The 115,343-nt window shown below is 63.8% G+C and carries 94 protein-coding genes and 2 pseudogenes (1 of these 96 only partly in view); 44 read left to right on the top strand and 52 right to left on the bottom strand.

Translation table 11 applies throughout. The annotated features are described in order from the left end of the window. Positions 1-55 precede the first annotated feature (55 nt). Positions 56-1,276, top strand: a complete 1,221-nt coding sequence (locus IVB36_RS30055; RefSeq protein ID WP_247295930.1) for an ABC transporter substrate-binding protein — start codon at positions 56-58, stop codon at positions 1,274-1,276. 50 nt (positions 1,277-1,326) lie between these two features. Here IVB36_RS30055 and IVB36_RS30060 read toward each other — a convergent pair whose 3' ends face one another. Continuing rightward, the gene (locus IVB36_RS30060) at positions 1,327-2,838 is read right to left on the bottom strand and encodes a glycosyltransferase family 2 protein (RefSeq protein WP_018455954.1); all 1,512 of its coding nucleotides are present in this window, start codon (positions 2,836-2,838) and stop codon (positions 1,327-1,329) included. Between the two features lie 47 nt (positions 2,839-2,885). Beyond that, complete coding sequence (locus tag IVB36_RS30065) at positions 2,886-3,656, bottom strand: helix-turn-helix transcriptional regulator (RefSeq protein WP_247295928.1); 771 nt, start codon at positions 3,654-3,656, stop codon at positions 2,886-2,888. Positions 3,657-3,839: 183 nt separating this feature from the next. On the opposite strand from IVB36_RS30065, the gene IVB36_RS30070 reads away from it, so the two are divergent. The 5 genes from IVB36_RS30070 (at position 3,840) to IVB36_RS30090 (ending at position 11,360) form a co-directional block, all read left to right on the top strand. After that, positions 3,840-6,101, top strand: coding sequence for a marine proteobacterial sortase target protein (locus IVB36_RS30070; protein WP_247338298.1), 2,262 nt, complete (start codon positions 3,840-3,842; stop codon positions 6,099-6,101). Between the two features lie 189 nt (positions 6,102-6,290). Continuing rightward, on the top strand, positions 6,291-6,860 hold the full coding sequence (locus IVB36_RS30075; protein ID WP_085361925.1) for a class GN sortase: 570 nt from the start codon (positions 6,291-6,293) through the stop codon (positions 6,858-6,860). A gap of 151 nt (positions 6,861-7,011) precedes the next feature. Beyond that, positions 7,012-7,992, top strand: a complete 981-nt coding sequence (locus IVB36_RS30080) for a glycosyltransferase family 2 protein (RefSeq protein WP_085361926.1) — start codon at positions 7,012-7,014, stop codon at positions 7,990-7,992. 159 nt (positions 7,993-8,151) lie between these two features. Further along, positions 8,152-10,371 (top strand): acetate--CoA ligase family protein, encoded by a 2,220-nt coding sequence (locus tag IVB36_RS30085; protein WP_026233059.1) that lies wholly within the window; start codon positions 8,152-8,154, stop codon positions 10,369-10,371. A 158-nt stretch (positions 10,372-10,529) separates the two neighbouring features. Continuing rightward, on the top strand, positions 10,530-11,360 hold the full coding sequence (locus tag IVB36_RS30090) for an MlaD family protein (protein WP_018455949.1): 831 nt from the start codon (positions 10,530-10,532) through the stop codon (positions 11,358-11,360). A 3-nt stretch (positions 11,361-11,363) separates the two neighbouring features. Here the strand turns inward: IVB36_RS30090 and IVB36_RS30095 are convergent, their stop codons facing one another. From IVB36_RS30095 to urtA, 9 genes are all read right to left on the bottom strand, one after another. Beyond that, on the bottom strand, positions 11,364-14,483 hold the full coding sequence (locus IVB36_RS30095) for an autotransporter domain-containing protein (protein ID WP_247394047.1): 3,120 nt from the start codon (positions 14,481-14,483) through the stop codon (positions 11,364-11,366). 303 nt (positions 14,484-14,786) lie between these two features. Beyond that, the gene (locus IVB36_RS30100) at positions 14,787-15,827 is read right to left on the bottom strand and encodes an aliphatic amidase (RefSeq protein WP_018455947.1); all 1,041 of its coding nucleotides are present in this window, start codon (positions 15,825-15,827) and stop codon (positions 14,787-14,789) included. A 40-nt stretch (positions 15,828-15,867) separates the two neighbouring features. Then, positions 15,868-16,242 carry a zinc ribbon domain-containing protein gene (locus IVB36_RS30105; RefSeq protein WP_018455946.1) on the bottom strand — a complete coding sequence of 125 codons (375 nt, stop codon included), beginning with the start codon at positions 16,240-16,242 and terminating at the stop codon, positions 15,868-15,870. Between the two features lie 90 nt (positions 16,243-16,332). Continuing rightward, positions 16,333-17,562 carry a formamidase gene (gene fmdA, locus IVB36_RS30110; protein ID WP_007598072.1) on the bottom strand — a complete coding sequence of 410 codons (1,230 nt, stop codon included), beginning with the start codon at positions 17,560-17,562 and terminating at the stop codon, positions 16,333-16,335. Positions 17,563-17,589: 27 nt separating this feature from the next. After that, on the bottom strand, positions 17,590-18,279 hold the full coding sequence (gene urtE / locus IVB36_RS30115) for an urea ABC transporter ATP-binding subunit UrtE (protein ID WP_018455945.1): 690 nt from the start codon (positions 18,277-18,279) through the stop codon (positions 17,590-17,592). An 11-nt stretch (positions 18,280-18,290) separates the two neighbouring features. After that, positions 18,291-19,046 (bottom strand): urea ABC transporter ATP-binding protein UrtD, encoded by a 756-nt coding sequence (gene urtD, locus IVB36_RS30120; RefSeq protein ID WP_018455944.1) that lies wholly within the window; start codon positions 19,044-19,046, stop codon positions 18,291-18,293. Between the two features lie 118 nt (positions 19,047-19,164). Continuing rightward, positions 19,165-20,304: an urea ABC transporter permease subunit UrtC gene (gene urtC, locus IVB36_RS30125; RefSeq protein WP_018455943.1), complete on the bottom strand. Its 1,140-nt coding sequence runs from the start codon at positions 20,302-20,304 to the stop codon at positions 19,165-19,167. Positions 20,305-20,321: 17 nt separating this feature from the next. After that, positions 20,322-21,248, bottom strand: a complete 927-nt coding sequence (urtB, locus tag IVB36_RS30130) for an urea ABC transporter permease subunit UrtB (RefSeq protein WP_018455942.1) — start codon at positions 21,246-21,248, stop codon at positions 20,322-20,324. 148 nt (positions 21,249-21,396) lie between these two features. After that, the gene (gene urtA, locus IVB36_RS30135; protein WP_018455941.1) at positions 21,397-22,656 is read right to left on the bottom strand and encodes an urea ABC transporter substrate-binding protein; all 1,260 of its coding nucleotides are present in this window, start codon (positions 22,654-22,656) and stop codon (positions 21,397-21,399) included. A 175-nt stretch (positions 22,657-22,831) separates the two neighbouring features. On the opposite strand from urtA, the gene IVB36_RS30140 reads away from it, so the two are divergent. Together IVB36_RS30140 and IVB36_RS30145 are read left to right on the top strand one after the other, a co-directional pair. After that, positions 22,832-26,203: an ATP-binding protein gene (locus IVB36_RS30140; protein WP_018455940.1), complete on the top strand. Its 3,372-nt coding sequence runs from the start codon at positions 22,832-22,834 to the stop codon at positions 26,201-26,203. Beyond that, positions 26,187-27,116 (top strand): response regulator, encoded by a 930-nt coding sequence (locus IVB36_RS30145; RefSeq protein WP_007598081.1) that lies wholly within the window; start codon positions 26,187-26,189, stop codon positions 27,114-27,116. The genes IVB36_RS30140 and IVB36_RS30145 overlap by 17 nt, the downstream gene beginning before the upstream one ends. Before the next feature lie 213 nt (positions 27,117-27,329). Here IVB36_RS30145 and IVB36_RS30150 read toward each other — a convergent pair whose 3' ends face one another. Together IVB36_RS30150 and IVB36_RS30155 are read right to left on the bottom strand one after the other, a co-directional pair. Next, the gene (locus IVB36_RS30150) at positions 27,330-28,832 is read right to left on the bottom strand and encodes an NAD(P)/FAD-dependent oxidoreductase (protein WP_204513110.1); all 1,503 of its coding nucleotides are present in this window, start codon (positions 28,830-28,832) and stop codon (positions 27,330-27,332) included. 125 nt (positions 28,833-28,957) lie between these two features. Next, complete coding sequence (locus IVB36_RS30155) at positions 28,958-29,716, bottom strand: trypsin-like serine protease (RefSeq protein ID WP_018455937.1); 759 nt, start codon at positions 29,714-29,716, stop codon at positions 28,958-28,960. 111 nt (positions 29,717-29,827) lie between these two features. Here IVB36_RS30155 and IVB36_RS30160 point away from each other — a divergent pair, with 111 nt between their 5' ends. Further along, positions 29,828-30,463: an HAD-IA family hydrolase gene (locus tag IVB36_RS30160; protein WP_018455936.1), complete on the top strand. Its 636-nt coding sequence runs from the start codon at positions 29,828-29,830 to the stop codon at positions 30,461-30,463. Positions 30,464-30,504: 41 nt separating this feature from the next. On the opposite strand, the gene mtnA is transcribed toward IVB36_RS30160, so the two are convergent. The 3 genes from mtnA to IVB36_RS30175 all read right to left on the bottom strand — a co-directional run bounded on the left by mtnA (position 30,505) and on the right by IVB36_RS30175 (position 32,905). Beyond that, entirely contained in the window at positions 30,505-31,614 is a 1,110-nt protein-coding gene (gene mtnA / locus IVB36_RS30165; protein WP_018455935.1) for an S-methyl-5-thioribose-1-phosphate isomerase, read from the bottom strand. Between the two features lie 18 nt (positions 31,615-31,632). Then, positions 31,633-32,508, bottom strand: a complete 876-nt coding sequence (locus IVB36_RS30170; protein WP_018455934.1) for an S-methyl-5'-thioadenosine phosphorylase — start codon at positions 32,506-32,508, stop codon at positions 31,633-31,635. A 124-nt stretch (positions 32,509-32,632) separates the two neighbouring features. Continuing rightward, positions 32,633-32,905 (bottom strand): phosphopantetheine-binding protein, encoded by a 273-nt coding sequence (locus tag IVB36_RS30175; RefSeq protein ID WP_018455933.1) that lies wholly within the window; start codon positions 32,903-32,905, stop codon positions 32,633-32,635. A gap of 356 nt (positions 32,906-33,261) precedes the next feature. Between IVB36_RS30175 and IVB36_RS30180 the strand changes: the two genes are divergently transcribed. The 8 genes from IVB36_RS30180 (at position 33,262) to IVB36_RS30215 (ending at position 42,854) form a co-directional block, all read left to right on the top strand. Then, the gene (locus IVB36_RS30180) at positions 33,262-34,479 is read left to right on the top strand and encodes an acyl-CoA dehydrogenase family protein (protein ID WP_026233057.1); all 1,218 of its coding nucleotides are present in this window, start codon (positions 33,262-33,264) and stop codon (positions 34,477-34,479) included. A 64-nt stretch (positions 34,480-34,543) separates the two neighbouring features. Then, positions 34,544-35,524, top strand: a complete 981-nt coding sequence (locus IVB36_RS30185) for an amino acid--[acyl-carrier-protein] ligase (protein WP_018455931.1) — start codon at positions 34,544-34,546, stop codon at positions 35,522-35,524. A gap of 37 nt (positions 35,525-35,561) precedes the next feature. After that, positions 35,562-36,437, top strand: coding sequence for a hypothetical protein (locus IVB36_RS30190; RefSeq protein WP_026233056.1), 876 nt, complete (start codon positions 35,562-35,564; stop codon positions 36,435-36,437). A 226-nt stretch (positions 36,438-36,663) separates the two neighbouring features. Next, entirely contained in the window at positions 36,664-37,044 is a 381-nt protein-coding gene (locus tag IVB36_RS30195) for a PAS-domain containing protein (protein ID WP_247394049.1), read from the top strand. Then, positions 37,045-39,531, top strand: a complete 2,487-nt coding sequence (locus IVB36_RS30200) for a PAS-domain containing protein (RefSeq protein WP_247394051.1) — start codon at positions 37,045-37,047, stop codon at positions 39,529-39,531. Between the two features lie 192 nt (positions 39,532-39,723). Then, positions 39,724-40,701: a tripartite tricarboxylate transporter substrate binding protein gene (locus IVB36_RS30205; protein WP_247394053.1), complete on the top strand. Its 978-nt coding sequence runs from the start codon at positions 39,724-39,726 to the stop codon at positions 40,699-40,701. Between the two features lie 154 nt (positions 40,702-40,855). Beyond that, the gene (locus IVB36_RS30210) at positions 40,856-41,341 is read left to right on the top strand and encodes a tripartite tricarboxylate transporter TctB family protein (protein WP_085349786.1); all 486 of its coding nucleotides are present in this window, start codon (positions 40,856-40,858) and stop codon (positions 41,339-41,341) included. 4 nt (positions 41,342-41,345) lie between these two features. Continuing rightward, a complete protein-coding gene (locus IVB36_RS30215) occupies positions 41,346-42,854 on the top strand; it encodes a tripartite tricarboxylate transporter permease (RefSeq protein ID WP_018455927.1) in 1,509 nt (502 codons plus the stop codon). A gap of 16 nt (positions 42,855-42,870) precedes the next feature. On the opposite strand, the gene IVB36_RS30220 is transcribed toward IVB36_RS30215, so the two are convergent. After that, a complete protein-coding gene (locus tag IVB36_RS30220) occupies positions 42,871-44,565 on the bottom strand; it encodes a bifunctional diguanylate cyclase/phosphodiesterase (RefSeq protein WP_026233055.1) in 1,695 nt (564 codons plus the stop codon). A gap of 220 nt (positions 44,566-44,785) precedes the next feature. On the opposite strand from IVB36_RS30220, the gene IVB36_RS30225 reads away from it, so the two are divergent. Further along, the gene (locus IVB36_RS30225; RefSeq protein ID WP_026233054.1) at positions 44,786-45,046 is read left to right on the top strand and encodes a hypothetical protein; all 261 of its coding nucleotides are present in this window, start codon (positions 44,786-44,788) and stop codon (positions 45,044-45,046) included. Position 45,047: 1 nt separating this feature from the next. Here IVB36_RS30225 and IVB36_RS30230 read toward each other — a convergent pair whose 3' ends face one another. The 3 genes from IVB36_RS30230 to mtgA form a co-directional block, all read right to left on the bottom strand. After that, on the bottom strand, positions 45,048-45,689 hold the full coding sequence (locus IVB36_RS30230; RefSeq protein ID WP_026233053.1) for a hypothetical protein: 642 nt from the start codon (positions 45,687-45,689) through the stop codon (positions 45,048-45,050). Positions 45,690-45,832: 143 nt separating this feature from the next. Next, the gene (rpmF, locus tag IVB36_RS30235; protein ID WP_007598106.1) at positions 45,833-46,015 is read right to left on the bottom strand and encodes a 50S ribosomal protein L32; all 183 of its coding nucleotides are present in this window, start codon (positions 46,013-46,015) and stop codon (positions 45,833-45,835) included. Positions 46,016-46,183: 168 nt separating this feature from the next. Next, a complete protein-coding gene (gene mtgA / locus IVB36_RS30240) occupies positions 46,184-46,858 on the bottom strand; it encodes a monofunctional biosynthetic peptidoglycan transglycosylase (RefSeq protein WP_018455922.1) in 675 nt (224 codons plus the stop codon). 160 nt (positions 46,859-47,018) lie between these two features. Between mtgA and IVB36_RS30245 the strand changes: the two genes are divergently transcribed. Both IVB36_RS30245 and IVB36_RS30250 read left to right on the top strand, forming a co-directional pair. Beyond that, positions 47,019-47,942, top strand: a complete 924-nt coding sequence (locus IVB36_RS30245; RefSeq protein ID WP_085361935.1) for a polyprenyl synthetase family protein — start codon at positions 47,019-47,021, stop codon at positions 47,940-47,942. 7 nt (positions 47,943-47,949) lie between these two features. Next, positions 47,950-48,642 carry a DUF1345 domain-containing protein gene (locus IVB36_RS30250; protein WP_018455920.1) on the top strand — a complete coding sequence of 231 codons (693 nt, stop codon included), beginning with the start codon at positions 47,950-47,952 and terminating at the stop codon, positions 48,640-48,642. Between the two features lie 16 nt (positions 48,643-48,658). Here IVB36_RS30250 and IVB36_RS30255 read toward each other — a convergent pair whose 3' ends face one another. Together IVB36_RS30255 and IVB36_RS30260 are read right to left on the bottom strand one after the other, a co-directional pair. Continuing rightward, entirely contained in the window at positions 48,659-50,485 is a 1,827-nt protein-coding gene (locus IVB36_RS30255) for a caspase family protein (protein ID WP_247295918.1), read from the bottom strand. Positions 50,486-50,663: 178 nt separating this feature from the next. Further along, positions 50,664-51,092, bottom strand: a complete 429-nt coding sequence (locus IVB36_RS30260) for a GFA family protein (RefSeq protein ID WP_247394056.1) — start codon at positions 51,090-51,092, stop codon at positions 50,664-50,666. A 91-nt stretch (positions 51,093-51,183) separates the two neighbouring features. Between IVB36_RS30260 and IVB36_RS30265 the strand changes: the two genes are divergently transcribed. From IVB36_RS30265 to IVB36_RS30275, 3 genes are all read left to right on the top strand, one after another. Continuing rightward, positions 51,184-51,558: a nuclear transport factor 2 family protein gene (locus IVB36_RS30265; RefSeq protein WP_007598116.1), complete on the top strand. Its 375-nt coding sequence runs from the start codon at positions 51,184-51,186 to the stop codon at positions 51,556-51,558. Positions 51,559-51,749: 191 nt separating this feature from the next. Beyond that, positions 51,750-52,619: a class A beta-lactamase gene (gene bla / locus IVB36_RS30270; RefSeq protein ID WP_026233052.1), complete on the top strand. Its 870-nt coding sequence runs from the start codon at positions 51,750-51,752 to the stop codon at positions 52,617-52,619. A gap of 49 nt (positions 52,620-52,668) precedes the next feature. After that, positions 52,669-54,276: a Na+/H+ antiporter gene (locus IVB36_RS30275; RefSeq protein WP_247394059.1), complete on the top strand. Its 1,608-nt coding sequence runs from the start codon at positions 52,669-52,671 to the stop codon at positions 54,274-54,276. A 26-nt stretch (positions 54,277-54,302) separates the two neighbouring features. On the opposite strand, the gene IVB36_RS30280 is transcribed toward IVB36_RS30275, so the two are convergent. From IVB36_RS30280 to IVB36_RS30305, 6 genes are all read right to left on the bottom strand, one after another. Continuing rightward, positions 54,303-55,124 (bottom strand): N-acetylmuramoyl-L-alanine amidase, encoded by an 822-nt coding sequence (locus tag IVB36_RS30280; RefSeq protein WP_018455915.1) that lies wholly within the window; start codon positions 55,122-55,124, stop codon positions 54,303-54,305. 3 nt (positions 55,125-55,127) lie between these two features. After that, positions 55,128-56,465, bottom strand: coding sequence for a Rieske 2Fe-2S domain-containing protein (locus tag IVB36_RS30285; RefSeq protein WP_247394063.1), 1,338 nt, complete (start codon positions 56,463-56,465; stop codon positions 55,128-55,130). Between the two features lie 86 nt (positions 56,466-56,551). After that, complete coding sequence (locus tag IVB36_RS30290) at positions 56,552-57,448, bottom strand: TauD/TfdA family dioxygenase (protein WP_204513101.1); 897 nt, start codon at positions 57,446-57,448, stop codon at positions 56,552-56,554. A gap of 147 nt (positions 57,449-57,595) precedes the next feature. Continuing rightward, a complete protein-coding gene (ispG, locus tag IVB36_RS30295; RefSeq protein WP_018455912.1) occupies positions 57,596-58,879 on the bottom strand; it encodes a flavodoxin-dependent (E)-4-hydroxy-3-methylbut-2-enyl-diphosphate synthase in 1,284 nt (427 codons plus the stop codon). Positions 58,880-58,891: 12 nt separating this feature from the next. Next, positions 58,892-59,845: a DMT family transporter gene (locus IVB36_RS30300; RefSeq protein ID WP_026233051.1), complete on the bottom strand. Its 954-nt coding sequence runs from the start codon at positions 59,843-59,845 to the stop codon at positions 58,892-58,894. A gap of 35 nt (positions 59,846-59,880) precedes the next feature. After that, on the bottom strand, positions 59,881-60,375 hold the full coding sequence (locus tag IVB36_RS30305) for a transcriptional repressor (RefSeq protein WP_018455910.1): 495 nt from the start codon (positions 60,373-60,375) through the stop codon (positions 59,881-59,883). Positions 60,376-60,532: 157 nt separating this feature from the next. Here IVB36_RS30305 and IVB36_RS30310 point away from each other — a divergent pair, with 157 nt between their 5' ends. Genes IVB36_RS30310 through IVB36_RS30320 form a run of 3 tightly spaced genes read left to right on the top strand, consistent with a single transcriptional unit; the run spans position 60,533 to position 63,744 of the window. After that, entirely contained in the window at positions 60,533-61,015 is a 483-nt protein-coding gene (locus IVB36_RS30310; RefSeq protein WP_026233050.1) for a MarR family transcriptional regulator, read from the top strand. Beyond that, positions 61,008-62,183: an HlyD family secretion protein gene (locus IVB36_RS30315; RefSeq protein WP_018455908.1), complete on the top strand. Its 1,176-nt coding sequence runs from the start codon at positions 61,008-61,010 to the stop codon at positions 62,181-62,183. The genes IVB36_RS30310 and IVB36_RS30315 overlap by 8 nt, the downstream gene beginning before the upstream one ends. A 4-nt stretch (positions 62,184-62,187) precedes the next feature. Then, the gene (locus IVB36_RS30320) at positions 62,188-63,744 is read left to right on the top strand and encodes an MDR family MFS transporter (protein WP_018455907.1); all 1,557 of its coding nucleotides are present in this window, start codon (positions 62,188-62,190) and stop codon (positions 63,742-63,744) included. A gap of 38 nt (positions 63,745-63,782) precedes the next feature. On the opposite strand, the gene IVB36_RS30325 is transcribed toward IVB36_RS30320, so the two are convergent. The 6 genes from IVB36_RS30325 to pcaF form a co-directional block, all read right to left on the bottom strand. Continuing rightward, entirely contained in the window at positions 63,783-64,877 is a 1,095-nt protein-coding gene (locus tag IVB36_RS30325) for a phosphotransferase (protein ID WP_018455906.1), read from the bottom strand. A 48-nt stretch (positions 64,878-64,925) separates the two neighbouring features. Further along, on the bottom strand, positions 64,926-66,617 hold the full coding sequence (locus IVB36_RS30330; protein ID WP_018455905.1) for a methyl-accepting chemotaxis protein: 1,692 nt from the start codon (positions 66,615-66,617) through the stop codon (positions 64,926-64,928). A 208-nt stretch (positions 66,618-66,825) separates the two neighbouring features. Further along, complete coding sequence (pcaG, locus tag IVB36_RS30335; RefSeq protein ID WP_018455904.1) at positions 66,826-67,416, bottom strand: protocatechuate 3,4-dioxygenase subunit alpha; 591 nt, start codon at positions 67,414-67,416, stop codon at positions 66,826-66,828. Next, the gene (pcaH, locus tag IVB36_RS30340; protein ID WP_018455903.1) at positions 67,417-68,118 is read right to left on the bottom strand and encodes a protocatechuate 3,4-dioxygenase subunit beta; all 702 of its coding nucleotides are present in this window, start codon (positions 68,116-68,118) and stop codon (positions 67,417-67,419) included. A 91-nt stretch (positions 68,119-68,209) separates the two neighbouring features. Then, complete coding sequence (locus tag IVB36_RS30345; protein ID WP_018455902.1) at positions 68,210-69,103, bottom strand: dioxygenase; 894 nt, start codon at positions 69,101-69,103, stop codon at positions 68,210-68,212. 192 nt (positions 69,104-69,295) lie between these two features. Further along, positions 69,296-70,504, bottom strand: coding sequence for a 3-oxoadipyl-CoA thiolase (gene pcaF, locus IVB36_RS30350; protein ID WP_018455901.1), 1,209 nt, complete (start codon positions 70,502-70,504; stop codon positions 69,296-69,298). Positions 70,505-70,720: 216 nt separating this feature from the next. Between pcaF and mutS the strand changes: the two genes are divergently transcribed. Continuing rightward, a complete protein-coding gene (gene mutS, locus IVB36_RS30355; RefSeq protein ID WP_026233049.1) occupies positions 70,721-73,459 on the top strand; it encodes a DNA mismatch repair protein MutS in 2,739 nt (912 codons plus the stop codon). A gap of 103 nt (positions 73,460-73,562) precedes the next feature. Here the strand turns inward: mutS and IVB36_RS30360 are convergent, their stop codons facing one another. From IVB36_RS30360 to IVB36_RS30385, 6 genes and pseudogenes are all read right to left on the bottom strand, one after another. Beyond that, positions 73,563-75,239, bottom strand: coding sequence for a PAS domain-containing methyl-accepting chemotaxis protein (locus IVB36_RS30360; RefSeq protein WP_204514044.1), 1,677 nt, complete (start codon positions 75,237-75,239; stop codon positions 73,563-73,565). 358 nt (positions 75,240-75,597) lie between these two features. Continuing rightward, positions 75,598-76,402 (bottom strand): annotated as a pseudogene (locus IVB36_RS30365) (hypothetical protein). A gap of 67 nt (positions 76,403-76,469) precedes the next feature. Then, positions 76,470-76,979 (bottom strand): OsmC family protein, encoded by a 510-nt coding sequence (locus IVB36_RS30370; RefSeq protein ID WP_018455897.1) that lies wholly within the window; start codon positions 76,977-76,979, stop codon positions 76,470-76,472. Positions 76,980-77,048: 69 nt separating this feature from the next. Further along, positions 77,049-77,834, bottom strand: a complete 786-nt coding sequence (locus IVB36_RS30375; protein ID WP_018455896.1) for an ABC transporter ATP-binding protein — start codon at positions 77,832-77,834, stop codon at positions 77,049-77,051. Between the two features lie 4 nt (positions 77,835-77,838). Further along, entirely contained in the window at positions 77,839-78,681 is an 843-nt protein-coding gene (locus IVB36_RS30380; RefSeq protein WP_247295993.1) for an ABC transporter permease, read from the bottom strand. A gap of 231 nt (positions 78,682-78,912) precedes the next feature. After that, the gene (locus tag IVB36_RS30385) at positions 78,913-79,884 is read right to left on the bottom strand and encodes an aliphatic sulfonate ABC transporter substrate-binding protein (RefSeq protein ID WP_247295914.1); all 972 of its coding nucleotides are present in this window, start codon (positions 79,882-79,884) and stop codon (positions 78,913-78,915) included. 187 nt (positions 79,885-80,071) lie between these two features. On the opposite strand from IVB36_RS30385, the gene IVB36_RS30390 reads away from it, so the two are divergent. Next, positions 80,072-82,861 (top strand): [protein-PII] uridylyltransferase, encoded by a 2,790-nt coding sequence (locus IVB36_RS30390; RefSeq protein WP_085361945.1) that lies wholly within the window; start codon positions 80,072-80,074, stop codon positions 82,859-82,861. Positions 82,862-82,885: 24 nt separating this feature from the next. On the opposite strand, the gene IVB36_RS30395 is transcribed toward IVB36_RS30390, so the two are convergent. Beyond that, positions 82,886-83,785 (bottom strand): LysR family transcriptional regulator, encoded by a 900-nt coding sequence (locus IVB36_RS30395; RefSeq protein ID WP_018455891.1) that lies wholly within the window; start codon positions 83,783-83,785, stop codon positions 82,886-82,888. 189 nt (positions 83,786-83,974) lie between these two features. On the opposite strand from IVB36_RS30395, the gene IVB36_RS30400 reads away from it, so the two are divergent. Next, complete coding sequence (locus IVB36_RS30400; RefSeq protein WP_247295911.1) at positions 83,975-84,343, top strand: nuclear transport factor 2 family protein; 369 nt, start codon at positions 83,975-83,977, stop codon at positions 84,341-84,343. 94 nt (positions 84,344-84,437) lie between these two features. Here the strand turns inward: IVB36_RS30400 and IVB36_RS30405 are convergent, their stop codons facing one another. Beyond that, positions 84,438-84,968, bottom strand: a complete 531-nt coding sequence (locus IVB36_RS30405) for a methylated-DNA--[protein]-cysteine S-methyltransferase (protein WP_018455889.1) — start codon at positions 84,966-84,968, stop codon at positions 84,438-84,440. A gap of 90 nt (positions 84,969-85,058) precedes the next feature. Between IVB36_RS30405 and IVB36_RS30410 the strand changes: the two genes are divergently transcribed. The 3 genes from IVB36_RS30410 (at position 85,059) to IVB36_RS30420 (ending at position 88,241) form a co-directional block, all read left to right on the top strand. Continuing rightward, on the top strand, positions 85,059-85,421 hold the full coding sequence (locus tag IVB36_RS30410; RefSeq protein WP_231189569.1) for a DUF1304 domain-containing protein: 363 nt from the start codon (positions 85,059-85,061) through the stop codon (positions 85,419-85,421). A gap of 135 nt (positions 85,422-85,556) precedes the next feature. Continuing rightward, a complete protein-coding gene (locus IVB36_RS30415; RefSeq protein WP_026233046.1) occupies positions 85,557-86,783 on the top strand; it encodes an ABC transporter substrate-binding protein in 1,227 nt (408 codons plus the stop codon). A gap of 231 nt (positions 86,784-87,014) precedes the next feature. After that, positions 87,015-88,241 (top strand): ABC transporter substrate-binding protein, encoded by a 1,227-nt coding sequence (locus IVB36_RS30420; protein WP_085385519.1) that lies wholly within the window; start codon positions 87,015-87,017, stop codon positions 88,239-88,241. Positions 88,242-88,325: 84 nt separating this feature from the next. On the opposite strand, the gene IVB36_RS30425 is transcribed toward IVB36_RS30420, so the two are convergent. After that, complete coding sequence (locus IVB36_RS30425) at positions 88,326-88,751, bottom strand: DUF1330 domain-containing protein (protein ID WP_018455884.1); 426 nt, start codon at positions 88,749-88,751, stop codon at positions 88,326-88,328. A gap of 167 nt (positions 88,752-88,918) precedes the next feature. Between IVB36_RS30425 and IVB36_RS30430 the strand changes: the two genes are divergently transcribed. Then, positions 88,919-91,132, top strand: a complete 2,214-nt coding sequence (locus IVB36_RS30430) for a penicillin-binding protein 1A (RefSeq protein WP_018455883.1) — start codon at positions 88,919-88,921, stop codon at positions 91,130-91,132. 355 nt (positions 91,133-91,487) lie between these two features. Next, positions 91,488-92,147, top strand: a complete 660-nt coding sequence (locus IVB36_RS30435) for a hypothetical protein (protein ID WP_247295909.1) — start codon at positions 91,488-91,490, stop codon at positions 92,145-92,147. Positions 92,148-92,322: 175 nt separating this feature from the next. Here IVB36_RS30435 and IVB36_RS30440 read toward each other — a convergent pair whose 3' ends face one another. From IVB36_RS30440 to IVB36_RS30455, 4 genes are all read right to left on the bottom strand, one after another. Then, positions 92,323-93,162 (bottom strand): SprT family zinc-dependent metalloprotease, encoded by an 840-nt coding sequence (locus IVB36_RS30440; protein WP_026233044.1) that lies wholly within the window; start codon positions 93,160-93,162, stop codon positions 92,323-92,325. Positions 93,163-93,379: 217 nt separating this feature from the next. Further along, positions 93,380-94,708 (bottom strand): polyhydroxyalkanoate depolymerase, encoded by a 1,329-nt coding sequence (gene phaZ / locus IVB36_RS30445; protein WP_018455880.1) that lies wholly within the window; start codon positions 94,706-94,708, stop codon positions 93,380-93,382. A gap of 121 nt (positions 94,709-94,829) precedes the next feature. Beyond that, positions 94,830-95,648: an ABC transporter permease gene (locus IVB36_RS30450; protein WP_018455879.1), complete on the bottom strand. Its 819-nt coding sequence runs from the start codon at positions 95,646-95,648 to the stop codon at positions 94,830-94,832. A gap of 109 nt (positions 95,649-95,757) precedes the next feature. Next, positions 95,758-96,561: an ABC transporter ATP-binding protein gene (locus IVB36_RS30455; RefSeq protein WP_085349757.1), complete on the bottom strand. Its 804-nt coding sequence runs from the start codon at positions 96,559-96,561 to the stop codon at positions 95,758-95,760. 105 nt (positions 96,562-96,666) lie between these two features. Here IVB36_RS30455 and IVB36_RS30460 point away from each other — a divergent pair, with 105 nt between their 5' ends. Then, on the top strand, positions 96,667-97,977 hold the full coding sequence (locus IVB36_RS30460) for an ActS/PrrB/RegB family redox-sensitive histidine kinase (protein WP_018455877.1): 1,311 nt from the start codon (positions 96,667-96,669) through the stop codon (positions 97,975-97,977). A gap of 103 nt (positions 97,978-98,080) precedes the next feature. After that, positions 98,081-98,635, top strand: a complete 555-nt coding sequence (locus IVB36_RS30465; protein ID WP_007598178.1) for an ActR/PrrA/RegA family redox response regulator transcription factor — start codon at positions 98,081-98,083, stop codon at positions 98,633-98,635. 120 nt (positions 98,636-98,755) lie between these two features. Here the strand turns inward: IVB36_RS30465 and IVB36_RS30470 are convergent, their stop codons facing one another. After that, positions 98,756-99,244, bottom strand: a complete 489-nt coding sequence (locus tag IVB36_RS30470; protein ID WP_018455876.1) for an MmcB family DNA repair protein — start codon at positions 99,242-99,244, stop codon at positions 98,756-98,758. Between the two features lie 259 nt (positions 99,245-99,503). On the opposite strand from IVB36_RS30470, the gene IVB36_RS30475 reads away from it, so the two are divergent. Further along, positions 99,504-101,201, top strand: coding sequence for an alpha-amylase family protein (locus tag IVB36_RS30475; RefSeq protein WP_018455875.1), 1,698 nt, complete (start codon positions 99,504-99,506; stop codon positions 101,199-101,201). A gap of 158 nt (positions 101,202-101,359) precedes the next feature. Here the strand turns inward: IVB36_RS30475 and IVB36_RS30480 are convergent, their stop codons facing one another. After that, positions 101,360-102,958 carry an alpha-amylase family glycosyl hydrolase gene (locus IVB36_RS30480; RefSeq protein WP_018455874.1) on the bottom strand — a complete coding sequence of 533 codons (1,599 nt, stop codon included), beginning with the start codon at positions 102,956-102,958 and terminating at the stop codon, positions 101,360-101,362. 171 nt (positions 102,959-103,129) lie between these two features. Between IVB36_RS30480 and IVB36_RS30485 the strand changes: the two genes are divergently transcribed. After that, positions 103,130-103,810 carry an MBL fold metallo-hydrolase gene (locus tag IVB36_RS30485; RefSeq protein ID WP_018455873.1) on the top strand — a complete coding sequence of 227 codons (681 nt, stop codon included), beginning with the start codon at positions 103,130-103,132 and terminating at the stop codon, positions 103,808-103,810. Positions 103,811-103,928: 118 nt separating this feature from the next. Here the strand turns inward: IVB36_RS30485 and IVB36_RS30490 are convergent, their stop codons facing one another. Both IVB36_RS30490 and IVB36_RS30495 read right to left on the bottom strand, forming a co-directional pair. Beyond that, a complete protein-coding gene (locus IVB36_RS30490; RefSeq protein WP_026233043.1) occupies positions 103,929-105,095 on the bottom strand; it encodes a PHB depolymerase family esterase in 1,167 nt (388 codons plus the stop codon). A gap of 147 nt (positions 105,096-105,242) precedes the next feature. After that, positions 105,243-106,648, bottom strand: a pseudogene (locus IVB36_RS30495) (MFS transporter). A 230-nt stretch (positions 106,649-106,878) separates the two neighbouring features. On the opposite strand from IVB36_RS30495, the gene IVB36_RS30500 reads away from it, so the two are divergent. Beyond that, positions 106,879-108,114, top strand: coding sequence for an LLM class flavin-dependent oxidoreductase (locus IVB36_RS30500; RefSeq protein ID WP_018455870.1), 1,236 nt, complete (start codon positions 106,879-106,881; stop codon positions 108,112-108,114). Between the two features lie 64 nt (positions 108,115-108,178). Further along, a complete protein-coding gene (locus IVB36_RS30505; protein ID WP_018455869.1) occupies positions 108,179-109,555 on the top strand; it encodes a cytochrome P450 in 1,377 nt (458 codons plus the stop codon). Positions 109,556-109,654: 99 nt separating this feature from the next. On the opposite strand, the gene IVB36_RS30510 is transcribed toward IVB36_RS30505, so the two are convergent. Further along, the gene (locus IVB36_RS30510) at positions 109,655-110,497 is read right to left on the bottom strand and encodes a glucose 1-dehydrogenase (protein ID WP_018455868.1); all 843 of its coding nucleotides are present in this window, start codon (positions 110,495-110,497) and stop codon (positions 109,655-109,657) included. A 195-nt stretch (positions 110,498-110,692) separates the two neighbouring features. Between IVB36_RS30510 and IVB36_RS30515 the strand changes: the two genes are divergently transcribed. The 4 genes from IVB36_RS30515 to IVB36_RS30530 all read left to right on the top strand — a co-directional run. Continuing rightward, entirely contained in the window at positions 110,693-111,658 is a 966-nt protein-coding gene (locus IVB36_RS30515; RefSeq protein ID WP_085349750.1) for a sensor histidine kinase, read from the top strand. Positions 111,659-111,866: 208 nt separating this feature from the next. Continuing rightward, positions 111,867-113,603, top strand: coding sequence for an EAL domain-containing protein (locus IVB36_RS30520; RefSeq protein WP_247394065.1), 1,737 nt, complete (start codon positions 111,867-111,869; stop codon positions 113,601-113,603). A gap of 219 nt (positions 113,604-113,822) precedes the next feature. Then, positions 113,823-115,007: a substrate-binding domain-containing protein gene (locus IVB36_RS30525; protein ID WP_018455865.1), complete on the top strand. Its 1,185-nt coding sequence runs from the start codon at positions 113,823-113,825 to the stop codon at positions 115,005-115,007. A gap of 167 nt (positions 115,008-115,174) precedes the next feature. After that, on the top strand, positions 115,175-115,343 hold the 5' end (the start) of the coding sequence (locus tag IVB36_RS30530) for an ABC transporter ATP-binding protein (protein WP_018455864.1). Its footprint extends 608 nt past the window's final position; 169 of the gene's 777 nt are visible here — the first part of the coding sequence; the start codon lies at positions 115,175-115,177; its stop codon lies beyond the right edge, outside the window.

A 115,343-nucleotide genomic window follows, 5' to 3' on the forward strand; every position in this document is an offset into this window, starting at 1 on the left:
GGGCACTTTTCTTTTTGACGTGCGTGTTCCAACCCAGAAAAGCCAAGGAATTTTCATGAACAAGAAACTCTCCCTGCTCGCCGCAGCAACGGCGCTGATGCTGCTGACAGCCCAAACCGCGTATGCGCAAAAGGCGTACGACACCGGCGTCACCGACACCGAGATCAAGATCGGCAATGTCGAGGCCTATTCCGGCCCGGCTTCCGCCTACGGCGTCATCGGCAAGACCGAGGAAGCCTATTTCAAGATGATCAACGATCAGGGCGGCATCAACGGCCGAAAGATCAATTGGATCTCCTACGACGACGGCTACTCGCCGCCTAAGACCGTTGAGCAGATCCGCAAGCTGATCGAGAGCGACGAGGTCTTCCTGGTGTTCAACGCGCTGGGCACGCCGACCCAGACCGCCGTGCAGAAGTATCACAATTCCAAGAAGGTGCCGCAGCTGTTCCTCGCCACAGGCGCCAGCAAGTGGAATGACCCGAAGAACTTTCCCTGGACGATGGGCTTCCAGCCCAGCTACCGCGTCGAGGCACAGATCTTCGCGAAGTATATTCTGAAGGAGAAGCCGGACGCGAAGGTCGCGATTTTTTATGCCAACGACGATTTCGGCAAGGACTACCTCGCCGGCATCAAGGACGTGTTCGGTGACAAGGCATCGAAACTGATCGTGGCCGAAGAGAGCTACGAGACGTCGGAACCCTCGATCGATGCTCATATCGTCAAGCTCAAGGGCACCGGCGCCGATGTCTTCGTGAACATCGCCACGCCGAAATTCGCGGCGCAGGCGATCAAGAAGATCGCGGAGCTGGAGTGGAAGCCGATGCATCTCATGACCGATGTCTCGGTGTCCATCGGCGCGGTGATGAAGCCTGCCGGCCTCGAGGCATCCGAAGGGGTGCTGTCGGCTGGTTATCTGAAGGATGCGTCGGATCCGCAGTGGAAGGATGATGAGGGCATGAAGAAGTTCATGGTCTTCGTCGACAAATACATACCCGGTGCAAATATTTCGGACGCCAATCTGGTTTACGCCTATGCCGCAGCCCAGACCATGGTGCAGGTGCTGAAGCAGGCGGGCGACAATCTGACCCGTGAGAATGTGATGAAGCAGGCAGCGAGCCTCAAGGACTTCGTGCCCGACACACTGATCCCGGGCATCAAGATCAACACCTCCGCCACGGACTTCGCGCCGATCGAGCAGCTCAAGATGTGGCGGTTCAAGAAGGGCCAGTGGGAACTGTTCGGCGATATCATCAGCGCCGAAACGGGCGGCTAGTTCGACTGAGAGCAACAGCCTGAATCGACCGAATAGCGGCCGAAGGGCCGCTATTCTTTTCCAGCAAGCGACGGCGCTGTTCCCGCGCTTTCAACCTCGATCATGTCGTCGCCGACGTCGATGCCCGCGATCGGCAGGCCGAGACGACGCGAATCGCCGACGCCCCTGAACATGGGGCATGCCCAGGCGAGGGTGGCGATGCCTGACGGCGGCAGATCGAGGCTCAGCCTGTAGCTGTCACAACCGGTCACGACCGCTTCGGGGCGGATGGCCGTGCCATCGACATAGAATCGCGTGTCTATCGTATCTAGCGGTGCGCGAAGTGCGGGGCTTCGAACGCGGACAATGGTGCGGCCCGGCTTCCCCTTGATGCGCACGGCTGCCTCTGGTTCGCTCCAGCGGAAAGTGTGACCGGCAGAGAACTCTTCGGCATGGAATCCGATCTGCGCGACAACGCGCTCACCAAGGAGCCCGTCAACAGGTCCCGCATCTCGTCCGAGACGGTGAATGCAATCGAGCCTCTGATGCCGGATCAGCGCGGCGATGTATCGCCGCATCCATCGCGCGATCGCATCGCTCGATCCGGCGGCCGTCACAGCGACCAGCACGGCCCGCGCGTGCCATGCCGCCAGCCGCGCGAAACCGCGCGCGCCGAGACCGCCGAGCAGCGCCGGCACGGCCCAACGCCATACCGCCAGCCATTTCTCGCCAGGCCCTCCCCCGCCGTCACCGAGGCTGGAGCGCAGGAGCGCGTTCAGTGCATTGCGGGCGAGCGACGCGCCGGCCTCGCTCCGCGAGCTCCACTCGACCGGAATGTCGAGCAGCTCGCTGCCGGCATCGTTGCGGGCCTCGCTCAGATAGCGAATCTCGCCTTGCACGAAGTCGAGCGTGAATTGCTTCAGCTCGCCGATCTCACCGACATAGTAGTGATGGAAGCGCGCCTCCTCGAGATAGCCGATGGAATGACCTCTCGCGTGATAGGCGGCGGCGAGCACCCATTCGGCGAAATGACCGAGCTCCTCGCGCAGGCCGCCGCATTCCCGGTAGACGTCGTGCCGCGTCACGAAACACTGATCCAGGACCTTGCGCCAGGGATGCTGCTTCATACCGAACTCGATGTCGGCCTGGTACATGGCGGCCTCTGCCACGGATAACCGGTTATGGCAGATCGGGATCGAACGGCAGGAAAAGCCGGCCCAATCGGGATGAGCATCGATCGCGCGAATGCAGAGTTCGATCACGTCGGGTTCGGGCCGGCAGTGCGATTCCGTGAAGAACAGATAGCTGCCGCGCGCCTTCGTCGCGCCGAATGCGCAGAGCCCGATGTCGTGTTCGGAATCGGTGAATTCGAGGCGAGCCCTGTTGCCGGCCAGCGCCTTCAACTGCTCGCGTGCCGTGAAATCCGGAGGCACGACCAGAATGATCTCGTAGAGCGATGTGTCGGCAGTTTGCGACGTCCAGCCGAGCCAGGACATCTCCCACTGCCCGCGGTGAGATTCGAGCGGGATAATGATTGAGAACAGCGGAGATTCGCCGTCGTAGAGTGCGGACGCGTCCTGCATGTCCCCTTATAGACGCATGCTCGTCATTCCGGATAATTTCTTGCGGGCTATACCGACAGAAACAGCGCGAACGATTCTTCCACCGTTCGGCGCAGAAGCTTTTGGTACAATTCGTGGTTAGCATCGCCGGGCGCGACCCGACCCAGCGAGGGCTTCGCGAAGTTTCGGAGCGGCACATAAGCGATCGGCGCTGCGATCGGCGTCAGCTGCGAGCCGGGACCGGCGCGGAGCGTCGAGATGATCCCGTACATCTCGCCGGCGACCGTCGGCCGCGACACAGTGATCACGCGATGCTGGCCGTGCTTGATGATGACGAGATAGATGAAGCCGGACTGATGCGGCACGGCGACCTCGCCGGTGTGTTCATAGGCGGCATCGGTCCGCTCGCCCTCGCGGAACACCAGTGAAGAGACCTTCGGCTCCCAGACGATCTCGGTGCGGTAGGCGAAGATCGCGTCCTTGTCGCCGAACGACGGTCGCAGCGTGATGTAGACGTCCTCGAGCCACGTCACCGCGCGATGGGCATAGGAGCCGAGGCTGTCGGGCGCGACATCGTTTGCGGCCGGAGGCGTCACTACGGCGGCGCTTCTGCGCAGGGAGACGCCCAGCGCCTGCTCCAGCCGCACCGTGGTCGCCAGCGTGAACGGCCGTCGGCCGCCGAGCACCTTCTCCAGCGTCGACAGGCTGAGCTTGGCCTGCTCGGCCAGCGCCTGCCGGGAGATCCGGCGCCTGGCGAGCTCCTCGCGAATGGTCTCCGCGATCTCGCGGCTCTGCTCGTCCGACAGCTGCTTGTCGGTGAATTTGTCCTGCGTCTGCATCGTGGCCCTGCTCCAGGACGACATCCTAGCAGGACGGACAAACCAGCACAAAACCGCACTTCGCCATCTCGGAGGCGGCCGGCCGGGCCGGCCGTGGCGGAACATTGCCGATCATTCTGCTCGCGAAATCGGGCCGTCCCGGCGGATGCTCGGGGCCAGCAAACATGCTCGGGAGCAGGCCAAATGGATACTTTTGACACGACGGACAGCAACGAACACCCTTGGCTGGGCAGACTGATCGTGGTCGGACTGTTCCTTCTGGCGCAGGGCATCGCGGTGATGCTGGTCGCCTTCGTGGCCCTGCTGGTGAGCTTCGAGCCGGGCTGGTCGGCGACGACGGAGCAGGCCAGCCTGCTCCAGCCCGGCGATGCCAAATCCGGTTCTCTCCTCCTCAAGGAGGATGGCGCCTACACGGAAGCGATCCGCCTCGGCATCGACGTCGACATCACGGTGTCGGGCCCGACACTGCGAGCACGAGTCACCCAAATCTTTCGCAACCCGACGAAGGACTGGGTCGAGGCGACCTATGTCTATCCGCTCCCCGCGGACGGCGCCGTCGATTCGCTGAAGATGGTGGTCGGCAACCGCGTCATCGTCGGGGACATCAAGGAGCGGCAACAGGCGCGCATGATCTACGAAGAGGCGCGCCGCGCCGGCCAGAAGGCCGCGCTCACCGAGCAGGAGCGGCCGAACATCTTCACCAACTCGGTCGCCAATATCGGCCCTGGCGAAACCGTGCTGGTGCAGATCGAATATCAGGAGCCGGTGCATCAATCCGGCAACGAATATTCGCTGCGCCTGCCGCTGGTGGTCGGGCCGCGCTACAATCCGGCGCCGATCGTCCAGAGCGTCGATTTCCGCAACGATGGCTCCGGCTGGGGCGCGACCAACTCGGACCCGGTGCCGGACCGCGACCGCATCTCGCCGCCCGTGCTGGATCCCGCCAGGAATGCACCGGTCAATCCGACCAGCATCACGGTGCGTCTGAACGCCGGCTTTGCGCTCGGCGAGGTCACGAGCCCCCATCATAACGTCAAGGTCGCGAGCCCGGACAATACGATGCGAATCGTCTCGCTTGCCGACGGTGCCGTGGCTGCCGACCGCGATTTCGAACTGACCTGGAAGCCAGCGGCCGTGAAGGCGCCGTCGGTCGGCTTATTTCGCGAGCGCGTCGGCGACGCCGATTATTTGCTTGCCTTTGTCACCCCGCCCGCCGCCGAGCAGGCGACGCAGAAGCCGCGGCCGCGCGAGGTGATATTCGTGATCGACAATTCCGGCTCGATGGGCGGCACGTCGATCGTTCAGGCCAAGGCGAGCCTCACCTACGCGCTCTCCCGTCTCCAGCCGACCGACCGTTTCAACGTCATCCGTTTCGACGATACCATGGACGTGCTGTTTCCGGTCTCCGTCGCGGCGGATGCCGAGCGTGTCGGTGAAGCCACCTCGTTCGTCAGCGCGCTGCAGGCGCGTGGCGGCACCGAGATGGTGCCGGCGATGCGGGCCGCGCTGACCGACAAGCTTGGCGACGCCGGCATGGTTCGCCAGGTCGTATTCCTGACCGACGGTGCGATCGGCAACGAGCAGCAATTGTTCGAAACGATCACGGCGATGCGCGGCCGCTCGCGCGTGTTCATGGTCGGCATCGGGTCGGCGCCCAACACCTATCTGATGACGCGCGCCGCCGAGCTCGGCCGCGGTGCCTTCACCCATATCGGCTCCGTCGAGCAGGTCGAGGAGCGCATGCGCGGCCTGTTTGCCAAGCTCGAGAACCCGGCCGTGACCGGGCTGAGCGTAAAGTTCTCCGAAGCGAAGGCCGACGTCACACCGACGATCATTCCCGACGTCTATCGCGACGAGCCGCTGGTGCTGGCGGCAAAGCTCGACACGCTTGCGGGCTCGGTCGAAATCAAGGGCCGCGTCGGTGACCGCCCATGGTCGGTGACGCTGCCGCTGCAAAATACGGCCGAAGGCAACGGCCTGTCGAAGCTTTGGGCCAAGCGCAAGATCGCCGATGCCGAAGTGGCGCGCACCCTGCGCGAAATGACGCCCGAAGACTCGGACAAGGCAATCCTGGCACTGGCGCTCGACCATCAGATCGTCACGCGGCTCACCAGCCTCGTCGCGGTCGACAAGACGCCGAGCCGTCCCGAAGGCGAGCCGCTCAAGCCCAGCGAATTGCCGATCAACCTGCCGGCCGGTTGGGATTTCGCGAAGGTCTTTGGCGAACGACAGCAGGTCCCAGCGCAGCTCCGCGAGCGTCACGCCGATGCACGCAACCAGCCGGCCACGAGGCGACCGACGCCCGCTGCACCGGATGCGATCCGCCTGCCCAAGACCGCGACCTCGGCCGAGCTGAAAATGACCGCAGGCCTGATCTTGGTCGTGCTCGCCCTGATCCTGTTCGTGTTCAAGCGGCGTCAGTCCTTGCTCACTGACGCCGCTTGAGAGAGGAGCCCCCCGAACTCCTCTGTTAGCGCGCGCGGCTGCCCGTCCCACACACCAACGGCCGCGCGCGCCTTTTTGAACTCGCCCTCTCACCTTCGTCATTGCAAGCGAAGCATCCAGAAACTCATCCACGGAGACAGTCTGGATTGCTTCGTCGCTTCGCTCCCCGCAATGACGGGAATTAGTACAATGCCGCGCATCATCTCTCCCCTCGCTCTCGCCCTGATCGGCATCATCCTGTTCGGCGACGGCGCCTACATCCATGCCAAAGCATGGCTCGCGCAGGTGCTGCTGGAGCGCGCATTCGACCAGAGCGTTGCGACCGGCGAGGTGGTCAGGCCATGGTCATGGGCCGATACTTGGCCGGTTGCGCGAATCGAGGTGAGGCGGATCGGCGCCCGCGCGATCGTACTGGAAGGCGCGAGCGGCCAGGCGCTCGCTTTCGGGCCCGGCCATATCCGCCAAACGGCTGACGCGGGCGAGCGGGGCGTTGCCGTATATGCAGCGCACCGCGACACTCATTTCCGTTTCCTGCGGAATGTCGCCATTGGTGACCTGATCGACGTCACACGCAGTGATGGCAAGCACTTTCGTTTTCGCGCGGATTCCTCCGCTGTGGTTCGCTTCGATGCCTCGGGGATCGATCCTGCGGCACGGGCAGCCGAACTCGTGCTCGCGACCTGCTGGCCGTTCAACGCCGTCGCGTCCGGCCCCGAGCGCTACATCCTGCATGCTACCCTGATCGGCACTGATGAATAGCGGTTCGCAATCGATCCGCACCCCCCTCTTGAATCCGCCCGACCTGTAGGGACAATGCCGCTCGATGGAACCCCTGAACCGGCGCCGTCGACCGCAGACCCATCAGAATGGCCTATTGAGCATTTCCGCTGTAATTTGCGAGAAGACGGTGATGGATGAGGAGTTCAGGCAGCGTCTCGAACAGCTGGAAAGCCGCGTCGCGCTCCTGGAGAGGAACCAGGATCTTATCGCCGCCGGGCAAAGACGCTCCTCGCTTCGGAGCCTCTGGCGCCGCCCGCCGATGTGGACCTTCGAGCAATATCCGCCGCGCCTGCTCAACCTGACGGCTTTCCCGCGAGCTCCTGCGATCCATCCGGGCGCGCCCAGAATCGCGATGGTCACTCCGAGCTACAACCATGCGCAATATCTCGGCGCCACGATCGACAGCATCGTCAGCCAGAACTATCCGGACCTGTATTATCACGTGCAGGACGGCGCCTCGATCGACGGCACGCTCGATCTCCTGAAGAGGCGCGGCGATAGCCTGAGCTGGAGCAGCGAACCGGACAAGGGGCAATCCAGCGCCATCAATCTCGGCTTCGTCGGCGCCGAGAGCGAGATCATGGCCTATCTCAACAGCGACGACGTGCTGCTGCCCGGGACACTTGCGTATGTCGCAAATTACTTCATCGCACATCCGCGTGTCGACGTCGTCTACGGCCATCGCGTCTTCATCGATCGCGAGGGACTCGAGGTCGGCCGCGCCGTGCTGCCGCCTCATGACGGCAAGGCGTTGCGATATGCCGACTACATTCCGCAAGAGACGATGTTCTGGCGCAAGCGCGTATGGGACAGGATCGGGCCGATCGACGAGAGCTTACACTACGCGATGGACTGGGACTTCATCCTGCGGGCGCAAGCCGCAGGATTCAAATTTGCACGCTTGCCGCGATTTCTCGCCTGCTTCCGAATCCATGACGCACAAAAGACGGCATCGACCTATGCGGTCGGCGTCAGGGAGATGGGCATCCTGCGGCGACGCATTCTCGGCTTCGAACCGACACAGATGCAGATCCGGCGCGCCATCGCTCCTTATCTGGCGAAGCAGCTGGCCTATCACTACGCCTACAAGCTCGGCATCCTGCGATACTGAACCACGGCGCGAGCAGTGATCCCAAAATGTCGATCACCAGGGCTTGGCGCGCGCTCATTCCACCGCACGGCATACCCGCCCACGTGGTTGCCAGTCCGAAGAACTCGCCATAGAACAGAGTGACGCACCGCCAACAAGAACAACAGGTGAGGTCACACCATGGAAGCTCGCGTATCTGCCGCCTCAGCTTCATCGCGCCCATGGTCTCCGCCGCCCGATGCCAGCGACATCGTCAAGGGCATCCACGCCATGCTGCATCCGCGCAACATCGTGCTGGTGGGCGCGACCGACAAGCCCGGCAACTATGCCGAGCGCATCTGGAACAATTTGGTCAAATACGGCTACGAGGGCGGGCTCTATCCCGTCAATTCCAAGCGCGACACCATCTGGGGTGTCCCCTGCTACAAGGACTTTGCAAGCCTCCCGGAGAAGCCCGACCACGTGCTGGTGCTGGTGCCGGCGCGCTTTGCCGTGCAGGTGATCCGCGATGCCGCCGCGGCCGGCGCGCGCTCGGCCACCATCGTCACCTCGGGCTTCAGCGAGTTGCAGGACGAGGAAAGCCAGAAGCTCGCCGCCGAACTGCAAGCGGCCGTGCGCGAGACGGGATTGGCGGTCACCGGCCCGAACTGCCTCGGCAATTTGAGCGCGGGCGAAAAGCTCTTCACCAATATCGACGACCGTATCGTCACCATGGAACAGGGCGCGGTGGCGATTGCCGGGCAATCCGGCGCCATCGTCATGGCGATCCGCCAGGCCCTGGAAGATCGCGGCGTCGGGGTCGGCTACATGGTGACGACCGGCAACGAGGCAGGGCTCGAGACGCCGGACCTGATGCGCTATTTCGCCGAGGATCCTAGCATCAAGGTGATCGTGGTCTACCTCGAAGGCGTGCGCAACACCAAGGCATTCCGGGACGCCTGCAAGGCGGCGCGCGCCGCGAGCAAACCGGTGATCGCGCTCAAGCTCGGAGCGTCCGAGGGCGGCCGCGCGGCGGCGATGGCACATACCGGCGCGCTCGCGGGCTCGATCGAGACCTTCGACGCCATTGCAACGCGCGAAGGGGTCATCAGGGTCGGCGGGCTCGACGAGCTGATCGAGACCACCGAATGTTTCGTCCACGCCGCAGTGCCCAGGGGCGACCGGCTCGCCGCAGTGACGCTATCCGGCGGCAAGCGCGGCATGCTGATCGACGCCTTCGATGCAGAAGGCCTGAATTTTGCACCACTCAGCTCGCATGTCGGCTCGGAGCTGGCAAAGATGCTCGGGCCGGGCTCGATCGTCGGCAACCCGCTCGACGCCGGCTTTGCCGCGGTGGTCGATCCCTCCGTCTACATGAAATCGATCGGGCTGATGATCGACGACCCCGATATCGACATCGTCATCATCGATGCCGAGCTGCCGAAAGCGCCGCACGAGCTGCGCGAGCGCAATCTGCGCATCGTCGACGAGATGGCGAGCCGGGCCGGCAAGCCGGTGATCTATATCAGCGCGATGTCGATCGGCTTCACGGAGTTCACCAAGACCTTGCGCAAGTCGCTGCCGCATCTCGCGGTCATGCAGGGCATGGATCGCGCGGTGACTGCGATCAAGTCGCTGCTCGACTACGCCAAGCTGCGCAAGGAAGTGCCTGATATCGTCTCCAGCTCGAAGCCTGCAGCGCGCGCCGTGCTTGAGAAGGCGCTGAAATCGGCAATTGGCGCCGCGCTCGACGAGGTCGCCTCCAAGAAGCTGCTGAAGGCCTATGGCATCCCGATCTCGAAGGAGGCAATCGCACAGACGGCAGCCGAGGCCGTGAAGATCGCCAAGCAGATCGGCTTCCCCGTCGTGGCCAAAGTCGTCAGCGCCGAGATCCTGCACAAATCAGATATCGGCGGCGTGGTGCTGAATCTCAACAACCCGGCCGCGGTGAAGAAGGCGTTCGCCGACATCACCGCGCGGCTGAGCAAGCTGAAGGGCAAGCCGAAGCTCGACGGCATCCTGATCGCGCAACAGGTGAAGGCAGATCTGGAACTGGTGGTCGGCGCCTCCCTCGATGCCGAGATGGGCCCGGTCGTGCTGTTCGGCACTGGCGGCATCGACATCGAGCTGATGAAGGACGTCGCGCTCGCCGGCGCGCCGCTGGACGAGGCTGAGGCTCGACTCCTGATCGGCCGCACCAAGGCCGGTATCAAGATGCGCGGCTATCGGGGCAAACCGGCCTTGCACGAGGCCTCCGCGGTGAAGGCGCTGGTCGGCCTGTCCAACCTGATCGCGGATGCTGGCGACCGGATCGCCTCGATCGACGTCAATCCGTTCCTGATCAATGCCAAAACAGGCGTCGCCGTCGATGCCCTGATCGTGCTGAACAATGCTGCGGCCAAGAACACCGCCGGGCATTGATGTCGCTGAGGGCGGTTTAGCGCAGCGTAATCCGCCAATCCTTGCGACAAAACGCGAGAGGAAGTGGCGGGTTACGCTTCCCTAACTCGCCCATCCTATTATTGCGGCCACGCCATCATCCTTCCAACTTCCCCGCTTTGGCCGTAAAATCATCCCGCATGGCACGCGCGAGCAATCTGGTGATCGGAACGGCGACGCTGGCGGTGATCGCCGTGGCGTTCGGCGGCGTGCTCGGCGTGCAGAAATGGCGCACCCTCCAGAGCCGCAGCCAGTTGCGCGTGGTATTCGAGGGGGGCTCCGCCAGCGGATTGCGCCGCGGCGGACCGGTCAATTTCGATGGCGTCCCCGCCGGCCAAATCCTGTCGATCAAGCTGGACAATCCGCGCAAGGTCGTGGCCCTGGTGATGCTCGACAATACCGCGCCGATACGCAAGGACACCGTCGCGGGCATCGAGTTCCAGGGCCTCACCGGCGTCGCCGCGGTCTCGCTGATCGGCGGCGCGCCCTCGGCGCCGCCAGTGCCGCTGGACTCGGACGGCGTCCCCGTGCTGACCGCCGATCTCAGCGATGCCGAATCGATCGTCGACACCCTGCATAGCGTCGACCGTACGATCGTCAGCAACGCCCCGGCGATCAAGGAAGGCCTGCGCACGTTCGAGAACTACACCGCCGATCTCCGGAGCAAGGGCGGCGAAATCGATTCCGTCATGGCCAGGGTCGACAGCGCCTTCGCGGGCTTCGACAAGGCGGTCACAAAGATCGAAGGCGTGGTGCCCGGCTTTGCCGACGGCAAGGCGGATGAGCTGTTCGAAAAGATCCAGGGATTGCACGAACTCGCCGACACCATGAAAAAGAAATCGGCGAACTTCCTCGATGACATCCGTCGCTCGCTGCTCGACGTCAGCGAAGCCGCCAACAAGATGAGCGGGACACCCACGCCGGCCGCCGCTCCGCGACCGCCCCGGAAGCCGGCGCAGCAGAAACGGTAGCGCCTACCACGCGTAGCGGACGACGCCCTTGCCGGCGTAAGAGCGGGTGACGTTCGAGAACTCGCCCTCGAAAGTCGCCGACGCAGACCAGCCGTTCATCCAGCTCATCTGCACCGCCGCTGTGGTCAGCGCGGAATCGTGTGCTTGGGCGGCGCCGTTCACCACGAACGCCGATCCCGGCAACGTTTGGAAGACCGCACCGATGGTGCGATCCGGATTGTAGTCATGCGCCCAGGCGACGCGGCCGCGCAAGGTTATCAGGCCGCCGGCTGCGGCAAAGGACTTGTCCGCGCGCAGGCCGAGTTCGGTGCGGGTGCTGGTCACGTCCTTGGCGGCATAATTCAGCGCGAAGACGTTGCTGCCGACCACAGCGAACTCCGAATAGCTCGGAAGGCTGAACACGGTGGCCTGGAGCGCCGCATAGGGGGTGAGGCCGATCCACTGCCAGGCATAGCGATAGCCGCCCTCGACACGGCCCGAGAGCGCGTTGGCGTTGAACTGCGCACGCAATTGATCCACGCCGGCGGCGGTGACGATGCGATTGGTCGTGACGTCCTGCCAGCCATAGGCCAGCGCGGCCGTGACATAGGCCGGTCCTGCGTTGTGACGCACGAAGGCGCCGGCCTGGAACAAATCCGAGCGGCCCCAGCCGAGCCCGGTGACATTGAAGCCGGTGCCGCCGCCGGCGAGCGCAAAACCTACGATCGTCGACGGCGAGAAGCGATAATCCAGACCAACCGCCGTGCCGTACACGCTGCTGGTGGCGTTGTTCGAGCCAAGCGCCGCATTGCCGTCAGTGGCCTGCGAGCCGCCATAGCCGGCGGCCCAGACGTCCCAGCGCTGCTCGAATGTCAGCGGCGGTGCCTTGCGGTAGATCGAAGCAAGGGCTTCGTTCGCGTTCTTGCGGGTCGCGGCATAGGCAGTCGCGTTCGTCTCGTCGGCATAGGGCGTCGCGCCCGGTGCGCCGCCGCGTCCCGCGCTGAAGACGTCGGTCAACAAGCCGATAAATTGGTTCATCGCATTGAACGTCGTCTGCTGCGATCCCGTCCCTGATTCGCCGGAGGCTTGCGTCAGTCCCGTCGGCGAGAGATTCGCCAGCACCACGGGAAGGCTGCCGGTGTTGTCGAAGTAGTGCGTCAGAATGTTGGCGACATTCTGCTGGTTGATATTGAGGCCGCCGCCATAGCCCAGCGCGAGATCCAGGAAGACGTTGTTGGGGTCGTAGCTCAGGGTCGCATGCAGGTTCGATGACAAACCCGCGACGACCGGATTGAAGCTGTCGGGCAGCGTGCCCGCGTTCAGGATCGTGTAGTGCTTCGCGATCGAGCCGGTCGGTACGACGACGACCGTGGCGCCGGCGAGCGTCGCCGTTCCCGTGACGACCGCGACGCCGTTGCTGGTGCCCGAGACCTGCACCATGTAGTGCGACGCCGACGTAAACGAGAGATCACCGGACACGTTGAGCGTCCCGGTGGGACTGCCCGGTGCTAGCGTACCGCCGTTGACGGAGATGGAGCTTCCGACCGTGCCGACGCCACCGAACGTGCCGCCGGCCGCGACACTCACATTGCCATTGATGGTGCCGGCCAGCGTGAGCGTGCCGCCCAGCACGTTCCAGTCCTGATTACCCGTGCCGGTCACCGTCCAGGTCGAATTGTCGACCTTGTTGAAGGTCGAGAAGCCGTCATACTGAAGAAGGGGACCGATCAGGTCGAGGTTGAACGTATCCTTGCCGATGCCTCCGAGCTGGAACGTGTCGACGCCAGTGCCGAGCACCAGGCCGTTGATGATGCTGCCGGGTCCTAGCGTCAGCGTGTTGGGGCCGCAGACACAAAACTCGATTGCAGCGATTCCGGCCGCAGCGTTGATGGTCCCGGAGTTGAAGACGTTGGCCCCGCCGCTCACGCTGATGCCGACGCCGCCAGCACCGACGGTGATGGTTCCGGTATTGACAACGTGGTTTGTCGTTGTGAACGAGCTCACGTCGATGCCGAAGCCGGAATCGCCGACCGTGATCGTACCTCTGTTGATGATGGTGTTGGAATCACCGAGAGCTACGATGCCCTCGGCGAAATCGGCCCCTGTGATCCGTCCATTGTTGCTGATCGTGGAGGACAGGCCCGTAAACGCGATGCCCGCACCGCCCAGACCCACGCTGATCGTCCCGTTTTGGTTGATCGCGACCCGATTGCCCTGCACCGCAATGCCGGCGGACGTGCCATCGCCCGACTTGATCGAGCCACTATTGGTGACCTTGGCGTCATCACCGAACAAGGCGATGCCGGCACCAAAGTCGCCGGCCGTGATTGCGCCGAAATTGCTGACGATTTGAAAACTACCCTGCATAAAGATGCCAGCGGCACCCTGCCCGACCGAAATCGTGCCGGTGGCGGTGTTGGTGACCGTGTTGTTATCCATGGTCGCAACGATGCCGCCGGAGAAGCCGGAGGAATCGCCGACCTTGATCGCGCCTGCATTGGTCACGGTCGTGCCACCGAACGAAGCGAAAATCCCGATTGAATCATCGAGTCCGGTGATCGTGCCCGTCGCGGCGTTGGTGATCGTGTTGCTCTGGACCGCGAAGATGCCCGCGCCCGACGCGCCGATGGACAGCGCACCGCTGTTGCTAACGCTATTGTTGTTTCCTACCGAGATCGCGCTGCCGTGGTCGCCGGTGGTGACGGTCCCGGCATTGATGATGATGTTGTGATCGAGCGCGGAGATACCGAGGCCGTTATCAAGCACCGTGATGGCGCCGTTGTTGGTCACGGTGTTCGAATTGCCGCCATTGATGCCGGTGAGGCCCGAGCCCGCCGCCACCGTGCCGTTGTTAGTGATGACGTTGGTGTCATTGACGTTGAGCGCCGCCGTGCCGTTATCGTTGACGCTGGCGCCAGTCAGCACATTTACGGTCAGATTGGTGACGCCGCCGCTTGCCGCAAAGCCGTCGGCATCGGTGCCGCTACAGGTGACGGTCTGCCCGCTTGCCGCCGGGTCGGGCGCGCAGTCCGCCTGCGCAGGTGTCGCCGATAGGCCGAGGCTGAGAACGACCGCCACGACAGACGAAGCGACCGCGGCAAGGCGCAGCCCAATCCGACCAGCCTTCGGCGGCCCAAATTCCACTTTGATGCCCTCAGTCCAGCGCTCCCCAGCGGCGCCGCCGGCAAACTAGGCCGCCGGGCCCCTCCGTGGAACTACGGAATCGGCGGAATCGCTGGGGGACAGCAAAACCGGACTGATTCAGCGGACCATGTTGCACCAGAGGCACGCTTTTCCGGCGCAGCCTGGTCGATCCACGACGTTTGCGTGTGCGGTTCGGTCGCAGTATTGACCGTCGTTCACATCAATGACTGATCATCTGGGGCGGCGCCGCGTCCCAACGGGAGCGAGCGGCACGCCTTCACACACACTGATTTGGGCAACGGCTTAGTAATTGGTGGGCGCCGCTTCATTCGGGATGCCGTCGATCGGGCATTCGGCGGTACCGGGCGTCGCGCGCGTCATCGCCTCGACCATGTCCCGGGTGCCTTCGGGATCGGCGATCCAGTTCTTGTAGAAATCATAGGGGCAGACGGCGAGGCCGCGCGGGCTTTCGCCGGAATTGATCATGCCGGTGTAGCCGCGGTGGACCAGCTTGTAGAGATGGTTCTGCGACTGGCCGTTGCGGCGCGCATCGCGGATCAGATGCTTCGACAGCTGGGCATATTGGATGCCGTAGTCCTCCTCGCCGCACTCGCCGAGGGTGCGGCCGTCGAAACCGATGATCGCGGAGTGACCGAAGTAAGAATAGACGCCGTCGAAGCCGGCAGCGTTGGCGACCGCGACATAGACATTGTTGGCCCATGCCATCGCTTTTGAAATCAGGATCTGCTGCTCCTTGGCCGGATACATGTAGCCCTGGCAGCGCACGATCAGCTCGGCCCCCTTCATGGCGCAGTCGCGCCAGATCTCCGGGAAGTTGCCGTCGTCGCAGATGATCAGGCTGACCTTCATCCCTTTCGGGCCGTCGGAGACATAGGTGCAATTGCCGGGATACCAGCCCTCGATCGGCACCCACGGCATGATCTTGCGGTACTTCTGCACGATGTCACCCTTGTCGTTCATCAGGATCAGGGTGTTGTAGGGCGCCTTGTGCGGATGCTCCTCGTGGCGCTCGCCGGTGAGCGAGAACACGCCCCACACCTTGGCCTTGCGGCAGGCCTCCGCAAAAATCGCGGTCTCTTCACCGGGCACCGCGCAAGCGGTCTCATACATCTCCTTGGAGTCGTACATGATGCCCTGGGTGGAGTATTCCGGGAAAATCACCAGGTCCATGCCGGGAAGGCCGGTCTTCATGCCCACCACCATGTCGGCGATCTTGCGGGCGCTGTCGAGCACCTCGGCCTTGGTGTGCAGGCGCGGCATCTTATAGTTGACCACCGCGACGCCGACGGTGTCGTTGCTGCTGGAGATGTCACCGTGAAGCATTTGAATTGCTCCTCTACTCTGTTTGAGATTGCCGCGTGAATCAGTGACTGATCATCCAGGGCCGCGCGGTGGGAAAACCCTTGGCACCGCTCCTGGTCTTGGTCACCAGCCGCGCCGGCTTGTTCTTATCCGGCGCGTTCTTTGACGAATTCTTGCCCGTGGAGCAGCAGCCGCAACCGGGGCCATGCGAGGCCTTGTATTGCGCCAGCGTCTGCGGCGCGTGCGTGCTGCGCTCGTTGGCGGCGTGAGCCTTGCGCGTCTCCGACGGCATGCAGAAGAAGTTCGGGGCGGTCAGAATCACGCGGGGCGCCATGATTTCACATTGCGGACAGGCTTGCGGATCGTCGCATTCGGCCATCGGGCGCATATCCTTGAACGGACCGCAATCGTCACAGAGATATTCATAGACCGGCATCGCATCATCCCTACGCTGTTGTCTGTGAGAGAACTGTCGCGGCGGATGCGGGGCGGCAGATACGCCGTCTCGCATCCGGTCGCGCAGGGATTACTTGTCCGGCGATATCGGCATCTGGATATCGCCCTTGATGTGCTTGATCGGACCTGCCGAGGACGGCATCACGTCGAAGTCGAAGATTTCCGTCGGCAGCCATAATGTGGCACAGGCATTGGGCACGTCGACGACGCCGGAGATGTGCCCCTGAACCGGTGCCGTACCAAGGATCGAATAGGCCTGGGCGCCGGAGTAGCCGAACTTCTTCAGATATTCGATCGCATTCAGGCAGGCCTGGCGGTAGGCGATGGTGACGTCGAGATAGTGCTGCTTGCCGGCCTCGTCGACCGAGATGCCTTCGAAGATCAGATAGTCCTTGTAGTTCGGTGTGATCGGCGACGGCTTGAAGATCGGATTCTTGACGCCGTACTTCGCCATGCCGTCCTTGATCACCTCGACCTTCAGATGCAGCCAGCCGGCCATCTCGATCGCACCGCAGAAGGTGATCTCGCCGTCGCCCTGACTGAAGTGGAGATCGCCCATCGAGAGACCGGCGCCGGGCACGTAGACCGGGAAGTAGATCTTCGAGCCGCGCGAAAGGTCCTTGATGTCGCAATTGCCGCCATGCTCCCGCGGCGGCACGGTGCGCGCGCCTTCGGCTCCGATCTTGTCCTTGACCTCGCCCTTGGCGCGGCCGCCATGAGCGGTCGGCGCGAACGGCGGATTGGCGAGGCCGGGCACACGGGTCGGATTGGTTGCGATCAGCTCGGCCTCGCGCTTGTTCCAGGTGTCCAGCATCTTCGGATCGGGGAGACAGCCGATCAGGCCGGGATGGATCAGGCCGGCGAAGTTGACGCCCGGAATATGCCGCGACGAGGTGTAGAGACCCTTGATGTCCCAGATCGACTTCTGCGCCAGCGGGAAATGATCCGTAAGAAATCCGCCGCCGTTCTGCTTGGAGAAGAAGCCGTTGAAGCCCCACATGCTCTCCTTCATCGGGCCAACGTCGAGCAGGTCGACGACGAGGAGGTCACCGGGCTCGGCGCCCTTGACGCCGATCGGGCCGGAGAGGAAGTGCACGATCGACAGATCGATGTCGCGCACGTCGTCGGCGGAATCGTTGTTCTTGATGAAACCGCCGGTCCAGTCATAAGTCTCGATGATGAAGTCGTCGCCGGGATTGACCCAGGCCACGATCGGAATGTCGGGGTGCCAGCGGTTATGCACCATGTCATTTTCATAGGCCGACTTGGTGAGATCGACCTTGATCAGTGTCTCTGGCATCGAGAGGCTCCCCTTTTACACGGTTGGTTAGACGGACAGATATTTCGAGACCTGTGCGGCATCGACGGCGCCGCGCGGATCATCACGGACGATCTCGCCGTTCTCGATCACCAGCACACGGTCGGCGATATCGAGCGCGAAGCTCAGGACCTGCTCGGACACGACGATTGAAAGCCCCTTCTCGTCGCGGATGTGCTTGAGCGTGCGCGCCATCTCCTTGATGATCGACGGCTGGATACCTTCGGTCGGCTCGTCGAGCAGCAGCACTTTTGGCTTGGTCGCCAGCGCACGAGCGATCGCGAGTTGTTGCTGCTGGCCGCCGGAGAGATTGCCGCCACGGCGGTCCTTCATCTCCAGCAGCACCGGAAACAGTTCGTAGATGTCACCGGGCACTTCGGTTCCGCCGGAGACCACGAGGCCGGTCTCGATGTTCTCCTTCACCGTCATGGTAGAAAAGATCATGCGGCCTTGCGGCACATAGGCGAGCCCCTTGGCCACCCGCTCGTAGCTCGGCAGGCTGCCGAGCTCGGCGCCGTCCATGGTCACCGAGCCACTCTTGGCCGGCAGGATCCCCATCAGCGATTTCATCAGCGTGGTCTTGCCCATGCCGTTGCGACCCATGATCGCCACGATCTCGTTGGGCGCGACTTTGACGTTGAGCCCGTGCAGCACCTCGCTCTGGCCGTAGGCGACGTGAAGATCAGAAATAGCCAGCATCGTCGCGCTCCTTAGTGACCGAGATAAACTTCGACGACCTTGGGATCGTTCTTCACCTTTTCCATGGTGCCTTCCGAGAGGATCTGGCCCTGGTGAAGCACGGTGACCTTGTGCGCGATGTCCTCGACGAACTTCATGTCGTGCTCGATCACGAGCACCGAGCGGTTTTTGATGATGCGGTTGAGCAGCTCGGCGGTCTTGGTGCGTTCGGACACGCTCATGCCGGCGACGGGCTCGTCCAGCATGAGCAGGTCAGGATCCTGAATCAGCAGCATGCCGATCTCGAGCCATTGCTTCTGGCCATGACTGAGCTCGGAGGCATAGGTGTTGAGCTTGTCCTTGAGGAAGATCATCTCGGCAACCTCTCCGACGCGTGACCTCACCAGCTGGTCACGCTGGAACGTGAGTGAGCCGAATACGGTGCGGCCGCGCGGAAACGAGATCTCGAGATTCTCGAACACGGTGAGGTCTTCGAACACCGACGGCGTCTGGAACTTGCGGCCGACGCCGGCCTTGACGATCTCGTTCTCCTTCAGCTTGGTCAGCTCGGTCCCGCGAAACTGGATCGAGCCTTCGGTCGCCTTGGTCTTGCCGCAGATCAGGTCAAGCACCGTGGTCTTGCCGGCCCCATTGGGGCCGATGATGACGCGGATCTCGTTCTCCTCGACGTAAAACGAGAGATCGTTGACGGCCTTGAAGCCGTCGAAGGAAACCGTCAGCCCGGAGACCGCGAGCAGGAATTCCTTGGGCTGATGACCGACGAGCATGATCTATCTCCTCACTGCCAGCGTGGCATCGGCATCGCGATGACCGACGAGCATGACCTATCTCCTCACTGCCAGCATGGCATCGGCATCGTGATGACCGACGAGCATGATGGTCTCCTCACTCTGCTGGTGCGCCGTCGGCAACCGAATTGTCGCTCCAGCCCGGCTTCTTGCGCGAGGCGAAAAGGCGGTCGACGCGCGGCTGCACATAGTCGGCCCAGAGCCCCGACAGGCCGTTCGGGAAAGCGAGCACGACCGCGATGAACAGCGCGCCGAGACCAAACAGCCAGAGTTGCGGAAAGGATTCCGACAGGCTGGTCTTGGCGAAGTTCACCAGAATGGCCCCCCATATCGCGCCAAAGATCGACATCCGTCCGCCGACCGCGGTGTAGATCACCATCTCGATCGACGGCACGATGCCGACAAAGGACGGCGACATGAAACCGACATTGAGCGCGAACATGGCCCCGCCGATCGCGGCGAAAACCGCGGCCATACAGAACGCAAAGATCTTGAAGTTGGCGACGCTGTAGCCGGAGAAGCGGACGCGGTCCTCCTGTTCGCGCATAGCCACCAGGATGCGGCCGAGCTTGGTCAGGCGGATGAACTGCGCGATGCCGATGCAGGCGAACAGCAGCACCACTTCGACGAAGTACAAGATGACCTTGGCGTGGTCGGGCCGGATGTCCCATCCCTTGAGGGTGCGCAGGTCGGTCATGCCGTTGATGCCGCCGGTGTAGCCCTGCTGGCCCACGATCAGGATGGTGAGGATGGCCGCCACCGCCTGGGTGATGATGGCAAAGTAGGTGCCGCCCACGCGCCGCTTGAACATCGCAGTGCCGATGATCAGCGCGAAGATGCCGGGGACCAAGATGATGGCGAGGATGGTGAAGGCGAGACTGTGAAACGGCTGCCAGAACAGTGGCAGTGACGTGATCTGATTCCAGTCCATGAAGTCCGGGATGCCTGGCGTCGACTGGATTTTGGTATTTTCGACGCTGGAGGCCTCCAGCTTGAGGAACATCGCCATGCAATAGCCGCCGAGGCCGAAGAACACGCCCTGCCCCAGACTGAGAATGCCGCCGTAGCCCCAGCACAGCACGAGACCGAGCGCGACGAAGGCGTAGGTCAGATACTTCGCGACGAGGTTGAGACGGAACACATCCAGCGAGAGCGGCAGGATCACGAACAGCACGGCGGCCAGCACGAGGAAGCCCATGAGCTCGGATCGATTGAAGAAGCGTGAGTTGATGACCATGACTTGCCTGCTTCTTGTTATTTGCGGACCTTGAGGGCGAAGAGACCCTGCGGCCGCAGCATCAGGATTCCGACAACGGCAAGCAGCGTCAGCACCTTAGCCATCGAGCCCGACAGGAAGAACTCGAGGGTGGATTGGGTCTGCGAGATTGAGAAGGCCGATGCGATGGTGCCGAGCAGGCTTGCCGCGCCGCCGAACACGACCACCAGGAACGTATCGACGATGTAGAGCTGTCCGGAGGTCGGCCCGGTCGAGCCGATCATGGTGAAGGCGCTCCCAGCGACACCGGCAATGCCGCAGCCGAGGCCGAAAGTGTAGCGATCCACCTTTTCGGTGTTGATGCCGACGGCACCGGCCATGATGCGGTTCTGCACGACGGCGCGCACCTGTCGACCCCAGCGCGATTTGTACATCACGTAGGCGACGCCGACAGTGATCAGGACGGTGAGGCACATCACGAAGACGCCGTTGATCGGCACTTCGATGCTGTCGGTCACGTGCAGCGAGCCGAGCATCCATTGCGGCAGCTCGACGCCGACCTCGCGCGCGCCGAACACGGAGCGATAGGCCTGTTGCAGGATCAGGCTGAGGCCCCAAGTCGCGAGCAGCGTGTCGAGCGGGCGCTTGTAGAGATGCCGTATCAGCACCCATTCCACCAGCATCCCCAACGCACCGGATGCGACAAAGGCCAGGATCATCGCGAGGAAGAAATAGCCGCTGAACAGGCTCGGCAAATAGGATTGGAAGAAGCTCGAGGTCATCCAGGTGACGTAGGCCCCAAGGATCATGAACTCGCCATGGGCCATGTTGATGACGCCCATCTGGCCGAAGATGATCGCAAGACCCAGCGCCATCAGGACGTAGACGGAGAACAGGATCAGTCCTGCAAAGCCCTGCATGACGAAGATGGAGCCAAGGTCACCAAGCGAGTAGTCGCCGAACATCGATGTCCTCCGTCGGGAAAGGGTCCCGCGTCGCGAGCAGGTTCGCGACGCGGGGGTCTTGGGCGTGGATTTGCGGTCCACGCCAGGGAGAGGTTTTGCCTGAGAGGGAAACGGCGACGAACGCCGTGACTAACTGATAGATCTCGTCTTACTGGTAGCCCTTGGGGAACGGATCCGGCTCGACCAGATCGGCGGTCTCGTAGATCAGTTCGAACTGGCCATCGAGCTTGGCGCGTCCCACCCGGGTCTTCGACCAGAGGTGATGATTTTCGTGGATGCGCACATAGCCTTCCGGAGCGCCCTTGAACTCGATGCCCGGCGACGCCGCGGCGATCTTGTCGATGTCGAAGGAGCCCGCCTTCTCCACCGTCAACTTCCACAACCACGGTCCGAGATAGGCAGCCTGGGTGACGTCTCCGATCACGGTCTTCTCGCCCCACATCTTCTTGAACGCAGGAACGAAGGTCTTGTTGTTCGGATTGTCGAGCGACTGGAAGTACTTCATGCAGGCATAGGCGCCCGCGATGTTCTCGCCGCCAATGCCGTCGATCTCGTCTTCGGTCACCGAGATCGTGAGCAGCGCCTGCTTGGAGAGGTCGATGCCGGCCGCCTTGAGCTGCTTGTAGAACGCGACGTTCGAGCCGCCGACGACGTCGGTGAAGATCACGTCGGGCTTGGTCAGCTTGATCTTGTTGATGACCGAATTGAACTGCGTATTGCCGAGCGGATAATACTCTTCGCCGACCACCTTGCCCTTCAGCACGTTCTCGACATGCTTGCGCGCAATCTTGTTCGAGGTGCGCGGCCAGATGTAGTCGGAGCCGATGAAGAAGAACGACTTGGCGCCCTTCTCCTTGGCGATCCAGTTCAGGCCGGCGAGGATCTGCTGAGTGGCTTCCTGACCTGTGTAGATCACGTTCTTGGACTGCTCGAGACCTTCGTAGAAGGTCGGGTAATAGAGCATGCCGTTGTACTGCTCCATGACGGGCAGCACGGCCTTGCGGGACGCCGAGGTCCAGCAGCCCATGATCGCCGCGACCTTGTCGTTGACCAGCAGCTTCTTGGCCTTCTCGGCAAAGGTCGGCCAGTCGCTGGCGCCGTCTTCCTGGATGAACTTGATCTTGCGACCGAGCACGCCGCCCATGGCATTGATCTGCTCGATGGCAAGCTTTTCGGCTTCGATCGAGCCGGTCTCGGAGATGGCCATGGTGCCGGTCGCCGAATGCAGGATGCCGACCGTCACCTCGGTGTCGGTGACCGCGAGACCCGTGGTGTTGACTGCCGAGGTCGCTGGGGCCTGCGCAAAAGATGCTCGCGGTAGCATGGTGATGGCCGGCACGGCCGCCATTCCCATCAATAATTTGCGCCGGAGCGGCGATAACAGGCCCTTGTTCGCTTCGTCTGACATGAGCACCCCACTGTTGTTCGAGGACACGCGATTGGTGCCGTGAGGATGGCTCGAATTTGTGCACTGCAAGCATACGCAAGATCGCGTATACTGCACCGCAAAATGACGACGTAGGCTTTTGGTACGGATTTTGCGAGGGGGTCCGGCGCGTTCGGGAGTAGGAGTGGGGGCTGAAGTGGCAGGGCGGCAGCGAATAGATCGCGTCAGGCGCCAGTACAACCAATGGGTCGCCAACCAGACGCTGGAAGACTACGCGCTGCGCTTCACCGCCAAGAGCGCGCGCCGGTGGTCCGCTGCCCGCGTCGCCAACACTGCCCTGGGCGCCATCTCCTTTCTCGCGCTTGAGGCGATCGGCGGCACCATCACCCTGAATTACGGGGTTACCAACGCCACCGCCGCGATCCTCGTCGTCTCCATCATCATCTTCTGCTGCGGCGTCCCGATTGCCTATTATGCCGCCAAATGCGGCATCGACATTGACCTGCTCACCCGCGGCGCCGGCTTCGGTTATATCGGCTCGACCGTCACGTCGCTGATCTACGCCTCCTTCACCTTCATCTTCTTCGCGATCGAAGCGGTGATCCTGGCCACGGCGCTCGAGATGTGCTTCGGCATTCCGCGCCCGATCGGCTATCTCATCAGCGCGGTCGCGATCATCCCGCTTGTCACCTACGGCATCACGCTGATCAGCCGCTTCCAGCTCTGGACGCAGCCGATCTGGATCATCCTGCACATCCTGCCCTTCGCGGCGATCGCCTGGGCCAACCCTTACTCGTTCACGGAATGGCGCAAATTCGCCGGCGAGCACGGCGACCCCAGCGGACATTTCGATCTACTGCTGTTCGGCGTAGCATCCTCCGTGGTGTTTTCGCTGGTGGCTCAGATCGGCGAGCAGGTCGACTTCCTCAGGTTTCTGCCGCGCGACCGCCGCACCTCGCGAACGTCGTGGTGGGCCGCCCTGCTGATCGCGGGGCCCGGCTGGATCATCTTCGGCGCGCTGAAATTGCTGCTGGGCTCGTTTCTCGCCTTCTTCGCGCTGAGCCACGGCCTCTCCAGCGAGCTGGCGGCCGAGCCTGCGCACATGTATCTCGAGGCGTTTCGCTACGTGTTGTCGCAGCCGGACATGGCTCTGGCACTCACCGGCGCGTTCGTGATCCTGTCGCAGCTCAAGATCAACGTCACCAACGCCTATGCAGGCTCGATCGCCTGGTCGAACTTCTTCTCGCGTCTCACTCATAGCCATCCGGGCCGGGTCGTCTGGCTGGTGTTCAACGTGATGGTGGCCTTGCTGCTGATGGAGATCGGCGTCTACAAGGCGCTGGAGCAGACGCTCGCGCTCTACTCCAATGTCGCGATCGCCTGGGTCGGTGCGCTGGTCTCTGATCTCGTGGTCAACAAGCCCCTCGGCCTGCGCCCGCCGCAGATGGAGTTCAAGCGCGCCCATCTCTACGACATCAACCCGGTCGGCGTCGGCGCGATGACGATCGCGACCATCGTCTCGATCGCGGCATTCTACGGCCTGTTCGGCTCGACCATGAAAGCGCTCGCGGCCTTCGTCGCGCTGACGGTCGCCTTCGTCACCGCGCCCGTCATCGCCTGGCTCACCGACGGAAAATATTACATCGCGCGCAAGCCGAAGAGGAGTTGGGCCAACATCGAATCGATCCAGTGCTGCATCTGCGAGCACCATTTCGAGCCGGAGGACATGACCTCCTGTCCTGCCTATGCCGGCCCGATCTGCTCGCTATGCTGCTCGCTCGATGCGCGCTGCCACGATTTGTGCAAACCGCATGCGCGCGCGCAGGTGCAGTTCGCCGACGCACTCGCCAGGATCTTGCCGCAGGCGATCTATCAGCGGATCAACTCGCAGTTCGGCCACTACATCGGTGTGTTCGTGGTCTCCGCGGGCCTCGTCGCGCTGGTGCTGGGGCTGATTTACCTCCAGAGCTCGGTCAGCGTGCCTGGCGAGAACATGCTCGTCTCCAACGTGCTCTGGAAGGTGTTCTTCTCGCTCAGCATCATCATCGGCGTGGTGGCCTGGCTGTTCGTGCTGGCGCAGCAGAGCCGACGGGCCGCCGAGGCCGAGACCCGACGCCAGACCACGCTGCTGATTCAGGAGATCGACGCCCACAAGCGCACCGATGCCGAGCTCCAGCGCGCCAAGGAAATCGCAGAATCCGCCAACCTCGCCAAGAGCCGCTACGTGGTGGGCCTGAGCCACGAGCTGCGCTCGCCGCTGAATGCGATCAGCGGCTATGCCCAACTCCTGGAGCAGGACACCACGCTCAACACCAAGCCGCGCGACCAGGTCCGCGTCGTCCGCCGCAGCGCCGATCACCTCTCCGGCCTGATCGACGGCATTCTGGACATCTCCAAGATCGAGGCGGGGCGGCTGTACCTGTCGCGCGACGAGGTGCGCCTGACCGAATTCCTCGACCAGCTCGTCGGCATGTTCCGCCTTCAGGCCGCGGCCAAGAGCATCGACTTCGTGTTCAGGCGGCCGGCGCATTTGCCGGTCGTGGTCTATGCCGACGAGAAGCGGCTGCGCCAGGTGCTGATCAATCTGCTGTCCAACGCGATCAAATTCACCCAGGTCGGCAGTGTGCAGTTCGTGGTGCACTATCGCAGCCCGGTCGCGGAGTTCGAGGTGATCGACACCGGCCCCGGCATCCAGGGCGACGATCTCGAACGCATCTTCGCACCTTTCGAACGTGGCGCGCTCGGTGTCTCGCAGCCGCAGACCGGCACGGGGCTGGGCCTCACCATCAGCCGGTTGCTCGCCGGCGTCATGGGCGGCGACATCAAGGTCTTGAGCACGGTCGGCAGCGGCAGCACGTTCAAGGTCAAGATGCTGCTATCCGAAGTCACCAATCCGCAGCGCATTGCGCCGGTGGAGGCCCCGATCTCGGGCTATCACGGCGCGCGCAAGACCATCCTCATCACCGACGACGATCCCGTGCATCGCGACCTCCTGCGCGAGGTGTTGACCCCACTCGGCTTCATCCTGCTCAGCGCGCCCGACGGGCCTGGCTGCCTGGCGCTAGCCCAGCACTGCCGGCCTGATCTGTTCCTGCTCGATATCTCCATGCCTGGCATGGACGGCTGGACGGTGGCGGAGACGCTGCGCGCCAGCGGCCACCATCAGGCGCGCATCCTGATGGTGTCTGCCAGCGCGCTCGAGGCGCACGGCACACCGCTGGCACAGCCTTTCCACGACGGCTACCTGATGAAGCCGATCGATATTCCCAGGCTTTTGGAAAGTATCCGCCAGCTTCTCAAGGTCGAATGGCAATACGGCTCGGAGGAGATCGCGGTGCCGCTGTGGCGGCCGGAGAGCGGCTCGCGGCCGCCTGTACGACACATCGAGGCTCTGATCGGGCTCGGTCAGATCGGCTACGTCAAGGCTATCCAGTTGAAGCTGGACGAGATCGGCAGTGAGCACCCTGAACATGCCGACTTCGTCGCGGAAATGCGGTCGCTGATCGACCGCTTCGATCTCGGCCAGTACATGGCCACATTGAAGACGTTGCATGCGTATGAGCACTGAGTCGAAAAAGCGCGACGTCGCGCTCGTTGTTGACGACTCCCCGGAGACGCTGCGGCTGCTCACCGACGCGCTCGACAGCGCCGGGATGACGGTGATGGTGGCGCTCGATGGCGCGGCCGCGATGCGTATCGTCGACCAAATCACGCCTGACATCGTGCTGCTCGACGCTGTGATGCCGGGCATGGACGGGTTCGAGACCTGCCGCCGCCTCAAGCGCGATGCGGGCCTTGCCAATGTCCCGGTGATATTCATGACGGGGCTCGCCGAGACCGAGCACATCGTGCGCGGGCTGGAGGCCGGCGGCGTCGACTACGTGACCAAGCCGATCGTGATCGAGGAGATGCTGGCGCGGATCCGCGTTCATCTCGGCAATGCGCGGCTGACGCAAAGCGCACGCGCCGCGCTCGATGTCTCCGGCCGATTCCTGTTCGCGGTCAACCGCCAGGGCAAATTGTTGTGGGCGACCCCGCAGGCGCAGAAGCTGCTGGCGGACCACCACGGCGCGCAGGCCGACGACGATTTCGTCCTGCCGGTATCATTGCTGCAATGGCTGGAGCAGGCGAAGGGCAAGGGCAGCTCGAAGTCTCAGGCGGCTTCCTTGCCCGACAATCCTCAGCTCCGGCTGTACTACATGGGCGAGACCGCACCGAACGAGTTCTTGCTGCGGCTCTCCAGGGAATCCGGCACCGCGCCGCCACCCGAGTTCACCAGCGAGCTCGGCCTCACTACCCGCGAAGGCGAGGTGCTGGCCTGGCTCAGCAAGGGCAAAACCAACCGCGACATCGCGCAGATTTTGGGCTTGAGCCCGCGCACGGTCGACAAGCATCTCGAGCAGATCTACTCCAAGCTTGGAGTCGAGAACCGGACCGCGGCTGCGGCGATTGCAACGAATGCGACAAGAAGGAATTCGTAGTCTTGCTCCGAGTGAGTTGGGATGTGACTCAGCACACCGTGTCGTCCCGGCGAAGGCCGGGACCCATAACCCCAGGGAGTGATTTGGCGAAGACTAGTCGTTCGGACTAGCACCGTCCGCAATCGATAGGCCTCGCTGTATGGGTCCCGGCCCCCGTGCGCAATTGCGCACTAGGCCGGGACGACGTTGCAATGCTTGGTTAGCGCCTAGTCCTCACCCGTACACAAACTCCCCGCCATCCAGATTCGTCTTCGGGATCTCGTCCTTTTCGGTCCAGTAATCCTGGCTGTGCTGCCATTCCGGCTTGTCGCCGCGCTTGGGCAGCAGGTCCATGTTGCGCATCATGTAGCCGGGATTGAAGTTTTCCGGATCGATCCAGGGCAGGATCGGCATGTTGTGGTCTTCGGCGCGTAACTTGACCTCGACCTTCTTCTTGCCTTTGGCCTTCATGTGACCGAGCAGGCGGCAGACGAAGTCAGCGACGAGATCGACGCGCAGCGTCCAGCTGGCGCGGAAATAGCCGAAGACCCAGACCATGTTCGGCACGCCCGTGAACATCATGCCGCGATAGGTGACGGTGTCGCCGAAAGCGAGCGGCTTGCCGTCGACCTCGAAGGCGATGTCGCCGAGCGCCGCGAGATTGAAGCCGGTTGCGGTGACGATGACGTCGGCCTCAAGCAGCTTGCCGGATTTGAGCTGGATGCCGTTCTCAACGAAGAACTCGATCTCGTCGGTGACGACGGACGCCTTGCCGCTGGCGATGCCCTTGAACAGATCGGCATCGGGCACGAAGGCGATGCGCTGCCGCCACGGCCGGTAGCTCGGCGTGAAATGCGTGTCGACATCGTACTCCGGACCGAGCACTGCGCTGATCTGCCCGATCAGCTCCTTTTTCACCTGCTCGGGTTTTGACAAGCAAAGCTTGGTGAACGCGTCCTGCTCGAACAGGATCTTGCGGCGAACGATCTCGTGGATCCAGGCCTCGTCGACCTGCAGCCGGCGCAGCTCCTCCGCGATCTCGATGGCGTTGCGGCCGAGACGGAAATAGGTCGGCGAACGCTGCAGCATCGTGACATGCGCGCATTTGTCGGCAATGTTCGGCACCAGCGTCGCCGCCGTCGCGCCGGAGCCGATCACGACGACTTTCTTGTTCGCGAGGTCGATATCATCAGGCCAGGTCTGCGGATGAACGATGCGGCCCTTGAAGCGATCGGTACCTTTCCATTCCGGCGTATAGCCTTCCGAATGGCGGTAATAGCCCTGGCACATCCAGAGGAAGTTCGCAGTGAATGTTTTCGCTTCGCCGGTGTCGGTCGTCACCGCCTCGATAGTCCAGAGGTTTTGCTCGCTCGACCAGCTCGCCGAATTGATCTTGTGCTTGTAGCGGATATGCCGCGCGATATCGTTTTCGTCGATCACCTCGTTCATGTAGGCGAGGATTTCCTCGGCGGTCGCGATCGGCGGCCCGACCCAGGGCTTGAAGCTATAACCGAAGGTGTGGAGATCGCTGTCGGAGCGGATGCCGGGATAGCGATGCGTGGTCCACGTGCCGCCGAACGTCGCCTGCGTTTCCAGGATGACGAAGCTCGCACCCGGAAGCTGCTTGGTCATGTGATAGGCGCTGCCGATGCCCGAGATGCCGGCGCCGACGATCAGCACGTCGAAATGTTCAGAAGCCTGTTTGGCCGTGGCGTGACTGCGAACAGCGACATTCATTGTTGCTTCTATGCCTTGCTTGTTTTTGTGGCCGCCCTTGGTTGGGCGGCGCGTTTCCTCCGCGACGGACATGGTCGCCCATCGCGCTTCCGCTTCAAGATGACATAGATCGGGTCGCGGTCAAATCACAGCGCCGCACCCCAGCTCCGCGCGGTCTGCAAGATCCAGTCGCGATAGAGCGTGAGCGGCGTAACACCGGTCAGCCCGCCGCAGCCGGCGGCTCCGTTCGGCCCCGTGGACCAGCTGATGACGCCGACGAGCACGGATCCGGTCGGCTTGTCCTCGAACACGGGACCGCCGGAATCGCCGGTGCAGGCGCCAATTCCGTCGCGAACACCGTTGGTTACGGGGTCGACCAGCCGGATCTGGAGCGTGCCGGGCTGACCCGTCGCGACGAGGCCGGCAACACGCGTCGCGCCGCCACTCTTGCCCTCGCCACGCACGGTGACGCCGATACCGGCGACGACGAAGCGGCTGCCGACTTGGATCGGAATATTCGGCGCGCCGACGGGCACCGTCGATTTTCCCTTGAGTGGAATTTCCAGCTGCAGCAGCGCCACGTCGGCGGTAGCGCGATGCGCTTGCATTGCCTGCATGTTGAAATTCGGATGGATCGCGACGGTGCGGACATTCAGCAGTTGCGGCTGCCCGTCGGTGCCGCGATCGACGATCTTGTAGTCCGCGCCGGGTTGCACGCAGTGGGCGACGGTAAGCACCAGCTTTGGCGCAACGAGGGTGCCGGTACAGAAATTGCCGCGCGAGCCGACGATCGTGACGACGGCGCGCGCGACGCCATCGGCCTGGGGCGTGCCGCCACCAACGATGGCATAAGCGGGCGTGGCGAGCGGCAGCGCGATCGCAATGAGGGTTACGAGCTTCTTCATGGGAACACGCTTTGGTGTTGGCGTCGGTGACAGCATTAGGATGGCTTCGGACTGGCCCTTGCCGATAGCGCATGCTAGCGCTCTTGGAAAGGAATTGACGAGGGCGGGATCTTGACGATCGAGGCTGTGATCTTTGATTTTGGTGGCGTGCTGACGAGTTCGCCGTTTGAAGCGTTCACGCGGTTCGAGACAGAGCGTGGCCTGCCCATCGACATCATCCGGCGCACCAATGCCGCCAATCATCTGGAAAATGCCTGGGCCAAGTTCGAGCGCGCCGAGGTCGATATCGACACGTTCGACAGACTGTTCGCGACGGAATCGCTGGCGCTCGGCGCGGAGGTGCGCGGCCGCGACGTGCTGCCGCTGCTTCAGGGCGATCTGCGCCCCGAGATGGTCGAAGCGTTGAAGCGCATCAAGGCGCAATTCAAGACCGGCTGCATTACCAACAATCTGCCGGCCAATGCGATCGGCAGCATGACCGGGCGCTCACTCTATGTCGCCGAGGTGATGGTGCTGTTCGACCATGTCATCGAGTCCGCCAAAATCGGCCTGCGCAAGCCCGACCCGCGCATCTATCAGCTGATGGTCGAAACGCTGAAGGTCGATCCGAAGAATTGCGTCTATCTCGACGATCTCGGCGTCAATCTGAAGCCGGCACGCGAGATGGGCATGACGACGATCAAGGTCACCAGCGGCGCCCAGGCGATCGCCGGGCTCGAGGCCGCGACGGGATTGAAGCTGAGCTAGAGCGTCATTCTCCGTCATTGCGAGCTATCGCCGAGCCAGAACTACTCCGCCGCAGCTGCGATCCGCTCCGGAAACGCCGCGGCAAGTGAGGCGCGATCGGGCTTCAGCACGCCGCGCTCGGTGATGAGGCCGGTGATGAGCCGTGCCGGGGTCACGTCGAAGGCATAGTTCGCGACCGGCGAGCCCTCCGGCACGATGCGCACGGTCTCAAGCCTTCCGTCCGCGGTGCGGCCGGTCATGTCGGTGACTTCCGTGCCGCTGCGCTGCTCGATCGGGATGTCGCGGATGCCGTCATCAACGGCGAAATCGATCGTCGGCGACGGCAGCGCGACATAGAACGGCACATTATTGTCGTGAGCGGCGAGCGCCTTCAAATATGTGCCGATCTTGTTGCAGACATCGCCATTGGCGGCAACGCGATCGGTGCCGACGATGGCGAGATCGACCATGCCGTGCTGCATCAGATGCCCGCCGGTGTTGTCCGGAATCACCGTATGCGCCACGCCGTGATGGCCAAGCTCCCAGGCCGTGAGCGAGGCGCCCTGGTTGCGCGGCCGCGTCTCGTCGACCCAGACGTGGATCTTGATGCCGCGCTCGTGCGCCAGATAGATCGGCGCCGTCGCCGTGCCCCAGTCGACGGTCGCAAGCCAGCCGGCATTGCAATGGGTCAGCACATTGACGGTCTCGCCCGGCTTCTTCCTTGCGACGATCGCCTCGATGAGTTTCAGGCCGTTGCCGGCGATGCCGCGGTTGATCTCGACGTCCTGCTCGACGATCTCGTCGGCGCGCGCATAGGCGGCCTCCGCGCGCTCCAGTGCATCGATCGGCGCGAGGCTCGCGCGCATCTCGTCCAGGGCCCATTTCAGATTGATCGCGGTCGGCCGCGCCACCACGAGCGTGTCGTAGGCGCGCTTCAGGCCGGCGTCGGAAGCGTCCTCGCGCATCGCCAGCGCCATGCCGTAAGCTGCGGTCGCGCCGATCAGTGGCGCACCGCGCACCAGCATGTCGCGGATGGCGAGGGCCGCGTCCTCGCATGAGGTCAGCTTCGCAACGATGAACTCATGCGGCAGCCGGCGCTGGTCGATCGCTCCGACCGACCAGCCGTCGCGCTCACGCCAGATGCTGCGGAAATGCTTGCCGTCGACCTTCATGGGATTCTGCCTTTCGTATCACGTTCGCAGGATGCGCCCGGCCACCGCGTCGAGCTTCTTCAAGAGCTCGGGATCGCGCGCCTCGGGCGCGGTGATCAGCGCGGTATCGAGCGCGCGGTCCGAGCCGATCGGGCACGGCTCATGCTCGCGCGGGAAGTCTTTCGCCAGCCGCGCCACCAGCGCTTTTGCCTTGTCGGCGTTCGAGCTCAGAACGCGGATGATGTCCTGCACGGTGACGGCGTCGTGATCAGGATGCCAGCAATCGAAATCCGTCACCATCGCGACGGTGGCGTAGCAAAGCTCCGCCTCACGCGCGAGTTTCGCCTCGGGCATGTTGGTCATGCCGATTACGGAATAGCCAAGCGTCTTGTAGGTCATGCTTTCCGCATAGGTCGAGAATTGCGGTCCCTCCATGCAGACATAGGTGCCGCCGCGCGCAAACGCGATGCCCTCGGCTTCGGCCGCCGTGGCAAGGTGGATGCGCAGCCGCGGCGAGACCGGGTGCGCCATCGACACATGCGCGACGCATCCCCTCCCGAAGAACGAGCTCTCGCGTTTGTGGGTACGATCGACGAACTGGTCGACGAGAACGAAGGTTCCCGGCGGCAGTTCCTCCCTGAACGAGCCGCAGGCCGACAGCGAGATCAGGTCTGTGACCCCTGCGCGCTTGAGGACGTCGATATTGGCGCGATAATTGATGTCGGAGGGCGACAGCCGGTGGCCCTTGTCGTGGCGCGGCAGGAACACGATCGGCAGGCCGGCAATCGAGCCGCGCCGCAGGGGTGCCGACGGTTCACCCCAGGGACTCCTGATCACCTCTTCGCGAGCGTCCTCCAGCCCCGGCAGATCGTAGATGCCGGAGCCGCCGATGATGCCCAATACCGCCTGCGTCATGCCTGCTCCACCCCGTTCGCGCCATCGCGATTCCGTGGAGAAGCTATGCCAGTTTTACGTCGGTTTTGGAACGGGTGATGGGGTCAAGAGGTGCCGTCAGGAGAACGCGCGCCAGCACTCCCGGCTATGCCGCGGCCGCCGACCGCAGCTGGGTCGCGACCATGCGCTCCAGCGTCTCGACGGACTGGAAGTTCTCCGGTGTGATCTCGACCTGGGGAATCGTGAAGTCGAATTCGGCTTCGACGCCGAGCATCAGATTGACCATGTCCATCGAGGTCAGGCCGACGTCGACGAGCTTGGCCTGCGGCGTGACCTCAGCGGAGAGCGAGTTCTGCGCGAGGATGCCCTTCACCAGCTTGATGATGCGATTGCGCAACTCGGTATCGAAAGCCTGCATCGGTAAATTCCCATCTGTCGACAAAGGTCGGACCGGTTGCCGGCTACGATGGGCACGGCGGGCCGATCCCGCAATGGACGCCACCATTACTTCGCGTTTCTTAGTAAACGATGACTCAGATTGTTGGATTTCCGGCTTCTTACAGATCCCTAACGCGATCGCGGAAATCCGGACGAGGCAAACAACCCGAACTTAACTGTTCGTTCGGAATTGGGCTTTGTTTACCCTCTATTTCATCGACGAATTTGAATTAAATCCGTAGCCTCATCTCATAAGCAAAGATGGTCGAAGGAATCGCTCAAGCGGCATCGCGAATGATGCCGGCGATCCTGAACGGCAAACCGGAGGCGGACGATATGAACGTGCGTGAAGCAGTCCTCACTGTCGACGAGACGCAGACGAGCTTTCTCGAGCATGGTCCCTCTCTCATTGAGCGCGCCGCCCGCACCGCCACCGTGGCGGCTGCCGACGCAGACGGGGTCGATCGCGATGCCCGCTTCCCCCACAAGGCTTTCGAGGTTGCGCGTGAGCAGAAGCTGCTCGGCGTCATGATCCCGGCCGAGTTCGGCGGCTTCGGTGCCTCGATCCACGACGCCACCGACGTCTGCTACACGCTCGGACGCGCCTGCGCCTCCACGGCGATGATCTACGCCATGCACACCACGAAGGTCGCCTGCGTCGTCAGGCACGGCCACGGCATCCCCTGGATGGAAACCATGATGCGCCGGGTCGCACGCGACCAGTGGCTGCTCGCCTCCTCCACCACCGAAGGTCAGAACGGCGGCAACATCCGCGCTAGCGCCGCCGCCGTCGACGTCGCCGGCGACACTGTCTCGCTGCTGCGCGACGCCACCGTGATCTCCTACGGTGCCGAGGCCGACGGCCTCGTGACCATCGCCCGCCGCGCCACAGACGCTTCTGCGTCCGACCAGGTGCTGTTGGCGCTCGCCAGGGACGATTATTCGCTGAAGCGGACGCTGGGCTGGGAAACGCTCGGCATGCGCGGCACCTGCTCGACCGGTTTCGAGCTGAAGGTCGACTGCCCCACCGACCGCGTCTTCCCGGAATCCTACGACAAGATCCACGCCCAGACCATGACGCCGTTCGCGCATCTGTGCTGGTCCTCGGCCTGGGCTGGTATCGCTGCAGCCGCCGTTACCCGTGCGCAGGCCTTCGTCCGCAAGGCGGCCCGCACCTCGGGCGGACAGATGCCTCCGGCAGCCGCACATTTCACCGCCGCCAAGATGTCGCTGGCCAAGCTGCGGGCGCTGATATCGGCCAATATCGACGCCTTTGCTCTCGCCGAGCACGATGAACGCGCGCTCGGCTCGCTCGACTTCCAGTCTTCGATCACGCTTCTGAAGGTGCAGGCCTCGGAGCTCGCGGTCGAGACCGTGATGCATGCGATGCGCACCGCAGGCCTTTCCGGCTACCGCAATGACGGCGAGTTCACGATGGGCCGCCACCTGCGCGACGTGCTGTCGTCGCCGATCATGATCAACAACGACCGCATTCTGGCCAATGCCGCAACATCGACCCTGATGAGCGGCGTGCCGACAAGCCTTCGGGACTGACGAGCTTTCGAGACCGACGTGCCTTCGTTCAATAAGAATAATTTCAGATAGCAGGAAGCCGACAATGAACATTGCTGTTCTCCCCAACTCGCCTGAGACCGCGCCGCAGATCGCGGATCCGCTCGATCATCTCGCCGATAAGCTCTTTCATCCGATGGGCTCGGACGGCGTCTACGCCCGCACCGCGCTTTATGAGGGCATCGTCGAGCGGCTCGCCGCGCTGATCACGAGCCATCGCGAGGCCGGCACTGAGGTGATGCGCTTCCCGCCGGTGATGAGCCGATCTCAGCTTGAGAAGTCCGGCTACCTGAAGAGCTTTCCGAACCTGCTCGGCTGCGTCTGCAGCCTGCACGGCACCGAGCGCGAGATCAACGCCGCGGTAAGCCGCTTCGACGCCGGCGGTGACTGGACCAGCTCGCTCTCGCCGGCAGACCTCGTGCTGTCGCCGGCGGCCTGCTATCCCGTCTATCCGATCGCGGCGAGCCGCGGCCAGTTGCCGAAGGGTGGCCTGCGCTTCGACGTCGCCGCCGACTGCTTCCGCCGTGAACCGTCAAAACATCTCGACCGGCTGCAATCGTTCCGGATGCGGGAATATGTCTGCATCGGAAGCCCCGATGACGTGGCCGATTTCCGCGAGCGCTGGATGGTGCGCGCGCAGGCGATTGCGACCGATCTCGGTCTCACCTTCCGCGTCGACTATGCCAGCGATCCGTTCTTCGGCCGCGTCGGTCAGATGAAGGCCGTGAGCCAGAAGCAGCAGCAGCTCAAGTTCGAACTGCTGATCCCGCTGCGCTCGGAAGAGCAGCCGACCGCCTGCATGAGCTTCAATTATCACCGCGAGCATTTCGGCACGACGTGGGACATCAAGGACGCCAATGGCGAGCCGGCCCACACCGGCTGCGTCGCTTTCGGCATGGACCGGCTGGCGGTCGCCATGTTCCACACCCACGGCACCGACCCTTCCGCCTGGCCCGCCAAGGTGCGGGAGATCATGGGCCTGCAGCCGCAGATCGCGGCCGATGCCCACGGCGAAGGCTGGCGCTAACGGAACGAGGCCGGTCATTTCCACGGGAAAGACGAGCGTGATCCACACCAAGGTCCGATGCCGCGAGATCACCGAGTCCGACGTCGATGCGGTCGCGGACTTGCTGACGCGCGGCTTCGTCGGGCGCTCGCGCGGCTATTGGATCCAAGGCCTGCGCCGGCAAGCCTTCCGACCGGTACCGGATGGCTACCCGCGCTTCGGCTACATGCTCGACAATGACGGCACGCCGGTCGGCGTGCTGCTGCTGATCTACACGGCGCGGAGGGACGGCGATGAGACCGCCATCCAGTGCAATTTGTCGAGCTGGTACGTCGATCCGGCCTACCGCAACTACGCCCCGCTCCTGACCAAGATCGCGCAGCGGCACAAGGACGTCACCTATCTCAACATCAGCCCGGCGCCGTGGACCTGGCCGATTATCGAGACGCAGGGCTTTCGCGCCTATTGCAGGGGTATATTCTTCTCCGTGCCTGCGCTGGCGCGCGTCCCACGCTGGAGCAAGATCGAGGTCATCTCGCAGCACGCCAAAACGATCGACGGGCTTTCCGATGCCGAGACCGAGCTCTTGACGCGGCATGCGCGCTACAATTGCCTCAGCCTCGTCTGCCGCACGCCGAAGGGAGCGTTCCCCTTCATCCTGCAACCGGTGCGCATCCGCCGTGGCATCATTGCGCCGCCCGCGATGAAGCTGATCTACTGCCGCAACGCGGCCGAGTACACCGAATGCGCGGGCCGCATCGGCCGGCTGCTGCTGCGGCTCGGCAAGATCGCGGTCGCCGTCGATTCCAACGGCTCCGTTCCCGGCCTCGTCGGCATCTACACCGAGCGTCGCGGCCGCAAATATTTCAAGGGCCCGCACCGGCCGCAGCTCGCCGATCTCACGGATACGGAACTCGTGCTGTACGGGCCGTAGGCCCGTTTGGACCAGACATTCGATGTCCATCCGGGCCTAAGGCGCAATTGCGCAGGCCGACCGGCGCGACGCTACCTTGCACCCCCCTCCACATTGGCAGCATCTCTGCATCACGGTCACCCTCCGTAAACTACGGCGCTTAAGGGAATTTTCCCGCCTGTTCGCTAGCCTCGGCGGCTGAATTGCCCTGCGTTAAGTCTATTGCCCGCCGAGACCCCGCCGCCCCATGACGTCGATCCGCGACAACGAGCTTGATGCACGCCGCGAGCAGGGCCCGAAGGCCCTGGTCGGGCTGAGCCAGCTTGCACTCGACCACATGGAACAGGGTGTCTGCGTCTACGATGCCGGCAACCGGATCGTGCTGGTCAATCAGCGCTATCTCAGCCTGTTCAACATGTCGGCCGAAATCGTGCGGGTCGGCACGAGCTACCGCGACGTGCTCGCCCACAGTGTGGCCCTCGGCAACATCCCCGCGGGGGAAGTCGACGCACTCTATGCCGCGCGCCTGGCGCGGATCGCAGCCGGCCAGCCGTTCCGGACTCAACAGACACTCGCGAGCGGCCTCGTCATGGCGCTCGAGCTGAAGCCGCTTCCCGGCGGCGGCTGAATGACGATCTGCGACGACGTCAGCCGCCTCGCCCGGCTCGAGGCGGAGCTGCGCGTGCAGACCGAGCGCAGCCAGCACGCGCTCGCCAACATGGCGCACGGCTTGATCATGTACGATGCCGACAGCCGCGTCGTCGTCTGCAAGGAACGTTTCCTGAATCTCTATAACCTCGACCCGGAAATCGTGAAGCCGGGCGTCTCGCATTGTACGGTCATCGAGCATTGGATGTCGCGCGGCAACCTGCCGGGCATGCCGGGCGAGGAATTCCACGACACCAGGCTGGAGGACGTGCGCACCAGGAAGGAGAAAACCCTGCTGGTGATGCGCTATGACGGAAGGATGGTGCAGGTGGTTTCCCGTTTTCTGCCCGACGGCGGCTGGGTGACGGTGCACGAAGACGTCACCGAGCGGCTGCAATACGAGGAGATGCTGAGGCACCAGAACTTCATGCTCGATGCGGCGTTGGAGAACATGGCGCACGGACTCGCCTTCTACGACAGCGAGATGCGCCTGCGCGTCTGCAACACCACCTACCGGAAGATCTATCGGCTCTCGCCGGAGGAAGCCAAGCCGGGCACGCATCTCGGCGAACTGATCGAACGCTCGATGGCAAACGGCGCGTTCTCTTCCGAGTATAGCCCGCGACACCTCCTGGAGGCCGCCAGCGCAAGGATCGCCGACCGCAACTCCTCGCCGATACGCCGACGGATGTCGAACGGCACCACGATCTCGGTGCGCTATTGCGCCCTGGCCGAGGGTGGTTTTGTGGCCACCTACGAGGACATCACCGAGCGCGAGCACGCAGTCGAGCAGTTGAGCGAGCAGTATCGGCGGTTCGACGCGGCCCTGAACAACATGAGCCAGGGCCTGTGCATGCTCGATTCGAGCTTGCGCGTCATCGTCTGCAATCGGCGCTACATCGAGATGTACGGACTGTCGCCCGAATTGGTGAAGCCGGGTGTGTCGATGCGCGAGATCATGGAGCACAGCTGCGAGCTCGGCATCCATCCAAACACCACCGCCGCGCGGCTCTATGCCGACTATGTCGAGAGGCTGCGCGAGGGCGAGCACACACTGCACCGCTATTTGGGCGACGGCCGCATCATCAAGCTCAATCACAAGCGAATGGAGCATGGCGGCTGGGTCGTCACCTATGAGGACGTTACCGAGCGCCACAAGGCCCAGGCCCGCGTTGCGCATATGGCGCGGCACGATTCGCTCACCGACCTGCCCAACCGCACGCTGTTCCGCGAGAAGATGGGCGAGGGGCTGAACCAGGTCGCAATCGCAGGTGGCGCGATGGCCGTGCTGTGCTTCGACCTCGATAATTTCAAGACCGTCAACGACCGCCTCGGACACGCGGCCGGCGACCGGCTGTTGCGCTGGGTCGCGGCGCGGCTGCAGGAGAATGTCGGCGAGCACGACACCGTCGCGCGGCTCGGTGACGACGAGTTCGCGGTTCTCCAGCGCGGACCGCAGCCGCAATCGGCGGAAAGGCTCGCACGCCGCCTGGTGGAGATCATCGGTCACCCGCCGCCGCTGGAGAACCAGTCGATCCATGTCGGCGTCTCCGTCGGCATCGCAATCGCTCCCGATCACGGGCTCGATGCCGACGAGCTGATGAAATGCGCCGACCTCGCGCTGTACCAGGCCAAGGCCAAGGGGCGCGGCGCCTATCAGCTGTTCGAGCCCAAAATGGAGGAAGAGGCGCGCAGCCGGCACGCGCTCGAGCACGATCTGCGCGGCGCGCTGGAGGCCCGTGAATTCCACCTGGCGTTCCAACCGCAGGTGCGGCTCGACACCACCGAACTTACCGGCTTCGAGGCGCTGCTGCGCTGGAAACATCCCTCGCGCGGCCTCGTCCCGCCGGCCGAATTCATTCCGATTGCGGAAGAGAACGGGCTGATCGTTCCGATCGGAGAGTGGGTGCTGCGCACAGCCTGCGCGACCGCCGCGACCTGGCCCGATCTCACGGTCGCGGTGAACCTGTCCCCGGTGCAATTCCGCTCGCGCGGGCTGGTGACGATGGTGACGAGCGCGCTTGCGGAGGCCGGCTTGCCGCCGCATCGGCTCGAGCTCGAGGTCACCGAGACGGCTCTGCTCGACGACAGCGAGGCCACGATCGAGATCCTGCACCAGCTCCGCGCGTTGGGAGTGCGCGTCAGCCTCGACGATTTCGGCGTCGGTTATTCTTCGCTGAGCTATTTGCGCAAGTTTCCGTTCGACCGCATCAAGATCGACCGCTCCTTTGTCGGCACGCTCGGCGAAAGTCCGGAGAGTGTGGCGATCGTCCGCACCATCGCCAGCCTCGGCTCGGTGCTCGGCGTCGAGACCACGGCGGAAGGCGTGGAGACGATTGAACAACTCGACTTCGTTCGCGAATGCGGCTGCACCGCCGTTCAGGGATATTATTTCGGCAAGCCCTGCCCGGCCGCGGAAGTCGGACGCATGATCGAGACGCTGAGCGCAGTCCGCCGCGTGGCGTAAGGGCTCAGCCGAAGCCAATTCCGTATCTCGGTACGCCTCCAAACGACCAATTGTCGCACGTGCGCTTTTCGGCGAGATCACCGTATCGCGCCCGCGCAATGCGCTTTTCTTCTCCCATGATTTCGGGGACAATCCCGTCATAACAATGAGAAACGGCGGCCCGAACGAGGCCACCGCGAGGGAGGAGTTTCGATGTCTCGATACGGGCTGAAGACCTTTGCCATTGCCGCCATGCATGCCGTCGTGAGCGCGCTGCTCGCAACCGCCGCGGGTGCACAGGATTATCCCATCAAACCGGTAACGCTGATCGTTCCATGGCCGGCCGGCGGATCGACCGACATCTCGATGCGCGCGATCGCCGACAGCGCGTCCAAGGTCCTGGGGCAGCCCATCGTGATCGACAACAAAGCCGGTGGCGGCGGCACGGTTGGACCAGCCACCATGGCCGCGGCTGCGAAGCCGGACGGCTACACCATCTCACAGCTTCCGATCACCGTCTTCCGCCTGCCCCCGATGCAGGAGGTCTCGTGGGATCCGGCAAAGGATTTTACCTACATCATACATCTCACCGGCTACACCTTTGGCGTAACCACCAGCGCGGAGTCGCAATTCAAGTCCTGGAAAGACGTGGTCGGGTTCGCGAAGGCAAATCCGGGCAAGGTGACCTACGCGACGCCCGGCACCGGCACCTCGCTTCATATCGGCATGGAGCAGATCGCCGCGATGTCCGGCATCAAGCTCACGCAGGTGCCGTTCAAGGGCGGGGCAGAGACCAACGCCGCGGTACTCGGCCAGCACACCATGCTGCAGGCCGACTCCACAGGTTGGCGACCCTTGGTCGACGCCGGAAAGCTGAAGCTTCTCATGGTGTGGACCGGCGCGCGATCACCGAACTATCCTGACGTGCCGACGCTGAAGGAACTCGGCTATCCCATGGTCTATGATTCCCCGTTCGGCATCGCCGGCCCCAAGGGCATGGATCCCAAGATCGTCGCCAAGCTGCACGACGCCTTCAAGAAGGCAGTCGAGGATCCCGCAGTGATTGCCACGCTCGCCAAATACGACATGGTGCCGAGCTACAAGAATACCGAGGACTACAAGAAGTTCGTCGTCGAGGTTACGGAATCGGAGCGCAAGGTGATCGATACGCTCGGGCTTGCGAAGAAGTAGTATTGAGCCACTTTCGTGTTCCGGGCGTGGTGCAGCGCTTCTCCAGCGCTGCACCACAGAGCCGGGATCTACCTTTGCCACGCATCTATCGATCCCGGATCTGCAGCGCACCGCTTCGCGCCGCATAGCGTCCCGGCACGGCCGAGAGGTATTGATGAACGACCAAACCACCGTCAAACTCCGCCTCAACAACTCCGAACTCTGGGGTGGGTTGATCGGGCTCGCACTCGGCGGCTTCGTGATCTGGCAAGGCTTAAAGCTCAAGCTCGGCACCATCAACGACCCTGGCTCCGGCTACGTGCTTTTCTACACGGGCATCCTGATGTGCGTGTTCGCGGCCAGCATTATCATCTCGGCCATCACCGAGGGCGGACCAACGCTGGCTTCGCGCTGGCAGAACGTGAGCTGGAGCAAGCCGTTACTCGTCATCGTCTGCCTTACCGCGTTTTCCTTTGCCCTTGAGCCGCTGGGATTCCTGCTGTCATCGATCCCGCTCATGCTGCTTTTGTTGCGCTTGATCGATCCCTTGCGGTGGACATTGGCGATGCCGATCGCCGCTCTGGCACCGCTCGGCATGTGGTGGATGCTCAAGCGACTGCTGCTGATCCAGTTACCCTCCGGCCTATTCGGGATCGGCTGATCGCATGGATACGCTTCTCAACGTCGCGCATGGGTTTGGCGTCGCTCTCCTGCCGATCAACCTGCTCTACTGCTTCATCGGCGTCTTCATCGGCACGCTGGTCGGCGTGCTGCCGGGCATCGGGCCGATCTCGGCGATGTCTCTGTTGCTTCCGGTGACACTGTCAGGAACGCCGGAATCCGGCATCATCATGATGGCGGGAATCTATTACGGCTCGATGTATGGCGGCTCGACGACCTCAATCCTGGTCAACATTCCCGGCGAGGCGGCTTCCGTCGTGACCTGTATTGACGGCCACCAGATGGCGAAGCAGGGTCGTGCCGGCCCCGCGCTGGGCATCTCAGCCTTCGGCTCGTTCATCGCCGGCACATTTTCACTCGTTGCACTGATGCTGGTGGCGCCTCGGCTCGCCAACATCGCCATCGCGTTCGGCCCTGCCGAATATTTCAGCCTGATGGTGCTCGGCCTCGTCGTGCTCACCTTCCTCACGCAGGGATCGATGCCGAAAGCGCTTCTGATGGCATGTATCGGCGTCGTGCTCGGACTGATCGGGCTCGACAGCATCACCGCGCAGCCGCGGCTGACATTCGGCCGCATGGAGCTGATCGACGGCATAGGACTGGTCCCCGTCGTGATGGGCCTGTTCGGCGTCGCCGAGGTGCTGCTCAATACCGAGCAGGTGATCAAACGCGACATCATCAACGCCAAAATCACGCAGCTGCTGCCCAACAAGGCCGATTGGCAGGCGAGCGCCGGCCCGGTGGCGCGCGGCACGTTACTTGGCTTGCTGCTCGGCATTCTCCCGGGCGGCGGCGCGGTGGTGGCCTCGTTCGCGTCCTATGCGCTGGAGAAGCGGCTGTCGAAGACGCCGGAGCGCTTCGGCCATGGCGCAATCGAGGGCGTAGCGGGTCCCGAATCCGCCAACAACGCGGCGGCCGGCGGCGCGTTCATTCCGCTGATGACCTTGGGCATCCCGCCGAATGTGGTGATGGCACTGCTGCTCGGCGCCTTCGTCATCCACGGCCTGCAACCGGGGCCGCTACTGATCACGCAAAACCCCGGCCTGTTCTGGGGCATCGTCGCCAGCATGTATATCGGCAACGTCATGCTGCTGATCCTCAATCTGCCGCTGATCGGCATGTGGGTGCAGCTGCTCAAGTTGCCCTACAACATCCTGTTCCCGCTGATTATCCTGTTCACGATCCTGGGCGTTTACTGCTCGAGCAACAATGTGTTCGACGTCTACGTGATGATCGCGTTCGGGATCATCGGCTATTTCATGCGCAAGCTCGGCTTCGAGCCCGCGCCGCTGGTGCTGGCGTTCGTGCTGGGACCGATGATGGAGAACAATCTGCGCAAGTCGCTGATCCTGTCGCAGGGCGACCTCTGGACCTTCGTGCAGCGGCCGATCTCGGCAGCGTGTCTTGCGCTCGCGCTGGTGCTACTGATGGCGCCGCTATTACCCGCGCTGCGTAAGAAGCGCGAGCTCGTGGCGCTGGATGAGGGCGCGTGAGGGATTGGCAGGTGTCTCAGCCTGCCGCGGGCAGCACGTTATCCGGCGGCGCGCCCCAGGGGCGGTCGGCTGAGGCGAGCCCGATCAGGCGGCCCTGGATGTAGTCGCAGCCCCAGTCGCGCAGCATGTTCGCAGCTTCTTCGTCCTGCACCCATTCGGCCACCGTCTTGATGTCGAGGCGGCGGGCGAGGTCGATCAGGGTCTGCACGAAGGCGCGGTCGTCGGCGGAACGGGTGATGTTCTGCACGAAGGCACCGTCGATCTTCACGATGTCCACGCCCAGCTTGCGCAGATTGCGGAACGAGGTGTAGCCGGCGCCGAAATCGTCGATGGCGATGCGGCTGCCGAAATTCTTCAGCCGGGTGACGAAGCCGCGCACATCGTCGATGTCCTGGATCGCGACGGTTTCGGTGATCTCGACGATCAGCCGCTCGGCAACGCCGGGATGGGCACGCATCAGCGATTCGATTCCCGCCCACCAATCCGGATCCATGGTGGTGTCGGGCGAGATGTTGAGGCTGAGGCAGATGTCCGGCGCGGCCGCGAGCTCGGCGACCACGAGCTCGAGCACCCGGTGATCGACCAGGCGGATCAGGCCGAGGCGTTCCGCAACCGGCACGATGTCGGGCGCGAGCAGCACCTGGCCGTCGCCCTGGTCCATCCGCACCAGGCATTCGTGAAAGGCGCAGTCGCGCGAAAGGGCGGCAACTACCGGCTCATAGGCAAGCTTGATGCGGCGCTCATTCAGTGCGGTGACGATCTCGTCGGTGACGCGGATGTTGACGCGGCGCTGGGCGTCGCGCGCGGCATCCGGGCGCCAGGCTGCGAACGAGCCGACGCGGCGTTGTTTCGCGGTGTCCAGGGTCTCGTGGGCGCGATTGACGGCTTCATCGGCGTTGCGGGCATAGCGCGGCACGCTGACCGCGCCGATCGAGGCGGTGACCGACACCGGTCCGGATTTGGTCGGCACCACCTCGTCGCGAATGCCGGCGAGGAAACGTTCGGCAGCCACGTTCATGTCATCGACGGTGCAGTTCTTCAGGATCAGGCCGAACTTGTTGCCGGAGAAGCGGCCGAGCACGTCGCCGCCGCGCAAGCGCGCGCGAATGCGCGTGGCGACGTCGAGGATCACGGCGTCGGCAACGTCGAAGCCGAAGGCCTCGTTGACACGCGCGAGATGATCGATGCCGACCAGCATGAAGGCCGCGGTCGAGCGGAAACGGGTCGTCTCCTCGATGGCCTCGGCCAGCGCGGCGATCAGATGCGAGCGATTGAGCTCGCCGGTCAGCGGATCGAGCCGGGCCAGCTTCGTCAGTTCCTCGTCGCGGGCATGGCGTTCATTGTTGATGCGGACGGAGCCGATCGCACGCACCGGGCGACCGTCGGGGCCGGCGAACCAGCGGCCGGTCTCCTCGATCCAGACCATGGGATCGGCGGCGCTCATGCGCACGCCGTACTCGACCCGGTAGGGCGTGCCGTCGGCGCCATGCACGGCTGAGGTCTGCGCCAGCGCGGCGGTCCGCATTGATTGCGCGGGCTCGATCAGCCTGGCGAATTCGGCGCCGGTGGCCAGCCGTTCGGCGGGAATTCCGGGAAAGATGGCGCTGACCTGCTCACCCCAGACGATGGCATCGCTGGCGATGTCCCAGGCGAACACGGCCTGGCCGAGGGCAGCCAGGATGTCGGAGGCTTGCGGCAATGCGGGGGTCAAAATCGCCTCGTTTCGGGACAGCGGGGAGTCCTGAGCCGGCACAGGATAAAGCCAGATTCGCCATTGACCCTAGGCAAAGTTGATAAACAATTTGGAAACCACGTTTCCTCGCTCGCAGGAACCGAAGCGGCTCACCCGGCATAGGCCTTGCGAGTACATGACACGCACCGGCGCCAGCGTCTCGAAACGCGACAATCTAGGCCGGTCAACGGTGATTGCGATGTTGAGTACTGGTCAACTGGACGTGGCGGACAACGGCACAGGCTCGGCCCTGGTGCCGCTGATGCCAGTTTTGCAGTGGGTCCACAAGGCCCCGCTGCCACGCCCCGATCCCAGCTTCGTCGCCCAGCTCATCGCCAATGCCGAGCATCTGCCCCAGGCGAGCCGGCTCCGCCGCGCTTCTTCCGAGGATGCGCAGGTCGCCTATGGCAGCAAGCGCCCGCTTCCGAGCGTTAGCGCGCGCACGCGGCAGGTGGCTTGAATCAGCGCGGCGCGTCGGGAGACGGCTGGGTGCCGTTGCCCGGCTGCAAATGAGGCGAGGGAATTTCCGGCGAGGGCGCACTCACAGGCTTCGGCGCCGGGTGATCCATCAGCACGGATTCGGCGACCGATTGTGCCGTGGGCGCGGGCGGCTCCGCCGGAGCTGGTCGCGGAGCGGACACTGGCTCGAACTTGGGCTCGAACTCATCCGCCGGCGTCTCGGCCTGGCGCTTGGTCTTGCGGGGCGCCGGCACCGTCGTTTCGGCGACATAAGCGACGCGGCGGCGGGTGCGCTGGGCGATGCCGCCGAGGAAATCGGCCATCGCGAGCAGCACCAGAAGGAAATAGGTGGAGTTGCCGAATTTCGGCCACATCACGAATTCGGCCGCAGCCGCGCCGAACACGATCAGCGACAGCAGATGATCCATCAGGAATTTCGAGCCGGGCCGCGCGCCCTTGACCACTTCGAGCAGCAGCAGCACGATACCTAGCGCGAGCATCACGTCGGCGAGCGTGACCGGCCAGGCCTCGCCCGTGATCATCGGCACTTTGAACAGCACGTCCGCAAAGGACACGCTCGGCATCAGGAATGCGATGATGTTGTAGACCGCGAGCGGGATCAGGAGCAGCGGGAAACCGACCATCGGCGAAATGCCTTCTCGATCAAGATATCCAGACAGGACAATGCGGCGGCGATGCATTCGCTCCGCCGCCGTCACTGTCATATCTCATGGGTGGGCCGAAATCAGGCAGGCCCGATCGTCCTGCCCACAGAAAGGTCCCGAACTCAGGACTCTTTCTTCTTCAGGACCTGACGGCCCTTGTACATGCCGGTCTTGAGGTCGAGATGGTGCGGACGACGCAGTTCGCCGGAATCCTTGTCTTCCACATAGGTCGGCTTCTTGATGGCGTCTGCCGAGCGGCGCATGCCACGACGGGACGGCGAGGTTTTTCTTCTCGGAACGGCCATTTCAATATCCTCTAGGGATTGGTGTTTTGGGGCATCGTCCGCGAGGGGACGGCTCAGCACCCGCAAACCGAGGCGAGCTGAATGCCGGTCAAGGCCGGGCTTATAGAGGAAGGCCTGCCTTAAATCTAGGGCTCTGGGCCGGAAAATGCGCCCGAAAAGGACCGGAAATCAGCGATTCTCCCGCCAGCAGGTCGAAAGTGAACTCGCCTGCGCTCGCGCCACATAGGTCCCGGCCAGCCGCCGGACACCCGGTCCCGGCGTCCTGGCGCTGCGTTTGACCGGATTCGGCAGGATAGAGGCTAGAAGCGCGGCCTCCCGGGGGGAGAGGTTCGCCGCCGACTTGCCGAAGGCATAGGCGCTGGCGGCCTCGGCCCCAAACTGGCTCTGCGGGCCGAGCTCGGCGATGTTGAGGTAAATCTCCAGGATCCGTGCCTTGGGCAGGACGAGATCGATCCACAGCGCCAACGGGAATTCCAGCGCCTTCCGGACGAAGTCCCGCCCCTGCCAGAGGAACAGGTTTTTCGCCACCTGCTGGGTGATGGTGGAAGCGCCCCGGAACGGGGTGCCGTCCTCCTTCGCATCGTCGATCGCCTCACGCAGCGCACCCCAGTCGATGCCGTGATGCTTGCAAAAATGGGCGTCCTCGGCCGCCACCACCGAGCGTGGCAGCGAGGGCGACATCGCCGCCAGATCGATCCATTCCCGCTGCATCGGCGCACCCCGCAGCGAGCGCCAGATCATCAGCGTCGAAACGGGATGGCCGGCACGGTAGAACGGCGCGACGACATAGGGCGCGAGAGCCGCGACCGCGAGCACCAGGAGAAGGGTTTTGACGACGCGCAAATCAACCTTTCCGGCGCAGAACGAAACGCGGCCACGGGCCCGGCATTAAGTCTGTGATAATTCGGGCCTTTTCCAGCACTTTTTAGGCCTTCCAAACGATTGACTGAGGCGGGCGCATAAAGGATTGTCCCGCCGAATTTTAGTTCTGGAGCCCTTCTTGATGACCGGCACGTCCCCGTCCGATTTCGCCAAACGTCTGGACAAGACCGCTGATGACACCGAGGCCCTGCTCGGGCGCCTGCTGTCGGACGACATCCTGCCCGATGAGATCGCCCGGCCCAAGCGACTGATGGACGCAATGCGCTATTCGAGCCTCAACGGCGGCAAGCGCCTCCGGCCCTTCCTGGTGGTCGAGAGCGCGGCCGTGTTCGGCGTGTCCCGCGAAGCCGCGCTGCTCGTCGGTGCGGCGCTCGAATGCATCCACTGCTATTCGCTGATCCATGACGATCTGCCGGCGATGGACAATTCGGACCTGCGCCGCGGCCGCCCGACCCTGCACAAGAAGACCGACGACGCGACCGCGATCCTCGCCGGCGACGGCCTCCTGACACTCGCCTTCGACATCATCACCCGCGACGAGATTCATCGCGACGCCAATGTGAGGCTTTTGCTGACCCGCGCACTCGCGCGCTGCGCCGGCATCGGCGGCATGGTCGGCGGCCAGATCCTCGACCTCGCCGGCGAAGGCCGCTTTGGCGGCAACGAGCCGATCGACGTCGCCCGCATTCAGCAGATGAAGACCGGCGCGCTGCTGCGCTACGGCTGCATCGCCGGCGCGATCCTCGGCCAGGCCTCGCAAAAGGAATATCAGGCGCTCGACGATTACGGCCGCGCGCTCGGCGAAGCCTTCCAGATCGCCGACGACCTGCTCGACGTCGAAGGCGATGCCGCCGCGCTCGGCAAGCCTGCCGGCGCTGATGCAGCGCTCGGCAAGACCACCTTCGTCACCCAGCTCGGCATCGAAGGCGCCAAGCAGCGCGTGCGCGATCTGCTCGCGCGCGCCGACAGCGCCGTGTCGATCTTCGGCGAACGGGCCGCCGTGCTGCAAGCGGCTGCGCGGTTCGTGGCCGAACGGAAGAGCTGATAGCGCGATGGCGGGCGGCAGCAAGGAAGACCCCGCCCTCGCCCGCTTTCGCAAGATGTCGCGGCCGATGCGGCTGATTTATGCGCGTCCGCGGACGTTCATGTCGCTTGCCGTTGGTATTCTCGTCTGCCTGCTCATCCCGGGTTCGCACCGGCTGGTCACGCGGCTTGTGTTCGGCTGGGATGCGTTGATCGCCGTTTATCTGGTGCTGGTCTACGCGATGATGCTGTGCAACGACCACCAGCACATCCGCCGCGCCGCAGCGATGCAGGACGACGGTCGCTTCGTGATCCTGCTGGTGACGGCGATCGGCGCCTTCGCCAGCATCGCCGCGATCGTCTCCGAGCTTGGAACGCCGCATCGCGGCGGCCTGGAGCTGAGCATCGCAATCACCACCATCGTATTGTCATGGGCCGCCGTGCACACAATCTTCGCTCTGCATTACGCGCATGATTATTACCGGCACGCCACGCCGGGCGGCCTTCAGTTTCCCAGCGGCGACAAGGAAGACCACGCAGATTACTGGGACTTCGTCTATTTCTCGTTCGTGATCGGCATGACCGCGCAGGTCTCCGATGTCGGCATCTCCGACAAGACCATCCGCCGCACCGCCACCGCGCACGGCATCGTCTCATTCATCTACAACACGGCCTTGCTGGCGCTGACGGTCAACATCGCGGCGAGCGCGATCTCGACCTGAACTCATTTCCGCAATCCTAGTTACAGACCTCGGCATTGCCATCGTTGCCCGGGCCGCCGCCGCCGCGATATTCGAGATGGCAGCCGCGGTTGACCGCACGACAGCCACTGTTGTTGCAGAATAGCTGTCCGCCACTCGAGCGGCGGCTGGCGCCAGCGGCAGCAGCGATGCCCGCAGCGCCACCAAAGCCGCCGGCCGCTCCGGCAGCCTCACCGCCGGCCTGACGACGCTGCCGTGCGGGACGCTCGTCGCCGTCGTCCCGCTTGGCGGTCGCAGGCTTGGCGGTCGCAGGCTTGGCGGCACGCTGCTTCTCGCACTCGTTGTCGTCGTTGAGCGCATAGCCATCACGGCAGACGATCTTGGTGCATTTGTCGCCGTCGGTCTTGAAGCCGTGCTCGCAAACCAGCGGACAGACGCGCGACTGTTTCGACTTGACCGTGTCGAGTGCATCGGTGCTCGCCACCTTCACGTCGAGCTTGGTGCCGGCATAACGGTTGAACTGCGATAACGACCGCTGCGCGGATGTCGTCCAGTTGCCGTCGGCGGCGCCGGAGAAGCAGCCGACGCGGCCGAGCTCGGTCTGTACCGAGCGGCTGAGATCGGCCGGCGCGATGGCCGGCGTCAGCGAGGCGACGTTGGTGCCGGCAGGGCCCGCCGTGCTGGCGGGCGCTGCACTCGGCGCCGCGGCGGCGAGATTGACGCGCTGCTGCTCGGCAGCGGCCGCCTGCTGCTGCGCCTGCTCCTTGGCCTTTTGCGCCGCAAGCTGTATCTGCTCGGCGGCCTCCGCATCGGCGGCTGCCTTGGCCTGCGTATCCTTCTGCGCGCCAAGTGCGGCAAGACGATCGCGCTCGGCCTCGGCCTGTTTCGCCTTCTCGGTGGCCGCCGCATGAGCCTGCTCGGCGCCGATTTTCTCGAGTTGCAGCTTGGCAAGGCTCGCATAGAAGCCGTCGGGATGCTGGGCGAGAAAGGCCTCCCACGCCGGCCGGTTGCCGACCTGGAGCGCGAGCTCGTAATCGCGGCGGATGTCGGCCTGAGGGTTGGGCGCAGCGGCAGCCGCAGCGGTCACCTTGACCGGCACCAGCGGCACGTCCTCGCCGCCGAGCGAGCCATAGACGAACGGCTCCTGCTTATTACCTGTCGACTTGAGCACGTCGTCGCGCACGAAGCCGAAGGCACGGCGGACGTCTAGGCCGGGCCTCGTCAGATGCTTCGACAGCGCCACCGTAAAGGGGCTGTTCGCACCGTCGCCATCCTGCGCCGTGAAACCGGCCTTGGCCGAATAGGCGATCAGCGTGTTCGAGCTGGTCGGCTCGACCTGGGCGAGGCCGCGGCCGACGCCGCGCGAGGCGATCGTGCGCTTCATGGTCTTGCCGAACGGATTGTCACGGCAGGCATCCAGGATCACCAGGCGAAGCTGCTTAGCCGGTTCGACCGCGACCAGGACGCGGTCGAGGGAGAGCGCCTCGTCAAAGACGTCGGTGTCACGCTCCAGCTTGGCGTCGACAGGGATCAGATAGTTCGAGCCTTCGACCTCGAGGCCGTGGCCGGCATAATAGACCACGGCGATATCGGCATCGCGGGTCCGGTCGGCGAATTCGCGCAGCACACGCCGGGTTTCCTGCGCCGTCAGGTCGTGCCGGGAATCGACGATGTCGAACCCGGCCTCCTTCAGCGTCCGGGCCATCACCGAACCGTCATTGACGGGGTTCGTCAGCGACGGCGCATGCTGATAGGCGGAGTTGGCGATCACGAGCGCGACGCGCTTTCCGGCGAAAGCAGGCCCGGCGCCGAATAGCAGCGCGACGGCGAGGAGGACTGGGCAAAGTCTGAGCAATTTGCGCATGACACGACTTCCGATTTCGGGGCGATTCGCGCCCTTTGGGACGGCTTTAGCAGGGTCCGTCGCGGACGCTTGTAACGGAGGTCACGAAGATGGCGCCGGCGGCAAGCCGAAAGGTCCCCTTGTTCGTCGCGCCAGTCCGGCCGCGGTTCGCCGCCAAACAGGTGCGCAGCAGGTTCCCTCAGACATCCCCGATGTGGCCCCGATATTGCGGCAGATTATCCGTAATCTCGTGCCAGGGCGCCTTCGACCCCACGAAAATGTGGGCGCTCGGTCGGATCGAGGGGGCACCGACCAGGGTTCCCATGGCGACGTGGACCCATTTTCCGTCGCGCACCCGGGAATAAAGCAACGAGCCGCAGCGGGCGCAGTGGGCGTCGTGGGTGGTTTCGTCACCGTAGATGGTGAGCTGGTTCTCGCCTCTGACGATGCGGAGCTTGCCCTGCTCGATGCCGGCGAACGGCTTGAAGGCAGCGCCGGTGGTGCGGCGGCAATTCGAGCAATGGCAGTTCATCGCATAGGAGAACGCGTCCGCTACCTCGTAGCGCACGGCGCGGCAGCAGCATTCGCCGATCAGGAAGGGAGCGTTCGAATTCTCTGATCCGGTCATCACAGCGTCCCAGCAAATGGTACGGACACCATAGCGCATTTTGACGTGTACGACTAAGTTCGCCCTGAGCCATCATTCAAAGGGATGACCCATGAGCCAGAACCGTTCGAGCGTCGAAGCCGTCGTGCAATCTTACTTCGACGGACTTTACGAGGGTGATGCCGAAAAGCTCGGCGCCATCTTCCATCCCTCCGCCGATTTGCGCTGGGTCGAGAAGGGCGAGCTGCAGGTGCTGACCGTGCCGGACTGGCTCGACCGCGTGCGCAAGCGCCCCTCCGGCAAGGCCGAAGGCAAGCCGCGCGAGGATTTCATCGTCACGATTGACCGTTCGGACGACAAGACCGCCTTCATCAAGGTCCGATGCCAACTGCCGCCGCGTTTTTTCACGGACTATCTGGTGGCTATGAAGCTCGCCGATGGCTGGCAGATCGTATCGAAGTCTTACCGGTATGATCTGCGAGAGTGAGGGGCCTAATCTTCCGCTGCCCGAAATCGGGCACACTCCTCCCACATCCTCCGTCATTGCGAGCGCAGCGAAGCAAGCCAGAGTCTTTCCGCGGAGGAAGACCGGATTGCTTCGCTGCGCTCGCAATGACGATGCGGATGGAGTGCATGCCGCATCTCTCCTCCGCCCCCGTCTCGCTCAAAAGGTCCACCATGCTTCTCGACCGCCGTTCGCTGCTCGCCTCGCTGTACTGGATCGCCGCCTCCCCCGCGCTCGCCGCAGACGCGCAGCCTGAGCTCGAAACCTATGAGCGCGAGAGTGGCGGCCGGATCGGGGTCTATGCCGAGAACCTCGCGACCGGCGCAAGGCTCGCCTGGCGCGCCGACGAACGGTTCGTCATGTGCTCGACATTCAAGGCTTCGCTGGCGGCATGCGTCCTGGCGCGGGTCGATCGTGGCGAGGATCAGCTTGCGGCCATGATCCCGTACGGCAAGGCCGACCTGCTGGAGTACGCACCGGTCGCCAAGCAGAACATTGCCGCCGGCGCAATGTCGGTCACCGAGATGTGCAAGGCGATCGTCGAGCTCAGCGACAACACCTGCGCCAATTTATTGCTGGCGCGGATCGGCGGTCCCGCCGCACTCACCGCGTTCTGGCGGTCGCTCGGCGACACCGCCTCGCGGCTCGACCACAACGAGCCCGAGCTCAACCGCTCACCGCCCGGCGATCCCCGCGACACCACGACGCCGGCGGCGATGGCAGGCAATCTGCGCCGGCTGCTCACGGGCGAGGCGCTGTCGGCCACCTCGCGCGCGCAGCTCACGGAGTGGCTAGTGGGCTGCAAGACCGGTGCGAACCGGCTGCGTGGCGGGCTCCCCGCAAGCTGGAAGATCGGCGACAAGACCGGCAACAACGGCAAGGACGCATCCGGCGACATCGCGGTGGCCTGGCCCAAGCCCGATACGAAGCCCGATGCACCGATCCTGATCGCGGCCTATACCCAGGGCGGCACGCCGAGCGCGGCGCAGATCGAAACCGTGTTCGCACGCATCGGCCGCATGGTGGCCGAACGGCTGGCGTAAAGCCGCACGCATTGACGTTGCGACCGCTTCCGGGTGAAGACAGACCATCATGGAAGCGAAATTTCAGACCTTTCTCATCCTGCTCGCCGTGCTGGCGGGCACCGCGCTTGTCGCGCGCCGCTTCAACATCGCGCCCGCCATTCTGCTGATGCTCTCAGGTGTCGGCCTTGCCTTCGTGCCGGGCATGCCAGCGGTCGAACTGCCGCCGGAACTGGTGCTGCTGATGGTGCTGCCGCCGCTGATCTACTCGGCGAGCGTCGCGATGAGCTGGCGCGAGTTCAAAAAGAATCTTCGCCCGATCGTGCTGCTGGCGGTCGGTGCGGTGATCTTCACCGCGGCGTTGGTCGCAACCGCCACGCATTATTTCATCGGCCTGCCCTGGACGATCGGCTTCCTGCTCGGCGCCATCGTCGCGCCGCCCGACGTGGTGGCGCCGCTCGCGATCGCGCGCCGGCTGCATCTGCCGCGCAGGCTGATGGTCATCCTCGAAGGCGAAGGGCTCGCGAATGATGCCACCGCTCTGATCCTCTACCGCTTCGCGCTCGCCGCAATCATGGTCGGGCAATTCTCGCTGCCTCTGGCAGGCGGCGAGTTCTTGCTCATCGTCGCCGGCGAGATCGCCTTCGGCATCGGCGTCGGTTGGCTCTCCCTGCGGTTCCGCAAATGGTCGGGAGACCCGCAGGTCGAGCTGACACTGTCGCTGATCACGCCCTACGTGTCCTACTGGCTGCCCGAGCATCTCGGCGGCTCCGGCGTGATCGCCACCGTCGCCTGTGGCCTCTATGTGAGCTGGAATGGCCCGCTGCTGATCTCGGCATCGACGCGCCTGCAAGGCATCTTCTTCTGGGACCTCGTGATCTATCTGATCGAGGGCTTGCTGTTCCTGCTCACCGGATTCCAGATGCGCGCACTCTACGAGAAATCGAAGGCGTTCCCGCTCGACGACATCATGATTGCGACTGCCGTGGTGCTGGCGGTGGTCGTGATCGCGCGCTTCGCCTGGCTCTATCCCGCGACCTATCTGCCACGAATGCTCAGCAAGTCGCTGCGTGCGCGCGATCCGTCACCACCATGGCAATGGCCGTTCGTGCTTGCGCTCACCGGCGTGCGCGGCGCGGTGTCGCTGGCGGCAGCACTGGCGCTGCCGTTCACGCTGCCGGGCGGCGAGGCCTTCCCGTTTCGCGACCTGATCCTGTTCGTCGCGTTCGGCGTCATCTTCGTCACACTGATCGGCGTCGGCCTCACGCTGCCCCCCGTGGTTCGTTGGCTCGGTGTCGCGGAAGCCGGTCGCAACGAGCATGCCGCCGAGCACGAGGCCGAGATCGCGGCACGGCGCCAGGCCCTCGACGCGGCGCTAAAGTCGCTCGACGCGCTGACCGAGGAAAAGGACGTGTCCGACGAGGTGATGCGGCTCCTGCGCGCCCGCCACGAGATCCGGGTCAACCAGCTGCCGGACTCGCTCGATCCCACCCACCACGACGTCTCCGCCGCCGGCACCGCCCTGACCCGCCGTCTGATCGCCACCGAGCGCAAGTTCATCCACGAGCTGCTGCGCGAGGGCCAGATCACCGACGAGACGCGGCGGCGGATCGAGCGCGATCTGGACCTGGAGGAGGCAAGCTTGGCAAACCGGGAGTACCGGGGAGGGCCGCTATAGATTCCCGTCATTGCTAGGGGCGCGAACTACCGCCTCTCGCAAAATTCCCTCATCGCCACCGCCACGGCGCCCGCAATGATCTCCTGCCGCTCCGGGGAGTTCATCGCCATCTCCTCGTCGCGGTTGATGATGGAGCCCGCTTCGAGCAGCACTGCGGCGCTGCGGGTCTGCGAGAGCACAACGAGCCCGTCATAGCGGTAGACGCCGACATCCTTGTCGAGCAATTGGCGCCGGTAGCGGCCCATCACCGGCAGGGTGTACTGGCTGGCATAGTGCAGGTCCTGCTGCTTCAGCTGCCTGCCGATCATCCGGGCCAGCATCAGGCTGGCGGCGAAGTGCGGATTCCGCTGCGACACGAACAGAGAGTGGCCCGAAAAGCGGTCGCTGAAATAGCTGTTCGCGCCGTCGAACTCCCAGCTCCCGAGCAGCTTGTCCGGCACCGAATCGTGATGGATCGACAGGAAGAGATCGGCCCGGGCGTCATTCGCGGTGCTGACGCGCTTGAACAGGCTCGGCCGCGCCTTGCCGTCCGTGACGAGCAACCGGGTCGCGGCAAAGCCTTCGGCCTTGAGCCTCGCCGTAATCAGACTTGCAAGCCGGAAGTTGAAGCCGAACTCCGTGTCGTTGCGCGCGCTCAACGCGCCGTAGGAGTCCGGGGTGTGCCCGACATCCACGAGGATCCGGAATTTCGACAGCTCACACTTGACCGGCGCGTGCGGCGGCTTGGGTTTCGCGATTTTCCGCGCGATAGCAGCATGACCAGAGTCTGCAGGCGCCAGCGACCATAGCAAGATCGACGCGACCAGCGTCGAGACGAGACTTGCGATGATGCTGCGCGGCTGTCCCAAGTACTACTCCGCTGCCGCTGTTCGCGGCCGGCCGACAAAGCCTGTGACGTCACCGAAACGCTCCAGCATCACCGCGGAAAGGTCCTTGGCCTTGCTGGTGACGCAGGCGCCCGAGCGCACGGCATGGCGATCCTGATGCGCGGCCTGCGGCGGCGGCTCGCCCTGCTGAAGCGCCCGCGCCAGCTCCATCACGACTTTCCGGAAATGCATGATACCGAGATCGGTCGGACCGAGATGCTCGCGGGTGCGGTCGGCGATCGGGCCCTGGCTGTCCTGCACGGCCGCATCCTGTTCGGAGACGCCCTTGATGCCGGTGTAGCTCCTGGTCTTCTGCATCTTGCGGTCGATCAGATAGTCGTTGCCCTTGTGGCGCAGCGGCACGTAATTGTCGCCAACCTCCGCGATCACGCCGTTGCCGCGGTCAAAGACGTCGCGCTCGGCTTGCGTCAGCGGCCGTTCCGGATTCCAGGCATAGGTGTAGATCCAGTAATTGGTGTCGGTGACGGGCACGAAAGTCTGCCCAAAGATGTTCTCACCCGGCATCGCGCTCGGGGCATAGGCGTGGAACGGCATCAGAAATTGCGCAATGCGCCAGTAGATGTTGTCGCCGCCGGTGAGCCGCCCGCCGGCGATGGTGAGGCCCGCTGCGTGCGCGGCGATCTTGATCACAGGGCGCGGATCCTCCGCGATCCAGCGCATGTGATCGCTCGACATCCGCGCGATCGGATTCACGAAATGCTTCTTGATGTCCAGGATCTCGTTCTCCTCCTTGTCGAAGGAGAGATGGGCGAAGGTGAAATGCGCGGTGTCGATCGAGCCTTCCAGCGCCTGCACCCAGTTGCAGTCCTGCCATTTCTTGCTGACATAGCGGTGCGAGGCCGGCAGCAGTGCCATTTCGAGATCGGGCAGCTCGGGCATCGCATCCGCGGGACCCATATAGGCCCAGATCATCTCGCCCCATTCGCGCGCCGGATAGGATTTGATGCGGATGAGATCCTTGGCGTTGAGGTCGGGATAGGAGGTCGGCATGTCGACGCAGCGGCCGTCGGTGTCGAACTTCCAGCCGTGATAGACACAGCGGATGCCGCATTCCTCGTTGCGCCCGAGCCAGAGATTGGCGCCGCGATGCGGGCAGTATTGATCGATGATTCCGACAACGCCGCGCGTATCGCGGAAGGCGAGCAGCTCCTCGCCGAGAACGATGATCTTCTTCGGCTCGCCGTCGGGTTCAGGGAGTTCTTCGGACAGCAGCACAGGAATCCAGAACCGGCGCAACAATTCGCCCATGCCCGTACCAGAGCCCGACTCGGTCAGGAATTTGTTGTCCTCGGCGCGGAGCATGGAAAATCCTCCCGACGGTCGTTGTTGCCGGCAAGATTGGCGCGGACGCGGGAAGACGTCAACGCGGAACGCGGCGCGCAGGCCGGTTAAACCGGCCGCTCCCCCTTCACCGTCACGCGCGTGCCGGAGCGCGTGTGCGGCCAATAATCCCACATCGCGCGGTGCTGGGTGCAGCGGTTGTCCCAGAAGGCGATGGCATTCTCTGTCCAGCGAAAGCGGCACTGGAACAGCGGATTCTCGGCGTGCTGGTAGAGATAGGCAAGCATCGCCTCGCTCTCGTCGCGCGGGATGCCGTTGATGTGGCGGGTGAAGCCGCGGTTGACGTAGAGCGCCTTCTTGCCGGTGACCGGATGCGTGCGCACCACGGGATGCTCGGCACTCGGATAGGACGGGCGGTCGGCGACGCCGTAATTGGCGTAGAGCCCGCGATAGATCGGCTCGCCGTCATGCAACGCAGTCAGCCCGTCGAGATAGGCCTTCATCCGGTCCGACAGCGCCTCGTAGGCCGCATACATGTTGGCGAACAGCGTGTCGCCGCCGCGCGGCGGGCACTGCTTGATGTAGAGGATCGAGCCCATCGGCGGCTCGTGATCGCAGGACACGTCGGAATGCCAGCCCTCGCCATTGGCCCGCGGCGAATTCGCATCCGCATAGATCTTCATCAGGGCCGGGTCTTCATCCTCATGCGGCGCGGCGGGATGGAAATGCAGCTCACCGAACTTGCGGCCGAAGGCGAGATGCTGTTGTGGCGTGATGTGCTGGTCGCGGAAGAAGATGACGAGGTTTTCGGCAAGCGCGCGGTGGACCTCGTCCATCTGCCGGTTGGAGCGCGCATCGTCGGAGACGAGCTTGCCGATGTCGACGCCCGAGATTTCCGCGCCGATGATCGGGGTCAGCTTTTCGACCGCGATGGTCTCGTAAGGCGCGCCGTCGTCCGTCGCGTGGCGATAGCGCGGGCCCTGCTTGCCGGCGAGTGAGCTCATGGCGTGTCTCCCGATGCATTCTTGCTTGGGAGCATCGTAGCAATGTAGGGCGGCTTAGCGAAGCGTAACCCGCCACTTCGCGCCTGCAAAAATAAGGCGGGTTACGCTTTCGCTAACCCGCCCTACGATTCCTGATCTGGAGCAGAACTATTCCGCCGCGGTCACCGGCACCTTGGCGCCCTGGCCGTAGCGCTGCTCGATGTAGTCGATCACGAGTGCTTTGAAGTCGGCGGAGATGGTCGGGCCGCGCAGGGTGCGGAACTTCTTGCCGTCGACGAACACCGGGGCAGCCGGCGCCTCGCCCGTGCCCGGCAGCGAGATGCCGATATTGGCGTGCTTGGATTCGCCGGGGCCGTTGACGATGCAGCCCATCACCGCGACGTTGAGCTCTTCCACGCCGGGATATTTCGTCTTCCAGGTCGGCATCTCGTCGCGGATGAAACCTTGGATCGAGCTGGCCAGTTCCTGGAATGTGGTCGAGGTGGTGCGGCCACAGCCGGGGCACGCCGCAACCAGCGGCACGAATGTGCGGAAACCCATGGTCTGCAAGAGCTCCTGGCCGACCTGCACCTCGCGGGTGCGGTCGCCGCCGGGCTCCGGCGTCAGCGAGATGCGGATGGTGTCGCCGATGCCCTGCTGCAACAGGATGCCGAGCGCGGCCGAGGACGCCACGATGCCCTTGGTGCCCATGCCGGCCTCGGTCAGGCCGAGATGGATCGCGTAGTCGGAACGGCTGGCGAGATCCTGATAGACCGCGATCAGATCCTGCACGGCCGAGACTTTGGCCGAGAGGATGATGCGATTCTTCGGCATGCCGAGTTCCTCGGCGCGCGCGGCCGAGAGCAGCGCGGATTGCACCATGGCCTCGCGCGTCACCGCGCGCACGTCGCGCGGATCGGGGGAGGCGGCGTTCTCGTCCATCAGCTTGGTCAAGAGCTCCTGGTCGAGCGAGCCCCAATTGGCGCCGATGCGCACCGGCTTGTTGTTCTTGTTGGCGATCTCGATGATGTCGGCGAACTGGGTGTCGCGCTTGTCCTTGAAGCCGACATTGCCGGGATTGATGCGATATTTGGCGAGCGCCTCGGCGCAGGCCGGATAGGCGGCGAGCAGCTTGTGGCCGATATAGTGAAAGTCGCCGATCAGCGGCGTGGTGATGCCGCGCTTGAGCAGGCCGTCGCGGATGTGCGGGACGGCAGCGGCGGCCTCCTCGCGGTCCACGGTGATGCGGACCATTTCGGAGCCCGCGCGGGCGAGCGCTGCGACCTGGGCAATGGTGCCGTCGATATCGGCGGTGTCGGTGTTGGTCATTGACTGCACGACGATCGGGGCACCGCCGCCGACGGCAACGTCGCCGACCTTGACCTGGGTGGTCTTGTGCCGGGGCGCGGGGCCCGCGACGTCGGAATCGATGGTTTTTTCGAGCTTGTTCATGGCGTCCAAATATCAGGTTTTGGTGACGTTCAGCAATGCATCGCGCGGCGCCGCAGCGGATTGACTGGGACGGTTAACCAGAAAAAGCCCAGCAATGACAAGGAGGGCGGCAGCCCCGAATGTCAGGTTCAGCGTGTCGTGCATGATGAAATAGCTACCCACCACGCCAAACAAAGGGGTGATGAAGGTAAAAGCCGACAATTTGCTGGCCGAATAGGTCTTCACCAGCGCGAACCAAAGCGTGAACGTGGTTCCCACGACCCAGATCGCCTGGAAGGCCATCAGGCCCAGCGACAGCGGCGACGGCGTGTGGGGGATGGTCTCCCCGAACAGCCAGGCGGCCAGCCCCAGGATCGGGATCGAGGTCGCGACCTGATAGCCCAGAGCCTTCTCGGGCGCCGCGAAGCGCAGCCGCGTGCCCTTGGCAACTAGCGTGGTCGCCGCCCACAGCGCGGCGCCGCCGACGATCATGAGATCGCCGAGCAGGACATGCGAATCGACGTTGGGCTGCGGCACGCCGATCGCGAGCGCGACACCGGCAAAGCTGATGGCGAGCCCCAGCCATTGCGTCCCGCCAAGTCGCTCGCCGAGCACCTGGTAGGAGCCGAGCGCGACGAAGAACGGCGCGGTGTAGAGGAACACGACCGCCCGCGATGCTGGTGTGAACCGCAGGCCCTGGAAGATCAGCACGAACTCGATGCCGAACATCAGTCCGGCGATGACGCCGGGCTTCCAGGTGCCGTCGCGCTCGAAGAATTTAACGCCGCGCAAGCTGCCGATGATGAACAGCACCGGCAGCGCGCCCATCGAGCGGAACGTGGCCTGAAGCATCGGCGGAATGTCCGGCAGCACCAGCTTCACGGCGATCTGGTTGAACCCCCAGGTCAGGCACAGCATGAGCATCAGGGCGATGGCGCCGGCACTGAGGGGACGACCGGCGGACGGTATGGCTTGAGGTGAGGACATTTCTTCCTAAAAACCGGCTTTGCGCCGTTGTTGCTCTATGCGGCTTTCTGACAATGCGCACAAACGCCCGTGATTTCCACCACCGACAATTTGGGAGCGAAGCCTGAGCTGCGCGCGGCGGCGTTGAGGTCCTTGGCGAAGGATGCCGACGGAATCTCACCGACCAGGCCGCAGCGCTCGCAGATCAGGAACGTCACCGCCGAGATCGCGTCGTGGTCGTGAGCGGCGCAGGCGAGATAGGCGTTGCGGCTTTCGATCCGGTGCACGAGGCCGTTGGCCATCAGGAAATCGAGAGCACGATAGACCGTGATCGGCGCCGGCCGCGACATCGACTTCGCCAGTTCGTCGATGACCTCATAGGCGCCGAGCGGCCGGTGGCTCGAGAGCAGCGCCCCCAATACATGGCGGCGTATAGGCGTGAATTTCTGCGCGCGCTCTCCGCAAACGGCCTCGGCATGCGCCAGCGCATCCGCGGTGCAGCGGCCGTGATCGTGATCGGGCGCGGGAAATGCCGGTTTTGCGAGGGTCATGCGACCGGCGTTCTAGCATTTCGAAAGGGGAACCCAAAGCAGGACCGGCGATGCGGCCAGCAGCCATGCTCGGCCTGCGGGACAGCGTCCCGCAAACCCGCCATGAAATAATCATAAGCTTGCTTATTATATTGCAAGCTTATTGGAGACCAAGCTCATGAGCCCAGGGCCCGTGGACCAGAACTTCCTGTTTACGCTCGCCGAGCTCTATCGCCTGCTCCGGGTCTATGCCGACAAGGAAGCCTCGCGCTTCGGCATCACCCGCGCGCAATGGGCGGTGCTGGCCAAGGTCGAGCGCAGCGAAGGCATGAAGCAGTCGGAACTCGCCGAGCTTCTCGAGGTGCAGCCGATCACGCTGACGCGCCTGATCGACAAACTCTGTGACAGCGACTGGATCGAGCGACGCAACGATCCTTCGGATCGCCGCGTCAAGCGGCTGTACCTGAAGAAGGCCGGGCGGCAGTTGCTCGGGCGGATGAGCGGGCTGAAGTCCGAGCTCACGGCCAACGCGCTCGACGGCATCACTCCGGCGGACGCCCATCGCCTCCTCACCCAACTCGAAACAATCAAGGAAAACGTGCGGTCCGCGATCCAGAGCAGCGGAGCGGAACAAGCGCGTAAGGAGCAACGCTATGGCTGATCAGGTTCTCAAGTTCCAGCCCGAGCAGAAAATCGACGGCGGCAAGCCCACCAAGAAAGCCGGCACCGATCCGCGCCGCCGCCTGGTGGCGGGCCTGCGCCGCTATCGCCGCGTGCTGCTCCTGGTTGTGCTGCCGCTCGTCGTCGCGGTTGCCGGCTTCACCTTCTATCTCAATGGCGGCCGTTACGTCGGCACTGATGACGCCTATGTCGGCGCGCAGAAAGTGCTGGTGACCCCTGATATCTCCGGCAAAATCCAGAAGGTCGTCGTCAAGGAAGGTCAGGTCGTCAAGCACGGCGACGAGTTGTTCGAGATCGACCCCGCTCCGTTCCGTCATGCGTTGGAAGAAGCCAAAGCGCAACTCGCCCAAGCCCGCATCACCTATGACAATCTTGTTGCCAACATCAAGATCTACGGTGACATGCTCAATCTTGCCCAGCAGGGCATGGACCTGAAGCAGCGCGACGTCGAACGCAAGCAGTCGCTGGTGAAGAACAATTACGGCTCGCAGCTCGATCTCGACAACGCGTCCAATGCACTGGTTACCGCCGGCGCGCAGGCGCAATACATCAAGCAGCAACTCTCCAATGCCAAGACCCAATTGCTGGGGAATCCCGAGTTGCCGCTGGAGCAATTCCCCGCCTACGCGCAAGCGAAAGCCAAGCTGGACGATGCCCAGCGCAACCTCGACCACACCGTGCTGCGCGCGCCGATGGATGGCGTGGCAACACAGGTCGAACAGATCCAGCTCGGCCGCTACGTCGCCGCCGGCACGCCGGTGTTCTCCATCATCGACGTGGCCCATCCCTGGGTCGACGCCAATCCGAAGGAGAGCGACCTCACCTACGTCACCGAAGGACAGCCGGTCACGCTCGAGGTCGACGCGTTCCCGAACCATACCTTCAAGGGCAAGATCGGCTCGCTCTCGCCCGGCACCGGCGCGCAATTCGCGATCCTGCCGCCGCAGAACGCCAGCGGCAATTTCGTCAAGGTGGTGCAGCGCGTGCCGATCCGCATCTATTTCGACGAGACCGACAAATACGTACGCAAGCTGAAGGCCGGCATGAGCGTTTACGCCACCATCGACACCGGCCACCAGCGCTCGCTCGCCGGTCTGCTCGGCCTGTCGGCGACCGCGAGCCAAGACAAAGATCAGGACAAGGACTAATCCTATGGCGGAGTCCAATCCCGCCCTTATGGTCCCCGGCCTGCGCCGGAACATGGTGACGATCTGCGCCATGACGGCAACCATCATGCAGGCGCTGGACACCACCATCGCCAACGTCGCCCTGCCCTACATGCAGGGCACGCTGTCGGCTTCGCAGGACCAGATCAACTGGGTGCTGACCTCCTACATTGTCGCCGCCGCGATCATGACGGCACCGGTGGGCTGGATCGCCAACCGCTTCGGCCGCAAGCGCATCTTCATCATCTGCTCGGCCGGCTTCACCATGGCATCGGTGCTGTGCGGGCTTGCGCAGGACATCAACCAGATGGTGATTTTCCGCCTGCTGCAGGGCGTGTTCGGCGCGGCCCTGGTGCCGTTGTCGCAATCGGTGATGCTCGACTATTACACGCTCCAGGAACGCGCCAAGGCGATGTCGATCTGGGGCATGGGCGTAATGATGGGGCCGATCATGGGTCCCTCGCTCGGCGCCTGGCTGACCGAGACTTATTCCTGGCACTGGGTGTTCTTCGTCAATTTGCCGTTCGGCGCCATCACCGTGATCGGGCTGATCATCTTCATGGACGAGACCCGGAAGGATCTCAGTCTCAAGTTCGACTGGTTCGGCTTCGCGGCGCTGGCGGTCGCGATCGGGTCGCTTCAGCTCGCGCTCGACCGCGGCGAGCAATTGGGCTGGCTCGAATCGGGTGAGATCCTTGCGGAGTTCATCGTCTCGGCCGTCGCCTTCTACTTCTTCATCGCGCATTCCTTCACGACCTCGACACCGTTCATCCGCTTCGGGCTCTTCAAGGACCGCAATTTCGTCACCGGCTGCGTGTTCATGGTCGTGATGGGCCTCGTGCTGTTCTCGACCATGGCGCTGGCCTCCCCCTATATGCAGAACGTGATCGGCTATCCCATCATCACCGCGGGCCTGCTGCTGGCGAGCCGCGGCTTCGGCACCTTCTTCGCCATGATGCTGGTCGGCCGCATGATGCGTTACATCGAAGCCCGCACACTGATCATCACCGGCCTGACGCTGACCGCGGGCTCGCTGTTCCAGATGACCGGCTGGACCGATTTGACCCAGGTGCCGGAGATCGTGACCGTCAGCGTGATCCAGGGCTTCGGCTTCGGCCTCGTCTTCGTGCCGCTTTCGACGGTGGCATTCCTGACCTTGTCGAATGAGCTGCGCACCGACGGCACCGCGATGTTGACCCTGATGCGCAACGTCGCGAGCTCGGTGGGCATTTCCGTCGTCATCGCCCAGCTGACACAAGGCACGCGGCGGACCTACGCGATCCTGTCCGAACACATCAACCCGTTCAACCATGCGCTCCAGATGCCCAGCGTCAGCGGCATGATCAATCTCTCCACCGACGCCGGTCGCGCCATGGCCGATCGCATGGTCAGCGTGCAGGCGCAGATCATCGCCTTCGCGCACGACTACGAGCTGGTGATGTTCTTCATCCTCTGCACCATCCCGCTCGCCCTGCTGATCGGCTCGACCAAGGCCACCCTGCGCAAGCAGGCGGCGGGGCCGGAACATGCGGTGATGGAGTGATGCCTTCGCCGGGACGACACCGATGATGTTGCGCGCCTCTACCCCAAAATCTCCTCGCAGCCCAGATCCTCGACCGCCATCATCACCCGCTCCAGATTATTCCACCAGATCACCGGTGGGATGTTGATGCTCCACTGCCAGACTGGCTTGGTGATGTGCCACAGCACCGACCGCCGATAGTCCTGGTCGAGCGCGCCGCGCGTATAGCCGCTGACACCGTGCGCCATCAGCATCTCGTGATAGCGATTGAGCAGCGGGCGTTCGAGCGCCTGCCGGCGCTCTGGATACCATTGCGTCGCCATCATATAGGCAAGGTCGTGGGTAGGAACGTTGATGCGCCAATGATCGAAATCGAAAATGCGCACAGCGTCAGCGATGCCCGCGCGTGGCAGCAGGAAATTCCAGGTATGGGCATCGCCGTGAGCGATGGTCACATGGCGATGCGAATGGTAGCGTTGCAACAGTTGCTCGGCCTTGTCGATGAAGCGCCGATACAGGGTCCGCCGCTCCTCACTGAGGCGATCACCAAGCAAATCGGCGAAGCGGTCGTAATGGCCGGCGAATGTCTCTATCAGACTCGCCGTATCATCAAGGCTCATCCAGGTGCCGATGGTGTCGCCGAGACCCGCATGGTCCCACCAAGATGCATGCCAGCGGGCGAGCGCCGTTACGATCGCCATCGCCTGATCGCGTGAGGGCGGCAATGGCCAGTCAGCTGCAACGTCATGGCTGTCGGTGAGATCTTCGAGCAGCAGATGCCAGTCCTGGCTCTCCTCGTCGAAATGCCCATCGTAGCAGCGCGGCACGATGTGCGACGGCATATTTGGCGCAAGGCGGGTGTAGAAGGCCACTTCCTGCCGACCAGAATTTGCCAGCGACTTGGCGTAGGCCGGATTCGGGATCTTCAGGATGACAGAGTGCGGGGACCCGGCTGCTTCCCCGACATAGCGCAGCCCAAGTCGGATAACGTGCGACACCATGGCGGGGTATTGGTGCAGCACCTTCACCTCGCGCACGGCGCCCGCATCCAGCACGCCGCCCCTGCGTAGCGCAGCGGTCAGTCGAGCCCGCTCAACGACCGCCGGCAGTTGTGGAGGTGTCATGGACGCCACGATGCCCTCGTCCCGGACCATACTGCACAATCACACCCCCCGGCACCAGCAATAGGCATCGCGCCGGGCTCAGGCCGCCGCTGTGGAGTCGCGCACCGTCCGGACCACGACCGACCGAAGCTGCTCGAGATTGGCCGCCATGCCGGCGATCGCCTGCCTGACCTCCGCGGCGCGCTCGTTCACGGAGGCGGCGTCGCGGCTGACATCACCGATCTTGGCCGAGACCTCCTTCGCCGCGGAAGTCGATTCGGAAATCGACCGCGTGATCTCGCGGGTCGCGGCGTCCTGCTCTTCCATCGCGGCGGCAACCGAGGTGGCGACGCCGTCGATCTCGACGATGTGGCCTCCCATGGTTTCGACGGCGTCGACGGCGGCTTGCGTCGAGGCCTGGATCTCGGCGATCAGCCGCGCGATCTCCTCGGTGGATTTGGCGGTCTGGTCGGAGAGGGATTTCACTTCGGCGGCGACCACCGCGAAGCCACGGCCGGCCTCCCCGGCGCGCGCCGCCTCGATCGTGGCGTTGAGTGCCAGCAGATTGGTCTGGCCGGCGATGCCGCCGATGAGGTCGGAGACCTCGGCGATCTTCTTCACCGATCCAGCCAGCGTCTGGATGGTCGAGCGCGCCTGTTCCCGACCGGCGACCGCCGATTTTGTAACCGTGCTGGTCCGCGCGACCTGGGTTGCGATCTCGCGGATCGAAGCACTGAGTTCTTCAGCTGCGGCCGAGACGGTCTGCGAGCTGCCGAGGGCCTGGGTGGAGGCGGCTGCGACCGCCTGCGATTGTGTCGAGAGCGACCTTGCGATCTCGGACAGACTGGAGGCGGCACGCTCCACGCCTTGCGTCGCCGCGCTCGCGGTGTCGACCGAGCGGCCGGTCTCGCGCTCGACGGTTTCGGCCATCTGATGCAGGGCCTCACGCTTGGCGAGCGCCGCCTCCTGCTCCTTCTGCAACTGCTCCTCGCGCAGGCGGAAATTCTCGACCGCGGACTGCTTGAACACCAAGAGCGCACCCGCCATCGAGCCGACCTCGTCCTGCCGGTGCGCGAAAGGAATGTCGGCGGCGAGATCGCCGGTCGCGAGCTTTTGCATCGCGCTGGTCATGCGCACGATCGGGCGCATCACGCCGAAGGCGACGCCGAGCAGGCCCGCCGCAATGAAGGCGAGGACGGCGGCGGAGACGCCGAGGAGGATGTAAAGCATCGAGCTGTCGCGGTCCGCGGCCAGCTTCTCCATGTCGGCATTCTGCTTGTTGGCGCTCTCGACGATGCTGTCGATGACGGCGCGATGCGCGGTATAGGCCTCCTTGAGCTGCGCGTAGGCCCGCTCGGAGACGGCCGTATCCTTGGCCTTGAGGGCGGGGAGGAGCTGGTCGGACAACAGCTTCCAGAACTTCTGCACCTCGGCGTCGGATTTCGACACCAGGGTCGTCTTCAGGTCGGCCGAGAGGCTGGAGGTGACCCAGAATGCCTTGCGCTCGTCGTAATCCTTGCGGAGCTGGGCCAGGCGTTCGGCATGGGCCGCCAGCTGGTCGGGCTCGCGCATGGCGAGCGTGGCCTCGAGGTAGGCCTCGATCACATATTCCGGCGGCGGCAGGATGTCGGCGATGAGATCGTTTCCGAGCTTGATATCAGAATAGAGCGGACCGCCGACCTTGAGCTCTTTCAAGGCGTAGAGGCTGGTCGAGACCACGGCGGTAAAGCCGATGGCCAGAACGATGCCGAAAGCAATGATTGCGGAAGAAAGCGAAAGACGAATTTTCATGGAAAAATCCAATGGGCCGCGCTGAATCCCACGGACCCTAAAGGATTACGGTAAACACGGGATTGCATCGCGCGGAAATTGCATCGCGCGAACTCCGGAAAAATACGGGAAATGGCGTCAGGTCAACAGTTTCGGGCAGCGAAGCTTGGGCCCGTCCTCCGCTGTCGTCCCGGATCGGCGCTCCGCCTGTCCGGGACGGCGCTGGGGGTCACACGTCGAAAAATACCGTTTCGTTGTCGCCCTGGAGCCGCAGGTCGAGCCGGTACACCGGCTTGCCGGCCTCGCGCACGGCCGTCAGCGTGGCGCGACGGTCGGCAGGCACCACCGCCAGCACGGGATCGGCGGCATTGCCGGCCTCGTCACTGAAATAGATGCGGGTATAGAGATGCCGCAGCATGCCGCGACCAAACACCGCAAGCAGGACATGCGGTGCCTGCGGCTTGCCGTCGGGATCGGGCACCACGCCCGGCTTGATGGTTTCAAAGGAATAATTGCCGTCCTTGTCGGTGCCGCAACGGGCAAAGCCGCGGAAGCTCGCATTCGGCAGCGCGCGCTTGTCCTGCGGATCCGCGAAGCGCCCCTGCGCGTCGGCCTGCCAGATCTCCAGCATGGCATCGGGCACAACGACTCCGTCGCCGTCGAACACGCGGCCCTCGATCCGGACGCGATCGCCGGTGACGTCGGGCGTCAGCGTCGAGTTGGTGAACGCATCATTCCAGGCATACTCGCCGGTCGGCGTCAGGCCGTATTTGAAGAACGGGCCGACGGTCTGCGACGGCGTGATCCCATTGTCCTGCACTTAATGGTTCTCCATAGGGGTGGCGTTCTTGCCGCGCAGCACGATGTCAAAGCGGTAACACAGCGCCCATTCGGGCTGGGTGTTCTCGAGATCAAATGACGACACCATCCGCGCCCGCGCCTTCTCGTCCGGCACCGAATTGAAGATCGGATCGAACGGGAACAGCGGATCGGCCGGGAAGTACATCTGCGTCACGAGACGCGTGACGAAGGAATGGCCGAACACAGAGAGATGGATGTGTGCGGGACGCCAGGCGTTATGATGGTTGCCCCAGGGATAGGCGCCAGGCTTGATGGTGACAAAGCGGTAGTAACCGGAGACGTCGCTCACGGTGCGGCCGGCGCCCGTAAAGTTCGGATCGAGCGGAGCGGGATGCTGGTCGCGGACGTGAACGTAACGGCCGCAGGAATTGGCCTGCCAGATCTCGACCAGCGAGTTCGGCACGCCGCGGCCGTCCTCGTCGCGCACATGGCCGTGCACAATAATGCGTTCCCCGAGCGGCTCGCCGGTGTGTTGGGTGGTGAGATCATTGTCGCCCTCGCGAACGGTCTCGTGGCCGTAGACCGGGCCGGTCAGCTCCGACAGCGTATGGCGCATCGGGATCAAGGGTTTGTTCGGCGCACGCTTGACCGAGCTTTTGTACTCGGGCGACAGCGGCAGCGGATGCGCCGTGTTGCTGTCGACGGGATAGATGAATGTCATTGGCGAACTCCTCCCCGGCCCTTTTCCGACCGGTCAACGCTTCCGCCAATCATTATAGGATATAACTAATTGGGGGAAGCGGCTTTGAGCCCTATTTGATCGGCGGACGCGGCAGGACGGCCTCGCCGGCTTCGAGCCGATAGACATGGTCCAGCGAATACCAGGGCGTCGCGACGTCGCGCTCGGTCGGATGTGGCGTGTCATGGCGCAGGAACTTGCCCATCAGCGCTTTGGTCACGCCGAACTGCACGTCACTATCGATATGCGGGTCGGCGGGGTCGTAGACCTGCGAGATCAGCACCTTGAATCCGGGCTTGAAGACCAACGCGTGCAGGTGCGCGGGACGATAGGGATGCCGCTTCTGCGCCTCCAGGAGGCGGCCGACCACGCCGTCGGTCGGAATGGGATAGCCGACCATCATCACGGAGCGGAACGAGAAGGCTCCGTCCTGGTCGGTCGTAAACTTGCCGCGCAGGTTCATGTCGGCCTGCTCGGGGTCCTGGTTTTCATAGAGACCAACCGGCGACGCGTGCCAGACGTCGACCTCGGCGCCGGCGACGGGACGGCCGTCCTTGTCCACGACGCGGCCGTTGACGAACAGCGGCGCGCCTGGGGTCTCGGAGCGGACGATCGATCCGCCATTTTCCACCCGCGGCGAGTTCAGCCGCCAGAATGGTCCGAGCAGCGACTGGTCGGTCTCCGTGTTGCCCTCATCGCCATTATTCAGCAGGCACACCAGCGGCGAGACGCCGAGCGAGCCTGCCATCAGCACGACCTCATTATGCGTGTCGGTCGAGAGCTTGCCGAGTTCGGCGATAACAGCCGTGGCGTCGCGGAATTCCTTCTCGGTCAGGCGAACGTCGCGAACAAAACCGTGCAGATGCTTGACCAGGGAGACCATGATCTGGCGTAGCCGTGGATCGGATGTCTGCTCCATCACCGCCAAGGCCGCGGCCGTGACGTCCTGCTCGCGCGCGATGATCATGGGATGCTCCCTCACCTTGCGTCATGGCCGGGCTTGTCCCGGCCATCCACGACCTTCTTCTCGCGGCACCAAGAACGTGGATGCCCGGGCCTTCGCCTCGCCGAAGAGGCTTCGGCCTCGCAGGCGGGACAAGCCCGGGCATGACGAGTCTGGGGCACCCGGCTCCGGGATGACGGCACGCTGCGCGTCCCGTCAGTTCAGCTTCTCGATGGCGACCGCAACGCCCTGGCCAACGCCGACGCACATGGTGGCGAGCGCGAGCTTGCCGCCGCGCTTCTCCATGCCGTGCACCGCGGTGAGCGCGAGGCGCGCGCCACTCATGCCGAGGGGATGACCGAGCGCAATCGCGCCGCCATGCGGATTGACGAAATCGGCATCGTCGGCAACGCCGAGCTGGCGCATGCAGGCGATACCCTGCGAGGCAAAGGCTTCGTTGAGCTCGATCAGGTCGAAATCGCCGATTTTCTTGCCGAGACGTTCCATCAGCTTGCGGGTGGCCGGCACCGGGCCGATGCCCATGATGCGCGGCGGCACGCCGGCGGAGGCGAGGCCGAGGATGCGCGCGCGCGGCGTCAGGCCGTGCTTCTTCACCGCAGCCTCGGACGCCAGGATCATCGCGGCGGCGCCGTCATTGACGCCGGAGGCGTTGCCCGCGGTCACCGTGCCGGGATTGCGCACGATCGGCCTGAGCTTCGTCAGGGCTTCCAGCGTGGTCTCGGGACGCGGATGCTCGTCCTTGTCGACGGTGACAGGGCCGGCCTTGCCGCCGGGAATGGTGATCGGGGTGATTTCTTCGGCGAAATAGCCGGCCGCAATCGCGGCGCCCGCGCGCTGCTGCGAGCGGATCGCGAAGGCGTCCTGATCCGCGCGCGAGACCTGGAATTCCTCGGCGACGTTCTCGCCGGTCTCGGGCATCGCGTCGACGCCATACTGCGCCTTCAGCAGCGGATTGATGAAGCGCCAGCCGATCGTGGTGTCGAAGATCTCAGCCGAGCGCGAGAACGCTTCCTGCGCCTTGCCCATCACGAAGGGCGCGCGCGTCATGGATTCGACGCCGCCGGCAATCGCAAGCTCGATCTCGCCGGAACGGATAGCGCGGCCGGCCGCACCGACCGCATCGAGACCGGAGGCACAGAGCCGGTTCAGGGTCTGGCCTGGAACGGAATCCGGCAGGCCCGCAAGCAGGAGCGCCATGCGTGCCACGTTGCGGTTGTCCTCGCCGGCCTGGTTGGCACAGCCGAAGAAGACCTCGTCAACCTGTGCCCAATCGAGATTGGGGTGCTTGGCCATCAGCGCCTTGATCGGGGCCGCCGCCAGGTCGTCGGCACGCACCTTGGCGAGCGACCCGCCAAAACGGCCGATCGGGGTCCGCACGGCATCGCAGATAAAGACGTCACGCATGGTTGTTCTCCCTGAATGCCGCGATCCGGCCTAAATTCTTCAATGTCGACGGAGTTTTAGGAGGGCGCCCGCGGCAGGTCAATTGACCGATACGCGCGTGTTCCGACGGGTGTGCACGCGAGTTGCGCATGCCGCGGTGCGGACAACGTGGAAAACCTCCCCTCTCCGCCCAAAGCGATAGGAGCGCGGGGCGAAATTTTGTAGGTTGCGCCGCCCATGACAATGCAACAACCGATCCCTGCACCGCCTCCCGACGATACGCCCGCGCCGCAGGCGGAAGCTGCCGCGCGCGTCACGCCGATGATGGAACAGTACCTTGAAATCAAGGCGGCACATCAGGGCCTTCTGCTGTTCTACCGGATGGGCGACTTTTACGAGCTGTTCTTTGAGGACGCCGAGATCGCCTCCAGGACACTCGGCATCGTCCTGACCAAGCGCGGCAAGCATCAAGGCGCCGATATCCCGATGTGCGGCGTGCCAGTCGAGCGCTCCGAGGACTATTTGCACCGGCTGATCACCGCCGGGCACCGGGTCGCGGTGTGCGAGCAGACCGAGGATCCCGCGGCGGCGAAAGCACGCGGCAACAAGAGCGTCGTGCGCCGCGGCGTGGTGCGCCTGGTCACGCCGGGCACGCTGACCGAGGACACGCTGCTCGACGCGCGCGCCAACAATTACCTGCTGGCGCTCGCGCGCGCGCGCTCATCGGCGGGCGGTGACCGCTTTGGCCTCGCCTGGATCGACATCTCGACCGCCGAATTCACGGTGACGGAATGTTCGGGCGGCGAACTCGCCGCCACGCTGGCGCGGATCAATCCGAACGAGGTGATCGTCACCGACGCGCTCTATAACGACAGCGAGCTCGGACAGACCCTGCGCGAGCTGCCGGCGGTGACGCCGCTGACCCGCGACGTCTTCGACGGCGCCACTGCCGAGAAGCGGCTGTGCGACTATTTTGCCGTCGCGACCATGGACGGACTGTCCCAGCTCACGCGGCTGGAAGCCACTGCCGCCGCCGCCGCCGTCACCTATGTTGACCGCACCCAGGTCGGCAAACATCCGCCGCTGTCGCCGCCCGCGCGCGAAGCCTCGGGCGCGACCATGGCGATCGATCCCGCCACCCGCGCCAATCTCGAACTGACGCGGACACTCGCCGGCGAACGCCGCGGCTCGCTGCTCGACGCGATCGACTGCACGGTGACCTCGGCCGGCTCGCGCCTGCTGGCGCAGCGGCTTGCCGCGCCGCTGACCGATGCGGCGGCGATTGCGCGGCGGCTCGATGCCGTCGGCAGCTTCGTTGCCGACTCGGCCGCGCGCGAGGACATCCGCAGCATCCTGCGCGGCGCCCCGGACATGTCGCGGGCGCTGGCCCGTATATCCGTCGGCCGCGGCGGTCCGCGTGACCTCGCCGGCCTGCGCGATGGCATCATCGCCGCCGACCAGGTGCTGACGCGGCTTGACGAACTCGACCAGCCGCCGCAGGAGATCGCCGTCGTGATGGCGGCGCTGCAAAAGCCATCGCGCGAGCTCGCGGCGGAATTCGCCAGGGCGCTCGACGATCAACTGCCGCTGATCAAGCGCGACGGCGGGTTCGTTCGCCAGGGCTATGAGCCTGCGCTGGACGAAACGCGAAATCTGCGCGACGCCTCGCGCCTGGTGGTGGCCTCGATGCAGGCGCGCTACGCCGACAACACGGGTGTGAAGGGGCTCAAGATCCGGCACAACAACGTGCTCGGCTATTTCGTCGAGGTCACCGCGCAGCACGGCGACAAGCTGATGTCGGCGCCGCTAAACGCAACCTTCATCCACCGCCAGACGCTGGCCGGCCAGGTCCGCTTCACCACCTCCGAGCTCGGGGAGATCGAAGCCAAGATCGCCAATGCCGGCGACCGCGCACTCGGGCTCGAGCTCGAGATTTTCGAGCGGCTCTGCGCCAAGGCTTTGGCCATCAGCGAGGAACTGCGCGCCGCCGCTCACGCCTTTGCGCTGCTCGACGTCGCGACGTCGCTTGCCAAGCTGGCGATCGACCAGAACTATGTGCGGCCCGAGGTGGACTCGTCTCTCGGCTTTGCGATCGAGGCGGGCCGCCATCCCGTGGTCGAGCAGGCCTTGAAGCGCAATGGCCAGCCGTTCATCGCCAATGCCTGCGATCTCTCGCCGGGCCCTGCGCAAAAATCCGGCCAGCTCTGGTTGCTGACCGGTCCGAACATGGCGGGTAAGTCGACCTTCCTGCGCCAGAACGCGCTGATTGCGTTGCTCGCCCAGATCGGAAGTTTCGTGCCGGCGACACGCGCGCGGATCGGCATCATCGACCGCCTGTTCTCGCGTGTCGGCGCCGCCGACGATCTCGCCCGCGGCCGTTCCACCTTCATGGTCGAGATGGTCGAGACCGCTGCCATCCTCAACCAGGCCGGCGAGCGCGCGCTCGTGATCCTTGATGAAATCGGCCGCGGCACCGCGACCTTCGACGGCCTCTCGATCGCCTGGGCCGCAATCGAGCACCTGCACGAGAGCAACCGCTGCCGCACGCTGTTCGCGACGCATTACCACGAGCTGACGGCGCTCTCCGCCAAGCTGCCGCGGATGTTCAACGCGACCGTGCGGGTGAAGGAATGGCAGGGCAATGTCGTGTTCCTGCACGAGGTGTTGCCGGGTTCGGCCGATCGCTCTTACGGAATCCAGGTCGCCAAGCTCGCGGGCCTGCCGCCGGCCGTGATCACGCGCGCCAAATCGGTACTGGCGAAGCTGGAAGCCCAGGACCGCGGCCAGACCGCGCGCGCGCTTGCTGACGATCTGCCGCTGTTCGCAGTGCCCTCGCGCGCCGCCGCAGAAGTCACACCGCCGAGCGAGGCCGAACTGCTGATGGACGCGGTGAAGGCGCTGCATCCGGACGAGATGTCGCCACGCGAAGCGCTCGATGCGCTGTATGCGTTGAAGGCCAAGCTGCCGAAGCAGTGACGGTGCCGCAGGGTGGGTGAGCCGAAGGCGTAACCCACCACCTTTGTCAGCGCGCGAGAAGTGGTGGGTTACGCTTCGCTAACCCACCCTATGCTTCTGAACGCTACGCCCTCGCCGCGATCGCCGCCACTTCCGCTGCGGCGCGCTGCATGCTGGTCGACATCTCGTTGGTCACCGTGCTCTGCTCTTCGATTGCCGCGGCCGTCGACGTCACATATTCGCTGACGTTGCTGATGGCCGTCTTGATCGAAGCCAGGGCGGTGACGACGTCTCCAGAGATGCCGTTGAGGCTACCGATCTCAGCGCCGATCTTGTCAGTGGCCTGCTTGGCTTGGTTGGCGAGGCTCTTGACCTCCGAGGCCACCACCGCAAAACCCCGACCGGCTTCACCGGCGCGGGCGGATTCGATGGTGGCGTTGAGTGCCAGGAGGTTGATCTGCCCGGTGATGTTGTTGATGAGCTCGACGATCCCGCTCATCGCCAGCGCCGCTTCAGTGAGGCGCTGGGCCTGGGCATCAGCGGACGCGACCTGCTCCACCGCGCTCATCGCCGTCTCGCGCGATTTGGTCATGGCCTCGGAAATCTCCCGCACCGAGGCGTTCAGCTCTTCCGATCCGGCGGCGACCGATTCCATCATGCCGCGGACGCGCTCGTTGCCCATGCGGACCAGCACCTGTTTCGTGACGTCGGTCGCATATTTCACGACCTTGAACGGCTTGCCGTTGAGATCCATGATCGGATTGTAGGAGGCCTGGATATAGACCTCCCTGCCGCCCTTGCCGATGCGCTTGTATTCGGCCGCCTGATACTGGCCGCGGTTGAGCGCCGCCCAGAACTCGCGATAGCCATTGCCATCGCGCTCCGAGGGCTCGACAAACATGCTGTGGTGCTTGCCCTTGATCTCAGCCAGCGAATAGCCGAGGGCGCCGAGGAAATTGGCGTTGGCGGTGATGATCGTGCCGTCCATGTTGAACTCGATCACCGCCTGCGCCTTCTCGATCGCCGTGATCTGGCCCGCAAGGACGGCATTCTTCAGCTTCTCCGCCGTGACGTCGGTCGCGAACTTGGCGACGCCGAAGGGCTTGCCGTTCTCATCGAGTAGCGGATTGTAGGAGGCGAGAATCCAGACCTCGCGGCCGCCCTTGCCGATGCGCTTGAACTCGCCAGCCTGGTATTCGCCGCGGTTGAGCTTGGCCCAGAACTCGCGATAGGCCGCGCCGTCGCGCTCGGCCTGGGGCATGAAGAGGCTGTGATGCTTGCCCTGGATCTCGGTCAGCGAATAGCCAAGCGCGTTGCAGAAATTCTCGTTGGCCGTGACGATGGTGCCGTCGAGCTTGAACTCGATCACGGCCTGGGCGCGGCCGATAGCGGCGATCTTCGAAGACTCCGTCATGCTCCGGATCTTCTTCTCGGTGATTTCGGTCGCAATCTTGGCGACCATCACCGTCTTGCCGTTGCCGTCGAGCACCGGATTGTAGGATGCTTCGATCCAGATCTCACGGCCGCCCTTCGCGATCCGCTTGAACTCGCTTGCCTGATACTCGCCGCGGTTCAATGCAGCCCAGAACGCCTTGTACTCGGCGCCGTCGCGCTGGTCGGCCGGCATGAACATGGCGTGCTTCTTTCCCTTGATTTCGTCGAGGGAATAGCCGAGGGCGTTCAAGAAATTCTGGTTGGCGCTCAGGATCGTGCCGTCCATGGCAAACTCGATCATGGCCTGCGAGCGGCCGATGGCGGCGAGCTTAGCATCCGCGTCGTTGCGGGACTTGCGGCCAAACATCATTGAATCTCCAAAATCATTAAATTGCGAGACGGGATCAGGTGACGTGACGGCGCGGCACACGCGCTGAATTCCAATCGAATTCCGCCGGTAAAACTCGCGTTGCGAAGACCAAGGCGGATACGCAAGATGATTCAGTACCCATAAGATTCGAATAAAGTGCTAACGAATTCTGGGAAAAGCGATCGCCGACAGAGCAGCCTAAAGCTGCACGACGGTAGGCCTTACACGCTGCTCGGTCGGCGCTGTCACTTGAATGCTTGGTCCTTCAGGAGTTTGAAGGAAAGCGTCTCGCGATCGGTCATGGCGAGTTTTGCTACGGAAGTATCCGGCGACGCCGCGCCGCATGTCCGTAGTGTCACGGCGCTTGCCGCGCCTTGTGCTGCGTACGCCGCCCGATCCCCCACAGCGTCAGATTCCAAACAATGCAGGTGGCGAGTGCAAGCCCAAGACCGACGGCGGAGCCGAACCACGCCACCGCCACGTGCAACACCGCGATCGCCATTCCGAATCCGAGCAGCCCCCAAGCCGAATTGGCCAGCACCGCGGCGGTCGGCGGACCGCCGATTCGCGGATGCAGGATCACCATGATGCTGGAAAACACCACCGGATACAGCGCGATGATGCCGCTGATCCGGGGACCGACCCAGCCCGAGGTCGAGACGACGATTGCGACGAGGGTCGCGACCAGCGCGGCCCGCATCGGCACGTCATACCAGCGCCGCGTCACCAGCGGCATCTTTACATGGCGATAGCCCGCGAGCAGCGGAATGCAGATGCCGAACGCGATCAGATTGGCGGCGAGCCCGGCGGTGAGCGGCCAGTCGAACTGCTTGATGATCGAGGCGAACACGATCCAGACCGCGACCGCGCTTCCGCAACTCACCAGAAGGCTGCGCCGCTGCGCCAGCACCACATAGGTGAGACAAGATCGTCGCGGCATTGACCGGCAAGCTCGACAGCGCGCCCTGCGCGATGAAGGCGGCATCGTGGTCGAGCGCGAGGAAGACGTAGGATGGTCCGGCCGAAACCGGCAAGGTCGCGACCAGCGCGCCGATCACCGGCCCTGAACGCTCGGTGATGATCGACGCCGTCACGACGAACGCCGCCGCGACCATCATGCGCAGAACGAGGATGAGGATGAGGTGGAGCTCGGGGGACATTTTTTTCTTTTGTCGTCCCGGGCTTCGCCGAGACGACACGAATTGTTGGGCGAGCGGCCTTCGCTCGCTACATCCGCTGCATCGACACCGAGACCTTCGGGCCGTTCTTGATGGTCTGATAGACCACGCAGTAGCGCTCGGTGAGCTTGAGCAGCAGGTCGAGCTTGTCTTGCGGCGCATCAGTATCGACGTCGAAGCGCAGACGTATCTCGGCGAAGCCGACCGGCGTCTCCTTGTCGACGCCGAGCGTGCCGCGGAAATCGAGATCGCCCTCGGCGTAGACGTTGCCGGTCTTCAAGGGTACCTCGATCGCGGTCGCGACCGATTTCAGCGTGACGCCGGCGCAGGCGACCAGCGCTTCGAGTAGCATGTCGCCCGAGCAGAGCTCGAGGCCGGAGCCGCCGGTTGCGGGATGCAGGCCGGCCATTGCGATGGCGCGGCCGGTCTCGACCTTGCAGGCGATGCCCTCGCTGTCGGTCGAGCCCTTGGCCCTCAACGTGATCATCGCGGTCTTGGGGTCGGTCTTGTAGCGCTCCTTGATCGGGGCCTGCATCTGGCGCAGTGCTGCGGCGTCCATTTTGTCTCTCCCGGGAAAATCGTCTCTACGAAGTACCGGCTTGCGATGTACCGGCTCGGAGCGAAATTGTCACCACCACATGGCCTGACCGGGACCCTGGGTTGCGTCACGGTCGGGCACGCTGCGGTCGAGCGAACGATCGAGTGACGTCAGCACACTTCGCTTGAAATTCTCGAACAGCGGCGAATTGCGGTCGCGTGGCCTGCCCAGGTTGATCTCGATCTGGTCGAACAGCCGGCCCGGCCGCGGCCGCATCACCAGCACGCGGTCAGCCAGCACCACGGCCTCGTCGACGTCATGGGTGACGAGGATGAGCGTCGGCCGCGTGTCGGCCCAGAGATCGAGCAGATGATCCTGGAGGTCCCTGCGGGTGAAAGCGTCGAGCGCCGAGAACGGCTCGTCGAGCAAGAGCACCTCGGGCTGCGGCACCAGCGCGCGGGCGATCGCGACGCGCTGTGCCTGCCCGCCCGAGAGCTCGCGCGGCCAGGCCTGCGCCTTCTCGGCGAGCCCGACACGCTCGAGCGCACGCGCCACCTTTTCACGCCGCTCGGTCGCGGGCCCATCGGCAAGACCAAAGCCGATATTGTCGGCGACGCTGAGCCAGGGCAGCAGCCGCGGCTCCTGGAAGATGATGCCGATCTTGGCATGCGGCGCGGCGATCGCCTCGTTGTCCAGCGTCACCGTGCCCGAGCTTGCGCGGTCGAGGCCCGCGATGGCGCGCAGCAGCGTGGACTTGCCGCAGCCCGAGCCGCCAATGATGGCGACGATCTCGCCTTGCCTGATCTCGGCGGAGAAGCGCGCCAGCGCCTGCACGCCGTTGGGATAGGTCTTGCTGACCCGGTCGAGCGCCAGCATCGCCTTATGCTCCCGTTGTACGCCCAAAGGCGTCCTGCCAGCGCAGGAAGGGCGCAGCCGCGATCTCGATCAACCAATCCGTGAGCTTGCCGAGGATCGCGAAGATCACGATGGCGGCGAGGATCTGCGCGGGCTTGCCGAGCTGCTGGCCGTCGAGCAGGAGATAGCCGAGGCCTTCGGACGCGCCGATCAGCTCGGCCGCCACCACGAACATCCAGCCCAGACCAAGACCGACGCGCAAGGACACGACATAGGCCGGCAGCACCGCGGGCAGCAGGATACGGCGGATCATGGCAGGCCCGGAGAGACGGAATGTGCGACCGACCTCGACGATCTTGCGATCGACGATGAGGATCGCGCCCATCACGCCGAGATAGACCGGAAAGAACACGCCGACTGCGATCAGCGCGATCTTCGAGGTCTCGAAGATGCCGAGCCAGAGGATGAACAGCGGCACCCAGGCCAGCGACGGGATCGCGCGCAGCGCCTGCACGGTCGGGTCGAGCAGCCGCCGCGCCAGCGACCAATAGCCGGATATGGCGCCGAGCAAGGTCCCCGCGACCACGCCGAACGCAAAGCCAAGGCCGACACGCCACAGCGTTGCGGCGATGTGACGGAACAGTTCGCCGGAGCGCGCAAGATCAACGACGGTGGCGAACAAGCGCGAGGGCGGCGGCACCAGCCGGCCGTTGGACCAGCCGGACCAGACCACGAGTTCCCAGCCAAGCGCGAGGGTCAGTGGCAACAGCAATCCCAGCGTCGGCCCCGCATAGCGCGACAGCCGCGAGGGCGCGGCGCTCTCGGCCGGTTCCGTAGTCTGTTGCAGGACTGGCGCGTCAGAGATCATGGCCGGTAGGAAGCGCGTCCTGTGCGAGATTGCAAGGGCGCGCGGCATTCTCGGCGTCGTCCCGGACAAGCGCAGCGAAGCGGAGCGCAGATCCGGGACCCCTAACCACGGGAAGGCGTGGCTACGGTGACTCGGAGTTGCCCCTTTGGCGCCAAACCACTTCCTGTGGTTATGGGTCCCGGGCTCGCTTCGCGCCCCGGGACGACGAACGAGTTTGCCGCCCGCCTGCCTTTAATTCGTCGGCAGCGGGACCTGATCGTCGATCAACGCATCCAGCGTCGCCTTCACATCGACCTTGGCGTCGACGACGCCGGCCTGTTGCAGGGCGAGGCCCGCGGCGAGGATCGATTCGCGCTGGGGCGCGCCGATGCGGCTGTGGGTCAGCTCGGTGCGCTCCTTGAGTTGCTTGTCGACGACAGGCTCCGGCAGCTTGGTCACGGCGATGAAGGTCTTCTTGAGCTCGTCGTAATTCGCGAGCGAATATTTGCGCGCCTCTTCGTACACCGCGAGCACGCGGCGGGCGGCGTCCGGATAGTCTTTCAAAAACTGCTCGCGCACATTGAGGATGCCCCAAGTGTTGGCGTCGGCCTTGCGATAGAACAGTTTCGCGCCGTCCTCGACCTCGGCCTGCGCCATCATCGGATCGAGCCCGGCCCACGCATCGACGTCGCCGCGGATCAGCGCGGTCTTGCCGTCGGCGTGCTGGAGCAGCACCGGCGTGATGTCCTTTTCGGTGAGACCTGCGCCAAGCAATGCGCGCACCAGGAAGATGTGCGGATCGGTGCCGCGCGTCACCGCGACCCGCTTGCCCTTGAGATCGGCGACATTAGCAATCTTGGAATCCTTTGATGTCACCAACGCCGTCCATTCGGGACGCGAATAGACGTAGATCGACTTGATCGGGTTGCCGTTGATACGCGCGACCAGCGCCGCCGAGCCCGCGGTCGAGCCGAAGTCGATCGAGCCCGCATTGAGGAATTCGAGCGCCTTGTTGGAGCCGGCCGACTGCACCCAGGTGACGGTGATGCCGTCCTTGGCGAACTCCTTTTCCAGGAGTCCCTTCTGCTTCAGGACCATCGACACCGGATTATAGGTCGCCCAGTCGATACGGATTTCCTTGAGCGGATCCGCCGCCCGCGCCGCGGGGGACATGGCAAGAGCGACCGCTCCCGCCAACAGTATGCGTCGTGTAATCCTGGTCATGCCCGACCTCCTCAAAACTTCATTGTTTTTCAATGAGTTAGATCTAGAAATCAACGAGAAAATCCATCCCTCGAAAGCGCGCCGGCTGAGAACAGCTTTGCCCAAAGCCGCACCTTTCCAGCATGGAACGACTATTGCGAGAGAATGGCGGGTGACAGCGCCGGCCGCCTCTTATATCCGGTGAGACATGGACAGCGTCGCGACTGAACACAAGGCCGAGGTGGACGATCGCTTCGACACCGCGCGGATCACCGCCGCGGTCGATGCGCTTGCCGAGAAGCACCAGGGACGCGAGGACGCGTTCCGCACGGCCATGGCGCAACTGCTCAAGGCCGAGCTGATTGCCTCGCGCGCTGCGGCACAGACGATCCTGCTGAAGGACCGTCATGGCCGGCGCTGCGCCGAGCGACTGTGCCACGTGCAGGACGAGATCATCCGCATCCTGTATTCGGCCGCGACCCGCCATCTCTACCGCTCGCCGATTCCGAGCGGTGCCGAGCGCATGGCAGTGGTGGCGACCGGCGGCTATGGCCGCGGCCTGATGGCCCCCGAGTCCGACATCGATCTGCTCTTCATCCTGCCCTACAAGCAGACCGCCTGGGGCGAGCAGGTCGCCGAGGCCATTCTCTATTGCCTCTGGGACATGGGGCTGAAGGTCGGTCACGCCACGCGCTCGGTCGACGAGTCGATCCGGCAGGCGCGCGGCGACATGACCATCCGCACCGCGATCCTGGAGACGCGCTTCCTTACCGGAGACCGGCCGCTCTATGACGAGCTGGTTGCCCGCTTCGACAAGGAGGTCGTGCAAGGCACCGCGTCCGAGTTCGTCACCGCGAAACTCGCCGAGCGTGAGGAGCGGCATCGCCGCGGCGGCCAATCGCGTTATCTGGTCGAACCCAACGTCAAGGACGGCAAGGGTGCGCTCCGCGACCTGCACACGCTGTTCTGGATCGCGAAGTACGTCTACCGCGTGAGCGACACCGACGAACTGGTCGACCGCGGCGTGTTCGACGCGCAGGAATACCGCACCTTCCGCCGCTGCGCCGACTTCCTCTGGTCGGTGCGCTGCAATCTTCACTTTTACTCCGGTCGCCCTGAAGAGCGCCTCTCCTTCGACCTCCAGCGCGAGATCGCGGTCCGGCTCGGCTACACCTCGCATCCCGGCATGCAGGACGTCGAACGCTTCATGAAGCACTACTTCCTGGTCGCCAAGGAAGTCGGCAACCTCACCGCCATCCTCTGCGCCAAGCTCGAGGACCAGCAGGCCAAGCCCGCGCCGGTGCTGAGCCGGATGATGGCGCGGCTGCGCCCCACCGCGGTGAAGCGGCGAGTGCCCGACAGCGACGACTTCATCGTCGACAACAACCGCATCAACGTCGCCGCGCCCGACGTGTTCAAGCATGATCCGGTCAATTTGATCCGCATCTTCCGCCTGGCGCAGAAGAACAATCTCGCCTTCCACCCGGACGCGATGCGCGACGTGACGCGTTCGCTCGGCCTGATCAACGCGCAGATGCGCGAGAATCCCGAAGCCAACCGGCTGTTGATGGAGATCCTGACATCCGACAACGCGGAAATCGTGCTGCGGCGGATGAACGAGACCGGCGTGCTCGGCCATTTCATCCGTGCCTTCGGCAAGATCGTCTCGATGATGCAGTTCAACATGTATCATCACTACACCGTCGACGAGCATTTGATCCGCTGCGTCGGGTTCCTCCAGGACATCGAACGCGGCGGCATCGAGGAATTCGCGGTGGCGAGCGACCTGATGCGCAAGATCCGGCCGGAGCATCGCTCCGTGATCTACATTGCGACGCTGCTGCACGACGTCGCCAAGGGCCGGCCCGAGGATCACTCGATCGCCGGCGCCAAGGTGGCGCGACGGCTCTGCCCGCGGCTCGGCTTCAGTCCGGCCGACACCGAGCTCGTGGCCTGGCTGATCGAGGAGCATCTGACGATGTCCACGGTCGCACAGTCGCGCGATCTCTCCGACCGCAAGACCATCGAGAATTTCGCCGCCGTGGTGCAGTCGGTCGAGCAGATGAAGCTCTTGACGATCCTGACCACCGCCGACATCCGCGGCGTCGGCCCAGGCGTGTGGAACGGCTGGAAGGCGCAGCTCTTGCGCTCGCTGTACTACGAGACCGAACCGGTGCTGACGGGTGGCTTCTCGGAGGTAGACCGCGGCAAGCGGCTCACGGCCGCGTATGCCGAATTCCGTAACGCCTTCGCGGAATGGCCGGCGGAAGAGCTCGACGCCTATATCGCCCGGCACTATCCGGCCTATTGGCTCAAGGTCGAGCTGCCGCGCAAGATCCGCCACGCGCGCTTCGTCCGTGCCAGCGAGCAGGCGGGCCACAAGCTCGCGATCAATGTCGGCTTCGACGAGGTGCGTGGCGTCACCGAGCTGACCATCTTCGCCGCCGACCATCCCTGGCTGCTGTCGATCATCGCAGGCGCCTGTGCCTCGGCCGGTGCCAACATCGTCGATGCCCAGATCTACACCACGACCGACGGTCGCGCGCTCGACACCATCTCGATTTCCAGGGAATACGACCGCGACGAGGACGAGGGACGGCGCGCCACACGCATCGGCGAGATGATCGAGGACGTGCTGGAAGGCAAGCTGCGTCTGCCCGAAGTGGTGGCCCGGCGCACCGTGCGCGGCAAGGCGCGGCCGTTCGTGATCGAGCCGGAAGTGACCATCAACAACCAATGGTCCGACCGCTACACAGTGATCGAAATGTCCGGCCTCGACCGCCCCGGGCTGCTCTACGAGCTGACCACCGCGATCTCGAAGCTCAACCTCAACATCGCCTCGGCCCATGTCGCGACCTTCGGCGAGCGCGCGCGCGACGTGTTCTACGTCACCGATCTCCTGGGCGCACAGATCAGCGCGCCGACACGTCAGGCCGCGATCAAGAGCGCGCTGACCCACGTGATGGCCGGCGACAAGGCGGTTCAGCCAGCGGCCTGACTTCTCTCGTCATTCCCCGCTGAATCATCGCGCCGACTTTTGTTCGGAGAATCGCAGCGCGTTCACCAGCGCAGACAGCGTCGCCGGTTGATGCCGACGACTGGGATAATACATGAAGAAGCCCGGAATTGGCGGAGTCCAATCCTCCAGCACCCGGACAAGGCGGCGCTTCGCAACATATTCGGCGACCTGCTCTTCATAAGCGAGTCCCACACCAACCCCGGCGAGCGCCGCCTGGATCACCAGGTGGGTATCGTCAATGATGAGTGGGCCGTTCACGTTGATCGTGACCGACTTTCGTCCCTGCTGAAACTCCCACCGATATGGTCCACCCGCAAGACGCAGCGTAACGCACCGATGATCGTTCAGATCCTTTGGTTTCTTGGGGATGCTTCGTGAAGCGAAATAGCTTGGCGAGCCCACTACCGCCAATCGCAGTTCGGGCGTGAGGCGAACCGCGATCATATCCTTTTGAATGTACTCGCCAAGCTGGATACCGGCATCGAACTCGCCTGCAACAAGGTCCACGGGGCCAGTGACGGTAACAACGTCCAGAACGATGTCCGGGTAGGACTCAGCGAAAGCTCTCAACCGCGGCAACAACACCATCACGGCAGCTGATCGTGACATTACGATTCGGAGACGACCTTCGGGTCGCTGCCGAACACTTCGGGCCTTGTCGAGGGCGTGACGAATTTGCTCAAGCGCCGGAGACAAGTCTTCCAAAAGAGCTGCCCCCGCAGCGGTTGGCGCAACGCTCTTGGTTGTTCGAGCGAGCAGCTGCAGCTCAAGCCGTTGCTCAAGCCTCCGGATTGTGTGACTCAAGGCAGACTGAGACACACCCAGCTTTATCGCAGCGCGCGTAAAGCTTCGTTCACTGGCCACGATTGCGAACGTCGCGAGCTCGTTCAATTCGTTTGTCATCGTCTATGAATATCGATCATAAGCCCATGCCGCGCAAGTCGGCTGGCTTCATAAACAACTATGCCGTAGGCTCCCACCCGCAATTCGACGACCTACGGTGCTTTTCTGCACGGGCGCCAGGCTGACGCTCGGCACGGCTGGCCGGGCCGGGCCGCATGAATGCCCGGTGTAACGGCTTTGAGGATGACAATGAATACGGACGTTCCCGCCTTGCACTCCCTTGCGCAAACCTATTTCGATGCTGCCTATGAAATGGATGCCGAGAAATTTGCATCCATATTTCACCCCTTGAGTTCCGTGACGAAGGTCGCCGAGGACGGCAACGTGGGCGTGACGCCGATTGCGACCTGGCTGGCAGCGGTCCGCGACATGAAAGCTCCAAAGCAACAGGGCTTCGAGCGAGACGATCAGATCCTGTCGACGGATGTTGAAGGAGAGCTCGCGCTTTTGAAGGTGAAATTGCGCATCCCGCCGCGTTACTTCACAGACCTGTTGTCGTGCTTGAAGGTGAACGGGACCTGGAAGATCGCGCAGAAAGTAATGACGTCGAACGTCTGATGGATTCGGTCACGGCGGGGGAGAGCGGCCGAAGGCTCGCTCGACGGCCCATCGCCGGCCGCCGCCAATCGCTCAACCGTTGTCAAACAGGCGCTTAGACCGCCACGCCTTCATGCCGCAGCAGCCAGCGCTTGCGCTCGAGGCCGCCGCCATACTTCACCAGAGAACCATCGGCGCCGATCAGGCGGTGGCACGGCAGCACCACGCTGATCGGATTGGAGCCGTTGGCATGGCCGACGGCGCGAATGGCTTTGGGCGTGTCGATCCTTGCGGCGAGCGCGCCGTAACTCATTGTGGTGCCGGCAGGGATTTGCGCCAATGCATTCCAGACCTTCTGCTGGAACGGCGTGCCGGCGATGCGCCAGGCGATGTCTGAGAGCTGGCCGAGATCGCCGTCGAAATAGTCCGACAGCGCAGTCCGCATGGCCGCGGGCGCGGGCTGGTCACTCAGGTCCACCAGACCGTAATGCAGGCGCAAGAGCTCGCGCATGCGGTGCTCGTAATCCTCCCAGTCGAGCGCGCGCAAGGCGCCCTCAGCGTCGGTGATCAGCAGCGCGATCCCGATCGGCGTCGCCAGCCGATCGAGGCCGAAGCTTACAGGCGGTTTGGTCGGTCGCGCGGGCATTGCGGCACCATTGCATCGAAACACGCCATCGCACTTGCCACGCCAGCCGTGCTAGCGTCCACCCGAAAGCTGACGCTGGGGGAGCTCAACTTGATCTGGATCGCGAATATCCTGGTGGCGCTGGTCGCCGCACTGCACGCTTACTTCCTGATCCTGGAGATGTTGCTCTGGGACAAGCCGCAGGGCTTGAAGGTTTTCCGCAACACGCCGGAGAAGGCAGCGATCACCAAGGTGCTGGCCGCGAACCAGGGACTCTATAACGGTTTCCTGGCCGCCGGCCTGGTCTGGGGGCTGGTGCACGGCAATCCGGCCTTCGCGTTCCAGATCAAGGCGTTCTTCCTGCTCTGCGTGATCGTGGCCGGCGCTTATGGCGCGGCGACCGTCAGCACGCGGATCCTGATCGTGCAGGCGCTGCCGGCGGCGCTCGCGCTGTTGGCCTTGTTCCTGACCTGAGATGCCATAGCGCGGCACCGCGATCCTTGCGCGGCGCCTGCCGTTCCTCCACAATCTCCGACAGCGATGGCGACCGTTGGCAATCAACGGGACAAGACCGTCGGTCGGAAATTCCGTCAGGAGGAACAAGCCCACATGAGCAATCGCAGAGCCTTCATCACCGCCACGGCGGCGCTCGCCTTCGCGTTCTCCGCCAACCAAGCTCTCGCCCAGAAGAAATACGACACCGGCGCGAGCGACACCGAGATCAAGATCGGCCAGACCGTGCCGTTCTCCGGGCCCTATTCCGTCTACGCCAATATCGGCAAGACCCAGGCCGCCTACTTCAAGATGATCAACGATCAGGGCGGCATCAACGGCCGCAAGATCAATCTGATCCAGTATGACGACGCCTATTCGCCGCCGAAGACGGTCGAGCAGGTGCGCAAGCTCGTCGAAGGCGACGAGGTGCTGTTCACCTTCCAGATCATCGGCACGGCCGCGAACGCTGCCGTGCAAAAATATCTCAACGGCAAGAAGATCCCGCAACTGCTGGCCTCGACCGGCGCCGCGCGCTTCAACGATCCGCAGAACTATCCCTGGACCATCGCCTATAATCCCAACTACGTGTCCGAGGGACGCATCTACGCCAAGTACATCCTCAAGGAGCATCCGAACGCCAAGATCGGCGTGCTCTACCAGAACGACGACATGGGCCGCGACTATCTCGCCGGCCTCAAGAGCGGTCTCGGCGACAAGGCCGCCAGCATGATCGTCGGCGAGGTGTCCTACGAGGTCACCGATCCGACGGTGGACTCGCAGGTGGTCAAACTGAAGTCGTTGGGCGCCGATCTTTTCTATGATGCCTCGACACCCAAATTCGCGGCGCAGGCGATCAAGAAGGTCGCCGAGCTCGGCTGGACGCCGGTGCACATTCTCGACATCAACGCGAGCCCGATCTCGGCGACGTTGAAGCCGGCCGGTCTCGACATCTCCAAGGGCATCATCTCCACCCAATACGGCAAGGAGCCCGGCGATCCGCAGTGGAAGGACGATCCGGGCGTGAAAGCGTTCTTTGCCTTCATGGACAAGTATTTCCCCGAAGGGGACAAGCTCAATACCGTCAACACCTATGCTTATTCAGTCGCCGAATTGCTGACGCAGGTGCTGAAACAGTGCGGCGACGACCTGTCGCGTGAGAACGTGATGAAGCAGGTCGCTAACATCAAGGACTTCACCCCGAGCTTCGCGCTACCCGGCATCAAGATCAACACCGGGCCGAACGACTACCGCGTCAACAAGCAGATGCAGATGATGAAGTTCAACGGCGAACGCTGGGAGCTGTTCGGCCCGATCATGGAGGATGCGGGTCCAGCGGGTTAGCCTCTCGGATATCTCATAGGGCGGGTTACGCCCGGCGGACTGCACTTCGCGCATCCGCCGGCGCTGCCCACCTTACAAACCTGCTGCGCAGCCGCGCATGCTACGAACTGCGGGCGCACGCCCAAACTTGCGTTGCAACAACGCCTCATCCACTATCGCCGTCAGCGGTGACATCAGGTGCGCACAGGCGCACCTGATTGATCACCGGCAACAAACATTGAGGAAATGCGAATGAGGAATGGAATGCTGCATCTGGCCACGGCAACGGCGCTGACCCTGGCGCTATCGGTCTCGGCGGCCAATGCCCAGAAGAAATATGATCCGGGGGCCAGCGATACCGAGATCAAAGTCGGCCAGACCGTGCCGTTCTCGGGACCGGCATCGGCCTACGCGTCGATCGGCAAGACCCAGGCCGCCTATTTCAAAATGATCAACGACCAGGGCGGCATCAACGGCCGCAAGATCAATCTGATCCAGTATGACGACGCTTACTCGCCGCCAAAAGCAGTGGAGCAGGTGCGCAAGCTGGTCGAGAGCGACGAGGTGCTCTTGACCTTCCAGATCATCGGCACGCCATCGAATGCGGCCGTGCAAAAATATCTCAACTCCAAGAAAGTGCCGCAGCTGTTCGCGGCCACCGGCGCCTCGAAGTTCACGGACCCGAAGAACTTTCCGTGGACGATGGGCTACAACCCTAACTATTTCGTCGAGGGCCGCATCTACGGCCAGTACATCCTGAAGGAATATCCAAACGCCAAAGTCGGCGTGCTCTATCAGAACGATGATCTCGGCAAGGACTATCTGAACGGCATCAAGGCCGGGCTCGGCGACAAGGCCGCCAAGATGATCGTCAACGAGTCCTCCTACGAAGTCTCGGACCCGACCGTCGATTCGCAGATCCTCAAGATCAAGGATGCCGGCGCCGATCTGTTCTTCAGCGCCAGCACGCCGAAGCAAGCGGCGCAGGCGATCAAGAAGATCGGCGAGATCGGCTGGAAGCCGGTGCAGATCGTCGACATCAACGCCACCTCGGTCGGCGCGGTGATGAAGCCTGCCGGTCTCGACGCCGCCAAGGGCGTGATCAGCGTCAATTACGGCAAGGATCCGCTCGATCCGACCTGGAAGGACGATGCCGGCCTGAAGAAGTATTTCGACTTCATGGCGAAGTACTATCCGGACGGCGACAAGGATTCGAACTTCAATACCTACGGCTACGGTACCGCCCAGCTTTTGGCCCACGTGCTGCAGCAGTGCGGCGACAACCTGACGCGCGAAAACGTCATGAAGCAGGCGGCTTCGCTGAAGGACGTGACCAGCGATATCGCCCTGCCCGGCATCAAGGCCAACACCTCGGCGACCGACTACCGCGTCAACAAGCAGCTTCAGATGATGAAGTTCAACGGCGAACGCTGGGAGCTGTTCGGCCCGCTCCTGGAAGATGCGGGTCCGGCGGGTTAGTTTTCTCGGAGCAAGCAGGTGAGGCGTGGATGGCCGAGTCAAGCCCGGCCATCCACCTTGAGGAGGGAGTTCCGCCGACGCCGCTCAGGCCGGCACCTCGCCAAAGTTCTTGCCCACCGGCAGCACCGCGTGCCGAATGAGCCGTGAATCCTCCACGGCGGCCTGCCTGTGCTTAACCGCTTCGCGATAGACGGGATCGCGGATCATCTCGACGAACGCGGCGACGCTTGGGTATTCGGCGATGAAGCAATGGTCCCAGCGCTCAGTCTCGGGGCCGATCAGCATCAACTCGAATTTGCCTTGCCAGACGATGCGGCCGCCGAGGCGTTCGAACACCGGGCCGCTCTCGCGGCCATAGGCCGCATAGGCTTCCGCGCCGCTCGCCTTGCGGCCATCTGGATAGGCTGCCTCCTTGCGTAAGCGCACCAGGTTGAGCATGTGGATCGGGCCGGGACGGTCGTTGTCCCGGAACTGCGCGAAAATCTCCTTGGTTGGATCGATGTGGCCCATCTGAGTTTCCTTTTCTTTTATGCCGGCGATCCTAGCTCTGCCGACCTCCCAGCGGAACTGCGGCCAGCGAATGCCGCACCTCCTAATCGCGCGTTAAGCTCTGGGTAACCGGGCCTTAAACAGCGACCGCTAGCGTGCGGCGGGGCGGGCTGACCGGGCGTTTGCGTATGGGGTTGGGAAAGAAAAAGGGTGGGCGGAAGGAGCCGTTGTTCGGCTTGCCTGCGGCACTCGCCGATCTGCGCCTGACCGCGGCCGACCGCATTCCTGGCGGCGATGAGAAGCCGAAGAAATCAACGAAGTCATCTGCCAAGCGCAAGAGCGAGGATGCCGGCGACGAGCCGCCGCGCGAGCGGAAGGCGCCAGCCGGCCGCGGCAGCCCCAAGCGGCGATCGAAGTCACGCATCGGCGCGAGCCTTGGTCGCCTGGTCTATTGGGGCGCGGTGCTGGGCCTATGGGGCGCCATCGCCGTGATCGGCGTCGTGATCTATGTCGGCGCTCATCTGCCGCCGATCCAGTCGCTGGAAATCCCCAAGCGGCCGCCGACGATCCAGATCGTCGGCATGGACGGCAGCATGCTGGCGCAACGCGGCGAGATGGCCGGCGCCAACGTCTCGCTGAAGGATCTGCCGCAATATCTGCCCAAGGCGTTCATCGCCATCGAGGATCGCCGCTTCTATTCGCATTTCGGCATCGATCCCGTGGGCATCCTCCGCGCGCTCGTCACCAACGTGCTCCATCGCGGCGTGTCGCAGGGCGGCTCGACGCTGACGCAGCAATTGGCGAAAAACCTGTTCCTGACCCAGGAGCGCACCATGGCGCGCAAGCTGCAGGAAGCGGAGCTCGCGATCTGGCTGGAGCGCAAGCATTCCAAGAACGAGATCTTGGAGCTCTATCTCAACCGCGTCTATTTCGGCTCCGGCGCCTACGGCGTCGAGGCCGCCGCGCAGCGCTATTTCGGCAAATCGGCCAAGAACGTCACCGTCGCGGAAGCGGCGATGCTGGCCGGTCTCGTCAAATCGCCCTCGCGGCTCGCGCCTAACCGCAACCCCGAGGGCGCAGAAGCGCGCGCGAAAATCGTGCTCACGGCGATGGCGGATGCCAAATTCATCACCGAAGCGCAGGCGCAGGCCTCGATCGGCCAACCCTCCTACAATGTGAAGCCGGTCGGCGCCGGCACGGTCAATTACGTCGCCGACTGGATCGGCGAGGTGCTGGACGATCTGGTCGGCCAGATCGACGAGAGCATCAAGGTCGAGACCACGATCGATCCGAAGCTCCAGAGCGTGGCGGAAGCCGCCATCATCGACGAGCTCGCGGCCAAGAGCGTGAAATTCAATGTCAGCCAGGGCGCACTGGTGGCGATGACGCCCGACGGCGCGGTTCGCGCCATGGTGGGCGGGCGGAACTATTCCGAGAGCCAGTACAACCGCGCGGTCACCGCCAGGCGCCAGCCGGGCTCCTCGTTCAAGCCGTTCGTGTACCTGACCGCGCTCGAGCAGGGGCTGACGCCCGACACGGTCCGCCAGGACGCGCCGATCGAGGTCAAGGGCTGGAGGCCTGAGAACTACACCCACGAATATTTCGGCGCGGTGACGCTGACCCAGGCGCTCGCGATGTCGCTCAACACGGTCGCCATTCGCCTCGGCCTCGAGGTCGGGCCGAAGAACGTGGTGCGCACCGCGCACCGGCTCGGCATCTCCTCGAAACTCGAGCCCAACGCCTCGATCGCGCTCGGCACCTCCGAAGTCTCGATGGTCGAGCTGGTCGGCGCCTATGCACCCTTCGCCAATGGCGGCTTCACGGCGACGCCGCATGTCGTCACGCGGATCAGGACGCTCAGTGGCAAGCTGCTCTACATGCGCCAGGCGGACGAGCACAACCAGGTGGTCGACCCGCGCTATGTCGGCATGATGAACGCGATGATGCGGGAAACGCTGATCAGCGGCACCGCCAAGAAGGCGGAGATCCCGGGCTGGCCAGCGGCCGGCAAGACCGGCACCAGCCAGGACTACCGCGACGCCTGGTTCATCGGCTACACCGCCAACCTCGTCACCGGCGTGTGGCTCGGCAATGACGACAACTCGCCGACCAAGAAGGCCACCGGCGGCGGCTTGCCGGTCGAAGTCTGGTCGCGCTTCATGCGCACAGCGCACGAGGGCGTGCCGGTAGCAGCCTTGCCGAGCTCTCCAGGTGGCTGGGGCCTGTCGAACCTGGCGCAGGCGACGTCGCAGGTGTCGCCGCCAACAGCGGCAGCGCCCGGACCCGCACCGGCCAGCAACGGCGGCTATCGCCCACCCCCCACGCGCGCCAATGCGCGACCGGAGGCAGCCGCAGGACTCGATGGCTGGCTGATGGACCGGCTGTTCGGCGGGAATCGCTAGCGCCGACCTGAGGTCCGGGTGACCTCAAAACAAAAACAAGCGAAAACAACCCCATGCACAGTAGCCGAGGATAACGAAATCAACGGCTTGCGTGAGGCGCAAGACGGCTGATTCTGACAGCAAAGCCATTTGACACCTCGGGCAAAACAGAACCGTTCCGCCATCATCCCGAACGCGGCCGCTATCTCGGCTCTCCCGGTTCGCCACCGGTGTCGTCTTCGGCAAGTCCTGCCTACCATGGCAAAATCGGCCGATCCCCGCAGCTCCCGGAACGCAAAAACACCAGTCTCTTCAAGCTCCGGTCGGCGGCCCGGGATTTGCTCTCACAGGTTGAGCAAGTATCGGAGAGCGTTCCATGATGTCGGGTGTATCCAGCGCGGCGTTGCCTCATCTGCGACCCGCATCAACGTCCGCTTCGAATAGGACATCGAGTCTTCAGCCGGCGGGACCGGATGCGACTGATGCTGCGACCGACGGCTTTCGGATTGACGTCTCGCAGGTCAAGCCCCTGACAGGCGCCAAGTCGATATCGGCGGCGGACAATCCTCACCTGCGCGACCTCATGGCATCGAACTGGCTGATGACCCATGACACGAGCGCAACTCAGTCGGTCGTCTCGGACGATGCCCCTGAGAACACCTATGCTCAGGTGAAGGTCGACGGCAAGGTGGTCGCCACCCTGTACAATGGCGGGTCCTCAACGATGACCAACGAGGCGGCTGGAAAGATCGGCAAGCTGGAGGATCCACCCGATCTGAGTGGACCGGATCTGGCGCAGTGGCGGGCCGACAGATACGCCGAGCGGCTCGGTGGCACCGTTGAAAAAGCTTCCACCGCGATCACGCAATCGCAATGGACCCCGCGTGAAAGCAGCTCCGCAACCTATAGCCGCGATCAACTCGACGCAGCCTTCCAGGCGATGCTGGCCGAGGGCCAGAAGGCCGGCGTGCAATTGCAGTCATCCTATCTCGCCTCGCGCACGCAGCCGGGGACAAGCGCGGATGTCAGCGCCTGAGCAGAGGGATGAATTGAGTACGCGCGGACGTCGCTGCATTCTCAACTGTCATTCCCGCGAACGCGGGAATCCAGTACGCCGCGGCCTCTCGGTTCAATAACAACCGCCTCGGAACACTGGATCGCCCGGTCGAGCCGGGCGATGACAGCGTCAGATGGAGGTTGGCAGCGAGGGCCTAATCCTCGACCCCGTAGCGGTGCAGGTCGTTGCCGTACGTATCGAGCCACTTCTTGGCGCGCTCCATCGACGGGCAGACCTTGCCGCAGACGCGCCAGAACCGCGCCGAGTGGTTCATCTCAACGAGATGGGCGACCTCGTGGGCGGCGAGATAGTCGAGCACGTAGGGCGGCGCGAGGATCAGGCGCCAGGAGAACGACAGCGAGCCGGCCGAGGTGCAGGAGCCCCAACGACTGGATTGATCGCGGATCGAGAGCCGCTTGACCTTGACGCCGAGCTCGGCGGCATAGGATTCCGCCGCACGCTGAAGGTCGCGGCGAGCCTCGCGCTTGAGGAAGTCGCTGATGCGACGGTCCGCATGCTCGACGCCGCCGGCGACGCAGAGAATGCGCTCCCCGCTGTCGCGCACTTCCGTCCACACCGTACCGCGCGTGCCGGCGCGATGAACGATGCGATGGGCCGTGCCGCGAAGTGGTATCACTGTGCCAGGCTGGAACGGCGCGGCCTTCGGCAAACGGCCGAGACGTGCCGCGATCCACGCGCCGTGGCGCTGCGCGAAGTCTTTTGCTTCGGCGAGCGTGCCGCGCGGCGGCATGGTGAGGATGGCTTCGCGATCGCTCGGATGAATTCTGAGCGTGTAACGGCGCGCGCGGCGATGCCGGCGCAGTCGAATCGCAAAATATTGCGATCCATGGGTGATCAGGAGGGTCTTCGGCTCGTGGGGCCGCCGATAGAGGAGTGCGCGAGTGGCCATGTCTGTCAGTCCGGGGGGCAGGAGAGCGCCCGGATTCTGCCATAACCGCCGCCAGGGAAAGCGCTCGGCGCAAAAACAAATCATTTGCCCAATATACAGGGGTCTGGCGTCCGGGAGACCCTACAGACTGGGGTTGGAACCGGCTTTTTTCGCCCCCGTTCGGCGCATGTGGCACCCCCAAGGGGTGAGGTTGGACTCACTCCTACAAAGCTACCTAAATACCGCGAATCTAGCGGGAACTCGCCCCTGTCGGAGCCTCCGACAGGGCGTCGATTTTCAGCGGGAAAGCCGAAAAACGCGATTATTCGGCCGCGAGAGCCTGCAATGAGCTCGGATTCGCCGCCGAGACCATGAAGTCGTGGATGCGCGGCACGATTTCCGATTTGAAGCGCGAGCCATTGAACACGCCGTAATGTCCGACGCCCTTCTGGACGTAATGAACGCGGCGGTGATCGGGAATCGAGCTGCACAATGTGTGCGTTGCTTCGGTCTGACCGATGCCGGAGATGTCGTCGTTCTCGCCTTCGACGGTCATCAACGCGACGCGCGTGACCTTGGAGGGATCGACGCGTGTTCCACGATGGGTCATCTCGCCCTTCGGCAGCGAATGCTTCACGAACACGGTGTCGACGGTCTGCAGGTAATACTCGGCGGAGAGATCCATCACCGCGAGATATTCGTCGTAGAAGTCACGATGCTTGTCGACGAGGTCGCCGTCGCCCTTTACCAGGTTGGCGAATAGCTGCTTGTGGGCATCCATATGCCGGTCGAGATTCATGCTGATGAAGCCGTTGAGCTGCAAGAAGCCCGGATAGACGTCGCGCATCATACCCGGATGCGGGAACGGCACCTTGGTGATGACGTGGTTGCGGAACCAGTCGATGCCGCGCTCCTGGGCCAGGTTGTTCACCGCAGTCGGATTGCGCCGGGTGTCGATCGGGCCGCCCATCAGCGTCATCGAGGTCGGCACAAAGGGATCGCGTAGCGCTTCCATAATCGAAACGGCAGCGACGACGGGAACCGAGGGCTGGCACACCGCCAGCACATGCGTGTTGCCGCCGAGGACATGCAGCATCTCGATGACGTAGTCGATGTAGTCGTCAAGATCGAAGCGGCCGTCGCTGAGCGGCACCATGCGGGCATCGGCCCAATCGGTGATGTAGACCTCATGCGCCGGCAGGAAAGCCTCGACGGTACCGCGGAGGAGCGTCGCGTAATGGCCGGACATCGGAGCGACGATCAGCACGCGTGGATGCGGACTGCGCAGTGGACGGGCGAACTTGCGATCGAAGTAGAGCAGGCGGCAGAACGGCTTTTCCCAGACCGAGCGGACCTCGACGGGAACGCGGATGCCGTTGACCTCGGTGTCGTTGAGGCCCCATTCCGGCTTGCCGTAGCGGCGGGTGGTGCGTTCGAACAATTCGCAGGCCGCGGCAACCGACTTGCCAACCTCGGTGCGTGCCCAGGGGTTCAGCGGATTCTGAAACAGGAGCTTGGTCGCGTCCGTGATCGCACGCGCCGGATTGAGAGAGGCTTGCCCCATCTCGTACATCCAGTACATCGGCGTCGTCAGGACAGGACTGCCTTCGGCCACCAGGGGCGGCGCCCCGCCAAACTCACCAATCGGCATCGCTATATTCCTCTTCGCATCGCAGCATACTGCCGAATGCGTAATATTGCGTCAATGCATGGTTCCGTACATCTACGTGGCCGAGGTGCCCAAACCGGGCAGAATCCACGAGAAAGTGACGTTATTCGCCGCCTGACAGCAGCGAGCCCTGCATCCTGGCGCTGCGCAAAAGGGCAAGGAATGCCCCAAAAGATGCAAGCAACAGCACCGCGTTGATGGCCAACGCGCTCAGCATCAGATCGGTCCTGAAGGTGTTTTCGATCAGCAGCGCGCGCATCCCTTCGAACACGTAGGTCGGCGGCAGCGTCCAGGCGATGTATTGCAACCAGACCGGCAGCACGCTGACGGGATAGTAGACGCAGGCGAGCGGCATGATGCCGAACATCAAGGTCCAGACGATGCTCTCGGCGCCGAGGCCGTTTCGCAGCACCAGTCCGGAGACGAAAATGCCGACCGACCAGCTCGTGAAGATCAGATTGCAGAAGAACGCGATCAGCGGCACGCCGAGCGCATAAACATTGAAGTGAAACAGGAATAACGCGAGCAGCGTCATGGGGATGACGCCGATCGCGAGCCGGATCAGGCTCATGATCATCAGGGACAGCAGAAATTCGATCGGCTTCAACGGGCTCATCATGAGATTGCCGAGGTTGCGCGCCCACATCTCTTCCAGGAACGAGATCGAAAAGCCGAGCTGCCCGCGAAACAGGATGTCCCAGAGAATGACGGCGCCGATCAGGGTGCCGCCGGCACGCGCGAAGAAGTTGGCATTCTGCGCGATGTAAAGCTGCAGAAAGCCCCAGGTGATGACCTGCAGCGCCGGCCAGTAGAGCAGCTCGAGCAGCCGCGGCCAGGACGACAGCAACAGGTACCAATAGCGCAGGATCATCGCGCCAATGCGGTGGACGGAGATGCCGCGGTGGAGGGAGAGTTCGGTCATTGCGGCACCGCGTAGCCCGAATGAGCGAAGCGATATCCGGGACCTTGCTGGCGGCGTTCCCGGGTATCGCTTCGCTCACCCGGGCTACGGTCGCAACATACGGCCTGGCTCATCGTGCCACCTCCTGCGCGCCGTTCACCCTTCCGCGCGCGACGTCCAGAAACACCTCTTCCAGCGTGGTGCGGTTGTAGCGGGCCATGATGGCTTCGGGCGTATCGTCGTCCTCGATACGGCCGCGCTTCATGATGATGACGCGATCGCAGAGCCGCTCGACCTCGAGCATGTTGTGCGACGCCAAGAGGATGGTGGCGTTGTTCGCCATGCGATAACGCTCCAGATGCCCCCGGACCCAGTCGGCGGTGTCGGGATCGAGCGAGGCGGTCGGCTCGTCCAGCAACAGCAGCTCGGGCTGGTTGATCAGCGCCTTGGCAAGCGCAACGCGCGTCTTTTGTCCTGCGGAGAGCTTGCCGTTGGCGCGGTCGATGAACTCGGTGAGATCGAGATCGTCGGCGAGCTCAGCGATGCGATCGGAGAGGTTCTTCACCGCATAGAGCTTGCCGAACACCGTGAGGTTCTGACGCACCGTGAGCCGCATCGGCATGTCGACATAGGGGCTCTCGAAGTTCATCCGACCCAGCACGGACGCGCTGTCCTCCGGCATCCGATGCCCGAGCACCTGCACGCGGCCGGAGGTCGGCAGCACGAGGCCCATGATCGTCGCGATGGTCGTGGTCTTGCCGGCGCCGTTGCCGCCCAGCAGCCCGGTGATGCTGCCGCGCGGAAGCGAAAAGGAGATGTCGTCGACGGCGCGGGTCTGCTTGTAGACCTTGACCAGGTGATCGACCGCGATTGCCGCGGAGAGGCTGCGATCCGCGACAGTCGGCCAGCTTGAAGCCTTGTCATTCTCCGTCATGCTGGGCGTTCTTCTGCTATTGCAGCGGAGAGCGCAAGGCTTGTAATCCGGCGGTTCCGTGAGCCGCGCGCTTGTGATCGAGAAGGCACCGCCCCATTGGCCGAAATGACCGAACTTGCCGCTTCCGACTTTCGCCCCGCGCAGCGGCATATCCGCCTGGATACGATCCTGCGACTGCGCTGGCTCGCGGTGCTCGGCCAGCTCGCCGCGATCTTCATCGTGGCGCAGGGGCTGGAATTCAATGTCGAGATCGTTCCCTGCGTCAGCATCATCGCCCTGTCGGCGGCGCTCAATCTGGCGCTCCAGACCGTGTCCAATCCGCTGCAGCGGCTGGAGCCGATGCAGGCGGCCGGACTGCTCGCGCTCAACATCGTGGAGCTGGCGGGTCTCCTGTTCTTCACCGGCGGACTCCAGAACCCGTTCTCGTTCCTGTTCCTCGCGCCCGTGCTGATCTCCGCGACGGCGCTGCCGGCCCGCTTCACCTTCGGCCTCGGCGTGCTGGCTGTCGCCTGCGCCTCGGTCCTGTTCTTCTTCCATCTGCCGCTGCCCTGGGATTCTGATGATCCGCTGGTGCTGCCGCCGATCTATCTCGTCGGCGTCTGGCTCTCGATCGCGCTCGCGATCGGCGTGACCAGCCTCTACTCGTTCCAGGTCACCGAGGAGGCGCGCAAGCTCGCCGACGCGCTGGCCGCGACCGAGCTGGTGCTGACGCGCGAGCAGCATCTGACCCAGCTCGACGGCCTGGCCGCAGCCGCAGCGCACGAGCTCGGCACGCCCCTCGCGACGATCTTCCTGATCTCGCGCGAGCTGGAGAAGACGGTGAAGGAGCCGAACTTTGCCGCCGACCTGAAGACCCTGCGCGAGCAGACGCAGCGTTGCCGCGACATATTGAGCAAGATCACCCAGCTCTCCTCCACCGGCGCGCCGTTCGACCGCATGAAGCTGTCGGAGCTGATCGAGGAGGTGGTGGCGCCGCACCGCGATTTCGGCGTCGATATCAAGGTGCGCATCGCCGTCGCCATCGTGGCCGAACCGGTCGGCTCGCGCAATCCGGCGATCCTCTACGGCGTCGGCAATATCGTCGAGAACGCGGTCGATTTCGCCCGCACCACCGTCGAGGTGAATGCGTGGTGGAACAAGGACACAATCGAGCTCGTGATCTCCGACGATGGTCCCGGCATTCCGCCTGACATCCTGAACCGGATCGGCGAGCCCTATTTGTCGCGGCGGCGCAGCAAGGACGAAGGCGGCGGCCTCGGGCTCGGCGTGTTCATCGCGCGCACCTTGCTGGAGCGCACCGGCGCCAAGGTCTCGTTTACCAACCGGACCTTTCCGGACCATGGCGCAGTGGTCCAGATCACGTGGCCGCGAGACCGTTTTGAGGCTATCGAGACCTTCGAAGAAACAATAGGATAGGCCGCGACCTTGCGTCGCACAACGGGGCCGATCGACCATTGGCGCCCTTGGCACCGCCCGATTGCGCCGCCATATGTAGACGCGCTGGAGAGAGGACCAAACCTTGAACGCCATCGCCGAACTGAACGAACAGACCGACCGCTCGCTGCTGATCGTGGAGGACGACAAGCCGTTTCTGGAGCGGCTGTCGCGCGCCATGGAAACGCGCGGCTTTGCGGTGACGTCATGCGACACCGTCTCGGACGGTCTGGCGCAGATCGGCAAGGCGGCGCCGGCATTCGCCGTGGTCGATCTGCGGCTCGGTGATGGCAACGGTCTCGACGTGGTCTCGGCGCTGAAGAAGAAGCGCCCCGACGCCCGCGCGATCGTGCTGACCGGCTATGGCAACATCGCCACCGCCGTCACCGCGGTGAAGATGGGCGCGGTCGATTATCTCTCGAAACCCGCGGACGCCGACGACGTCGTCGCGGCGCTGCTATCGACCGGCTCGGACAAGTCCGAGTTGCCGGCGAACCCGATGTCGGCCGACCGCGTGCGCTGGGAACACATCCAGCGCATTTACGAGATGTGCAACCGCAACGTCTCGGAGACGGCACGCAGGCTCAACATGCATCGGCGCACGTTGCAGCGGATTTTGGCCAAGCGCGCGCCGCGATAACGGTGCCGTAGGGTGGGCAAGGCGCAAAGCGCCGTGCCCACCATGTCTGCTTCAATCTTTGACCTGGATGGTGGGCACGCTCCGCTTTGCCCACCCTACGGCATCGCGCTCGCGGCGCCGCTATTCCCAAAACTCCGCATGCCCCTGCGGATCGACCAGCCGGTTGATCCGCAACGCCGCCGCCATGGCGAACCGCACCGTCATCTGCTTGCGCGTGGCCGCAGCGAGCTTGTGCTCGGGCGCCTCGCATTGCAGGTGCGCACCATAGGCATCCGCGATGATCAAGCCGGTATCTTGCGGAAAGATCTCGCAAGGCAGGTCCTGCGTGAAGGCGAAGAACAGCCGGTCGCAATGCGCCCGGTATTCGTGCCATTTCTGATCGGCGCGCAAATCCTCCACCGACGATTTGATCTCGACGATCCAGACCTCGCCGCGTTCGTTCAGCGCGACGAGATCGGCGCGTCGCCCCGAGGGCAGCGGCAATTCGCTGATGCAGGTGAAGCCGAGCGAGCGCAGCAACCGCGCCGTCCCGCGCGCGATCGCCAGCGCCGTCTCGGATTGTCGGCGGTCCGGCGGCGGTACGAGGGCAATGCGGGCGGTGTTGTCCATCGGGGGAGGATAGCCGATTCCTCCGTCGTCGTCCTGGCCTAGTGCGCAATTGCGCACGGGAGCCAGGACCATGACCCCAAGGGATCGTTGGTGCACGAGGGGATCACCACCAGTCCTCGTCAAATTTCGGCCTGTGGTATTCGGTCCTGGATCTGCGCTTCGCTTGTCCAGCACGACGGCGGGGTACGGAACCGCTCTCGCTCTTAACACTTATCACGCAGCCGCCGCACCTCGGCGGAACCACCGAGGCTGCGCGCGCATGATCGACGATCTCTGGTACAAGAACGCCATCATCTATTGCCTGTCCGTCGGCACCTATATGGACGCCAACGGCGATGGCATCGGCGATTTCAAGGGCCTGTTGCGCCGGCTCGATTATCTGCACGGCCTCGGCATCACCACGATCTGGCTGATGCCGTTCCAGACCTCGCCCGGCCGCGACGACGGCTACGATGTCGCGGATTATTACAGCGTCGATGCCCGCTACGGCACGCTCGGCGATTTCGTCGAGTTCACTCATGGCTGCAAGCAACGCGGCATTCGCGTCATCATCGATCTCGTCGTCAACCACACCTCCGACCAGCATCCCTGGTTCAAGGCGGCGCGGAGCGACAGGAATTCGCCCTACCGCGATTGGTATGTCTGGTCCGACAAGAAGCCGGCCAACGCCAATCAGGGCATGGTCTTTCCCGGCGTTCAGAAATCGACATGGACGCGCGACAAGGAAGCCGGCGCCTGGTACTTCCACCGCTTCTACGATTTCCAGCCCGACCTCAACACCTCGAACCCGCGCGTGCAGGCCGAGATTTTGAAGATCATGGGCTTCTGGATCCAACTCGGCGTCTCGGGCTTTCGGATGGATGCCGTGCCTTTCGTCATCGCGACCAAAGGCGCCAAAGTGAAAAAGCCGGCCGAACAATACGACATGCTGCGGACGTTCCGTGAATTCCTGCAATGGCGGCAGGGCGATGCCATCATCCTCGCCGAGGCCAACGTGCTGCCGAAGACGGACATGGAATATTTCGGCCGTGATGCCGACCGCATGCATATGATGTTCAATTTCCAGGTCAACCAGCATCTGTTCTATGCGCTGGCCTCGTCCGATTCCCGCCCGCTGGGGAAAGCGCTGAAGGCGACCAAGCCGCGGCCCGCCTCGGCGCAATGGGGCCTGTTCCTGCGCAATCATGACGAGCTCGATCTCGGGCGATTGACCAAGGCGCAGCGCGACACCGTGTTCAAAAGCTTCGGTCCTGACAAGGACATGCAGCTCTACGACCGCGGCATTCGCCGTCGCCTGGCACCGATGCTCGGTGGCGACCGCCGGCGGCTCGAGCTCGCCTACAGCCTGATGTGCACGCTGCCGGGAACGCCCGTGATCCGCTACGGCGACGAGATCGCGATGGGCGATGATCTTTCGCTCCCCGAGCGCAATTGCGCGCGCACGCCGATGCAATGGTCGACGGAGCCGCATGGCGGCTTCACCACCAGCGACAAGCCGGCCTTGCCCGTCATCGACGAAGGACCGTACGGCTATCCGCACGTCAACGTCGCCAAGCAGCGGCGCGATCCCAACTCGATGCTGAACTGGACCGAGCGCATCGTCCGCATGCGCAAGGAGGTGCCGGAGATCGGCTGGGGCGATTTTTCGATCATCGCGACGCGCGATCCCGCCGTGTTCATCATGCGCTATGACTGGCGCAACAATTCCGTGCTGTTCGTGCACAATCTCGACGAGAAGCCGCGCGAGATCGCGTTCTCGGCGGGGCTGCCAGGCGAGGCCGGCGCGCACCTGATCAATCTGCTCGCGGAGGACCACAGCCACGCCGACAAGCGCGGCCAGCACCGCGTCGTGCTGGAGCCCTATGGCTATCGCTGGTACCGCGTCGGCGGATTGGACTATCTGTTGAAGCGGAGCGATATCGACGGGACGGTGCGAGGGAACAAGCATCCGGGGTAGTCAGTGCGACCACGCACTCCGTTGTCGTCCTGGCGAAAGCCAGGACCCATTACCCCAATAGGTGATTGTTGTACGAAGCTATCACCACGAATCTTCGTCAAACCACTCCCTGGGGCAATGGGTCCTGGATCTGCGCTTCGCCTTGTCCAGGACGACGGTCAGGGTGGCGTGATGATCACGCCCTCGTTGCCGCGCAGATCCAGCACGCCTTCGATCCGCTCTCGCTCGCGATCCAGGAATGTCGACAGCAGAATCTCGCTGCCGAACCTGATCGCGCTGGTGGTGACCGCGATCGGCTCAGGGCCGAGATTGAGCACCACGGTCACCGCCCTGCCCTCGGCCTCGCGGCGATAGATCAGGAGATCGCCTTGCGCGGCAAGCGGATGATAGTCGCCCGCGACCAGCGGCGGACAGCCCTGCCGCAACGCGATCAGACGCTTATAGAGCGTCAGGATCGAACGTGAATCGGCCTCGAGATCGACGACGTTGTTGCGGATGTGATCCTCCGGCAGCGGCAGCCATGGCCTGACGTCCGAGAAGCCGGCGAAGTTGGAAGAATCCCACTGCATCGGTGTGCGGCAGCCGTCGCGGCCGACACCGATGCCGGGCACGTTCTTCTCGAAGGGGTCGCGCACGTCCTCGGGCGCGATCGCGAGCTGATGCATGCCGATCTCGTCGCCATAGTAGAGCGTCGGCGTGCCACGCAGCGTCAGCAGCAGCATGGCGGCGACGCGGGCCTGCTCCGGCCCGACGCGGCTTGCGACGCGTGGACGGTCATGATTGCCGAGCACCCAGTTCGGCCAGGCGCCCTTCGGCAGCGCCTTCTCGTAATCCTCGACGATTTTCTCGATCGAGCGCGCGCTCCAGAAGGTCGAGAGCAGCGCGAAGTTGAACGGCATCTGCGCGCCGGTGAGATCGTTGCCGTAATAGGCCATGAGGCGATGCAGCGGCAGATAGATCTCGCCGATCAGGACGCGGGCATCATAGGCATCCGTGACGCGGCGCATCTCGGCGATGACGTCGTGCACCTCCGGCTGGTCGGTGGAATATTGCGTCATTATCTTTTCGTTCGGCGGCCGGCCCTCGGCATAATGCGGATTGGGCGGGTTGTCGCGGAACTCGGCGTCCTTAATCAGATGCCAGATCACGTCGACGCGAAAGCCGTCGACGCCTTTCTCCAGCCAGAACCGCATCACGTCATAGATTGCCGCGCGGACATCGGGATTGCGCCAGTTGAGATCCGGCTGCTGGGCGAGGAAGGCGTGATAGTAGTATTGGCCGGTGGTCTCGTCGAACTGCCACGCGCTACCGCCGAACTCGGACAGCCAATTATTCGGCACGCCGCCACCCTCGTCCGGGTCGCGCCAGATGTACCAGTCGCGTTTGGGATTGTCGCGCGAGGAACGGCTCTCGACGAACCAGGGATGCTGGTCCGAGGTGTGGTTCGGCACGAGGTCGAGGATCAGCTTAAGGCCGTTGTCGTGCGCGGCGGCGAGAAGCGCATCGAGATCCGCCATCGTGCCGAACAGCGGCTCGATGCCCGTGTAGTCGGAGATGTCGTAGCCGAAATCGGCCATCGGCGAGGGGAAGATCGGCGACAGCCAGATCGCGTCGACGCCGAGCGATTTCACATAAGGTAGCCGCTGCAAAATGCCGGCGAGATCGCCGACACCGTCGCCGTTTGAATCCTGAAAGGAGCGCGGATAGACCTGATAGAAGATGCCGTCGCGCCACCAATCGCTGCCGCCCTGAGCCATGCGGGAAATCCATCCAAAACTGCTTGTTGCGCGGGAGAACGCGGAAGGAGCGCTCCGGTTCAAACCAGCAGGCGAATTGGGACGGCCGTGTGACGATGTCTGCGGTTGTTCCCAGGCCCCGGGGAGAAATCTTTTGCTTGGCGGCATGGCAAAAATCGGCATTGTGGCGCCATGACCGAGCAAAACGAGACACAAGCTGAGGCCAGCGCGAAGGCAGGCGCGATCATCGTCCCCGTGACGCTGTTCGAGCAGAATTGCACCATCATCTGGGACGAGCCTTCCAAGAAGGCCGTGGTGATCGATCCCGGCGGCGACGTGCCGAAGATCCTGGACGCCATCAAGCAGACCGGCGTCACCGTGGAGAAGATCTGGCTCACCCACGGCCATATCGACCATGTCGGCGGCGCGGCCGAACTGCGCGACGAGCTGAAGGTGCCGATCGAGGGCCCGCACGTCGCGGACAAATTCCTGCTCGACAACGTGGTCGAGAGCGGCGCGCGCTTCGGCATGACGGGGGTGCGCAATTTCGAGCCGGACCGCTGGCTCGACGAAGGCGACAGCGTGGCCATCGGCGATCTCCAGTTCGAGATCTATCATTGCCCCGGCCACTCGCCCGGCAGCGTGGTGTTCTTCAACAAGGACTTGCGCTTCGCCCATGTCGGCGACGTCCTGTTCGCGGGCTCGGTCGGTCGCACCGATCTGCCCGGCGGCAGTCACGCGACGCTGATCGACTCGATCAAGACCAAGCTGCTGCCGCTCGGCGACGATGTCGGCTTCATCTGCGGCCATGGCGCCGGCTCGAGCATCGGCCAGGAGCGGATGACAAATCCGTTCATCACCGGCGAGATGTGAGCGCCTATTCCGCGGCGTCTGCGAACGCCGCGGGCTGGCTCAGGTTGCGGTCACCCCATTCGCGGATCGCAGCGACGACGGGCACAAAACTCCTGCCTTATCGGCGCGACGGCCTGAGTTACTTCATCAATCCCGCGGCCGTGAGCGCGCGCGTAATGATCTGGCCGAGATCGAAGCCGCGGGCCTCCTCGCGCTTCGGCTCGGCCGGCTCTTCGGCGATCGCGGCGCGGATCGAGCGCGCCAGATGCGGCGCGGGCGAGCGGGCCGGCGTCGGCTTTGCCTCCGCCTTCTTCGCAGCGTCGGGAATCCAGCCGGTGAGGCCGAAGAATTTGGCGATGTGATAAGACGAGGAGATGCCGGCCTCGATCAGGAACGCGCCTTCCACGCCATAGCGCTGGTCGTTGTCGGCAAGGCCGAGCGGCGTGCCGTGGGCCATGTCGGTGATGGCGTAGGACTCGACGAGCGTCTCGCCGTCCTTGTTCCACCAGGCCTGGCGCGGATAGCCGTCGATGTCAGTTTCCGCCATCGGCGCCTCGGGCAGATCGTGCAGGTCGAGCCATTGCTTGACGATCTCGTTGGCATTGCCGGGATTGACGGTGCGATCGGCGCTGCCGTGCCACACCGAGATCCTCGGCCAGGGCCCGCGATGATTCGAGGCCCGCCGCACCAGATCGCCAAGTTCACGCGCCGGCCGCTCCGGGGAATGAAACATGCCGTCGAGCGCCTCGCGCAGATTGGTCGCGATGCCGTAGGGAAGTCCCGCGATCACCGCACCGGCCGCGAAGACTTCAGGGTAGGTCGCGAGCATCACCGACGTCATGCCGCCGCCGGCCGACAGGCCCGTGATGAAGATGCGCTTGGGATCGACGCGATGCGTTTCCGTCATATGCGCGATCATCTCGCGAATCGAACAGGCCTCGCCACTGTCCCGCGCCGTGTCTTCCGGATGGAACCAGTTAAAGCAGGTGTTGCTGTTGTTGATGCGCTGCTGCTCGGGCATCAACAGCGCGAAGCCGTAGTGCTCGGCGAGCGTCGACCATCCGGCACCGAGGTCGTAGCTTGCCGCCGTCTGGCCGCAGCCGTGCAGCACGACGACGAGCGCGCGCGGCTTCTGCAGTTGCGGCGGCACGAACGCGAACAGGCGCAGATTGCCGGGATTGTCGCCGAAGCCCGTGACCTCTTGCAACGGACTGGACGCATCGGCGCTCCGGCCAAACTCGGCGAAGCGCAATCCGTCCAGCTTTGGCAGACGTCTCAAGAGATCGACATTTCTGGTTAACGACACGGCAGCTCCTAGCAGGCGACGTTCAACGTCCACCCAAACCAAATAGTTGCTGCAGCGCAAAATAAAAAGACCGTGTGCTGTCGATGAGGTGCTAAATCTCAGGAAAGCCTGCAGAAATCAGCACGCATTAACCGCAATGCCTCAACTTCATGCAGATACCCGGCGCATCCACGCCAGGAATGCGGCGCAGATCATGATTAATGTTGCGAACAGTGCGAGCGAGACGAGAAATCCTGCGCGCGCTGATTGCACCGCTTCGACGGCGAAAAACATGGCGCCGATTGCGGCCACTCCGGCCGCATTTCCGACTTGCGCCGTGGTGCCGTACATGCCGGAGGCAGAACCGGCGGCCACAGGCTTCACCGTCGAGAGCACCGCGCCGGAGAGCGGCGCCATCACCAGCCCCTGACCGTAGCCGAACACGATCATGGTGAGCGCGAGCAGGAGCGCGGACGGCGCGTCGACAGAGAACGCGACCAGCGCAAGGGCCGCGAGGCCCGCGATCTGAAGCGCGCAGCCTTCGATCAAGACCCTGGTGCCGCGATGGCGCGCCCGTGCGCCACTATGGCGCGAGGCCACGACGAAAGCGAGCGCGAGCGGAATGAAGGCCATGCCGGCCGCGAGCGGCGGGATTTCAGCCCTCGCTGCATGAACAGCGTCATGACCAGATAGAACGAGAGATTGGCGGAGAAGAAAAAGAACGCCGCGCCAAGGCCGCGCAGGAAAGCGGCGTCCGCCAGCAGCGAGAGATCAATCAGCGGCATGCCGCCGGCGCGTGTCACCGCATGCTCCAGCTTCGGGAACCCCAGGAGGATCGCGGCGCCGACCGCCATCACCAGCCACAGCCACGGTGCCCAGCCGACATCGTGACCCAGCAGCAGCGGACCGATCATGCACAGCAATCCGGCGAACAGGACGATGCTGCCCGTGATGTCAAGCCGTGTGCCGGCGCGATGCGGTGCCGAGGGCATGATGCGCCAGGCCGCCACCGCGATCACGAGACCGCACGGCACATTGACGAAGAACACCGAGCGCCAGCCGGTGCCGGCGAGATCGATCGTGACCAGGAGACCACCGAGCAGAAAGCCCGCGGCACCCGCGAGTCCCAGCACGATGCCGTAGATGGCGAAGGCGCGGTTGCGCTGTTCGTCGGTGAACAGGAGATGCAGCGTCGCCAGCACCTGCGGCACCATCAGCGCGGCGGAGGCACCCTGCGTCAATCGCGCGACGATCAACTCCGAACCGGATCGCGCCAGTCCGCACCACAGCGACGTCAGGGTGAAGCCGAGCAGACCTGCCAGGAACACGTTCCTGGTGCCGTGAATGTCGCCAAGCCGGCCGCCGGTGACGACCAGCGTGGCATAGGCGATCAGGTAGATCGCGATGACGGATTCGATCTGAGCCGGCGACGCCTTCAACTCGACCGCGATGGTGGGAATGGCGACGTTGACCACGAAGGCATCGACGCCGAACATGAACTGGGCGGCCACGACGATCGCCAGCACCCACCAGCGACGCGACGTGTCGACCTGCTTTGTGACGGTTTGATGCATCGGCGCGTGATCCTCGGATGTCCTTGCCGATCATCTCAGACCGCATGCGGCGCCGCGATTACCTCGAAGGTAGGATCCTCGCGCGTTCCGCCTCTCTCAGCGTGCCGGGAGAGGAAGACGACATACGCATGGCTGCATTCCGCCGCGCGGGACATCGCACGATTGCGTTCGCTGTCTCCAGCACGTAGCTTCGCGCCACAAACAAAAAAATGTAAGCCGGAGAGAACGCCATGGCGCGCCTGAAGTTCGGAGCCTTCCTTGCCCCGCATCATCCGATCGGGGAGCATCCGATGCTCCAGTTCCGGCGCGATCTCGACCTGGTCGAGCAGTTGGATAGCCTCGGTTATGACGAGTTTTGGTGCGGCGAGCATCATTCCTCCGGCTGGGAGATGATCGCCTCCCCCGAGATGTTCCTGGCGGCCGCCGGCGAGCGCACCAAGCGGATCAGGCTCGGCACCGGCGTGGTGTCGCTGCCCTACCATCATCCCTACAACGTCGCGCAGCGCATGGTGCAGCTCGACCACATGACCGGCGGCCGCGCCATCTTCGGCTCGGGTCCCGGCGCGCTCGCCTCCGACGCGCATACGCTCGGCATCGATCCGATGACGCAGCGCGACCGCCAGGACGAAGCGATCGGCGTGATCCGCCGCCTCTTCAGCGGCGAGCGCGTCACGGCGAAGAGCGACTGGTTCACCATGAACGACGCCGCGCTGCAGCTCCTGCCGTTGCAGGAGGAAATGCCCTTCGTCGTGGCCTCGCAGATCTCGCCCTCCGGCATGACGCTCGCCGGAAAATACGGAATCGGCATCATTTCGCTGGGTTCGATGACGACTCAGGGGCTGATGTCGCTGCAGCAGCAATGGCAGTTCGCCGAGGACGCGGCGAAAAAGCACGGCACCAAAGTCGATCGCGCGAACTGGCGCGTGCTGCTGACCTGGCACATCGCCGAGACCCGCGAGCAGGCGCGCCGCGAGGCCGGCCCCGGCCTAATGCGCTGGCACAATGAATATAATGTCGGCACGCTGCAACGGCCCGGGCTCACCGCGTTCGCCTCACCCGACGAGGCCGTGGACAAGACCGCTTTCGTCGACGGCGCGGCCTCCGTCATCGGCACGCCCGACGACCTCGTCAAGATGATCAAGAACGTGATGCAGGTCTCCGGCGGAATCGGCGCCGTCATCGGCTTCGTGCACGACTGGGCCAATCCGGAGAACACGCGCCGGAGCTGGGACATGGTCGCGCGCTACGTGGTGCCCGAGATCAACGGCTACATCGACGGCTTGCGCAAGTCGCAAAAATTTGTGATCGAGAACCGCGCGATCTTCGAGCGCGCGGGACAGGCCGTGATGGCCAAGATCATGGAAAACGAAAAGGCCGCCGAGGCGCTGAAGGTGACCGGCGCCGGCCGCGTTGCGATTCCGGCCGTCAATGCGCCGGATTTGCAGAAGGAAGCGGCGAAGCGGTAAGCGCGGAGTCATCGCAGCTGGATTGTGTTATGTTGGCCGGGTCTAGCCAACCGGAGCAATCGTCATGTCGATGCAGAATGTGGCCGCCCCTGCGCACGGCTTCACTCCGCCCAAGCGCAACGAGCTGACCCACATCCCCGGCGACGAAGGCTGGCCGATCATCGGCAAGACCTTCCAGGTGCTCGCGGACCCCAAAGGGCATATCGAGGCGAACGGCGCCAAATACGGCCTCGTCTATCGCACGCATTTCTTCGGCGAGACCAATATCGTGCTGCTCGGCCCCGAGGCCAACGAGCTCGTGCTGTTCGACCAGCAAAAGCTGTTCTCCTCGACCCATGGCTGGAACAAGGTGCTCGGCCTGTTGTTTCCGCGGGGATTGATGCTGTTGGATTTCGAGGAGCACCGGCTGCACCGCAAGGCGCTGTCGGTCGCATTCAAGTCCGGCCCGATGAAGTCGTATCTGAGCGATCTCGACCGCGGCATCGCCGCCCGCGTCGCGCAGTGGAAGGCCAAGCCCGGCGAGATGCAGCTTTATCCGGCGATGAAGCAGCTCACGCTCGATCTCGCCGCCGCGTCCTTTATCGGCGCCGATATCGGGCCGGAGGTCGACGAGATCAACCGGGCCTTCGTCGACATGGTCGCCGCTGCCGTCGCCCCGATCCGCCGACCGCTGCCCGGCACGCAGATGGCGGCCGGCGTCAGGGGACGCAAGCGCATCGTGGCTTATTTCCGCGAGCAGATTCCGCTGCGACGCGGCAATCTCGGCGGTGATGATCTGTTCTCGCAGCTCTGCCGCGCAACCCACGAGGACGGCGCGCTGCTCTCGGAACAGGACATCATCGACCACATGAGCTTCCTGATGATGGCGGCGCACGACACGCTGACCTCGTCGCTGACGTCGTTCATTGGCGAACTCGCGGCAAATCCCGGCTGGCAGGACAAGCTTCGCGCGGAAGTCATGGCGCTGGGGCTCGCCCCTGACGCGCCAAGCAGCTTCGACGATCTCGAAAAGATGCCGCTGTCGGAGATGGCGTTCAAGGAAGCGCTGCGGATCAAGCCGCCGGTGCCCTCGATGCCGCGCCGAGCCGTGCGCGATTTCAGCTTCAAGGGTTTTTCGATTCCGGCCGGCACTGCGATCGGCGTCAATCCGCTCTACACCCACCACATGAAGGACATCTGGCCGGAGCCGGATCGCTTCGATCCGCTGCGCTTCACCGAAGAGGCCCAGCGCAACCGCCACCGCTTCGCCTGGGTGCCGTTCGGCGGCGGCGCGCATATGTGCCTCGGCCTGCACTTCGCCTACATGCAGGCCAAATGCTTCGCGCGGCACTTCCTGCAGAACATCGAGGTGTCGCTGGAGCCCGGCTACAAGCCCGACTGGCAGATGTGGCCGATCCCGAAGCCGCGCGACGGATTGCGGGTGCGGGTGAAGGCGGTTTGAGCATCGCAGTCGTCATTGCGAGCGAAGCGAAGCAATCCAGACTGCGTCCGCGGAAGCGGCCTGGACTGCTTCGTCGCTTCGCTCCTCGCAATGACGAAACTATCCGCCCCCCTGATCGAACGCCTTGCGCAGGGCCACGTAGCCCTGCTGCTGCTGGCTCCAGTTGCGGCCGCCGGTCATCGCGCCGTCGATGACGAGGTCATGGCCGTTGATGAAGCTGGATTCGTCGCTGGCCAGGAACACCGCAGCATGGGCGATGTCATCGGGAAGGCCGGCGCGCGGGATCGGCTGCGCGGTCTTGTAGACCTCGCGCATCACCGCCGGCGTCTTCTCCGCCGCGTCGGTCGAAAGCCCGAGCGCCTTGCCGAAAATGCCGGTCGCGATGGCGCCGGGCGAGATCGAGTTGACGCGGACGTTGGATTCGCCGAGCTCCATCGCCACGCATTTGGTGAGATGGATCACCGCCGCTTTGGCTGCACCATAGACCATCGATGACGAGAAGCCGGCAAGACGGCCGGCGATGCTGCCATTGTTGATGATGCTGCCAGATCCCTGCTTCTTCATGTGCGGCGCGGCGTGCTTCATGCCGAGCATGACGCTGCGCAGCAGGGTCGCCATCGCCGCGTCAAAGCGCTCGACCTCGAGGCCTTCGATGCCGCCGGTCTGCGCCGGACCGCCGGCATTGTTGAACAGGCAGTCGATGCGGCCGAATTTGTCCACCGCGAGCGCGATCACCGCCTGCATCTGCGCTTCGACCGTCACATCCGTCTGGCGGAAGACGCAATTCGCCCCGAGCTGCTTCGCCAGCGCCTCGCCTTCCGGTATGCGCCGGCCCGCGATCACAATTTTGGCACCTTCGGCAACGAAGACTTCTGCAGTCCGCAACCCGATCCCGCTCGTCGCGCCCGTGATCACCGCGACCTTGCCATCCAGCCTGCCCATGGAATGTCCCTGTTTTCGAACCCCTTGACGCCAAATGGCGGACACCGATCGACGACGGCGCCGCGACGGTCGGCGCCGCGGCAGGCACTATTCCTGCCGGCTTCCGACAAGGCAAGCTTTGCTTGGGGCCGGCGACATGCGTAACATTCCTGGCGATCGCTCGATTGTCGAACGCATATCGCGACCGGACTGCGCATGGGGAAGCTGATCGACGAATTCCGCAAGGGCTGGCAGGGCGTGGCACCGCCGTCGCTCGGCCTGAGCCTTGCGTTTGCGGTCGCCTGCCTGCTGGTTGCGACGCTGGCGCGCTGGGCCCTCGCCCATGTGCGGCCCGACGTCTATTTCACGCCGTATTTCCCGGCCGTGTTCTTTGCAGCCGCGTTCGGCGGCTTCCGCATCGGCATCATCACGGCGCTGGTGGGCGGCGTGCTCGGCGTCGTCGTGAATTTCGGCGATGCCTTTGCCGATAACGCGCGATTCGCCCTGCTGGCGCTGTATTGGGCGGTCTGCGCGCTCACCATCTGGGGCGTCGAGCACTATCGCTCGCTCCTCGTCGAGCAGCGGCGGATTTCCAGACGCCTGATCGAGGAAGAAGACTACCGCAAGCTGCTGGTCGACGAGCTCCAGCACCGGCTGAAGAACAAGCTGTCGACGGTGCATGCCGTGCTGCATCAGGTGCTGCACGATCAGCCGCAAATCTGGGCCCGGATCGATCCGCGGCTGCGGTCGCTTGCCGCGACCGACGATTTGATCTCACGGATCGACAAGGCCGGCTGCGACATTCGCGACCTCCTGATCTCCGAGCTCGGCCCTTACGGCCATGTCCGCTTCACGCTCAACGGCGACCGGCTGTTCCTGCCGCCGAAACTTGCGGTCACGCTGTCCCTGATGTTTCACGAACTCGCCACCAACGCGGGGAAATATGGCGCGTTCTCCGCGCCGCGCGGGTTGTTGCAGGTGTCATGGACCGTCAGCGACGATCGCCTGACCGTGACCTGGGATGAAACCGAGGGTCCGAGCGTCGACAAGATCTCCGAGCCGGGTTTCGGCACCAAGCTGTTGAAGTCGGCGCTGTCGGCCTTCGACGGCAAGACTGAGGTTTCCTATCTCAGGACCGGACTTCATTGCACCATGCAATGCCGTATCCCCAAGGACGGTTAGACGCGGCGCCAACGAAACCCGTTCGCGCGCGTCGTTCGCGGTTTCACCGGACGCGTTGACGCCCTGTTAATGACGATAGGCTGCGCGCGTCGCATCGCCGCAAAACACCACCGTAATTCTCCGGGCCCCTTAACCAAACTTAAGAGGGAACCGCGCAAGATCGCGGCCATTGCAAAGGCGCGCTGAAACAACAAGATTCATGACTTCTATGAACGACAACAGATATTCCGGCGCGAGCGAAGCCGAACTCGGATTTCTCAAGGAAATCGTTAGAATGCTGCCTGCCGGCCTGACCGTGCAGGACGCGCAAGGCGAACTTCTCCTGGTCAACGATGTCGCGGCTGCCCAGCTCGGCATGGACGGCAGCCGCCCCTCGCGCGATCTAGCGTCGCGCCTCGAAGCCTGCCGGCAGGCCCTGAGCTCCGGCCAGGCGGTCGTCGCCGAGGAAGCGCTCCACGACGGAGCCGCACGCCAGGTGCTGCTGACCACCCATCGTCCGGTCCGCCTCGACGGACGCGAGCTGCTGATCTCGGCCTCCTCTGACATCACCGAGCAGAAGAATTTCGAAGACCAGCTGTTCCGCTCGGCCTATTTCGACGATCTGACCGGCCTGCCCTCGCGGCGCGTGATCGAGCATCGCGCCACCAGCCTGCTCGCGCAGGGTCGCACGGGCGATCGCTTTGCGCTCGCCTTTCTCGACGTCGACAATTTCAAGCACATCAACGACTATTACGGGCACGCCGTGGGCGACGCCCTGCTGGTCGAACTGTCGAAGCGGCTTGGACGCGGCTTGCGCGACTCGGACATGCTGTCGCGCATCTCCGGCGACGAATTCCTGCTGCTGCTATCGCCGATCCAGAACCAGGAGGAAGTCGCCGAATTCATGCAGTCGACGCTGGAGCGGCTGACCGCGCCGTTCTTCATCGACAATTCGGAAGTGTTCGCCTCAACCTCCGTCGGCATCAGCCTCTACCCCGATCACGGAAGCAGCTTCGAGACACTGCGCCAGAACGCCGACATCGCGATGTACCGCATCAAGAATGACGGCAAGGGATCGGCGGCCTTCTTCGATTCCAGCATGGAACGCGAGGCGCTGGCGCGGATGAAGATCGAGCAGTCGCTGCGGCAGGCCATCCTGGAGAAGCGCTTCTGCTGCGCCTTCCAGTCCAAGGTCGACATCCGCACGCAGGACGTGAAGGGCATCGAGGCCCTGGTGCGGCTGCGCGACGACGAGGGCGTGATCCAGGCGCCCGGCTCGTTCATCAATCTTGCCACCGAACTCGGGCTGATCGACGAGCTGACCCATCTCGTGCTCGCCGAGATCGTCAAGTCGATCGACCTGATCAACGAGACGTTCGGTGCGGAAGCGACCATCAGCATCAACGTCGCGGCCAAGCAGGCCGGCAACCCGGAATTCATGCGCAGCTTTGCCCAGGCGCTCGACGACACCGGCTTTCCGCAGCGCTTCATGATCGAGGTGACGGAAGACGCCTTCGTCGCCAAGAATCATTTCCAGGCCGAGATCCTGCCGATGTTCCGCAAGCTCGGCGTCGCCATCTCGATCGACGATTTCGGCACCGGCTATTCCTCGCTCTCGGCGCTGGCCGACATCACCGCGGACGAGATCAAGATCGACCGCTCCTTCATCACCGATATCCATAAGCGTCCACGCAACCAGGGCATCCTGCGCGCGATCGAATCCCTGAGCGAAGCGCTCGGCATGACCGTGATTGCCGAAGGCATCGAATCCTACGAGGAGCTCGCCTACCTCCAGGCTGCGACCAAGATCCGTTACGCGCAGGGCTATTACTTCTCCCGGCCGATCTTCCTGGAGGAGCTGAAGCTCGCAACGCCCATTTCCAGCGAAGCACGCGCCAGCGTCACAAACCGCTCGACGCAGCAGAACCGGCAGGGCTATTCCCGCGCGAACGGATACCGGCGGTAACCCCGGGCCTGAGTCGTTACTTTGCAAAGCCTGAGCAACCCGTTCCACGGGTGAGGTCAACAATTGCATCTGCCGATTTCTTCGGCAGAAGCGATCCGGCTCGGCCGGGCCGGACAATATCACACATGCCCGTCGCGTGGTCCGCCGGAAGGTGGAATTGCAATGTCCGCACGGTTGTGCAAATCGCTATGGCCAAAGAACTCATCAGGAGGGACCATCGTGCGCCGATCGCTCATCTTAACAACAACCATCCTCGCCCTCGCCGCGGGCACCTCCGCACAGGCCGACGATCTCAAGATCGCGCTGATCTATGGCAAGACCGGCCCGCTCGAGGCCTATGCCAAGCAGACCGAGACCGGCCTGCAGATGGGGTTCGAATACGCCACCAAGGGCACCATGACGCTCGACGGGCGCAAGATCGTCGTCATCACCAAGGACGACCAGGGCAAGCCGGATCTCTCCAAGGCCGCGCTCGCGGAAGCCTATCAGGACGACAAGGTTGACATCGCGATCGGCACGACCTCGTCGGCCGCGGCACTCGCGATCCTGCCTGTCGCCGAGGAAAACAAGAAGATCCTGATCGTCGAGCCCGCGGTCGCGGATCAGATTACCGGCGAGAAGTGGAATCGCTACATCTTCCGCACCGCGCGCAACTCGTCGCAGGACGCGATCTCGAACGCGGTCGCGATCGGCAAGCAGGGCGTCACCGTCGCGACGCTGGCGCAGGACTACGCCTTCGGCCGCGACGGCGTCGCCGCCTTCAAGGAGGCGCTCGGCAAGACCGGGGCGACGCTCGCCGCCGAAGAATATGCCCCGACCTCGACCACCGACTTCACCGCGGTCGGCCAGCGCCTGTTCGACGCGCTGAAGGACAAGCCGGGCCGCAAGGTGATCTGGGTGATCTGGGCCGGCGCCGGCAATCCGCTGGCGAAACTCCAGGACATGGATCCGAAGCGCTACGGCATCGAACTGTCCACCGGCGGCAACATCCTGCCGGCGCTCGCCGCCTACAAGGGCCTGCCCGGCATGGAAGGCGCGACCTATTATTTCTACGCGATCCCGAAGAACCCGGTAAATGACTGGCTTGTCGCCGAGCACCAGAAGCGCTTCAACGCGCCGCCGGACTTCTTCACCGCGGGCGGATTCGCCGCGGCGATGTCCGTCGTCGCCGCCGTCACCAAGGCGAAGTCGACCGACACCGAGAAGCTGATCACGGTCATGGAAGGCCTGGAGTTCGATACGCCCAAGGGCAAGATGATGTTCCGCAAGGAAGACCATCAGGCGCTGCAGAGCATGTATCACTTCAAGGTCAAGGTCGATCCGAATGTCGCCTGGGCCGTGCTCGAGCCGGTGCGCGAGCTGAAGATCGAGGACATGGACGTTCCGGTCAAGAACAAGCGCTGATCTTTCTTCCTTCACCTCTCCCGCTTGCGGGAGAGGCCGGGAGAAGGCTCTGTCCTCTTGGGGTTCTCGCCTGAGGAGACACCCTCTCCCACCCTCTCCCGCAAGCGGGAGAGGGAGCGCAGCCTGATCGCGGACAAATTCTCCTCTCATCATTTGCCAGATCCGCCATGACGCTGACCCTCGAAACCCGCGACCTCACCATCCGCTTCGGCGGCCATGTCGCGGTCAACAGCGTCACTTGCAGCTTCCGCCCGGGCGAACTCACCGCGATCGTCGGCCCGAACGGCGCCGGCAAGACCACTTATTTCAACCTGATCTCCGGCCAGCTCCGCGCAT

It is taken from the genome of Bradyrhizobium sp. 35 (assembly GCF_023073215.1).
In the GTDB taxonomy this organism is placed as follows: domain Bacteria; phylum Pseudomonadota; class Alphaproteobacteria; order Rhizobiales; family Xanthobacteraceae; genus Bradyrhizobium; species Bradyrhizobium canariense_D.

Bases quoted from the DNA above. Each gene is read 5' to 3' on its own strand.
- IVB36_RS30055 (WP_247295930.1), top strand. From the start codon at position 56: ATGAACAAGAAACTCTCCCTGCTCGCCGCAGCAACGGCGCTGATGCTG.
- IVB36_RS30060 (WP_018455954.1), bottom strand. From the start codon at position 2,838: ATGCAGGACGCGTCCGCACTCTACGACGGCGAATCTCCGCTGTTCTCA.
- IVB36_RS30065 (WP_247295928.1), bottom strand. From the start codon at position 3,656: ATGCAGACGCAGGACAAATTCACCGACAAGCAGCTGTCGGACGAGCAG.
- IVB36_RS30070 (WP_247338298.1), top strand. From the start codon at position 3,840: ATGGATACTTTTGACACGACGGACAGCAACGAACACCCTTGGCTGGGC.
- IVB36_RS30075 (WP_085361925.1), top strand. From the start codon at position 6,291: ATGCCGCGCATCATCTCTCCCCTCGCTCTCGCCCTGATCGGCATCATC.
- IVB36_RS30080 (WP_085361926.1), top strand. From the start codon at position 7,012: ATGGATGAGGAGTTCAGGCAGCGTCTCGAACAGCTGGAAAGCCGCGTC.
- IVB36_RS30085 (WP_026233059.1), top strand. From the start codon at position 8,152: ATGGAAGCTCGCGTATCTGCCGCCTCAGCTTCATCGCGCCCATGGTCT.
- IVB36_RS30090 (WP_018455949.1), top strand. From the start codon at position 10,530: ATGGCACGCGCGAGCAATCTGGTGATCGGAACGGCGACGCTGGCGGTG.
- IVB36_RS30100 (WP_018455947.1), bottom strand. From the start codon at position 15,827: ATGCTTCACGGTGACATCTCCAGCAGCAACGACACCGTCGGCGTCGCG.
- IVB36_RS30105 (WP_018455946.1), bottom strand. From the start codon at position 16,242: ATGCCGGTCTATGAATATCTCTGTGACGATTGCGGTCCGTTCAAGGAT.
- fmdA (WP_007598072.1), bottom strand. From the start codon at position 17,562: ATGCCAGAGACACTGATCAAGGTCGATCTCACCAAGTCGGCCTATGAA.
- urtE (WP_018455945.1), bottom strand. From the start codon at position 18,279: ATGCTGGCTATTTCTGATCTTCACGTCGCCTACGGCCAGAGCGAGGTG.
- urtD (WP_018455944.1), bottom strand. From the start codon at position 19,046: ATGCTCGTCGGTCATCAGCCCAAGGAATTCCTGCTCGCGGTCTCCGGG.
- urtC (WP_018455943.1), bottom strand. From the start codon at position 20,304: ATGGTCATCAACTCACGCTTCTTCAATCGATCCGAGCTCATGGGCTTC.
- urtB (WP_018455942.1), bottom strand. From the start codon at position 21,248: ATGTTCGGCGACTACTCGCTTGGTGACCTTGGCTCCATCTTCGTCATG.
- urtA (WP_018455941.1), bottom strand. From the start codon at position 22,656: ATGTCAGACGAAGCGAACAAGGGCCTGTTATCGCCGCTCCGGCGCAAA.
- IVB36_RS30145 (WP_007598081.1), top strand. From the start codon at position 26,187: ATGCGTATGAGCACTGAGTCGAAAAAGCGCGACGTCGCGCTCGTTGTT.
- IVB36_RS30150 (WP_204513110.1), bottom strand. From the start codon at position 28,832: ATGAATGTCGCTGTTCGCAGTCACGCCACGGCCAAACAGGCTTCTGAA.
- IVB36_RS30155 (WP_018455937.1), bottom strand. From the start codon at position 29,716: ATGAAGAAGCTCGTAACCCTCATTGCGATCGCGCTGCCGCTCGCCACG.
- mtnA (WP_018455935.1), bottom strand. From the start codon at position 31,614: ATGAAGGTCGACGGCAAGCATTTCCGCAGCATCTGGCGTGAGCGCGAC.
- IVB36_RS30170 (WP_018455934.1), bottom strand. From the start codon at position 32,508: ATGACGCAGGCGGTATTGGGCATCATCGGCGGCTCCGGCATCTACGAT.
- IVB36_RS30175 (WP_018455933.1), bottom strand. From the start codon at position 32,905: ATGCAGGCTTTCGATACCGAGTTGCGCAATCGCATCATCAAGCTGGTG.
- IVB36_RS30180 (WP_026233057.1), top strand. From the start codon at position 33,262: ATGAACGTGCGTGAAGCAGTCCTCACTGTCGACGAGACGCAGACGAGC.
- IVB36_RS30185 (WP_018455931.1), top strand. From the start codon at position 34,544: ATGAACATTGCTGTTCTCCCCAACTCGCCTGAGACCGCGCCGCAGATC.
- IVB36_RS30195 (WP_247394049.1), top strand. From the start codon at position 36,664: ATGACGTCGATCCGCGACAACGAGCTTGATGCACGCCGCGAGCAGGGC.
- IVB36_RS30200 (WP_247394051.1), top strand. From the start codon at position 37,045: ATGACGATCTGCGACGACGTCAGCCGCCTCGCCCGGCTCGAGGCGGAG.
- IVB36_RS30205 (WP_247394053.1), top strand. From the start codon at position 39,724: ATGTCTCGATACGGGCTGAAGACCTTTGCCATTGCCGCCATGCATGCC.
- IVB36_RS30210 (WP_085349786.1), top strand. From the start codon at position 40,856: ATGAACGACCAAACCACCGTCAAACTCCGCCTCAACAACTCCGAACTC.
- IVB36_RS30215 (WP_018455927.1), top strand. From the start codon at position 41,346: ATGGATACGCTTCTCAACGTCGCGCATGGGTTTGGCGTCGCTCTCCTG.
- IVB36_RS30225 (WP_026233054.1), top strand. From the start codon at position 44,786: ATGTTGAGTACTGGTCAACTGGACGTGGCGGACAACGGCACAGGCTCG.
- IVB36_RS30230 (WP_026233053.1), bottom strand. From the start codon at position 45,689: ATGGTCGGTTTCCCGCTGCTCCTGATCCCGCTCGCGGTCTACAACATC.
- rpmF (WP_007598106.1), bottom strand. From the start codon at position 46,015: ATGGCCGTTCCGAGAAGAAAAACCTCGCCGTCCCGTCGTGGCATGCGC.
- IVB36_RS30245 (WP_085361935.1), top strand. From the start codon at position 47,019: ATGACCGGCACGTCCCCGTCCGATTTCGCCAAACGTCTGGACAAGACC.
- IVB36_RS30250 (WP_018455920.1), top strand. From the start codon at position 47,950: ATGGCGGGCGGCAGCAAGGAAGACCCCGCCCTCGCCCGCTTTCGCAAG.
- IVB36_RS30255 (WP_247295918.1), bottom strand. From the start codon at position 50,485: ATGCGCAAATTGCTCAGACTTTGCCCAGTCCTCCTCGCCGTCGCGCTG.
- IVB36_RS30260 (WP_247394056.1), bottom strand. From the start codon at position 51,092: ATGACCGGATCAGAGAATTCGAACGCTCCCTTCCTGATCGGCGAATGC.
- IVB36_RS30265 (WP_007598116.1), top strand. From the start codon at position 51,184: ATGAGCCAGAACCGTTCGAGCGTCGAAGCCGTCGTGCAATCTTACTTC.
- bla (WP_026233052.1), top strand. From the start codon at position 51,750: ATGCTTCTCGACCGCCGTTCGCTGCTCGCCTCGCTGTACTGGATCGCC.
- IVB36_RS30275 (WP_247394059.1), top strand. From the start codon at position 52,669: ATGGAAGCGAAATTTCAGACCTTTCTCATCCTGCTCGCCGTGCTGGCG.
- IVB36_RS30285 (WP_247394063.1), bottom strand. From the start codon at position 56,465: ATGCTCCGCGCCGAGGACAACAAATTCCTGACCGAGTCGGGCTCTGGT.
- IVB36_RS30290 (WP_204513101.1), bottom strand. From the start codon at position 57,448: ATGAGCTCACTCGCCGGCAAGCAGGGCCCGCGCTATCGCCACGCGACG.
- ispG (WP_018455912.1), bottom strand. From the start codon at position 58,879: ATGAACAAGCTCGAAAAAACCATCGATTCCGACGTCGCGGGCCCCGCG.
- IVB36_RS30300 (WP_026233051.1), bottom strand. From the start codon at position 59,845: ATGTCCTCACCTCAAGCCATACCGTCCGCCGGTCGTCCCCTCAGTGCC.
- IVB36_RS30305 (WP_018455910.1), bottom strand. From the start codon at position 60,375: ATGACCCTCGCAAAACCGGCATTTCCCGCGCCCGATCACGATCACGGC.
- IVB36_RS30310 (WP_026233050.1), top strand. From the start codon at position 60,533: ATGAGCCCAGGGCCCGTGGACCAGAACTTCCTGTTTACGCTCGCCGAG.
- IVB36_RS30315 (WP_018455908.1), top strand. From the start codon at position 61,008: ATGGCTGATCAGGTTCTCAAGTTCCAGCCCGAGCAGAAAATCGACGGC.
- IVB36_RS30320 (WP_018455907.1), top strand. From the start codon at position 62,188: ATGGCGGAGTCCAATCCCGCCCTTATGGTCCCCGGCCTGCGCCGGAAC.
- IVB36_RS30325 (WP_018455906.1), bottom strand. From the start codon at position 64,877: ATGGTCCGGGACGAGGGCATCGTGGCGTCCATGACACCTCCACAACTG.
- IVB36_RS30330 (WP_018455905.1), bottom strand. From the start codon at position 66,617: ATGAAAATTCGTCTTTCGCTTTCTTCCGCAATCATTGCTTTCGGCATC.
- pcaH (WP_018455903.1), bottom strand. From the start codon at position 68,118: ATGACATTCATCTATCCCGTCGACAGCAACACGGCGCATCCGCTGCCG.
- IVB36_RS30345 (WP_018455902.1), bottom strand. From the start codon at position 69,103: ATGATCATCGCGCGCGAGCAGGACGTCACGGCCGCGGCCTTGGCGGTG.
- pcaF (WP_018455901.1), bottom strand. From the start codon at position 70,504: ATGCGTGACGTCTTTATCTGCGATGCCGTGCGGACCCCGATCGGCCGT.
- mutS (WP_026233049.1), top strand. From the start codon at position 70,721: ATGACAATGCAACAACCGATCCCTGCACCGCCTCCCGACGATACGCCC.
- IVB36_RS30360 (WP_204514044.1), bottom strand. From the start codon at position 75,239: ATGTTTGGCCGCAAGTCCCGCAACGACGCGGATGCTAAGCTCGCCGCC.
- IVB36_RS30370 (WP_018455897.1), bottom strand. From the start codon at position 76,979: ATGGACGCCGCAGCACTGCGCCAGATGCAGGCCCCGATCAAGGAGCGC.
- IVB36_RS30375 (WP_018455896.1), bottom strand. From the start codon at position 77,834: ATGCTGGCGCTCGACCGGGTCAGCAAGACCTATCCCAACGGCGTGCAG.
- IVB36_RS30380 (WP_247295993.1), bottom strand. From the start codon at position 78,681: ATGATCTCTGACGCGCCAGTCCTGCAACAGACTACGGAACCGGCCGAG.
- IVB36_RS30385 (WP_247295914.1), bottom strand. From the start codon at position 79,884: ATGACCAGGATTACACGACGCATACTGTTGGCGGGAGCGGTCGCTCTT.
- IVB36_RS30390 (WP_085361945.1), top strand. From the start codon at position 80,072: ATGGACAGCGTCGCGACTGAACACAAGGCCGAGGTGGACGATCGCTTC.
- IVB36_RS30395 (WP_018455891.1), bottom strand. From the start codon at position 83,785: ATGACAAACGAATTGAACGAGCTCGCGACGTTCGCAATCGTGGCCAGT.
- IVB36_RS30400 (WP_247295911.1), top strand. From the start codon at position 83,975: ATGAATACGGACGTTCCCGCCTTGCACTCCCTTGCGCAAACCTATTTC.
- IVB36_RS30405 (WP_018455889.1), bottom strand. From the start codon at position 84,968: ATGCCCGCGCGACCGACCAAACCGCCTGTAAGCTTCGGCCTCGATCGG.
- IVB36_RS30415 (WP_026233046.1), top strand. From the start codon at position 85,557: ATGAGCAATCGCAGAGCCTTCATCACCGCCACGGCGGCGCTCGCCTTC.
- IVB36_RS30420 (WP_085385519.1), top strand. From the start codon at position 87,015: ATGAGGAATGGAATGCTGCATCTGGCCACGGCAACGGCGCTGACCCTG.
- IVB36_RS30425 (WP_018455884.1), bottom strand. From the start codon at position 88,751: ATGGGCCACATCGATCCAACCAAGGAGATTTTCGCGCAGTTCCGGGAC.
- IVB36_RS30430 (WP_018455883.1), top strand. From the start codon at position 88,919: ATGGGGTTGGGAAAGAAAAAGGGTGGGCGGAAGGAGCCGTTGTTCGGC.
- IVB36_RS30435 (WP_247295909.1), top strand. From the start codon at position 91,488: ATGATGTCGGGTGTATCCAGCGCGGCGTTGCCTCATCTGCGACCCGCA.
- IVB36_RS30440 (WP_026233044.1), bottom strand. From the start codon at position 93,162: ATGATTTGTTTTTGCGCCGAGCGCTTTCCCTGGCGGCGGTTATGGCAG.
- phaZ (WP_018455880.1), bottom strand. From the start codon at position 94,708: ATGCCGATTGGTGAGTTTGGCGGGGCGCCGCCCCTGGTGGCCGAAGGC.
- IVB36_RS30450 (WP_018455879.1), bottom strand. From the start codon at position 95,648: ATGACCGAACTCTCCCTCCACCGCGGCATCTCCGTCCACCGCATTGGC.
- IVB36_RS30455 (WP_085349757.1), bottom strand. From the start codon at position 96,561: ATGACGGAGAATGACAAGGCTTCAAGCTGGCCGACTGTCGCGGATCGC.
- IVB36_RS30460 (WP_018455877.1), top strand. From the start codon at position 96,667: ATGACCGAACTTGCCGCTTCCGACTTTCGCCCCGCGCAGCGGCATATC.
- IVB36_RS30470 (WP_018455876.1), bottom strand. From the start codon at position 99,244: ATGGACAACACCGCCCGCATTGCCCTCGTACCGCCGCCGGACCGCCGA.
- IVB36_RS30475 (WP_018455875.1), top strand. From the start codon at position 99,504: ATGATCGACGATCTCTGGTACAAGAACGCCATCATCTATTGCCTGTCC.
- IVB36_RS30480 (WP_018455874.1), bottom strand. From the start codon at position 102,958: ATGGCTCAGGGCGGCAGCGATTGGTGGCGCGACGGCATCTTCTATCAG.
- IVB36_RS30485 (WP_018455873.1), top strand. From the start codon at position 103,130: ATGACCGAGCAAAACGAGACACAAGCTGAGGCCAGCGCGAAGGCAGGC.
- IVB36_RS30500 (WP_018455870.1), top strand. From the start codon at position 106,879: ATGGCGCGCCTGAAGTTCGGAGCCTTCCTTGCCCCGCATCATCCGATC.
- IVB36_RS30505 (WP_018455869.1), top strand. From the start codon at position 108,179: ATGTCGATGCAGAATGTGGCCGCCCCTGCGCACGGCTTCACTCCGCCC.
- IVB36_RS30510 (WP_018455868.1), bottom strand. From the start codon at position 110,497: ATGGGCAGGCTGGATGGCAAGGTCGCGGTGATCACGGGCGCGACGAGC.
- IVB36_RS30515 (WP_085349750.1), top strand. From the start codon at position 110,693: ATGGGGAAGCTGATCGACGAATTCCGCAAGGGCTGGCAGGGCGTGGCA.
- IVB36_RS30520 (WP_247394065.1), top strand. From the start codon at position 111,867: ATGAACGACAACAGATATTCCGGCGCGAGCGAAGCCGAACTCGGATTT.